A 113,357-nucleotide genomic window follows, 5' to 3' on the forward strand; every position below is an offset into this window, starting at 1 on the left:
ATCTGGTATGTCGGCGATCATCTGTGCGAACCATTTCTGACCCAGGCGCCTTGGATGCGGAATGTTCCGGCCGACAGCGTCGGCGTCGACCTGTCGATCGGCGAGGCGGCCGACCTCTCGAGAGGGCTGGGCAGCGCGGCCCTTGGGGCTTTTGTCCGCCGGCTGGTCGCGGAAGGTCATGACAGCATCATCATTGATCCGGATGCGGCCAATGCCAGAGCCGTGCGGGCCTACGAAAAAGCCGGATTCCGACCGTTTCTCGTATCACCCGACCCTGGCGGCAACGCTGCCCAGGCCACGCTCATCATGACATTTGCGGGCAATGACGCAGCCCCCAGCCACAGGACGCAGGCATGATAGACGAAGCAACGCTTGATCGCGCGGTCACCGCCGGCATTCTCAATCCGGCGCAGCGGCAGGCCCTGTTGGCGCTTGCGCGCAGCGGCGGTGAACCCCCGTCCCTTGCCGATGCAGCCGAAACCGGCTCGGTCGACGAGCAGATGCGGCTGGTCGGCGGCGGCAACGATCTGTTCGTCACCGTCGGCATCGTGCTCCTGTTTTCGGGAGCCCTGTTCGCCCTCACCGCGCTGATGCCGGGCAGCTGGACCAGCATCGCGGCGCTGCTGCTGGCGGGAACCGTCGTCGTCGCGGAAATCGTCACCCGCCAGCGGCGGATGCGCCTGTCGAGCACCGTGCTCGGCCTCGGCTACTCGGCCGCCGTGCTCACGCTGCTGGTCTATCTGGTGGCGCAGCGCTTCGACCTCATGGCGATCAACTCGCTGGTCAAGGCCGTCGCGCTGCGCGGCGATGCCGTCCAGATCGGCATGATCGTGGCAGGCGGCGGAATCGCGGCCGTGGCCGCCTATTTCTGGCGCTTCCGGGTTCCGGTTCTGGCCGCCGTGACGGCGCTGCTCTTGACCGGCCTGGCGTTTCTGTTCGCCGTGCTGTTCCTCTACGATTCCGTGGTCACCGGAGCCATCGCCGCTCCGACGGCCGAGCAGCTTCCGGCCATCCTGGAAAAGGCGCTGATCGTGCCGCTGCTGTGCGGCGGCCTGATTTTCGCCGGCGCCGTGGCGCTCGACCTGCATGACCGCAATCGTGAAACGATCTGGTCGGACTGCGCCTTCTGGCTGCACGTCGTCTCGGCGCCGCTGCTGGTGCACCCGCTGTTCATCCTGGCAACCGGCCAGGACGTGGCGTTCGGACGCATCGACCCGGACACCACCGCCGGCATCCTGCTCGGCGTGCTGATCGCGTCGTTCGTCTTCATCGCACTGGCCATCGATCGCCGCTCGCTGCTGGTTCCCACTCTGGCCTATTTCGGCTCGATCGGGATTTACTACCTTGTCAGCAACGCCGCCAACACCACCGGTATTCCACCCTTCGCTTTGATTTTGCTGGCGATCGGCTCGCTGGTCATCCTCTTCGGCGCGGGCTGGCAGCGGATCCGGCGCTTGATTGTTGGCTCCATCCTTCCCACATCGCTGATCAACAGACTTCCTCCCATCAGGGCTTGAACCGCATGTCGACTTTCTCCCCCCGCGAAACGGTCTCCGAACTGGACCGCTTCATCATCGGTCAAAAGGATGCCAAGCGCGCCGTGGCGATCGCGTTGCGCAACCGCTGGCGCCGGCAGCAATTGTCCGGTCCGCTGCGTGACGAGGTGATGCCGAAGAACATCCTGATGATCGGACCCACGGGGGTCGGAAAGACCGAGATCTCGCGCCGCCTGGCCAAGCTCGCCGGCGCGCCCTTCATCAAGGTGGAAGCGACGAAATTCACCGAGGTCGGCTATGTCGGCCGTGACGTGGAGCAGATCATCCGGGATCTGGTCGAAGTGGGTATCGGCATCGTGCGAGAGCGCAAGCGAGACGAGGTCAAGGCCAAGGCGCATCTGAACGCGGAAGAGCGGGTTCTCGACGCCCTCGTCGGTTCCACCGCATCACCCGCCACCCGGGAATCGTTCCGCAAGAAGCTGCGCGACGGCCTGCTCGACGACAAGGACATCGAGATCGAGGTCGCCGAATCGGGCACGCCGCAGTTCGAACTGCCGGGGATGCCGGGCGGCAGCATCGGGGTGCTCAACATCGGCGACCTGCTCGGCAAGGCGATGGGCGGCCGCTCCAAGAAGATCAAGACCAAGGTGAAGGATTCCCACGACCTGCTGGTCAACGACGAATCCGACAAGCTCTTGGACATGGAGCAGGTGCACCAGGAAGCGCTGCGATCGGCCGAGAACGACGGCATCGTCTTCATCGACGAGATCGACAAGATCGCCAGCCGCGACGGCGCCATGGGCGGCGCCGGGGTTTCGCGCGAAGGCGTGCAGCGGGACCTGCTGCCGCTGGTCGAAGGCACGACGGTGGCCACGAAGTACGGGCCGGTGAAGACCGATCACATTCTGTTTATCGCCTCCGGCGCCTTTCATGTCTCCAAGCCATCGGACCTGCTGCCGGAACTGCAGGGCCGGCTGCCGATCCGGGTCGAGCTGAGGGCGCTCGGCAAGGACGATTTCCGGCGCATCCTGACCGAGACGGAAGCCAGTCTGATCAAGCAATACATTGCCTTGATGGCGACGGAACAGGTCGGCCTGAGTTTCACCGAGGACGCGATCGATGCGCTGGCGGAAGTGGCGGTCCACCTCAATGACAGCGTCGAGAACATCGGTGCGCGGCGGCTGCAGACGGTGATGGAACGGGTTCTGGACGAAATTTCCTTCGATGCGCCGGACAAGCCAGGGTCGACAATCACGATCGATTCAGACTATGTCCGCAAGCATGTCGGCGATCTGGCGCAGAACACCGACCTGTCCCGTTTCATCCTGTAGGTCGCCTCCAAGGCGTGCAATCGGCAGGATTCCCTTTCGTCGAGCCGGCGCGCCGGGCTCGACACGTCTCGAAGGAGCCCTGCGTGATGGCCGCAAATCCGCGTCACTTCCTCGTCGTCGCCGGTCTTGCCTTGGCCACCCTTTTCTCCATGGGGCCTGCAGCCGGCGCAGTGGAGGTCGTTCCCCCCGGAAACCGCCACAGCGAGCAGCCCGACATTCCCGGCGCGTCGGTGCGCCGCACCAAAGCGACCAAATCCACCTTCGACGCCAAGTACGAGCGGATTCGCGATCTCATCGAGCGCGATTCGGGACTGCGCGGAAAGATCAAGAAGGCCGCCTCGAGTTACGGGATCGACCCCATCCACATCGTCGGCGCCCTGGTGGGCGAGCACACCTACAATGTGGATGCCTATGACCAGCTGCAGACCTACTACGTCAAGGCGATTTCCTATGCGGGCGAGAGCTTCCGTTTCGAGCACGCCGGCGAGGCAATCATGGATTTCGTCGCCCGCCCGCAATTTTCCGAGTGTGACAGGATCAAGAGCTCCTACGCGCTGTGGTCATGCCGCGAGAACGTCTGGAACACCGTATTCCGCGGCAAGAAAGTCGATGGGAAGTCCTTTCCCGACGACCGCTTCAGCGCGGTGTTCTTTCAGCCTTTCTACGCCGGACAGACCTTCGGGCTTGGCCAGCTGAGCCCGCTGACGGCGCTGATGAACAGCGACCGCGTGGCGGCCGTGTCGGGTGCGTCGCGACTGCAGGCGAGCAACGCCGCCAGCATCTACAAGGCGATCATGGATCCGGATTCGAGTCTTGCCTACATGGCGGCCGATATCCGTGAGGCGATCGACGCCTACAGGACCATCGCCGGTTTCGACATATCCCGCAATCCGGGCCTGACGGCGACGCTCTACAATGTGGGCAATTCGGTCCAGCGCGCCCGCGACATCGCGCGCAAGAACCGCAGTGGCGACAAGCGCCTGCCGGAGGAGAATTATTACGGCTGGCTGATCAACGACAGGGAAGCCGAGCTCCGGGCCGTGCTGGCTCACTGACGCTCAAGACCATGGCTACCGGTGCCTGTCCGGCGGGGGCCGGCGGTCCTGCGGGTTCGCCGAAAGCAGCAGCCGGTCGAGCTCGTCCAATGCCTGTTCATCGAGATGCCGCATCCCGGCCGAAAGCCGGTTGGCAATTTCGGTTGCCCTGGCCGACAGGCCGGCGGTGTCGATGACCACCCGCGGACGCGACAGCGACGCCAGCCGCTGAAGCTCTTCCGCATCGTCCCATATGACATTGAAAAAACCGATGATCCGCTGCACCGTTTCCCAATTGGGCTCCGAGCGGTGCCCGTGCTCGAGAGCTGACAGATAGGCGGCGGAGACCCCGAGGGCAGCGGCCATCTGCCGCTGGGTGACGCCGCGCTCGGTGCGGAGCTTTCTGATCGCGGCGCCGAAAGGGGTCATGCCGGATCGTCCCGCTGCCGCCGGAGCCGGATATACATGGCGCCGTCACCGCCATGCCCGCGTGCGGCCGGTTCATGGCCCGAGACCAGAAAGCGGAATTCCGGCTTGACCAGCCATTGCGGAACCGCGCGCTTGAGCACACCCTCGCTGCCCATTGATGAGCCCTTGCCGGTCACCACGAGCACATGACGCGAGCCGCGCTGATGGGCGCGCATCAGAAAATCGAAAAGAAGGTTGTGCGCCTCGCTCTGGTTGAGCCCATGCAGGTCGATCTTGCCGTCTATCGCCAGCCGTCCGCGCGCCAGCTTCTTCTGCACCGGCCTCTCGATCGGATGCAGCCGCGGCTGCGGCTTGACGGTGCGGGGCGGATGCGCCGGATCCGCGACGGGCCTTTTGACGTCAGCCGGCGCCGCGGCATCGGCGGCAGGCGACATCAAACCGTCCATGGTATCATTTTCGACGACGACCGGGTGGGCCTGGCCGGACAATCGCCGCACGGTGCGGGCGACGGTCTCCCAGACGATGCGGTCCTCGTGGGTGAGCTTGCGATCCCTGTCAGCCATGGCGGGCCAGTCTCGACGCATCGAAGATCTTCGGCAACAGGATTGTGAAGCTCGCATGGTTCCGGATCGCGCCGGCCAGGTCGCCTGCCGAATCGCCGGAACCGGTGAACAGGTCGCCCCGGGCCGGCCCGAGGATGGCCGACCCCGTGTCCTGGGCAATCATCAGCCGCGCAAACGGCCGCGCGGCTGCGAAATCCTTCAGATCGGGGGCAGAGACAAAGAACGGGGTGCCGAATGTGTGGATGGTGCGGTCGACCGCCATGGAACGGCCAGGCTCCAGGGGCACCTTCGCCGCGGCGACGGGACCCAGCGATTCATCGTCGACGGGCGCCTCGCGGAAAAAGATGTAGGACCGGTTCTCCCGCATCAGCCCGTCCGCCTGCAGCGGATGGGCGGCGAGCCACGACCGGATCGACTGCATCGAGATCTCGCCCAAGGGTATTTCGCCGCGGTCGACCAGCAAACGGCCGATGCCGGTGAACGGATGACCGCTCTTGGCGGCATAGGTGATGCGCGTGCGGGTGCCGTCGCCGAAATCCAGTCGCGCCGCACCCTGGACATGGGCGAAGAACACATCCGCCTTTTCCGCGGCATAGGCGATCTCCAGGCCCTGGCCCGCCAGGGCGCCGGTCTCGATGGCCCCCCGGTCCGGGCAGATCCGCCAGGTTTCGCCGTCCCTCATGCAGAAGGCGAAGCCTTCGGGGATGCCGGTCGGCGGATTGGCCGGGTCCAACACCTTGATGAGCGAGAGCGGCGGGCGGAGAAACGGATGGACATGGCGCGCATCGGGGGTGGCCCGGACCTCGACGACAGGCTCGTAAAAGCCGGTCACCAATCCGCTTCCGCCATCATCGAGCGTTATGGCGTAGGGCAGAAACCAGGTCTCGAAGAACCGGCGCGCCGCCCCGGCATCGAGGTGCTGATTGCCCGTCTCCGCGGCGGCGGCGAAGGCCGGCCGGAAGTCCTCATGACCCGCACCGATGCGGCCGGTGCGGTAGGGCCCGACAGAGATGGCCTGTCGGGCGGAGCGGCGAAAAGCCACAAAGGCGCGGTCGACGGAGTCTTCCGACCAGCCGCGCAGGTCGCCGTAGGCGGATCGCCGAAGCGAAAACCCCATTACTGGTCCGCTTCCGTCGCAATCAGCCTCCAGTTCGGATCGCGCGAACCCGTGTCACGGGCGAAGGTCCAGACGTCGTTGACCTCCGTCACCTCCTCGGTGTCGCCCTCGATCACCTTGCCGTCCCGGTCAAGAGTGGCCGAAATCAGCTGACTGACGATGCGGACCGTGAGATTGGCTTCAGATCCCTTCATCTCGGCCTGGATGATGCTGGCCTTTTCGATGCCCACGAAATTCGACCGGACTGTCTCGCCGCGCTGCTCGCGCTCGGTGATGGCAGTCACGAAGCCGTCGTAGACCTCGCGCGACAGCAGGTTCTTCAGCGTCTTCCGGTCCCCCTCGGCGAAGGCTGTGACGATCATCTCATAGGCGGCGCTCGCTCCCTTGACGAATTCCTCCGGCACGAACGACGGATCGCTGGCATGCAACTGCTTGAGCCCGGCGTTGAGATCGGTGCCAGGCACGGCATAGGCGTCGATGACGGATGTGGCTTCTGCCTCCTGGCCTTCGCGGGGCCGGCGCGGCAGGGTGACCACCTTCGGGTCATCGCGCGCGTCGGGAGCCGGCACGCGGTCGCGCGCGCTCACGTCCACCGGCGGACGTTCCTTGCCGGTCCGCTTGCCGAGGACCGAACGAAGCTGGATGAATATGATCACCGCGGCGACAAAGAAGAAGAACGTCACAAAATCAAAAGAACCCATCGGCGCCTTCTTTCAGTTTCAAAATTACAGGCTTGCATATAATCCCGGCACAGCCATCAATCAAACGCAAGCACCATTCAAAATGGCATTCGGGACACTTATATGCCAGCTGCCTGACCATCGGATCGAATAATCATGCGTTTCTCGTTCATACCCCTGCTGCTGCTGGCAGTGCCACTGGCGGAAATCGCCGTCTTCGTCTTTGTCGGCGGCCTCATCGGCGTCTTTGCCACCCTGGCGCTGGTGCTGGTGACCGCCGTCATCGGAACGGCGCTGCTGCGCTGGCAGGGATTCGGCATCATGGCCCGGATCAGCGCCGAGACCAAGGCGGGCAGGGTGCCGGGCCGCGATCTGGCCCATGGCGCCATGATCCTGGTGGCCGGCGTCCTGCTGCTCACGCCGGGTTTCGTCACCGACAGCCTCGGCTTCCTGTTGTTCGTCCCCGCCATCCGCGACATGGCCTGGCGGCTGATCAGGTCGCGGATCACGGTGGTTGCCGCGGGTGCGGCGGGCGGATCCTTCGCCTCGGGCTTTCCGCCGCGGCCCGACGGAGGTCCGCGCCCCACGGACGGCAGCCCTGTTGTGGATCTTGATTCCGAAGACTATCGGCGCGATCCCGATTCGCCCTGGTCGGGCGGGAATGGACGCTTGTCGGATGGGCAGCATCGCCGCCGCGACTCAGAAGACGGGTTGTAAGCGCCGGATCGAAATGCTAGCCAATCGGGCGAAAATCAACCGCCTTTCCGCAAGCGCAGGGCATTTGGACGAGGATCTGCCACATGGCAAAAGACGAAACGAGCAAGAGCGAAACCGGCAAGGTTGACGCTCCGAAGCCAAATGGCGAAGCACCGATGCTCAAAGTGCTGGCCCAGTATGTGAAGGATCTCTCCTTCGAAAATCCGGGCGCACCGAAATCGTTGGGCCAGCGCGAACGCGCGCCCGACATCAGCATCAACGTCAACGTCAACGCCAATCCGATTGCGCAGAACGATTTTGACGTGCTGCTGACGTTGAACGCGGAGGCCAAGGACGGCAGTGCCGTGCTGTTCAATGTCGAGCTTGTTTACGGCGGCGTGTTCCGGATCACCAATTTCCCGCAGGAGCACATGCTGCCGCTGCTGTTCATCGAATGCCCGCGGCTCATCTTCCCGTTCGCCCGCCAGATCGTCTCGGAAGCCACCCGCAACGGCGGCTTTCCGCCGCTGATGATCGACCCGATCGATTTCGCGCAGATGTTCTCGCAGCGCATGGCCGAAGAGAGCGCCCGAGCCAAGGTCTCCGCGCCGACCAACTGAGGCCGGCAAGGCAGGACTGAGAGTGTGGCCCGCGGATTCGCGGGCCTTTCAGTTTGCGGCAGGCCAGATCGCCTTCGACCCCAGACGGGCAACCAGACGGGCATGGGCCTCGAGCTCCAGCTCGGTCAGCCGCGGGGGCAGGATGTCGGGCCGGGCACCGATCTGGATGACTACCTCTTCGCGGGCGACGACGACCGTTGCGGCAGGCTCGGCCATCAGTCCGAGCGCCGCCTGGCGGCCGCCGAGCATTTCGATATAGACATCGGCCAGCAATTCGGCGTCGAGAAGCGCGCCATGGCGGTTGCGATGCGAATTGTCGATGCCGTAGCGCCGGCAGAGCGCATCGAGGCTGTTCGGCCCCATCGGATGGCGGCGGCGGGCAAGCGAGAGCGTGTCGATGACCATCTCCGCATCGATCGGCGGTATGCCGAGCCGCGCGAACTCCGCGTTCAGGAACCCCATGTCGAAATTGGCGTTGTGGGCGACATATTTCGCGCCGTCGAAGAATGCGAGGATTTCCTCGGCCACGGCAGCGAATGTCGGCTTGTCGAGCAGGAACTGATCGGTGATGCCGTGCACGGCGAGCGCATCCGGATGCACCTTGCGTCCATCCGGATTGATGTAGATGTGCAGCGTCCGGCCGGTGGGAAACTGGTTCTCGAGTTCGATGCCGCCGATCTCGATGATCCGGTCGGAGCGGTTGTCGAGCCCGGTGGTTTCGGTGTCGAAGATAATCTCACGCATCGGTTCCATCCTTCCCCTGCGCCTCGGCGCGCAGGCGGGCGACCAGCTCGGCGACCTGGCGTTGCGCCGCTTCCAGCCCCAGGCCGGTGTCGATGACATGGTCCGCCCTGGCCCGCTTCTCGCTGTCGGGCAACTGCCGGGCGAGAATAGCCTCGAACTTGTCCGCGGTCATCCCGGGCCGGGCCAATACACGCTCTTTCTGGATGTCCGGATCGCAGCTGACGACCACGACCCGGTCGACCCGGCCGGTGGCGCCGCTCTCGAACAGCAGCGGAACATCGACGAGGACAAGTTCTGCCCCTGCGCGGCGGTGCTGCTCGACAAACGCCTGCTCGGCCGCCCTGACCAGCGGATGCACGATCGCTTCGAGCCGCTTGAAGCCGCTCGGATCTGCAAGCAGCCGGGCTCCGAGCATCTGGCGATCAACCCGCCCATTGACGGTCGTGCCGGGAAAGGCGCTCTCGACAAGCGGTGCGGCCTCGCCCTCGTAAAGATCATGGACGACGTCGTCGGCACTGATGACGGGAATGCCCTCGGCGGCGAACATTGACGCGGTGGTGGTTTTCCCCATGCCGATCGAACCGGTCAGGCCGATGACGATCATTGCCCCATCTCCATGTCGTCGATGACCAGCTGCCGGAGCTCCGGCGTCACCCTGGGGCGAAGGCCGAACCAGATCTCGAATCCGGGCACCGCCTGGTGCAGCAGCATGCCAAGTCCATCCGCCGTCGGCCGACCCTGCGCGCGCGCCATGGCCAGGATCGGCGTCATCAGCGGGACGTAGACGATATCGGTCACCAGGCCGCCCTCTGCCATCGGGCTGAAGTCGATGGGCGGCACGTCCGAGCCGTCCATGCCCAGAGAGGTGGTGTTGACGAACAGATCGGCGCCAGCCATGAGATCGGGCAGATCGTCCAGCCCGAGGGCGCTGACCCGCGGTCCGAAACGATCGGACAACTCCACCGCTCTGGCCTTGCCGCGGTTGCTCACCCGGACGGAGCCGAATCCGCGCTGCAGAAGCGCGTGGATCACCGCCCGGCTTGCGCCGCCGGCACCCAGCACCACGGCGGTGGCTCCGCTGTCCCATCCGGGGTGACCTTCATCCAGGTTGGCGGCGAAGCCATAGGCGTCGGTGTTGGTGGCCCGAATCCGTCCTTCCTCGAGCCAGACCGTGTTCGCCGCCCCGATCAACCGGGCAGTCTCGTCGACATCGTCGGCAAAGCCGAAGACCGCTTCCTTGTGGGGGATGGTGACATTGCCGCCGACGAAGGGCGCACTGCCATCCTTCATCGAGCCGATGAACGCGCCGAAGGCCTCGGGCGCAATCTCGAGCTTTTCGTAGGATCCTGGGATGCCGGCCGTCTTCAGCCAGTGGCCATGGATGAGGGGGGAGCGCGAGTGCCTCACCGGATGGCCCGCGACAAAGGCCCGCGGCGGAACCGTCTTATCCATCGATCGCTCCCAGGCGCCGCAATTCTGCAAGCAGCGGCAGGAGCGGCAGGCCGAGAATGCTGAAATAGTCGCCCTCGATCCGGTCGAACAGCTGTACGCCTTCACCCTCGAGCTGATAGGCGCCGACGCTCGACAGCACCCGGTCGCCGGCCACCGCGAGATACCGACCGACAAACCCCGGATCGAGCGCCCGCATCGTCAGCCGGGCGACGGCGACATGGCGCCAGAGCGTCGTGTCGCCGCGCACAAGAACAACGGCGCTGTTGAGCTGATGGGTGCGGCCGGACAGCTTCAGCAGCTGACGACGGGCCGCGTCCATGTCGGCCGGCTTGTGAAAGAGCTGATCTCCCAGGGACAGGGTCTGGTCCGAGCCGATGACCAGCGCGCCGGGATGGCGCGCGGCGACGTCCTGCGCCTTGGCCTCGGCAAGGACAAGGGCCACGTCGTCGGGGCCGGCACCGGTGTCCTTCAGGGTTTCCTCGACGGCCCGCTCGTCGGTGGACGCCGATTCGGCTTCGAAACGAATTCCGGCATTGGCCAGCAGCATCTTCCGAAAGGGACTCGAGGACGCCAGAATGAGCGATGGGGTCATGGATCGGTATCCGGTATGGCCGTGTCAGGGATTCGGGGTTAACGCCACTTGGTTCGCAAAGCAAGAATGGCGGCAGCGGTTTCCTCGATCGAGCGGCGCGACACGTCGATGACGGGCCAGCCGTGCCGCGTGCAGAGCGAGCGGGCATATTTGAGCTCCTCGCCGATCAGGGCGCGATCGGTGTACTGTTCGCCCTGAAACCCGGTGGTCGTCCCCAGCAGCCGGTTTTGGCGGACCTGGGCGATGCGGTCGACGGAGGCGATCAGCCCGACCACCAGCGGCTTGCTGGCGGTCAGCAGCCGCTCCGGCAACGGCACGCCGTAGACGATCGGAATGTTGGCGGTCTTGATGCCGCGGTTGGCGAGATAGATGCTGGTGGGAGTCTTCGAGGTGCGGGAAATGCCGACGATGACGAGGTCGGCTTCGTCGAAATCCGGCGGCAACTGGCCGTCATCATGATCCATGGTGAAATTGAGCGCATCGATGCGGCGGAAATAGTCCTCGTTCATGGCATGCTGCGCACCCACCCGGCCCCGCGACGGCGCCCCGAGATAGGTCTGGAACACATTGATGACCGGCTGCAGCACCGACACGCAGGGCAGGCCCATGTCGCGGCATCTCAGCTCGATGAAGGATGCCAGCTCGGGGTCGACGATGGTGTAGAGGACGATGCCAGGCGCGCCGTCGATCGCGTCGAGAACCCCGAAGAGCTGCTTGCGGGTACGGATCAGCGGATACACATGCTCGAGCGCCTGGGCGGACTGGAACTGGGCGGCGGCGGCACGGCCCGCCGCCATCAGGGTTTCGCCGGTGGAGTCCGAAATCAGATGCAGATGGAAGTAGTTTTTGGTCTGCTCCACAAGATTCACGAGTCCCTGTTGAGAATGCTGGATAAGTCTGACGTAAGGACCGTCGGCCGGCTTTGGCAAGGGAGAAGGAGGCAGTTTATCCACACCGGCCATTTGCGGGAAAGATTCCGCGGCAATCCGCCGATCGCGGGGGATAAGTCGGCGGGGAATTTCGCTGGACCGGGGAGAGATTGAAAAATGATTGTTTTTCAGATGCTTGCGATTGCGGCGCGGCGAATGCCGCCGGGGTGTTGCGCTCCACGGCGCGCCGGCTCTATATGAACGGCCTGTGGACAAGCTGTGGATGGGGTTTAATCCCTGGAACCCACAGACTCATAGAATCAGAATCCTTTCATAAAAGGATTTCTTTATAGAAGGGATGCTGTGGATGAAGTCGGAACGCAAGGTCTTGAGGGTTCTCGACGGTGAGCGGTTGTCTCCCCCACCGATATGGCTGATGCGCCAGGCAGGCAGGCATCTGCCGGAGTACCGTGAGACAAGGGCCTCGGCCAACGGCTTTCTCGACCTGTGCTACACACCCGACCTGGCCGTCGAGGTGACACTGCAGCCGATCAGGCGGTATGGCTTTGATGCGGCGATCCTGTTCTCCGACATCCTCGTCATTCCCGATGCGCTCGACAGGGATGTGCGCTTTGAAGAGGGCAGAGGCCCTTTGCTGACACCGATCGGCGCCGACGAGATCGCCGCACTGGATCCGTCGGGCATGCACAGCCATCTGGCTCCCGTCTATGAGACGGTCTCGCGGTTGCGCCGGGAACTGCCCGATCCGACCACTCTGCTGGGATTCTGTGGCGCGCCGTGGACGGTGGCGACCTATATGATTGCCGGGCATGGCACGCCGGACCAGGCGCCGGCCCGCCTGTTCGCCATGCGGCACCCGGACGAATTCGCAAAGCTGCTGGCGCTGCTGGCCGATGCGTCGGCGGACTACCTGATCAGGCAGCTCGACGCCGGCGCGGACGCCGTGCAGATCTTCGATTCCTGGGCCAGCGTGCTGGGAGAGACCGAGTTCGATCTTTATTCCGTCCGCCCGGTGCAGAGGATGGTCGAGCGGGTCCGGGCAGCGCATCCGGAAGCGAGGATCATCGGCTTCGCCAAGGGTGCCGGTGTGCTGCTGGAAGATTACCGGCAGCGAACGAAGGTGGATTGCGTCGGTCTGGACTGGACGGTGCCGCGGTCGCTGGCCCGGAAGATCCAGCAGGACGGAGCCGTGCAGGGGAATCTCGACCCGATGCGGGTCGTGGCCGGTGGCACCGCGCTGGACGAGGGCGTCGATCGGGTGCTGGCCGATCTGGGCGATGGTCCGCTGATCTTCAACCTCGGTCACGGCATCACGCCGCAGGCGGATCCCGCGAGCGTCGTCCGCTTGGTCGAGCGGGTGCGGCGCTGGAGCGGCGCGTGAGCGAGCCCACGACCGGCGCCGCCGAAGGCCGGAAGGCGAGGAACAAGGCCTTCGCCTCGATCGCTTTGGTGCTGGTGCTGGCCGGCGCGGGAATTGTCTATCAGCCGGAGTGGATCTATCCCTGGCTGAAGGTGCTGCATGTGGCGGCGGTGATCTCCTGGATGGTGGGACTGTTCTACCTGCCTCGGATATTCGTCTACCACAGCGAGGCCGATCGGGACGGGGATGCCGCCTCGACTTTTGCCGTGATGGAAGCGCGCTTGCTCAAGGTGATCATGAGGCCGGCCATGCTGGTGGTGTGGGGCAGCGGTCTGTGGCTGGCCTGGAAGGGGTTCGGCTTTTACGGCCCCTGGCTGTGGGTGAAGATCGCCGCCGTGGTGGGGCTGACGGCGTTCCACGGATTCCTGTCACAGGCGACCAGGCGATTCGCCTCAGGTTCCAACCGATTCACCGCCCGCCAGTGGCGGATGGTCAACGAGATCCCCACACTGCTGATGCTGGTCGCGCTGATCATGGTGATCGTCAAGCCGTTCGCCTGATTTCAATCGATTTTCCCGGATTTGGCCGCATCCGCGGGGGCCGGCGGTGCAAACAGGGCTTGCGACGTTTCACGTGAATCGCTATCTAACCCTCATGCCTCCTTTGGCGGGCACCAGAAATGGTGTTGTCGGTTTAGTTCGCAAACCGCTTTCGTGCCCGCTTTCCCCTACTATTTTTGTGACATGGATTTCCGATGCAGGAAATGAAGCTTCAAGAGCTCAAGAACAAGTCCGCGACTGATCTGCTCGCTTTTGCCGAATCGGTCGAGGTCGAGAATGCCAGCGTGCTGCGCAAACAGGAGTTGATGTTTGCCATCCTCAAGAAACTGGCGGCGCAGGATGTCGAGATCATCGGCCAAGGCGTCGTCGAATTGCTTCAGGACGGCTTCGGGTTCATGCGCTCGGCCAATGCGAATTACCTGCCGGGTCCCGACGATATCTACATTTCGCCCTCGCAGATCCGGCGCTTCTCGCTCAAGACGGGCGATACCGTCGAAGGTCCGATCCGCGGACCCAAGGACGGCGAGCGCTATTTCGCGCTGTTGAAGGTCAACACGATCAATTTCGAGGACCCGGAGAAGATCCGCCACAAGGTCCATTTCGACAATCTGACGCCACTCTACCCAGATGAACGCTTCCGCATGGAAGTCGAGAATCCCACCACAAAGGATCTCTCGGCCCGGGTGATCGACCTCATCGCCCCGCTTGGCAAGGGCCAGCGCGGGCTGATCGTGGCGCCGCCGCGCACGGGCAAGACCGTGCTGCTGCAGAACATTGCCCACTCGATTACCGCCAATCATCCGGAATGCTATCTCATCGTGCTGCTCATCGACGAGCGGCCGGAGGAAGTCACCGACATGCAGCGCTCGGTTAAGGGCGAAGTCGTATCCTCGACCTTCGACGAACCGGCCGTGCGTCACGTCCAGGTGGCGGAAATGGTCATCGAGAAGGCCAAGCGCCTGGTCGAGCATGGACGCGACGTGGTCATCCTGCTTGATTCGATCACCCGGCTCGGCCGCGCCTACAACACCGTCGTGCCGTCATCCGGCAAGGTTCTCACGGGCGGTGTCGACGCCAACGCGCTGCAGCGCCCGAAGCGCTTCTTCGGCGCGGCCCGCAACATCGAGGAAGGCGGCTCGCTGACGATCATCGCCACCGCGCTCATCGATACGGGCTCGCGCATGGACGAAGTGATCTTCGAGGAATTCAAGGGCACGGGCAACTCGGAAATCGTGCTCGATCGCAAGGTCGCCGACAAGCGGATCTATCCGTCGATGGATATTCTCAAGTCCGGCACGCGGAAAGAAGACCTGCTGGTTCCGCGTGCGGATCTGCAAAAGATCTTCGTGCTCCGCCGCATCCTGGCGCCGATGGGCACCACCGATGCGATCGAGTTTTTGATCGACAAGCTGAAGCAGACGAAGACCAACAGCGATTTCTTCGATTCGATGAACACCTGAGGCTGCCGTACCCGCGCGTTTTCCATATGAATGGAAGCGCGTCGGGGGCGAGCCGTGCATGGCCGCCGCAGAGGCGGGCTGCTCTCTCGGGGCTGCACGGCCACGGCGGTCACTGATCTGGAGCTGGACCGGGTGCGAGACACGATCTATGCGCTATCATCGGGCCAGGTGCCTGCCGGCGTTGCGGTAATCCGCCTGTCCGGGCCTGCGGTTCGATTCGCACTCGAAACGCTCTGCGGGGCCGTTCCCGAGCCGCGGGCGGCCGTGCTGAAATCGATTCGGTTCCAGAACGGTGAGCTGATCGACCGCGGCCTGGTGCTGTTCTTTCCCGCCCCGGCCTCCTTCACCGGCGAAGACTGCGCCGAACTTCAATTGCATGGCGGCCGGGCGGTCGTCGACGCCTGCTGTCAGGCACTGGGCGCCTTGCCGGGTCTGCGCCAGGCGGAAGGCGGCGAATTCACCCGCCGCGCCTTCGACAACGGCAAGATGGACCTGACGGCGGTCGAAGGCCTGGCGGACCTTATTCAGGCCGAGACCGCGGCTCAGCGACGGATGGCACTCGATCAGGCGGGTGGAGCATTGGCAGCCGTCTATGCCGGCTGGGCTCAGCGCCTTACCCATGCCCGGGCCATGATCGAGGCAGAACTCGATTTCTCAGATGAGGAGGACGTGCCCAATTCCCTCTCCGAAGCGGTGCTGCGGGACATGCGCGATCTAAGTGAAGAGATCGGCCTGCACCTCTCGGGAATGCACTGGGGGGAAATCGTGCGCGAGGGTTACCGTGTGGCGCTGGTGGGCAGGCCCAATTCGGGGAAATCGACGCTGCTCAACCGGTTGGCCGACAGGGAAATCGCCATCGTTTCCGACGAGGCAGGCACGACGCGGGACATTGTCGAGGTTCGCCTCGATCTCGGCGGGTATCTGGTGATCCTGCAGGACACCGCGGGGCTGCGTGATACGACGAGCGCGGTCGAGAAGGAAGGCATTCGTCGGGCGCTGCAGGCTGTTGAAAGCGCTGATCTGGTTTTGTATCTCGTGGCTCCCGGCATGACGCACGAAGGCGCTGAAGTCCACCACCCGAATCTGCTGCGGGTGCGGACAATGTCCGATCGCACGGACGGTGCGTCGCCGGCCGAGGCGGACATCTCAGTGTCGGCGCTGAGCGGCGCAGGCGTGGATCAGTTGGTAACCATTATATCGAATAATATCAAAGAGATAGGGTCTTCTGCATCGCCTCTGTCGGCCAATCGGCAGCGCCACCGGGATCTGCTGAACGTCTGCCGCGAGGAACTTTCATTGGCGGCAACCGCAATCGGTGCCGCGATTGAGTTGCGGTCTGAGCATCTGCGCCTCGCCGGGGCTGCATTGGGCCGGATGACAGGCAGGGTGGACGTCGAGGACTTGCTGGGCGTAATCTTCTCCGAATTCTGCGTTGGAAAATGATTCACGTGGAACACCAAGCAAATGGAATCGCATGTGTTCCACGTGAAACATCTGTTCCGCAATCAAGCATCAACGGGCAATCGCAATGGCAATGAACTATGACGTGGTGGTGATCGGTGGCGGGCATGCGGGCTGTGAAGCGGCTGCTGCCGCGGCTCGGCTCGGCGCCAGGACCGTCCTGGTCACCTTGCGGCTCGACAACCTCGGCGTAATGTCCTGCAATCCCGCGATAGGCGGGCTTGGAAAGGGGCATCTCGTCCGAGAGGTCGATGCGATGGACGGCATCATGGGCCGGGCCGCGGATCATGCGGGAATTCAGTTCCGCATGCTCAATCGGCGCAAGGGACCCGCTGTCCGTGGGCCCCGCACCCAAGCGGATCGGCGCCTCTACCGCGAGAGCATCCAGGAGCAGCTAGCAGCTATTAACGGGCTCGACATCATGGCCGCGGAAGTTGACGACCTAGAGATTGCCGATGGCCGTGTCAGTGCGGTTCTGCTAATTGGCGGCCGCCGCATCGAGACTTCGACCGTTGTCCTGACAACGGGAACCTTCCTGCGCGGCCTCATCCACATCGGCAATGAGAAAACCCCAGCCGGGAGGGTTGGCGAGGCGCCGGCGCTGGGCCTCTCGGATACGCTGGAGAGACTTGGCTTCAGCTTGGCGCGGCTGAAGACCGGGACCCCCGCTCGACTCGACGGCAGCACAATCAACTGGGATCGGGTCGAGTGGCAGGAGGCCGATGAAGAACCGGTTCCGTTTTCCTTCATGACCGATTCGGTTCCGCAACGGCAGATCCGGTGCGGCGTGACGCGCACGACGCCCGCCACCCACAAGATCATTGCCGACAACATCAGCCTCTCCGCGATGTATTCAGGGCAGATAGCCGGCGTCGGACCGCGCTATTGTCCATCGATCGAGGACAAGATCGTCAAATTCGGCGAACGGGATGGTCATCAGATCTTTCTGGAGCCGGAGGGGCTTGACGACACCACAGTTTACCCGAACGGGATCTCGACCTCCTTGCCCCGCGACGTGCAGGACGCGTTTATCCGCACCATTCCCGGGCTGGAGAATGTCCGGATCATCCAGCATGGCTATGCCATCGAGTATGACCATGTCGATCCGCGCGAGCTGAAACCGACACTCGAAACCAAGCGGCTTGCCGGATTCTACCTGGCTGGACAGATCAACGGCACCACCGGATATGAGGAGGCCGCCGGGCAGGGGCTGGTAGCGGGATTGAACGCCGCCTTGGCCGCAACAGGCCGCGAGCCGTTGGTTTTCAGCCGCACCCAGTCCTATATCGGCGTGATGATCGACGATTTGACCACCCGCGGTGTTACCGAGCCGTACCGGATGTTTACCTCGCGGGCCGAGTACAGGCTGTCGCTGCGCGCCGACAACGCCGACATGCGGCTCACGCCACTCGCAATAGAGCTGGGCTGCATTTCAGCGGAGCGGCGGAACCGCTTCCTGCAGCACTCCGATTCGCTTGCGGAATGTATTTCGGTACTCAAATCACTCGATCTCTCCCCGAACGAGGCGAGTGCGCACGGATTGGAACTCAACCGCGACGGTATTCGACGCTCAGCGTTCACGCTGCTGTCCTATCCGGGCGTCGACATTCCCCGCATCTCGAGTATCTGGCCGGAGATCGGCCGGTTCTCCAAGGCTGTGCTTGAGGCGGCCGCCATTGATGCGACTTATGCGGTCTACATGGCGCGTCAGCTTGGTGACATCGTGGATCGGCAGCGAGAGGAGGCGCGGCTGATTCCGGCGGATTTTGTCTTTGAAGAAATGCAGGGTCTATCCAACGAGCTGAAACAGAAATTGCGGGCGCTGCGTCCAGTGTCCATCGCCCAGGCCGCTGCGATCGAGGGGATGACGCCCGCCGCAGTGGCGGTGCTGTTGACGCATCTCAGGCGCCGGACGGACACCGAGCTGAGGGCGGAAACATGACGCTGTCCAGCAGATCGGAAGATTCCGGCTTTGTTTCACGTGAAACAACCCACCGCCTCGAGATCTATGCCGATCTGGTCCGGAAGTGGCAGAAGTCGATCAATCTCGTGTCCGCGAGCACGCTCGGAGACCTGTGGGAACGCCATATCAACGATAGCCTGCAGATCACCAGGCTGGCTGGCGCACCGCAGCGCTGGATCGACATGGGTAGCGGCGCCGGCTTTCCGGGATTGGTCACCGGCATCTGTATGGCAGGAGGCAGCGAAGGCTGGGTGCATCTCGTCGAAAGCAACAACAAGAAGGCCGCCTTTCTGCGGCAGGTGATTCGGGACACCGGCGCGCGCGCCAGCGTGCACCCGGTACGGATTGAGGATGTGGGCGCGGATGTGGGCGAGATCGACGCAATCTCGGCAAGGGCGCTCGCCAGCCTGCCTGAGCTGCTGCGCATGGCCCAGCCCTTCGCGGAGCGCAATCCGATGCTGCAATGCTGGTTTCACAAAGGTCTGGAATACGGTGAAGAAGTGCGATCAGCAGGTGACCGATGGTCGTTCGATCTGGTAGAACATCCCAGTGTTGTCCAGGAAGGCTCCGTCATCCTCCAGCTCACCCACATCAAGCCGCGCTAACGGGATCACAGGTCCAGATGATGTCATTTTCCAGGAACCGGATCATTACGATCGCCAATCAAAAAGGCGGCGTCGGAAAAACCACAACGGCGATCAACCTGGCGACCGCCCTGGCAGCCATTGGCGAAAACGTGCTAATCGTCGATCTCGATCCGCAGGGCAACGCCAGCACCGGGCTCGGCGTCAATCGACGCGACCGTACCATGTCGACATACGATCTGCTGACGCGCAACGCCTCCGTATCGGACACGGTGATGGAGACGGCGGTTCCGCATCTGAGCATCATTCCGTCGACGATGGACCTGCTCGGCGTCGAAATGGAAATCGCCGGGACCCGGGACCGGGTGTTCCGGCTCAAGAAGGCGCTGCAGGCCGAAGACGCCCAGGCCTACACCTATGTGCTGATCGACTGCCCGCCGTCGCTCAACCTGCTGACCATGAACGCCATGGCTGCCGCCCATTCGATCCTGGTGCCGCTGCAGTGCGAGTTCTTCGCGCTGGAAGGCCTGAGCCAGCTGCTCGACACCGTCGAGCAGGTGCGGGATTCGCTCAATCCGGATCTCGATATCCAGGGCATTGTCCTGACCATGTTCGATGCGCGCAACAACCTCGCCCAGCAGGTGGTCGCCGATGTCCGGGCGCATCTCGGTGAAAAGGTCTACCGCACCCTGATCCCGCGCAATGTGCGCGTCTCGGAAGCGCCGTCCTACGGCAAGCCGGCCATCCTGTACGACCTCAAATGCGCCGGAAGCCAGGCCTATCTGCAGCTCGCTTCCGAAGTCATCCAACGTGAACGCAGCCGCAAGGCGGCTTGATTCTGATCCGGAACGAATTGGTACCGACATGTCTGACGATCCCTCGAAAAAACGCCTCGGTCGTGGTCTGGCCGCTCTCATCGGTGAAATCGACCAGCCCGGAGACACACACAGGCCAAGCGTCAGTGCCGACCGTCGGGTACCGATCGAGCATGTGGCCCGGAATCCGCGCAATCCGAGGCGTGAGTTCAATCTGTCCGATCTCGAGGATCTATCCCGATCGATCCGCCAGCACGGCATCGTCCAGCCGGTTGTGGTCCGCTCCGCGGGCCAGGACCGTTACGAAATCATCGCCGGCGAACGACGCTGGCGCGCCGCGCAGATGGCGGGACTTGTGGACATTCCGGTCATCGTCCGCAATGTCGACGACAAGACCGCGCTCGAGATCGCCATTGTCGAGAACGTCCAGCGCGCCGACCTCAACCCGCTCGAGGAAGCCCAGGGCTACGAACAGCTGATCGCCCAGTACAGCTACACCCAGAATGATCTGGGCGAGGTGATCGGCAAGAGCCGAAGCCACGTCGCCAACAGCCTGCGGCTCCTCAAGCTGCCGCAGCCGGTGCTCGACATGCTGTCCTCCGGAACGCTGACGGCCGGCCACGCCCGTGCCATCGTGTCGACAAGCGATCCGGTCGCATTGGCCAGGATGATCGTCGAGCGCGGGCTGTCGGTTCGCGACGCCGAGCGGCTTGCGCAGAAGGAAGCGCAGCAGGCGGAAAACCGCGAAAGCGGCCGCGGCGAGGAGGCGCCGGTCAAGGATGCCGACACACTCGCGCTGGAACGCAGCCTGTCGGATGTGCTCGGACTGAAGGTTCAACTGGCGCACAAGAGCCAGGGCGGGCAGATCCGGATCGACTACAAATCGCTCGACCAGCTGGACGGCCTGTGTCGCCTGCTTGGGGCTAAAAGCTAACAATATCAATCTATTAGATTATTTTGCGCGGCTCAGTAGACAGCACCGCAGCAGAGCCTGGCGGGCTATCGAGGCCTCGAGGGCCGGCCGGCGTCGGGTTTCGAGAACCGCGTCGCCGAGGCGGCGCATTTCGATCCGGATGGTCGGCAGTCGCCACTGCCGCAGGGCGCGTTCGACGATCGGCTTGCGCTTGAAATGGATGCCGCGTCCGCGTTCGGCCATTACGGCCGCCGGCTGCTTGCCGTGATTCTCCACCTGGTCGCGCATGGCATCGAGTTGCTCGAGTTGCTGGAGGCAGCTGCGCAGCACCAGGAAGACGGCGGTCTTGGATGCCAGGATGCGCTCGAGCGAGGTTTCCAGCCGGGCTAGATCCCCACTGAACACCGCTTCCACGGCATCATCGACCGAGAGGGCTGCCGCATCGCCGATCGCCTCGATCACATCCTGTTCCGAGACTGAGCCCCGACCATGGCAGTACAGCGCCAGCTTGCGCAATTCGCCGCGGCTGGCCAGCCGGTCGCCGCCCAGGAGCTGCGCCAGCCGCAGCCGGGCGTCTCCGTCGATCGTCAGCTTGGCGGCGCCCAGCTCCTCGTCGATAAGCGCCTGAACGCTGCGCGAATCATCGGAATAACAGGGGATGGCGAGAGCGGATTTCGAGGCCTCGACGATCTTGCGAAGCCCGCCGCCCTTCTTGAGGTCGCCGGCCTCGATGAGGATGTGCGATGAGCCCATATTCATGCCGGAAAGGGCGGAAACCGCATCCATCAGGCCGCGTTCGTTGCCGGCATTGCGCACCCAGATCAGCCGGTCGCCGCCAAACAGGCTGATGGACTGAACTTCGTCGATCAGCCTGCCGGGATCGGAGCCGATGTCGGAGGCTTCCATCCGCTGCACGGAGAAGTCATCCTTCAGGTCTATCTTGGTCTTGGCAGCCAGCAGCGCCGAGCGCTCGGAGACCAGGCCCCGGTCCGGACCGTAGACGAGAATGATCCGGTAGGGCGTACCCTCCCTGCGCGCGAAAGCTGTGAATTCGTGCGCCTTGATCTCCGCCACGTCCGGCGCCTCAGCGGCTCAGCTTGGCGGCGATATCGGCCTCAATCATCGCTGCCAGGCTGCGTGCGGCCCTGTCCTCGCCATCGCGGATGGCCCGCAGTCGGGCATAATTCTGGCTCGGCAGATCGAGGAGGGCGGTCGCGGCGCGCACACCGCTGGCAATGACCTTGCCGTCGGCGCGTGCGGTCAGCGTGTAGGTCCCGCTCACAGTGGTCCGCGCGGCAGTGAAATCGTTGTCGGTTCCCGCCGCCAGCACGTTGCCGGTGCTGCCCTGGACGCGCAGCGCCAGCGTGTAGTCAGGACTGGCCGGTTCGCCAGCGCCGCCGCCGAACTTGAAGATGAGCTCGTTGCGGACGACCTGCTCGACGCGGGTGGTGGCCGGCTTGATCTCGATCCCGGCCAGATCGGCTCCGCCTTCGCCGTACAGCGGTCGCACCTGGCAACCGGCAAGCAGGGACGAGGCCACCAGCAGGCCAAGCGCCAGCGGCGCCAGGCGGGTCTTGTTTCGGTCAGATGACGACATTGACGATCCTCTGCGGAACCACGATGATCTTGCGCGGCGGCTTGCCGCCGGTTGCCGCCTGCACGACATCGAGCGCAAGCGCGGCCTGCTCCACCATAGCCGGATCGGCGGTGCGGGCAATTGTCAATTCACCCCGTTTCTTGCCATTGATCTGCACGGGCATGGTGACCTCGTCGTCCGAGATCAGCGATTCATCGAATGCCGGCCAGGAAACGCTGGCAAGCAGGCGTCCGTTGCCGAGGCGAGACCAGCATTCCTCGGCGAAATGCGGCATCATCGGCGCCACCAGGTGCAGCAGGATGTCGACCGCTTCGCGGCAGGCGGCGACCATCCGCGGCTCGGCCTTCCCGGCCGCGACATCCGCAAGCGGTGCGGCGAGCCCGTTGACGAATTCGTAGATGCGGGCGACTGCCTTGTTGAAGGCGAGCTTCTCGATGTCCGAGCCCACGGCCTTCAGCGTCCGGTGGGCAATCCGCGAGACGTCGCCGGCGGGGCCGTCGGTGGCCGACGCGCCGGACACACGCGCCAGGACATCCGAACTCTCCCCCAGCAGCCGCCAGATGCGCTGCACGAAGCGATGCGCACCCTCGACGCCCGATTCGGTCCAGATGACATCGCGTTCGGGCGGGGAATCCGAGAGCATGAACCAGCGCGCGGTGTCGGCGCCATAGGAGGCAATGATGTCGTCGGGATCGACGACGTTCTTCTTCGACTTCGACATCTTCTCGATCGAGCCGATTTCCAGCGGCGCGCCGTCGCTCAGCCGCGTGGCGGTGCGCACGCCGTCGATGTCCTGGATGCGGATGTCGGCGGGCGCCACCCAGTCACGGCCGGAGCGATAGGTCTCGTGCACCACCATCCCCTGGGTGAAGAGGCCCTTGAACGGCTCGTCGAGCGCGACATGGCCGCAATCGCGCATGGCGCGGACAAAGAAGCGGGAATAGAGCAGATGCAGGATCGCGTGCTCGATGCCGCCGATATACTGATCCACCGGCAGCCAGGCATTGGCGCGCTGCGGGTCGGTCGCCTCGACGGCCTCGGGCGCGGTGAAGCGGGCGAAGTACCAGGAGCTGTCGACGAAAGTGTCCATGGTGTCGGTTTCGCGCAGCGCCGCGCCGCCGCACTGCGGACAGGTGGCGTTGCGCCAGGTCGGATGGCGATCGAGCGGGTTGCCTGGCTTGTCGAACTCGATGTCGTCGGGAAGCCTCACCGGCAGGTTCTCGCGCGCCTCGGGGACGACGCCGCAGGCCTGGCAATGCAGCACCGGGATCGGACAGCCCCAGTAGCGCTGGCGGGAAACGCCCCAGTCGCGCAGCCGGAAATTCGTCTCGCGACGGCCCCAGCCCTCGGCCTCGAACCGGGCAAGCGAGATGTCCATCGCCTCCTGGCAGGTCTGCACCGTCTCTTCCCCGGCCCAGCGCACATAGCGCACGGTCTGGGTCTTGGGCGGCGTGAAGGCGGTGTCCGTGACGCGCGCGCCGGTGTCGGCCGGAACGAACACGTCGATGACGTCGAGGCCGTATTTGCGGGCGAAATCGAGGTCGCGCTGGTCGTGCGCCGGGCAGCCGATGATGGCGCCCGTGCCGTAGTCCATCAGCACGAAATTGGCGATGAACAGCGGCAGATGCCAGTCGGGATCAGCCGGATGACTGATCTTGATGCCGGTGTCGAAGCCAAGCTTTTCGCCGGTGTCGATCTCGGCCTGGGTGGTGCCGTGACGGCGGCATTCCTCGATGAAGCTCGCCACATCGGGACGATCGGCGGCCAGCGCCCGGGCCAGCGGGTGATCGGCGGCGATGGCGGCAAAGCTCGGGCCGTACATCGTGTCGGGGCGCGTGGTGAAGACCGGCAGGGCGTCAAAGCCTTCGGGAGCGCCGACCAGGCCAAGATCGAAGCGCAGCCCTTCGGACTTGCCGATCCAGTTCTTCTGCATCACCCGGACCTTTTCAGGCCACTGGTCCAGGCCGTCGAGCGCCTGCAACAGGTCCTCGGCATAATCTGTTATGCGAAAGAACCACTGCGTCAGCTCGCGCTGCTCGACCGGAGCGCCGGAGCGCCAGCCCTTGCCGTCGATGACCTGCTCGTTGGCCAGCACCGTCTGGTCGACCGGATCCCAGTTGACCTTGGCGTTGCGGCGGTAGGCGATGCCCTTGTCGAGAAAGTCGAGAAACAGCATCTGTTGACGGTGGTAATAATCCACATCGCAGGTGGCGAACTCGCGCGCCCAGTCCAGCGACAGGCCCATGGACTTGAGCTGACCGCGCATGGTGGCGATGTTCTGATAGGTCCATTCGCGCGGATGCACCTTGTTCTGCATCGCGGCATTCTCGGCGGGCATGCCGAAGGCGTCCCATCCCATCGGATGCAGCACGTTGAAGCCGCGCGCCCGCTTGTAGCGGGCGACCACGTCGCCCATGGCGTAGTTGCGCACATGACCCATGTGAATGCGACCGGACGGATAGGGAAACATCTCCAGGACGTAGTATTTGGGAGCAGGGCTGTCACTGTCGGTCTCGAACAGACGCGCCGTGTTCCATGCTTCCTGCCAACGCACCTCTGCTTCGCGCGGATTGTAGCGTTCAATTGCCATGTCTTGATTCACCAAAGGGAGGTCATAGAGTGGCGACCTTCACCATGAAACCTCGCAAGCGTCAACCTTGCACGGGCCGAAAGCGGCCGGCGGCCCGGAAGCCGATGCGATTGGCAAGCCGCAACGGCTGCGCTAACACAAACCGAAGCAACCAAGGCAGGAGTGCGGCGTGACAGCAATCGACAATCTGGCGGCAGTGCTCGCCGAGATCAGGGCCGCCGAGCAGGAGGCCGCACGCAGGGCCGGCGCGGTGCGCCTGGTGGCCGTCTCCAAGACCCGCAGCGCCGACGAGATCCGGCCGGTGATCGCGGCCGGCCAGCGGCTCTTCGGCGAGAACAAGGTCCAGGAAGCCCAGGCCAAGTGGCCGGGCCTGAAGGCGGAGACACCCGGCATCGAACTGCATCTGCTGGGGCCACTGCAGTCGAACAAGACGGCCGACGCGGTGGCGCTGTTCGATGTGATCCAGAGCGTGGACCGCGAGAAGATCGCCCGCGAGATCTCCAGGGAAATCGCCAGGCAGGACCGCAGGCCGCTGCTCTATGTCCAGGTCAACACCGGATCGGAAGCCCAGAAGGCCGGGATCGAGCCGACGGAAGCCAAGGCCTTCATCGACATGTGCCGGTCCGAACTGGGCCTCGCCATCGAAGGGTTGATGTGCATTCCGCCGGTCGATGAAAATCCGGGGCCGCATTTCGCGCTCCTGGCCAGGATCGCCGCCGAAGCGGGCATAGAGCGCCTGTCGATGGGGATGTCGGGGGATTTCGAAACCGCGATCGCCTTCGGAGCCACCGAGGTGCGGGTGGGGACTGCGATTTTCGGCGAACGGGAGCGGACATAGCGCCAAACTGCCGCACTATCCGTTGGTATGGCTTTCGTTTCGCGCCTGCCGGGCCTAGTTTGCCGCGAGATTTGATCCGGCTGGGCCGGATATCGGGAGGCAGATCATGACGGGCAGCTACGAGCAGGTCTACAGCCAATGGCAGCAGGATCCGGAGCGTTTCTGGATGGAGGCTGCCGGCATGATTGACTGGATCCAGAGCCCGAGCCGGGCGCTGGATCCGGATACCGGCGCCTATGGCAGCTGGTTTGCCGACGGCGTCACCAACACCTGCCACAACTGTCTCGACCGCCATGTTGCCGCCGGCCGCGGCGAGCAGGCGGCGCTCATCTATGACAGCCCCATCACCGACCGGAAACGCTCGATCAGCTATGCCGAGCTGCTGGCCGAGGTGCAGGCCTTTGCCGCGGCGCTGTCGGACATGGGCATCGGCAAGGGCGACCGGGTCATCATCTACATGCCGATGATACCGGAAGCGGTCGTCGCCATGCTGGCCTGCGCCCGGCTTGGCGCCATCCACTCCGTGGTCTTCGGCGGATTTGCCGCCGCCGAACTGGCAACCCGCATCGACGATTCGGAACCGAAACTGATCGTCTCGGCCTCCTGCGGCATCGAACCCGGTCGCATCGTCGCCTACAAGCCGCTGCTCGACCAGGCCATCGAGATGGCGCAGCACAAGCCGGGAGCGACCATCGTCTTCCAGCGCCCGGAACTCGCCTGCAGCATGATGGCCGGCCGCGACCATGATTATGCCGAACTCATGGATAGCCATGCGGGACGCGTGATCGACTGCACGCCCGTGGCCGGGACCGACCCGCTCTACATCCTCTATACGTCCGGAACCACGGGCCAGCCGAAAGGCGTCGTGCGCGACAACGGCGGCCACATGGCCGCGCTGTACTGGACCATGCATGCCGTCTACGGCGTCAAGCCCGGGGAGGTGTTCTGGGCCGCCTCCGACATCGGATGGGTCGTGGGCCATTCCTACATCGTCTACGGACCGCTGCTGCACGGCAACACCACGATCCTGTTCGAGGGCAAGCCGGTGGGCACGCCGGACGCGGGAACGTTCTGGCGGGTGATCGCCGAACACCGGGTTGCGGTGCTGTTCACGGCGCCGACTGCCTTCCGGGCGATCCGCAAGGAGGATTCGAGCGGCAGCTTTGTCGCCGAGCACGACCTGTCCGGCTTCCGGGCGCTGTTCCTGGCCGGCGAGCGCGCCGATCCGGACACGATCCAGTGGGCGGAGAAGCTGCTCAACGTGCCGGTGATCGATCACTGGTGGCAGACCGAGACCGGCTCGACGATTGCCGGCAATCCGATGGGGCTGGGGCTGCTGCCGGTCAAGCACGGCTCCCCGGCGGTGCCGATGCCCGGCTACGACGTCCGGGTGCTCGACGATGCCGGCCATCCGGTGGCGCGCGGCACGCTGGGAAATGTCGTGGTCAAGCTGCCGCTGCCGCCCGGCTGTCTTCCGACGCTGTGGAACGCCGAGGAGCGGTTCCGGGAGGCGTATCTTGCCGAATTCCCGGGCTACTACAAGACCGCGGATGCCGGATACATCGACGAGGACGGCTATCTGTTCATCATGGCGCGCACCGACGACATCATCAATGTCGCCGGCCACCGTCTGTCGACCGGCGGCATGGAGGAAGCGGTCTCCGCGCACCCGGATGTGGCAGAATGCGCGGTCGTCGGCATCGCCGACACCATGAAGGGGCAGATTCCGGCCGGTTTCATCGTGCTCAATTCAAGCAATGGCCGGGATCCCGCCCTCATCGAGGCCGAAGTGGTCAGGCTGGTGCGCGACCGGATCGGCCCGGTTGCGGCCTTCAAGACGGTGATGACGGTGAAGCGGCTGCCGAAGACCCGGTCGGGCAAGATTCTCAGGGCGACGATGCAGAAGATCGCCGACGGCGAGGCCTGGAAGATGCCGGCGACGATCGATGATCCGGCGGTGCTCGAGGAGATCGCCGCAGTGCTCACGGCCCGGGGGATCGGCCAGCACAAAGATTGACCCGGGCCGCCGGTCGCGCCAATGTCCGCCCTTCACGAGAAAAGGACAATCTGATGCGACTTGAGGGAAAAACAGCGATCGTCACCGGCGGCGCCAAGGGAATCGGGCTTGCGATATGCCGGCGTCTGGCTGCCGATGGCGCCAGGGTGATGATCGTCGATATCGATGAAGCGGCCGGCTCCGCGGCCGCCGAAAGCCTGGCTGCGGATGGCTCGGTCCGCTTCATCGCCGCCGATGTCTCCGAACGGCTGGACGTGCACAACCTGGTGGCCCGGACCATCGACGCATTCGGTCCGATCTCGATCCTGGTCAACAACGCGGGCATCGTTCATGCGGCTGATTTCCTCGACATCGAGGAGGCCGATTTCGACCGCGTGCTCAAGGTCAACCTCAAAAGCGCCTTCCTCTGCGGCCAGGCGGTCGCGCGACACATGGTCGCGCAGGTCGGTGCCGGCAATAAGCCCGGCGTGATCATTAACATGTCGTCGATCAACGACACGTTCGCCATCGCCAACCAGGTGCCCTATTCGGTTTCCAAGGGCGGGGTCAGCCAGTTGACCAAGGTGATGGCGCTGTCGCTGGCCACCCACGGCATTCGCGTCAACGCGATCGGGCCCGGATCGATCATGACCGACATGCTCGCCTCCATCGCCCACAACAAGGAGGCGAAGACGCGGATCCTCTCGCGTACGCCGCTCGGCCGGATCGGCGATCCGAGCGAGATTGCGTCGATCGCCTCGTTCCTGGCCTCCGACGACGCCAGCTACATCACCGGACAGACCATCTATGCCGACGGCGGCCGGCTGCCGTTGAACTACACCGTGCCGGTCAAGGACGACTGATTCGTTTCGCGCCGACATGACCCGGGGCGCGAAGATGCTCGGCCCAGCGTCGGTGGCGACAGCTAAACAAAAACCCCGCCGCGGTGACAGTTCACCGGGCGGGGTTTTGCGTCGGGCCGGCGAGGAGGTCGGCCGCCGGTGAGGCCTAGAGGTCGTCGTCGTCGTCGACCTCGGTGCGCTTCATCGAGGACAGCTTGGCAAACACCGCATCGGCGTCGATTTCCTTCTCCACCGGTTCGCCGGAATCGTTGAGGTTTTCGGTCTCGCGGGTGGACACCAGCACGCTGCCGGCTTCCGCCTCGGGCGCTGCGCCCTTGTTGCGGGAGGCGCGCTCGACTTCCAGATCGAGATCGATCTGCGTGCACAGGCCGAGCGTGACCGGATCCATCGGCGCCAGATTGGCGGCATTCCAGTGCGAGCGGTTGCGGATCTGCTCGATCGTCGACTTGGTGGTGCCGACGAGCCGGGAAACCTGCGCATCCTTGAGCTCGGGATGGTTGCGCACCAGCCAGAGAATGGCGTTGGGGCGATCCTGGCGCTTGGACACCGGCGTGTAGCGCGGACCCTTGCGCTTGGATTCGGGAACCCGGACCTTCGGTTCGGACAGCTTGAGCTTGTGCTCGCCGTCGCTCTCGCCCCGGGCGATCTCTTCGCGGGACAACTGGCCCGTCGCGATCGGATCAAGCCCCTTGATGCCCTGCGCAGATTCGCCGTCCGCGATCGCCTTGACCTCGAGCGGATGGAGCTTGCACAACTGGGCAATCTGGTCAAAGCTCAGGGCTGTGTTGTCAACCAGCCAAACGGCCGTTGCCTTTGGCATGAGAAGCTGCTGTGCCATGAATACAATCCTCCTGTCCGTCCGCTCCGGTGGCGCGGGCCGTGGGTCATCCACAAATTCCGGGAAATCGTGGCCCTTATATCCACTTCGCGCGCCAAATGCAATTCGCCAGTGCGGGTGAAAAAACAGGCCCCGAAGTCCGCACCGGACCGGCCCAATGTCTAATTGCCGCCATTGCAACTGCTGCTATGAGTGGACGCGAAATCAGTATGCCGGTCGCCGGGAGACGGCCCGTGCCACGTTGAGGAGGATTCCATGACCCAAAAGACCCACAAGGTTCTCAAGCAGGCCAAGTCGCGCGCACTCATCGACAGCGATACCTATCACGACTGGTACAAGCAGAGCGTCAAGAACCCGGAGAAGTTCTGGGGCAAGCACGGCAAGCGGATCGACTGGTTCAAGCCCTACACCAAGGTGAAGAACACCTCGTTCACCGGCAAGGTCTCGATCAAATGGTTCGAGGACGGCCTGACCAATGTGTCCTACAACTGCATCGACCGGCACCTGAAGACGCGCGGCGACCAGACGGCCATCATCTGGGAGGGCGACAATCCCTATGACGACCGGAAGATCACCTACAACGAGCTCTACGACCAGGTCTGCCGCCTCGCCAATGTGCTGAAGTCCAACGGCGTCCGGAAGGGCGACCGGGTCACCATCTACATGCCGATGATTCCCGAGGCGGCCTATGCGATGCTCGCCTGCACGCGCATCGGCGCGATCCACTCGATCGTCTTCGGCGGATTTTCTCCCGACGCGCTCGCCGGCCGCATCGTCGACTGCGAATCCACCTTCGTCATCACCGCCGACGAAGGCCTCCGCGGCGGCAAGAAGATCCCGCTCAAGCACAATACCGACCAGGCGGTGGCCATCGCCGGCCGCTCCGACGTCGTGGTCAAGAAGGTCCTGGTGGTGCAGCGCACGGCCGGCAAGGTCGACTGGTTCGACAGCCGCGACATCTGGTATCACGAGGCGGTCGCCAGGGCGAAGCCGGACTGCCCGCCGGCAAAAATGAAGGCAGAGGACCCGCTGTTCATCCTCTACACGTCGGGATCGACCGGCAAGCCGAAGGGCGTGCTGCACACCACCGGCGGCTATCTGGTCTATGTCTCGATGACGCACCAGTATGTGTTCGATTATCATGATGGCGACATCTACTGGTGCACGGCCGATGTCGGCTGGGTGACGGGCCACTCCTACATCGTCTACGGTCCGCTCGCCAACGGTGCCACGACGCTGATGTTCGAGGGCGTGCCGAACTATCCGTCGCCGTCGCGGTTCTGGGACGTGATCGACAAGCACCAGGTCAACATCTTCTACACTGCGCCGACGGCGATCCGCGCGCTGATGGGCGCCGGTGATGCGCATGTGACCAAGACGTCGCGCAAGTCGCTGCGCACGCTGGGATCGGTCGGCGAACCGATCAATCCCGAAGCCTGGGAATGGTACTACAACGTCGTCGGCGAGAAGAAATGCCCGGTCGTCGACACCTGGTGGCAGACCGAGACCGGCGGCATCATGATCACGCCGCTGCCGGGCGCCACCGACCTCAAGCCGGGTTCGGCGACCACGCCGTTCTTCGGCATCCAGCCGCAGCTCGTCGACAATGACGGCGATGTGCTCGAGGGCACCGCGGAGGGCAATCTCTGCATCACCGATTCCTGGCCCGGGCAGATGCGCACGGTCTATGGCGACCACGAGCGCTTCATCCAGACCTACTTCTCAACCTACAAGGGCAAGTATTTCACCGGCGACGGCTGCCGTCGCGATGCCGACGGCTATTACTGGATCACCGGCAGGGTCGATGACGTCATCAACGTCTCCGGCCACCGGATGGGCACGGCCGAAGTGGAAAGCGCGCTGGTGTCCCATGATGCCGTCTCGGAGGCGGCGGTGGTCGGCTATCCGCACGACATGAAGGGGCAGGGCATCTATTGCTACGTCACCTTGATGGAGGGGGCGACCGGCGGTGATGAACTGCGCAAGGACTTGGTCAGGCATGTGCGCAACGAGATCGGCCCGATCGCCTCGCCCGACAAGATCCAGTTCTCGCCCGGTCTGCCCAAGACCCGGTCGGGCAAGATCATGCGGCGGATTCTCCGGAAGATCGCCGAGGATGATTTCGCCGCGCTGGGCGACACCTCGACGCTCGCCGATCCGACCGTGGTGACCGACCTGATCGACAACAGACAGAACAAGAAGTCCGGCTGAACCGGTCCGCCGGCAAACCGCTGCGCCCCTGCCGTCGCCGGCGGGGGCTTCGATCCTTGTTGCAGCATTGCAGCTTGCCATCGGCGAATTTCTGAGTCACCATTCCTCCGTGTCCAATTCAACGAGAGGAGGTGATCCGATGTCGAGTGATTCCAAGAATCCGGTTCAGTCTATGCGGTTCACCGGAGTTCAGGGCAGACCCTGAGTTTCAGGTCTTACCGCCGGTCAGGCTGCCGCCAAAGGCGGGTCTGACAGTGACCGACCGGCGCCGGAATTGCGAAGGCCACCCCAAAAGGGTGGCCTTTTTCATGGGCTGCGCCCGCTGATTCGCCGCCGCAATCACGGCTGCTCCGGCCAAAGGCCGCAGTCGCGCCGCTCGCGCCTGCCCCCGGAATAGGCGATGGCCAGGCCGCCGTCCAGCATCGCGGTGGCCAGATCGGCGGGACTGGCGGCCATGTCGGCCAGCACCCGGCCATAGTATTTTCCGCCCGAGATGTTGGTGAGCAGGACATGGTCCCCCCGCAGGGCCAGCGCCTCGAGCCGTTGCCGCGCCTTTCGCGCCGCCCGCCGTTCCGCCGGACATGACGAGCGCATCTCGGCGGCATCGATGCAGCGAAGCCGGACGGAAATGCGCAGGCTGTGCGCCGGCCAGGGAACGGCATCGACCAGAATGGTGTCGCCGTCGATGACCCGGACCACATGCGCCATCACCGGCCCCGGAATCCTGTCGTTGTCACGCGCCTCCGCCGCCGCTGCCGGGCAAGCGCAGACAAGCAGGGCGATGAGCGGACCACAGCGAATCATGCAGAGGAATATATTCTGTATTCATCTCGATGCAATAGGAAATAGATCCTAGAAATCGATCGCCCGGCCGCCGATCTCCCAGTCGCCGTAACGGGCGGGATCAGCGCCGCCGCGACCGCCGACCTCGGGCCGGGCGGCGGGATCGGCCTGGCGCGCGGCCCGCCTGCGCGCCTCCGCCTCGGCCAGAGCGCGCTCGGCGGCGGGCGTCAGGGTGCGGGGCTCAGCACCGCCGGGGCCGGCCGGGGCATCGGCATCGGGCTTGACTGCATCGTCGGGCTCGGTCATGGCGTGGCATCCGCATTGAAGAAGTGATCGAATATTCCCATCTTTATACGGATCAGTCGACCAGGGCCAATACCGGCCGCGTGAGCGACTGCCGCAGAAATGGAATTGCACCATGAATCTCGTCCGAACCGCCATGCTTCTTGCCTTCCTGACCGCCCTCTTCATGGCGGTCGGATTCCTTGTCGGCGGCACCGGCGGGATGATCATTGCCTTCTTCGTGGCGGCGGGCATGAACCTGTTCTCCTACTGGAATTCGGACAAGATGGTCCTGCGCATGCATCATGCCGTCGAGGTGGATGCCCGGACGGCGCCGGAGTTCTATCGCATCGTTGAAGACCTGGCCCACAACGCCGGGCTGCCCATGCCGCGAGTCTTCGTGATCCAGAACCGCCAGCCCAATGCATTCGCCACCGGCCGCAATCCCGAGAACGCGGCGGTCGCCGCCTCGACCGGCCTGCTCGAGACGCTGAGCGACGAGGAGGTGGCGGCCGTCATGGCGCATGAACTGGCGCATGTGCAGAACCGAGACACGCTGACCATGACGATCACCGCGACGCTCGCCGGCGCGATCTCGATGCTCGGCAATTTCGCCCTTTTCTTCGGCGGCAACCGCAACTCGAACAATCCGTTCGGCTTCGTCGGCGTGCTGGTCGCCATGATCGTGGCGCCGTTCGCGGCCATGATGGTGCAGATGGCGATCAGCCGGACGCGGGAATACTCCGCCGACCGGCGCGGCGCCGAAATCTGCGGCAATCCGCTGTGGCTGGCCTCGGCGCTGAGAAAGATCGCCCTGGGCGCGGGCCGCGTGGTCAACGAGGACGCCGAGCGGAATCCGGCCACCGCGCACATGTTCATCATCAATCCGCTCAACGGCCAGCGGATGGACGGCCTCTTCTCCACCCACCCCGCAACGGAGAACCGCATCGCCGCGCTTGAGGCGATGGCGGCGGCGGGCGCGGTTCCCGCCGCTCCGGCCCGAGGCCGCGCGCCCGGGGCGGAGGATTCGGTCGCCGGTCCGTGGGGCAAACCGGCCGCGCCCGGAGCGAAATCCGGACAGGGGCCCTGGGGCCGCAACGGATCGTCGCAGCGCGGTTCGCGCTCGTGAACGGCGCCGGCCGCCGGCCGCCGCGCGGGGGATCAGCCAGCAACCGGGACGGAGCAACGGACGCCAAGCCGGGCCTGGTGGCGCGGAAGACCGCCACCCGGCTGCTCACCGCCGTGATCGACAGCAAGGCGTCGCTCGACGGCCTGCTCGATCATGCCAACGGCAACCCGTTCTTTCTGGCACTGCCAGAACAGGACCGGATGCTGGTGCGGGCGATGCTTCTGGTCACGCTGCGGCACATGCAGGTGATCGACGCCTTCATCGACCGCATGACCGAAAAGCCGCTCCCGGCGGGAGCTCGATCGCTCCGTCACGTGCTGGCGATTGCCACATCTCAGATCCTCTATCTCGATGTCCCCAATCACGCCGCCGTCGATCTTGCCGTCACCCAGGCAAGCGAAGATCCGCGCAGCAGGCGCTTTGCGAGCCTGGTCAACGCGGTGCTGCGGCGCATGATCCGCGAAAAGGACCAGATCCTGCCGCAGCTGACGGCCGGCGTGCGGCCGTTCCCCGGCTGGTTTGCCGATCGCATCGCCGAGATCCACGGCGCGGGCGCCGCCCCCGCTCTGATGGCGGCGATGTCGGCGCCGCCGGCGCTGGACCTGACCGTCAAGTCCGATCCGGCGCTGTGGGCGGAGCGGCTCGGCGGTGTCGTGCTGCCCACGGGCACCGTGCGGATCGCCAAGCTCGGCGGACCGGTGAGTTCGCTGCAAGGCTATGACGATGGTGCCTGGTGGGTGCAGGACGCCGCGGCCAGCATTCCCGCACGCCTGTTCGGCGATCTTGCGGGCAGGCGGGTCGCCGACCTGTGTGCCGCGCCCGGCGGAAAGACGGCGCAACTTGTGATGGCCGGCGCGGATGTGGTCGCGTTCGACCAGTCCGCCAACCGGCTCGAGCGCCTGCAGGGCAATCTCGAAAGGCTCCGGCTCACGGCCGAGACCAGGCTGGGTCGGGCGCAGGACGTGGACGATCCGGCCGGCTTCGACGCCATCCTGCTCGATGCACCCTGCTCGTCCACCGGCACGGTCCGCCGCCATCCGGATATTCCCTGGACCAAGTCGCGGCAGGACATCGAGCGTCTGGCGGTGGTGCAGCGACAGCTGCTGGATGCCTCCATCCGCCTGCTGCGCCCGGACGGCGAGCTGGTGTTTTCCAACTGCTCGCTCGATCCCGAGGAGGGCGAGGACATGATTGCGCGGTTCCTCGCCGAGACGCCGGGCTGGCGCATCCGTCCGGTCACGGCGGATCTCTGGCCCGGGATGGAAGACGCCCTCACACCCGAGGGCGCGGTGCGGACCCATGCCGGAATGCTGCCAAACGCGGATCCGCAGCTGGCCGGACTTGACGGTTTCTACGCCGTGGTCCTGACCCGACTCCCGATATGACCGGTGGATGCCGACCCTGCCGGCAGCGTTGGGATTTGAACAATCATGTGAGTGTGTTACGTTTCACGATCCGGTGAACGGTCGGCCGAGTGGGTTCAGGATAGGTGAGTTGACATATTCCTTCATGGAATCACGGCGATCTTCATATCTGTACGCTGCTGAGGCCTGGCGGCGCTTCACCCGGCGCATGGCGCTCGGCCGGATCAATGCGATGCGGTTTGCCGGCATTGTTCCGGACCGTCTCATCGTCGCGCCGATCGATCTGCGGATGGCCGATCCTCACATCGCCGCCGAGATCTATTCCGGGCGCTTCGCGCTCGGCGGCACGCTGCTCGACACCGGCGGCGCCAGCCCATTCCTGATGGAGCCGCCCAGCCGGGCCTTCGCCTGCAGCCTGTACGGCTTCGGGTGGCTGCGCCACATGCGCGCGGCCGATCACGATCTGGCCTTTGCCAATGCCCGGGCCCTGGTCGATGACTGGATCACGGTGAACGGCCGCAATCTCACCGGACTCTCGCACGATCCCGACGTGCTCGCCTCGCGGCTGATATCCTGGTTCTCGCATTCGCCCGTGGTGCTGCGCGGCGCCGACCACGGCTTCTACCGGCGGTTTCTCAAGAGCATCGTGCTGCAGGTCCGCTATCTTCGCCACACGGCAGCGGTGGCGCCCGACGGACAGACGCGGCTGCGCGTGCGGATTGCGCTCGCCATGGCCAGTCTCTGCCTGCCCACGAGCTCCAGCGGCGTCCGGGCGGCCGCGCGGCTTCTCGATGCGGAACTCGACCGGCAGATTCTCCCCGACGGGGGCCACGTCTCCCGCAATCCGATGGCGTTGATCGAACTGCTCACGGAATTGCTGCCGCTGCGCCAGACCTATGTCAATCTCGGCCAGAAGCTGCCCAGCCGCATGGTTCCGAGCATGGACCGGATGTACAGCGCGCTGAGGTTCTTCCGGCATACAACGGGCGAGCTGGCCCTGTTCAACGGCGCATCCGCTGTGTCGGCGGACCGGCTGATGGCGGTGCTGCGCTACGACGAGACGTCGGGGAAACCCTATCGCGAGGCCACCCAGTCGCAGTTCCAGCGCCTGTCCAGCGACGATGTGGTGCTGCTCGCCGATACCGGCCCGCCGGGGCGCGGGTCGCTGTCGTGCAATGCCCATGCGGGCTGCCTGTCGTTCGAGTTTTCCGCAGGGGCCAACCGGTTCATCGTCAATTCCGGGGCTCCGGTCTTCAATCAGCCCGAGCATGCGGAATTCGCGCGCCTCACCGCCGCCCACAGCACGCTGGCTGTCAACGACACCTCGTCGTTGCGGATGTCGGGATCCGCCTATCTCGGGGCCATCGTGATCGACGGCGTGCGCAAGGTCGAGGTTGAAAACATCGACCAGGCCGGCCAGTTCTCGGGCTTTTCGGCCACCCATGACGGCTATGTCGGCCTGTTCGGACTTCTGCACCGGCGCGAAATCCGCCTGCTGTCGGACGGCAGCCAGATCATTGGCCGCGACCAGCTGCTGCGTCCCGGCGAGCGGCCAATCAGGCCCAACGACCCGTCGAGCGCCGTCATCCGCTTTCATGTCCACCCGAAGATCCATGTGCGCCACGGGGGAGACGGCCGCATCATCCTCTCGGCCATGGACGGCAGCCGCTGGGCATTCGCATCGCCCGACGTCGAGGCGGACATCGAGGAAGACATCCATTTTGCCGATCTCGCCGGCGCCCGCGCCAGCCGCCTGATCAGCCTGAACTTCCGGCCGGCCCAGATTCCGGTGGTCACCTGGAGCTTCGTGCGCGAGCCGGCCGCAGGCTGAACCGCGCCTGCCGGGATGCGCGAAGCGACCGGCCCCGGCAAAGATTTCGCGCCAGTGGTTTTCCCGGCCTGCCGCATGTGCTAACCCGCCGATCATCTCATCTGGGGAATACCATGGCCGTCGTTTCCAAAAACCATCCCGCGCCCGAACTGGTCCGCATCCGGCGGGCGCTGCTGTCGGTCTCCGACAAGACGGGGCTTGTCGAGTTCGCCCGCCGCCTTTCGGCGCTCGGCATCGAGCTGGTCTCGACCGGCGGCACCGCGAAAACGCTGGCGACGGAAGGCTTCGCTGTCCGCGACGTGTCCGAGCTGACGGGTTTTGCCGAGATCATGGATGGCCGTGTCAAGACGCTGCATCCCGGCGTGCACGGCGGCCTGCTCGCCATTCGCGACGATGCCGATCACCGCGCGGCGATGGAGGCGCATGGTATCGTCGAGATCGACCTGGCGATCATCAACCTCTATCCCTTCGAACAGGTGCTGACGTCGGGCGCCGATGCGGCGACCATCGTCGAGAACATCGACATCGGCGGTCCGGCCATGATCCGGGCCGCGGCCAAGAACCATGCCTATGTCACCGTCGTCACCGATGCCGCCGACTACGATCGGGTCGCCGATGCCATCGAGGCCAATGCCGGCTCGATTCCGCTGCGCCTGCGCCAGGAACTCGCAGCCCTCGCCTTTGCCCGTACCGCCACGTACGATTCAGCCATTTCCGGATGGTTCGCGTCCAACCTCGAGCTTGAGGCGCCTCGGCACCGCGCCTTCGGCGGTGTGCTGCACGATGTCATGCGCTACGGCGAGAATCCGCACCAGCAGGCGGCGTTCTACAAGACTGTGGAGGAGCGCCCGGGCGTCGCCAGCGCCACGCTGCTGCAGGGCAAGCAACTGTCCTACAACAACATCAACGACACCGACGCGGCCTTCGAGCTGGTCTCCGAGTTCGATCCGGGCGAAGCCCCGGCCTGCGCCATCATCAAGCATGCCAATCCCTGCGGCGTGGCGACCGCAGCGACGATGGTCGACGCCTATCGCCAGGCGCTGGCCTGCGATCCGACCTCGGCCTTCGGCGGCATCATCGCCTTCAACCGAGAGCTTGACGCGGAGACCGCCGAGGAGATCATCAAGCTGTTCACCGAGGTGATCATTGCGCCATCGGTCAGCGACGAAGCCGCCGCGATCATCGCCCGGAAGAAGAACCTGCGGCTGATGGCGACGGGCGGACTGCCCGACCCGCGCCAGGGCGGCATGATGGTCAAGACCGTCGCCGGCGGGCTGCTGGTGCAGAGCCGCGACACCGGCGTCACCACCGCGGCGGATCTGAAGCTGGTGACCAAACGAGCGCCCGACCCTCGCGAACTGGCCGATCTGGTGTTTGCGTTCCGCGTCGCCAAGCACGTCAAGTCGAACGCCATCGTCTATGCGCGCCACGGCGCGACCGTCGGCATCGGCGCCGGCCAGATGAGCCGCGTGGACTCGGCCAGGATTGCCGCCAGCAAGGCGCAGGAGGCCGCCAGCAGCCTCGGGCTCGCCCAGCCGATGACCCGCGGCAGCGTCGTCGCCTCCGATGCCTTCTTTCCCTTCGCCGACGGGCTGCTGTCGGCCATCGAGGCCGGCGCCACGGCCGTCATCCAGCCCGGAGGCTCGATGCGCGACGCCGACGTGATCGAGGCCGCGGACGCGGCCGGGGTCGCCATGGTGTTCACCGGCATGCGCCATTTCCGCCACTGAGCGCCATTCGCGTGGCGCCGAGGCCGGGGTCGAGGATTCCGGCCGGCTATGCCGCAGGCAGGTCCGGGTCGACGGTCTCGGCCGGATAGGGCGTCGACAGCAGGATCAGCAGGCCGGCCAGCAGGAACACCACGAGGGCCGCCATGCCGATTCTGGCCGATCCGGTCAGCAGCGTGATGGTGGCCACGGAAAACGGCGCCAGGAACGACGTCGCCCGTCCCGACAGGGCGTAGAGCCCGAAATAGCGCCCGGCCTCGTCCGGATGGACGCTGCGCGCCAGATAGGAGCGCGACGAGGCCTGGACCGGGCCGAAGGCGAGGCCGACGAGCAATCCGAACGCGATATAGGCCTTCTCGGCCGCGGTTCCGAAAAGCCCGCCGTGATCGGACGGATCGAGCGGCAGCAGACCGAACAATGTGTAGCCCGGTCCTGTCGAGACGATGCCGACGGTGGCGATGACCAGGGTTACCAGCGAGGCCACGACGATGGCCTTTGACCCCAGCCGCAGGTCGAGCCTCGAAGCCCAGATGCAGCCGCCAATGGCCACGACATTCAGGATGATGCCGTAGACGCCGATCTCCATGGTCTGCCAGCCGAACATGCCGGCGGCGAAGGTGCCGCCCAGGACCAGCAATCCGTTGACTCCGTCCTGGTAGATCATCCGGGCGATCAGAAAGCGGAAGATCCCCGCTTTCCTTCGCACCTCGCCGAGGGTCCCGCGCAATTCGGACAGGCCGATTCGGACCGCCTTGCCCAGTGGCGCCGCCCGGCCGGTGTCCGGGGTGAAGATCATCATCGGCAGGATGAAGATCAGATACCAGACGGCCGCCAGCGGACCCGCGGCGCGCGCGCCCTCGCCCTGTGCCGGGTCGAGGCCGAAGATCGGGTCGAGCCCGATCAGCGTCTTGCCGGTCTCCGGGCTGCCGGCCATCAGCGCCACCACGGCGATGAGCGCGATCATGCCGCCGAGATAGCCCAGTCCCCAGGCGATGTTGGAGACGCGGCCGACATCATCGTGGCTGACCAGACGCGGCATCATCGAATCGTTGAAGACGATGGAAAATTCGGCCGCAACAGAGGCGAGCACGATCATCAGGAACGGGAAGACCAGCGGCGAGCCCGGTGCCGCCCACCACAGCGAGACGAGGGCTCCGATCTTGACCACCGCGAAGACCGCGATCCACGGCTTGCGCGGCCCGGTGGCATCGGCGATCGAGCCGAGCACCGGCGACATGATGGCGATGATGAAACCCGATGCGGTGACGGCATAGCCCCACCAGGCCTGGCCCAGGTCGGGATCGGCCGACAGCTGTGAAACGAAATAGGGACCGAAGATGAAGGTGAGCACGACCGTGAAGAACGGCTGCGCCGCCCAGTCGAACATCATCCAGCCGAAGATCCCCCGGCGACGGACCACTGCAACCGGCGGCAACCCCACTGCATCGACCATGTCCAATGTCCCCTGTCCGGACGTGATCCTTTCACGCCCGGAGGGATCGGGCAAGATCGCTCATCATGCCGGCCGCCACGGTGAGCCTGGCGACCGTCAGTTCGCCGGATTCGGCCAGATTGAGGATCTGGCTGCGGACATGGGTGATGCGCGACTGGTTGGCTTCAAGCCAGTCGGCCACCGGATCCTGCATCTTGGGACCGGCCAGCAGGGCCGCCACGGAGATCGCGCGCCGGGCCTCGGAGATCTCATCGAGATTGCGCGCCAGCGCCAGGTCCTCGTAATGGTCCGATGTCTGCACCCGATCGGCCGCGGCGGTGATGCGGCCGATCCGGAACGTGTCCGTCACCGTGAAGAAGGCCTGGCTGGCGCGCGGCAGGCCGACGGCGGCAAGGCGCGCCACCTGCAGGATTTCCGGCGCCAGCATCAGCGCGCCGAGGCCGGCGATCTCGCCGGCGAGAATGGCGGGCACGCCCTGCTCGACCAGCTGCGCGCGTGTCGCATCGGTCTCGTCGCGCAGGAATTCGGACATGGCGGCGTTGAGATGCGGCATCAGCCGGGTGATCCCCTCACCGAGCGAGGCGACGGTCGATCCGAGATCGCCCATGACCGCGCCGGTCTTCAGCGCCCAGGAGGCGGCGGTCCTGACCGCATCGCCGATGCGGCGGTAGAGGTCGTTCTGAACGCTGCCGGGGACCAGATTGTCGAGGGCGTCGACCTGCGCATAGAGGGCATTGAGCGACAGGCCGTCGCGGGCCAGCACATAGGCCCGCACGATCTCGGCCGCCGTCGCGCCGGTCTTGTCGCCGAGCCGGACGACAAAGGCCGGCCCGCCGCGGTTGATCGAATCATTGGCGAGCACGGTGCTCACGATCTCGCGGTGCAGTCGGTGGGTCTCGATGTCGCGGGTGTGGCCCTTGAGCATCCTGGCCGGGAAATAGGCGAGCAATGTGCCGGCGAAATAGGGATCGTCTGGCAGATTGCTCTCAACGATCTCGTCGAAGAGCACCAGCTTGGAATAGGACAGCAGCACCCCGATTTCCGGACGGGTCAGCGCCCTGCCGGCCGAGCGCCGCTCGGCGAGCGCCGCGTCGTCGGGCAGGTATTCGACCTTGCGGTTGAGCAGTCCGCGCGCCTCGAGATTGGTCATCAGCCGCGACAGTTCGCTGACGCCGCCGAGACCCTCGGACTGGGCCAGCGAGATGGCAAGCGATTGCAGATAGTTGTTGCGCAGCACCAGGTCGGCGACCTGATCGGTCATGGAAGCCAGCAGCGTGTTGCGCCTGGCGCGGGTGAGCCGGTTCTCGCGCATCGCATTGGCGAGCGCGATCTTGATGTTGACCTCCACGTCGGAGGTGTTGACGCCGGCGGAATTGTCGATGGCGTCGGAGTTGCATCGGCCGCCATTTGCGGCATAGGCAATGCGTCCGCGCTGGGTGACGCCTAGATTGGCGCCTTCGCCGATCACCATGGCGCGAACCTCGCCGGCGCTGATCCGGATGGCGTCGTTGGCCCGGTCGCCGACGTCGGCGTCGCTCTCGGTGCCGGCCTTGATGTAGGTGCCGATGCCGCCGAACCAGAGCAGGTCCGCCGGCATGCGCAGGATTGCGGTCATGATCTCTTGTGGCGTCGCCCTGCCGGCCGGCATGCCGATCGCCCGGGCGGCCTCCGGTGTCAGCTCGACGAATTTCAGCGACCGCGGAATCACCATCCCGCCCGGCGACAGCAGCGATTTGTCGTAGTCCTGCCAGCTCGAGCGCGGCAGGTCGAACAGCCGGCGGCGTTCGGCGAAGCTCGCCGCGCAATCGGGGTCGGGATCGATGAAGATATCGCGGTGGTCGAAGGCCGCCACCAGGCGGATCTTCTCCGACAGCAGCATGCCGTTGCCGAAGACGTCGCCCGACATGTCGCCGACGCCCGCCACCGTAAACGGCGTAGTCTGGATGTCGACATCGACCTCGCGAAAGTGCCGCTTCACCGCTTCCCAGGCGCCGCGGGCGGTGATGCCCATCTTCTTGTGGTCGTAGCCTGCGGATCCGCCGGAGGCGAAGGCGTCGTCGAGCCAGAAGCTGCGTTCAAGGCTGATGGCGTTGGCGGTGTCGGAGAATGTCGCCGTGCCCTTGTCGGCGGCGACCACGAAATAGGGATCATCGCCGTCATGCCGGACCGTGTCGGCCGGCGGCACGACTGCGTCGCCGTCAAGATTGTCGGTCACCGACAAAAGGGTGCGGATGAACAGCTTGTAGGCATCGCGGCCCGCCTCGAAGATTGCGTCGCGGCCGCCCTCGGCGGGCAGCCGTTTCGGATAGAAGCCTCCCTTGGCGCCCACCGGGACGATGACGGCGTTCTTGACCTGCTGGGCCTTGACCAGGCCCAGCACCTCGGTGCGGTAGTCCTGGGCGCGGTCTGACCAGCGCAGCCCGCCGCGGGCCACCGGTCCGAAGCGCAGATGCACTCCCTCGACCTCGGCGCTGTAGACGAAGATCTCGCGGTAGGGACGCGGTTCCGGCAGGCCGTCGAGGGCCTTGGAGTCGAGCTTGATCGCCAGCACCGGCAGGGGCGCGCCATCGGCGCCGCGCTGGAAGTAGTTGGTGCGCAGGCTTGCGCAGATGGCATTGGTGAACCGGCGCATGATGCGGTCGTCGTCCAGGCTCGGCACGGAACTCAGCGCCACCTCGATGGCCTCCATGCCGGCGGCGGTGCGGCGCTTGCGGGTGCGCGCGTCCAGCGCCGGATCGAATCGGTCCCGGAACAACTCGTAGAGCCGCCGGGATATTTCCGGGTGGCTGTTGAGGCTCTTGGCCATGTATTCCTGCGAATAGGCGATTCCGGCCTGGCGCAGATAGCGGGCGTAGACGCGCAGCACCAGCGCCTCGCGGACCGCAAGTCCGGCATTGATCACCAGCTGGTTGAAGCCGTCATTGTCGGTCTCGCCCCGCCAGATCGACAGGAAGGCCTCCTCGAGCCGGGCGGCGTCGCCGGTCAGCGAGACTGTGCGGCCGTCGGCGCGGGCGATCTCCATGTCGTGCAGGATGATCGCGCGGCCGGTGCCGTCGGCGTCCTCGTAGGAGAGATCATGGGTTTGCTCGCTGATGACGCTGAAACCGAGATGTTCGAGCAGCGGCACGCGGCGCGAGAGTTCCACCGGCGTGTCGGCGTGAAAGATCTTGAGACCGAGATGGCTTTCGGGGTCCATGTCCGGTCGGTAGAGCGCGATGCGCAGCGCGCCGGTGTTGCGGCAGCCGGCGATGTCGGCAAGGTCGGCAAGCGCATCCTCGGGCCGGAAGCGCTCCTTGTAGGACTGGCTGACCCGGATGCGGACCGCCGCGTCGCCGCCGAGGGCGCGGAACTGGTCCTCCCAGCGCGTGACGATGGCGCGGACATCGCGCTCCAGCCGCTCCTGGGCGATGCGCGGCGTCTTGCCGATGGTGCGGCCGATGATGAAATGGACGCGCGCCACCGCCCCCTCGGGAAAGGCCGGATAGTAAGCCGACACCCGTCCGTCATAAGCGACCTTGAGGTAGGCGCCGATGCGCTCGCGGGCGATCGAATCGTACTGATCGCGCGGCACATAGACGATGACGGAAACGAACCGGTCGAAGCGGTCGATGCGCGGCAGCACGCGGACGCGGGGCCGATCCGACAGTTCGTTGATCTGCATGCAGAACCGGGTGAGGAGGGCCGCGTCGATCTGGAACAGGTCGTCGCGCGGATAGGACTCGAGCGTGTTGAGCAGCAGCTTGCCCGAATGGCTCTCGGGGTCGTGACCGAAGTTCGCGACGACGGTCTCGACCTTCGACCGCAGCAGCGGGATCTTGGTCACCGAGCGGGTGTAGGCGGTGGAAGTGAACAGGCCGACGATCCGCAGCTCGCCCGTCACACGCCCCTGTGCGTCGAAGCGCTTGATGCCGATGTAATCCATGTAGGCGCGGCGGTGGACGACCGAACGGACATTGGCCTTGGTGACGATCAGATAGTCGGGACCCTGCAGGAAGCTCAGGATTTCCGGCGTGGTGGTGACCTGGTCGGTCCCCTGGCGCAGGACCCTGACATCGGGATCGGAGAGGATTCCCAGGCCGCCGGCCTCGGAGCGGTTGAGATGGGCGCCGCCGTCGTCCTCGGTGTAGACATATTCCCGCATGCCGAGGAAGGTGAAGTTGTTGTCGCGCAGCCAGGTCAGGAAGGCGAGGGCCTCAAGCCGCGCGCCCTTGCGATCGGGCACGCCGAGTTCGCCAAGATCGGCCTGGGCCTTGTCGAGCATGGCCAGCATCGGCTTCCAGTCGGTGACGGCCGAGCGGACCTGGTCAAGCACGAATCGCACCCGGCTCGTCAGGGTCGCCGCGGCGGCTTCCGACTGGCGCGGCATGTGGATCTGGATGTGGCTGGCCCGGCGCGCCGGGTCGCTGCCGTCGCCCTGGGCGAAGAGGACCGCGGGCCGATTGCCGTTTACGATCAGGATGGGGTGCAGCGCCATGAAGATGTCGCGGACGAGCGAGGTGATCTCGCCCATTACCGAATCATAGAGAAACGGCTTGTTTCCGGTGGTGATGGCGAGGATCGAAACCGGATGGCCGTCGGCCTCGACCGCCTCGGGGTCGAGCAGGCTGACCCGGGCGTTGGCGCCGTCCCAGGCGCGGATTTCCCGTTCGGCCAGCACGGCAATGGCCGCCAGCGCCTCCGGCGCATACTGATTGATGTCGTCGTGACTGACACGGGAGAACAGCACGTCGGGAGCCACGAAGGGGGTCTTGCCCTTTGCGGCGATCGCGGCCGCATCGGCAATCAGCGAATCCGCCCGTCGGTTCCGTTGCACAGTCATGCGTCTTCCTCCCGGTCTTGCGTTTGGGGGAATGCTAGCAGAAGAATTGAGCGGTGCGATGGTTTTCATCGCGATTGTCCGATTATGAAGGAATTATCATGAAATCCCGCGCCAAGAAGCCGATCAGCCTTGCAATCAAGGAGGAAATGCCGCTGAGCGAGCCGATGCAGGCCTATTTCGCCAAATGCCAGGACAAGCTTGGCATGATCCCGAATGTGCTGCAGGCCTACGCCTTCAACTCCACCAAGCTCGAGGCGTTCGCCGCCCTGTACAACGACCTGATGCTTGGCCAGTCCAACCTGAGCAAGCTCGAGCGGGAGATGATCGCCGTGGCGGTCTCGGCCTGCAATCGTTGTTACTACTGCCTCACCGCCCATGGCGCCGCCGTGCGCCAGCTGTCCGGCAATCCGGAGCTCGGCGAGCAGATGGTGATGAATTACCGGGTCGCCGATCTCGATCCGCGGCAGCGCGCCATGCTGGATTTCGCCGTGCTGGTGACGGAGGCGCCGGAGCAGATCGGCGAAGACGACCGCCAGGGGCTGCGGGACGAAGGGTTTTCCGACCGCGATATCTGGGACATCGCCTCGGTGGCCGCCTTCTTCAACATGACCAACCGGCTGGCCTCGGCCACTGACATGCAGCCCAACCCGGAGTATCACGGCATGGCGCGCTAGCGGCGGGCCCAGCGTCGGGCCCAGCGTCGGGCCGGTCCGCAGCGCCTGCAGACCGGCTGTCGGACCCAATCCCGCGGCTTTTGCCGATTTGGTGCAGACATGATATCGGCAGGAGCCGAATTTCTCAGGAGCAGAGCCATGGAAGACGACCAGCGAGTCCGCGCGGCCAAGCGCGATCTTGAGCGGCTTGCCGGCGAAGGCCGGCTGTCGGCCAGCCCGGTGCTGAAATCCAGGGTCGACAGCGTCAAGGGGCACTTCGCCGCCACCGATGCCGACCAGGCCGACGCGGTGGAGGTGTGGGGCACGCGGATCGCCCGCGGCCTCGCCGTCGTCGCCTTCGTCGTTCTCGCCGGCTGGCTCTATCTGACCTATCTGCGATGAGCGCCCCGGTGCGGCCGAAGTCCGACATCAAGCCGTCGGTGATCGTCATCTCGAGCCATGTGGTCCGCGGCTCGGTGGGAAACCGGGCGGCAGTGTTCGCGCTTGAGGCGCTGGGGCATCCGGTCTGGGCCGTTCCCACCGTGCTGCTGCCCTGGCATCCCGGACATTCCCCGGGCACGCGGATCGTGCCGCCGCCGCAGGAGTTCGCCGCGCTGATGGACGATCTGTGCGGCTCCCCCTGGCTTGGCGAGGTGGGTGCCGTGCTCAGCGGCTATCTGGGCAATGCCGAGCAGGCGGGCGACGTCGCGCGTCTGGTGGCTGCGGTGCGGAGCCGCAATCCCGACGCGCTGTATCTGTGCGACCCGGTGATTGGCGACATCGGCGGGTTGTATGTGCCCGAGGCGGTGGCCGTGGCGATGCGGGACCAGCTGATCCCGATCGCCGACATCGCCACCCCCAATGTGCATGAGCTCGGCTGGCTCACGGGCGGCGCGATCAGCGACACGCGCACCGCGATCCTGGCTGCGCAGGCGCTCGGCCCGGCACGGGTGCTGGTCACCTCGGCCATCGCGATGATGGCCGGCAGCACCGGCAACCTGCTGGTCAGCGGCGGCGCGGCGCGAATGGCCGAGCACCGCCTGATCGACAATCCGCCCAACGGCCTCGGGGACCTGATGGCCGCCACTTTCCTGGCGCGGATGCTTGAGGGACTGAGCGAGGAAAAGGCGTTGCAGATGGCCACCGGCTCGGTCTTCGAGATCCTGGCGCGCACCGCCCGGCGCGGCGCCGACGAGCTGACCCTGGAGACCGATAGCCAGAGCCTGCGGACTCCGATGGCGCTGGTGCACATGCGGAAGATGGTGACGGCGGTGCATCCGAAACCCCTGTGAGGCGGCGCCGGATTGCGCACACGGTGCGACGCGTCGGCAAACGCATTGATCTTGATCTCAGGGCCGGTTATGTCGGATCCATGAGCACATTTCCTGACAACCTTCTGGCGGGCTACCGTTCCTTCATGGGCGGGCGCTACTCGACCGAGAGAGAACGCTACCGGAGCCTGGCCGAGACCGGCCAGGAGCCGCACACCATGGTGATCGCGTGCTGCGACTCGCGCGCGGCTCCGGAGACGATCTTCGACTGCGGCCCCGGCGAATTGTTCGTGGTGCGCAACGTCGCCAATCTGGTGCCGCCGCACGCGCCGGACGGCAATTATCATTCAACCTCGGCGGCACTCGAATTCGCCGTGCAGTCGCTGAAGATCCGGCAGATCGTGGTCATGGGCCACGGCCGCTGCGGCGGCATCAAGGCGGCGCTCGACCCCAATGCCGAACCGCTCTCGCCGGGCGACTTCATCGGCCAATGGATGGGGCTGCTCAAGCCCGCCGCGCAGCAGATCCAGGACAGCTCGCTCATGACCAGCGGCGAGCGGCAGGTCGCCCTGGAGCGGATCTCGATCCGCAACTCGATCGCCAATCTGCGCACCTTCCCCTGCGTCAAGATCCTCGAGGATCGCGGCAGCATGCAGCTGCACGGCGCGTGGTTCGACATTTCCTCGGGCGAATTGTGGGTGATGGATCCGCAGACCGGCGATTTCGGCCGTCCCGATCCGTTAACCGATTGACACCGGCCGCGCATCACCGTTTTCTTCCGGAGTGACTGCAGAGCCGCGCCATGCCGGCCGGCCCCGTTCACGCACCGGAACTGGACCCGCCATGTGTCGCGCGATCTCGATCCTGCCCCTGGTTCTGACCGTTGTCCTCGGCGCCACTCCGGGCGCCCGCGCCGATACCCAGAACTCGCTGCTCGATGTCTGGTACACTGCCCTCTTCGACGTCAATCGCGTGACGCTGGCCCAGCTGCTGGACGATGCCGCCGAAATCCGGATCGAGGACATCGGCGTGACCCAGAACAAGACCGAGTTTCTCGACTCGATGGACGAGTGGCAGGACATCGCCGCCTCAGCGAACTTCGCCTGGCAGCTCGACGCGACCGCCCCGGTGGATGCCAGCCGGGCGACCGCCCTGGTCTGCTACCAGTTTCCGGACAACGAGGTGCTGATCCGCGATGTGTTCACCTTCAACGAGGGCAAGATCCTCAAGGATGTCCAGACCAAGATCGCGGATGATTGCTCGGAATTCTGACGGCCCGCGCCTCCGGGAGTCCGGCTGCGCAACCGTGCAGCTGTGATTTGACCTGGCCACCGCCGGCCCCCTACATGGGGCAACCGAATCGGAATGGCTGACGATGAAACTGCTGCACACCGCCGACCTGCATCTGGGACGCCTGTTTCATGGCCGCGACCTGATCGACGACCATGAGGCCGTGCTCGGCCAGATCGCAGCGGCGATCGACGCGCACCGTCCCGATGTCCTCATCATCGCCGGCGACATCTATGATCGCGCCGCCCCGCCGGCGAGTGCGGTGAGCCAGTTCAACGGCTTCATCCGCCGCATCTTCAACGAGACGGACACCGCCATCGTGATGATTGCCGGCAACCATGATTCGGGCGACCGCATCGGTTCCATGGCCGCGCTTGCCGACAACCGCCGGGCGCTGGTCCGCGGGCCGCTGGCGCGCGAGGAGATGCCGCTCATCCTGCGGGACGAGCATGGCCCGGTCGCCTTCTCCGGCCTGCCCTTCGGCAACGAATTCGCCGCGCGCGAGTGTTTCGTCGATACCGCCATCGCCGCCCCGGCCGATGTGCTTGCCGCGCAGCTCGCCGCTGCCCGGCGGCATGTGCCCGAATCGGCGCGCTGGGTGGTGGTGGCGCACGCCTTCGTCACCGGCGCCGACCCCTGCGAAAGCGAGCGCAAGCTGGTGGTCGGCGGAGTCGAGACGGCGCCGTCGGATCTGTTCGACGGCGCCCATTACGTGGCGCTCGGCCATCTGCACCGGCCCCAGACAGTCGGGTCGGGCCGCGTGCGCTACAGCGGCTCGCCGCTCGCCTTCGGGTTTGACGAGGCCGACACGCCGAAATCCATGGTCCTGGTCGACCTCAAGGCCGACGGCGACGTCGAGACGACGCTGCTGCCCTTCGCGCCGCTACACCGGCTCAGGATCCTGCGCGGCGCGCTGGCGGATCTGCTCGCCGCCGCCGAGACCTCGCCGGATTTCGTCAAGGTCATCCTCACCGATCCGGCGCGCCAGATCGATCCGATGAGCCGCATCCGCGAGGCCTACGAGAATGCCGTGGTACTCAGCTATGCGCGCGACGAGACCAGGCTGGAGACCAAATCGGCCAATCTCGCGCTGGGGGCGAGCGCCGATCCGCTGCATGTGATCGCCGAGTTCCTGGCGCGCGTCCATCCCGATGCGCAGACCGCGGCGGAACAGCGGCTGGTCAAGGCCGGACTGGCCGCCCTGGCGCACCGCGAGAGCGCGGCATGAAGCCGCTGCGCCTGACCATGCAGGCCTTCGGCCCCTATGCCTCGCGCGTCGAGCTGGACTTCCGGCCGGCGCTGGAAAGCGGTCTCTTCGGCATCTACGGCCCGACCGGCGCCGGCAAGTCATCCATTTTCAGCGCGATGACCTTCGCCCTGTTCGGCGAATCGGCGCGGGAGGAGCAGATGGCGACATCGCTGCGCTCCGACCATGCCGATCCCGATTGCCTCACCGAGGTGGAGCTGGTCTTCGGGCTCGGCGCAAAGACCTATCTGTGCCGGCGCGTGCCCGAGCAGGTGCGGCCGGCCAAGCGCGGCGGCGGAGAGACCCGGGAAAACCATGCGGCCTGGCTGTTCGACGTCTCCGGCATTCCGGTCGACGACATCTCGGCAACCCGCTGCGGCGTGGTGCTGGCGGAGAAGAAGGTCACCCAGGTGGACGAGGTGCTCGGGCGGATTCTGGGTTATGGCGCCAGCCAGTTCCGCCAGATCGTGCTGTTGCCGCAGGGCAAGTTCGAGACGTTTCTCACCGCCAAGACCGACAAGCGCCTGGCCATCCTTCGCGATCTCTTCGACGTCTCGCTCTACAAGCGGCTGGCGCAGAAGATGAAGGACGATGCGAAGGTGGCGGAGGACCGGATCCGCGAACGCAGGGTGATCTGCGCCGACCGGCTGAAGGAGGCAGGGTTTGCGGACCTCGATGCCCTCTCGGACGGCCTCGCTGAGGCTGCGGAACGGCTGGTCCTGGCCGAGGGGATGACCGTGGCCGCCGGCGACGCGGCGAAGCTCTCCGAAGAGCAGCTGCAACAGGCAACGGCCCTGGAGGCGCGATTCGTCGAGGCCGGGTCCGCGCAGGCGGGACTGGAGGCGCTGCTGGCGCGGAGCCCGGAGATGGGCCTGGTGGAAGCCCGGCTGGCAAAGGCCTCGGCCGCCCGCGCGCTGGCCGACGTCGATCAATCCGCGTCGACCCAGGCGGCGGCGGCGCAGGCAGCGGAGGCTGCGCGCCAGGCGGCATCGACGGCGGCGGTTCTGGCCGGCGAAGCCCATGGCGAGGCGGATCGGCTGCTGCAGGCGGAACTGGCGCGTCTGCCCGAAAGCGATGCCCTGGGCCGGGCTCTCGCCGATCATCTGCGGCATCGCCAGACGCTGGAACGGACCGAAGCCATCCGGCTGGACCTCGGCGCCGCCGGAGCGACCGCCAGCCAGGCGCAGGCAGGCTTCCAGACCGCCGAGGCCGACCTGACCGGCACCCTCGCCAAGGCCGCAGAGCTGGACGGGCGGTTGCGCCAGGCGCGGCTGACGGAAGCGGAACGGGCCCGGCTCATGGCCCTCAGGGAGCGGACAATCCAGGCGCTGGCAGCGGCCCGCCGGCATGGCGCAGCTGAGGCGAGCCGGGACCAGGCGGCCGCCGCCGCCGGATCGGCGCGGCAGGCCCACGCGGCGTCCGTCGCCGCGCTCGACAGCGCCGAAAGCGTTTTCGAACGCGCCGAAGCGGGTGCCTCGGAGATGCAGGCCCTGCAGCTTGCAGCAAAGCTGGCGGATGGTGCGCCGTGCCCGGTCTGCGGCTCGCCGCATCATCCCGCGCCGGCGCGGGGCACGGCCGGGGATGGCGAACTCGACCAGACGCTGCGGCTGGCCAGAGCCGCCCTGGCGGACGCGCGCAGGCGCGAATCGGACGCCCGGGCCACCCGGCTCGCGGCCGAGGCGACACTGCAGGAACGCGGCGCGATCCTGCAGTCGCTTGAGCTGCCGCCGGAGGACATCGCCACGGCGACGGCGGCCGCGGAGGCTGTGGCGCGCGACCTCGGGTCGCTCGGGCCCGTGCAGGACATCGCCGGCCTGGAAACGGCACTCGCCGCGCTCGAATCGGGGCGCCCCGAGATCGAGACGCGGCTGGCGGCCGCCCGGACGCTGCTCGAGGCCGGCCGAACCGGGCTGGCGCTGGCCAGGCAGTCGCTCGAGACCGCGCTGGGCTCGGTTCCGGAAGAGCTGCGGTCGCAAAGCGCGCTCGAGACCGCGATCGCCGGGCTGGAAACCGAGACCGAGATGCGGCGGCAACGGCTGGAAACGGCCCGGCAGCGCGAGAGGTCCGCGTCCGAAGCCCTGCTCGGCGCGCGGAAGGACCTGCAGAATGCCGAGCAATCCGCCATCGCCGCCAGCCATGCCGCCGATGCGGCAAGGACAACGCTCACCGAGCGTCTTGCCGGACACGGCCTGAGCGAGGACGATTATCGCGCCTGCAAGTCCGACATCCCCGAGATGGGCAGGTTCGAAGCGATGCTGGACGAACATCGCACCCGGGTGGCGGCGGCCCGGGACCGCCACGGGCGCGCCGTTGCCGGTGTCGCGGAGTCGGAGCGGCCGGATCTGCCGGCGTATCAGCAACATCGGGACGCGGCCGTCGAGGCCCGGGATCAGGCCATCCGGCAGGCCGAATCGGTGCGGTCGGGGCTGGCGCGGCTCCATCAGCTGCAGGCGGGCCTCGCCGCCGAAAGCGCCGTGATCGAGGGCATGGAGGCGGAGTTCCAGCCGCTGGGGAGGCTTGCCGACGCCTTCAACGGGCGCAACATCCTGAAGACGAACCTCGAATCCTTTGCCATCGGCGCGATGTTCGAAGCGGTGCTGGATGCGGCAAACCTGCGGCTTGGCCCGATGACCGATGGTCGCTACAGCCTGATCCGGGAGCTGGAGCCGACAGGCGCCGGCAGCCGCGGGCTCGGCATCGAGATTCTCGACAGCTACACCGGCAGGGCGCGCGGCACCGCGACTCTGTCCGGCGGCGAGACTTTCCTGGCCGCGCTGTCGCTGGCGCTCGGCCTGTCCGATGTGGTGCAGTCATCGAGCAACGGCATCCGGCTCGACACCATCTTCATCGACGAGGGTTTCGGCAGCCTGGACGCGGCATCGCTCGACCGGGTGCTGCAGGCCCTCCAGGACCTGGTCGGCAACACCCGCGCCGTCGGGCTGATCTCCCATGTGGAGACGGTGCAGCAGGCAATCCCGAATGGTTTCCGCATCATCAGCTCGTCGACGGGGAGCCAGGTGGTTCCAAGACATCTGTGACATCCGCCGACGGGCGCAGCCCGCGGCATCCCGCCGGCGTCAGGCGCCGAGCCAGGCACGGAGCCGGGCGAACGGCGATGGCCGTGCCGGATCCCGGACCAGTCGGAATCCCAGATAGGCGGGTGGCGCGCCCAGCGAGCAGCCGCCACCCTTGGCGTCCTGGATGAAGAAGGTGACATAGGCGCGATGCCGGCCTTCGAGGACGCGGACGCCGCAATTCTCGGTGACGCTTTCCACCTCGCCCGCGGCGCTTGCACGGGTCCGGCTGTAGCAGGTGCTGGTCCACTCCCAGACATTGCCTGCCAGATCGTTGATGCCGTTTTCATTGGCGCCGAAGCCTCCCGCCGGACGGAGGACCGGATCGCGGTCGGCCGCGCCTGCGGCGACGCTGTCGTATTCGAGCAGCCAGCGCTGGGCGGGATTGGCGCTGTCGGTCTTGGCACCGAGGCCGTCATCGGCAAAACGGCTGCCGGCCGCATAGGCCCATTCCGCATCGGTCGGCAGCCGCCAGATCATGCCGGTTCCGTCCGACAGCCAGCGCGCATAATCCTGCGCGTCCGCGAAACTGACCCCGGTCGCCGGCAAGGCCTCCGCCTGTCCGGCTGCCCCGAAGCGCGGCCCGCAGGCTCCGGCAGCGACGCAGGCGTCATAGGCCTGCGCGCTGACCTGGTCGCGCATGATCTCGAACGGGTGGTCGATGCCGATGGCGACGCGCGGGGCGTCGTCGGGAAAGCCCGCCCTGAGATATTCCCCGGCGGGCCGGTGCCTGAATGCCCCCGCAGCAATCGACACCAGGGCCGGCACCGGCTCTGCCGCCTCGACGCACGGCACCGCCGGAGCGGCGCCCAGGGCCCAGACCATGAGAATTCTTGCAATGATGGCGACCGATCCTGCCGTGATGTCTGTCATCGACCTGCTCCCGAGGCGGGCCGATGCGCAAGCATCGGTCCGCAAGTGTCAGCCGCGGTTCCGCGCGGCCCGGCTCATCCCCGGGGGATGGGACCGGGAGCGGAAACCTGCTCCATCAGATCGTTGTTCCAGTCTCCCTCGACCTTGAAATGGGCAGTGGCGCCCAGGCTGACGGCCTCGATCAGGTTGTGATTGACATAGGCATAGACGCCGGGCTGCAGGAACGTGTACATCGCCGCCCCGGCGGAGCCGCCGCGGATGAACCATGTCTCGTTGTCCTTTTCCGGCGGATTGTTGAACTTGCCGGTTTCCCAGACATAGTCGCCATGACCGCCGATGAGGTGCGGACGGGTGTCGCGGTTGGCCTGGGAATGGACGATGAGCACCGTCTCGCCGACCTTGGATGTCATGGCATTGTCACCGGTGAGCGCACCGACAGCGCCGTTGAAGACCTCATGGGTGGGGATCAGCCCGTTCATGACCTCCAGCATGTCGGAATAGCCATCGCCGGGGCTGTCATATTCCTTGTAGTTGCCGTCCTCGTCGCGCGGGATGTAGTAGTCCTGCTCGCCGACATAGACCACCTTGTCGTAGCGGATCGGCTCGCCCTTCTCGTTCTTCAGGCCGTCGCGCGGCAGGATCATGATGGCGCCGTTCATGCCCGAGACGACATGCCAGGGGATCATCGGACCGCCGGGCGCGCAGTGATAGACAAAGGTTCCGGGACGGGTGGCGCGGAAGCGCAGCGTGGTCTGTTCGCCCGGATTGATCAGCGTGAGCGCGCCGCCGCCCAGCGCGCCGGTGGCGGCGTGGAAATCGATGTTGTGCGGCATGCTGTTGGATTCGGGGTTGATCAGGGTGAGTTCGACATAGTCGTCCTGGTGCACGACCATCAGGGGCCCGGGCACCGATCCGTCGAAGGTCATCGCCTGGATGGTGGTGCCTTCCTCGTCGATGACCATCTTCTGTTCCCTGATGGTCATGGTGAACTCGATGATCTGGGGGCCGGTGCCGGCGACCTGCTCGTGCTCGTGCACGAAGGGAGGCCGCACCAGTTCGACCTTGCGGCGGGTCAGGGTGCTCAGGTCGGCCGGAAGGCCGACGGGCGTCATGGATTCCGAAGCGGCGGCAATACCCCGTCCCAGCAGGACGGGAGCAGTGGCGGCGAAGGCGGCGCCCAGCAGGGCGGTGCGGCGGGTGAACATCCGGTTTCTCCTCGATGTCTCGTCGGTTGCGATGAGCACACCCTAGACGGGCCGGCGGCCGCGTCTTTGTTCCAGAGCAATGTCGGCGCATTTCCGAAAACCGCCGGCACGCCACGGCATCGGTCAGGTTGCCGCCGGATGCGGTGGCAGTGGCGGGCAAACGGCCGGATGCTTGCCCTGGCGCAAAGACGACGCCTGGCGCCGCCCTATGCTGATCGGCCAGACTGGAGGACGCATGCGCGATAAGCCGGAACTTCATGCAGGCATGACCATCGAGGATGTGATGAGGATCAGGCCGGAGACGATCCCGGTGCTGCTGCGCAACCGCATGCATTGCGTCGGCTGCCTGCTGGCGCCGTTTCACGACATCAGCGATGCGGCCCGCGAACATGGACTCGACGAGGCCGAGCTCATCGGCCAGCTCAGCAATTCCTGAGCCATGCCGGGCGCCCGGGCGAATGTCCTATTTCGCGCCGCCGGCCAGCAGCATCAGCTTGTGGCCCTCGACGACGACGATGCGCTGGCGGCCGCTCTTGACCCAGCCGGCCGCCTCCCACGCGCTCATCAGCCGCGAGACGGTGTGCAGCGTCGTGCCAGTCATTTCCGAGATATCCTGGCGCGAAATCGGAAGGTCGATCAGGATTCCCTCCTCGGTCCTGCGTCCGGTCTGCGCCGCCAGCTTCAGCACCGCATTGGCCACCCGCTGCTCCACCCGCTCGGTGGCCATCTCGACAATCCGGTCCTGGGCGTCCTGCAGACGCGATCCCACGGTTTTATAGGTGTTGGAGGCAAAGCCGGGATAACGGCTGACGACCTCGGTCCACATCGCCCCGGGCCATGCAAGAACCACGCAGTCAACCGCCGCAATCGCGCTGGCGGGATAGGTCGACCGACCCAGCGCCTGGGCTATTCCCATCAGCTCGCCGCTGGAGATGTAGCGGGCGATGACCTGTTCGCCGTCCGGCGTCACCCGGACGACGCGGACATGGCCGTCGAGCAGGAGAAAGAAGGAATGCGCCGCCTCGTCCTGGCCGAAGACCGCCGCGCCCTTCTCCACCCTGATCGACCGGGCCCGCTCCAGCAAGGCGGCGATGTCCTGGCGAGCCATGTGCTCGAACGGCGGCAGATCGCAGACCAGCGAGGCATCCAGCGAACCCAAGCCATCACTCCCGTGTTTGACGCAGCGCAAACTCGACCGCATCGGTTGCTGGTATTGCTGCGCCATATCATGCAGCCCGAAAGGAACCAAAATGCGCAACTTCCTCCCCATGGCAAGCCTGCTTGCCGCCAGCCTCTGCGTCGCGGCCCTGTTCAGCGGTCCGGTCCGCGCCGAAGACCACGAGATCCGGATGCTCAACAGCGGTGCGAAGGGCGCCATGGTCTTCGAACCCGACTTTCTCAGGATCGCCCCCGGCGACAGCGTGCGCTTCGTGCCGACCGACAAGGGCCACAATGTCGAGACCGTCAAGGGAATGATGCCGGAGGGCGCCGGAGCCATCAAGGGCAAGTTCAACAAGGAGGTGCTGGTGACGTTCGACCACGACGGCGTCTACGGCTTCAAATGCGCGCCGCACTACGCCATGGGCATGGTGGCGCTGGTCGAGGTGGGGACGCCGGTCAATCTCGAGGAGGCGCGTGCGGTCAAGCAGACGGGCAAGGCCAAGAGCCGCTTCGCCGAAGCCTTCGCGACGCTTGACGCCGCCAACTGAAGTCGGGTCCGGCAGACCGGGACGTGCCCCGTCTGCCGGACGCGCCAATCCGGCTACTGATCGATCTCTGCGCCGATGATGGCAATGGCCTTCTGGTAGACGCCGGCCGAGTTCCAGCCCTGGATGGCGCCGAAATTGGCCTGTCCGGGCTGATAGCCGCCGCCCCTGCTCCAGCCGTGGCCGCGAAGGAAGTTGGCCGTGGAGGCCAGCGCGTCGCCGGTTCCGGCAAGATTGATGCGGCCGTCGCCGTCGCCGTCGACACCGAACCTGAGGACATTGGCCGGCAGGAACTGGGTCTGGCCGATCTCGCCATGGGCGGCACCGCGGAAGTCGGGGCTGATCCAGCCCTTCTGGACGAGCTGCAGCAGCGCATAGAGCTGTTCAGTGAAATAGGCGGAGCGGCGGCAATCATAGGCGAGGGTGGCCACGGCGGAGACGGTGTGCTGGTTGCCGGTGAAGCCGCCAAAACCCGATTCCATGCCCCAGATGGCGATCAGCGGGCCTGCCGGCACGCCGTATTTCTTCTCGATCCGGGAAAACAGGGCGGCGTTTTGCTGCTTGAGGCGCCGGCCCTTGGAAATGATCGTCGGTGCGCCGCGCTTCTGCATGAACTGCTCCAGCGACAGCTTGAAGCTCTTCTGGTTGCGGTCGAGACTGATGGTCTTGGTGGCATAGCCGGCATTCGCAAAGGCGGCATTGAGCGTGCGGGCGGAGATTCCGCTGGCCGCGGCCTCCGCCTTGAACTGCCCCACCCAGGATCCGAATCCTGCGGCATTGTTGCCGCATTTTGCCGCATTGGCGGGAGAACCGAAGCTGGCTGCAAGAATTGCCACAGCTGCCAACGAGATCAGGCGACGACCCGAATGACCCATATGTTCCAGACCTTTCAATCATGAATTCGATGCGGCGCACCATGCCATCAAAGGGCCGGGAAGTCACGATCCCGAATGAAAAAGGACCCGTCCGGAGACGGGCCCTCTGGATGGTGATGCCGGCGGAGCCGTTCAGGCGGCAAGCTTGGCCTTGATCAGGCCGCGATTGACCAGAAGCTCGGCGATCTGGATGGCGTTGAGGGCCGCGCCCTTGCGCAGATTGTCCGAAACGATCCAGAGATTGAGCCCGTTCTCCACGGTGGCGTCCTCGCGGATGCGGGAAATGAAGGTGGCGTCCTCGCCGGCGCATTCATACGGCGTCATGTAGCCGCCGTCCTCATGCTTGTCGATCACCTGGCAGCCCGGCGCGTCGCGCAGGATGTCTCGTGCCTCTTCGGCGGAAATCTCGTTCTCGAACTCGATGTTGACCGATTCGGCGTGGCCGATGAACACTGGTACGCGGACGGCGGTGCAGGTCACCCGGATCTTTGGATCGAGGATCTTCTTGGTCTCGGCCAGCACCTTCCACTCTTCCTTGGTGTAGCCGTCCTCCATGAACACGTCGATGTGCGGGATGACATTGAAGGCGATGCGCTTGGGGAACTTCTTGTTCGACAGCGGGTCGGCGACGAACACAGCGCGGGTCTGGTTGAACAGCTCGTCCATGCCGTCCTTGCCGGCGCCGGAGACCGACTGGTAGGTGGAGACGACGATGCGCTTGATCTTGGCGTGGTCGTGCAACGGCTTCAGGGCGACGACCAGCTGCGCGGTGGAGCAGTTGGGATTGGCGATGATGTTGCGGCGGGTGAATGTCGAGATCGCGTCCGGATTGACCTCCGGAACGATCAGCGGCACGTCGGAGTCATAGCGCCAGGCCGAGGAGTTGTCGATGACGACGCAGCCCTGGGCGCCGATCTTCGGCGACCACTTCTGCGACACGGTGCCGCCGGCCGACATCAGGCAGATGTCGGTGTCGCTGAAATCGTAGTTTTCGAGGTTCTTGACCTTGAGGGTCTTGTCGCCGAAAGACACTTCCGTGCCCACCGAACGGCTGGAAGCCAGCGCCACGACTTCGCTCACCGGAAAGCCCCGCTCCGAAAGGATATTGAGCATTTCCCGGCCGACATTGCCGGTCGCGCCGGCCACTGCAATCTTGAAACCCATGGTTCCGTGCTCCTCTCTCCCCGTTGCTTTGGTCAAGCGCCACTCATCCCGCCCCCGGGAGAGTGTGGGGCGGAAGGGGTCAGATCGCGGTTTTGGTCTTGATCACGGTGCGCATGGTGGCTGTGTTCTGATGCAGTCGCGGCAAAATGTCAATTGTCCCGGCAAGCGGCCGGCGGCGAAACCTGCGTTGGCGCCGCCGGCATGACGCATGGGGTCAGGCGTCGGCATAGGCCTTCATGATCGCGTCGCCCATTTCGCCGGTGCTCACCTCGGTGCAGCCCTCGGACATGATGTCGCCGGTGCGCAGACCCTTGTCGAGCGTCGTGGCGATGGCGGCTTCGAGACGGTCGGCTTCGGCGACCATGTTGAATGAGTAGCGCATGCACATGGCAAACGAGGCGATCATGGCGATGGGATTGGCAATGCCCTTGCCGGCAATGTCGGGCGCCGAGCCGTGCACCGGCTCGTAGAGGGCCTTGCGCTTGCCGGTCTTGCCGTCGGGAGCGCCCAGCGAGGCCGAGGGCAGCATGCCGAGCGAGCCGGTGAGCATGGCGGCGACATCGGAGAGCATGTCCCCGAACAGATTGTCGGTGACGATGACGTCGAACTGCTTGGGCCAGCGTACCAGCTGCATGCCACCGGCGTCGGCCAGCATGTGGCTGAGCTTGACGTCGGGGAAGCGTGCCTTCTGCGTGGCGGTTACCACCTCGTTCCAGAGCACGCCGGATTTCATGACATTGCGCTTTTCCATCGAGCAGACTTCGTTGCGGCGGGTGCGCGCCAGTTCGAAGGCGACGGCGGAGATGCGTTCGATTTCGTAGGTGTCGTAGACCTGGGTGTCGACGGCGCGCTTCTGGCCGTTGCCGAGGTCGGTGATGGTCTTGGGCTCGCCGAAATAGACGCCGCCGGTCAGTTCGCGGACGATGAGAATGTCGAGACCCTCGACCACTTCCGGCTTCAGCGACGAAGAGGCGGCGAGCGCCGGATAGCAGATGGCCGGACGCAGATTGGCAAACAGTTCCATGTCCTTGCGCAGGCGGAGCAGGCCGGCCTCGGGCCGGACGTCATAGGGGACGGCATCCCATTTGGGTCCGCCGACGGCTCCGAACAGCACGGCGTCGCACGCCATCGCCTTTGCCATGTCCGCATCGGAAATCGCGGCTCCATGGGCGTCATAGGCGGCGCCGCCGACAAGGCCTTCGTCGGTTTGAAAACCGGCGCCGTGGTGCTCGTTCATGTAGGCGATCAGCTTGCGGACCTCAGCCATGGCTTCCGGTCCGATGCCGTCGCCTGGAAGCAGAAACAGATTGCGCGATGCCATGGAAAATCCTCAACCCTTGAAAAATGTTGGATGTGCATAAACCGGCTGGGCGGGCATTTCAACCGTGGCGCGGCGACGGCCTTGAGATTGGCGCCGTAGCGGAGGCGCACGGGCCGGATGCGGGGATGGCTCGAAATGCCGGCAAACAAAACCCGCATCGGCGGGCGCCGATGCGGGTTCCTGATGCGGGTGCCGATTCGCGGCAGGCCGAGAGGCTCCGGACCGGCTCAGAGCCAGGCGCGGTTCTCTGCTGCCCGGGTCTCGTAGGTGCTGATGGCGTCGGCCTTTTCCAGCGTCAGGGCGATATCATCCAGGCCGTTGAGCAGGCAGTGCTTGCGGAACGGGTCGATGTCGAACCGGACCACGCCGCCGTCGGGGCCGCGGATTTCCTGGGCCTCGAGATCGACCGACACGGTGGCATTGGCGCCGCGCCGGGCGTCATCCATCAGCTTGTCGAGTTCGTCCTGGGTCACGACGATCGGCAGAATGCCGTTCTTGAAGCAGTTGTTGTAGAAGATGTCGGCAAAACTGGTCGAGATGACGCAGCGGATGCCGAAATCCAGGAGCGCCCAGGGCGCGTGCTCGCGCGAGGACCCGCAGCCGAAATTGTCGCCGGCCACCAGAATCTGGGCGTTGCGATAGGCCGGCTTGTTGAGCACGAAGTCCGGGTTCTCGGAGCCGTCATCGAGATAGCGGGCTTCGGCAAACAGGCCCTTGCCGAGACCGGTGCGCTTGATGGTCTTGAGATAATCCTTGGGGATGATCATGTCGGTGTCGACATTGACGACCGCGAGCGGAGCGGCGACGCCGGTGAGACGGTTGAACTTTTCCATGGGGCCTGTCCTGTCTGTTGTCAGGCAGCGTTTATCAAACCCGGCCGGAAAAAAGAAGTGCCTTGTTGCCGTGCGGACTCCAAGCCGACGCGGCGGACACGATCACATGTCGATGATCGTGCCGCGGCCGTCGTTCCACACGCGGTAGGGCTGGGCGTGGCCGGCCTGCTCGGTGTCCCGCGGCGGCACGCGCCGCGCATAGACGGGCTTGGGGCGCATCAGGCGGACCATGCCGAAGGTCATCGCCCCGAGGAGGCCGATCACCAGAGCCAAGCCCAGACCCGCCAGCGTCACCGCCAGCAAACCCACGCCTGCAAGGATAGAAATAAGCCTGTTCATCGTCCAAACTCCCGATTGCTCATGCTGATATGGGATCATCCGATCATGGCTTCAAGAAGGCGTCGGGAGACGGCCGATCACGGCTGATCAAATAACATTGAGCTCCCGGAACGGACGGGCCTCTGCAATGCGCTCGTAGCCGAAACGGCTGCAATCGATGCTGACATAGCGGCCGTTTATCAGATGCTCGGCAATGGCCCGTCCTGCGGCCGGCGCCTGCTGCAGCCCATGGCCGGAAAAGCCGTTGATGAAGATGAAGTTGGAGATTTCCGGATGCGGGCCGATGACCGCATTCTGGTCCAGCGTGTTGTAGTCGTAATGGCCGGCCCAGGCCCGCTCGAAGCGAATCGCCTCGAAGGCGGGAATACGGTGGGCGAGACCGGGCCAGATGATCTCATCGAAAAGGTCGTAATCCGGCTCGAAGTCGCCGCCGCGCGCGGTGCCGTCATCGGCTTCGTTCGGGGAGCAGCCGGAAATGAAGAACCTGCCTTCCGGTCGGACATAGAGGCCGGTGGTGTCGACGGTCAGCGGCATCCGCGGAATTTCGCTGCGGGCGGAGAACACGAAGACAGTGCGCTTGCGCGGCTCCACCGGCAGCGCAAGTCCGGCCAGCGCGGCGAGTTGTCCGGCCTGCGGGCCGGCTGCATTGACTAGCACGCCGCAATCGAGCACGTCCCCGGATGCCAGGCCGACCGAACGGATCCGCGAATTTGATTTCGTGACCGACACGACCCGGTCGCGGATGAGACTCACCTGCCTGTCTGCGAGGCCGCGGCGGATGATCGCCAGCAGCCGGTGCGCGTCGAACCAGCCTTCGCCGCTGCGGCCATGGGCGCCGGCGGCCAGACCCTCGGGGTTCAGCCAGTCGAAGCGGGCTGTGAGATCCGCGCCTTCCAGCAGTTCGATGTCGGCTCCCATGGCGGTCTGGGTGCGGTGATTGGCCCTCAGCAGCTCCCGGCCCTGCTCGCTGGCGAGAATGAGATAGCCGTTCTCGATGAAACCGATGTCCGAGTCGGGACCGAAACGATCTGGCAGGGCGCGGATGAAGTCCAGCCCGAACTGGGACAGGCGGATGTTCTCGGGCTCGGAGAACTGCTGCCTGATCGATGCCGCCGACAGGGTGGTGGCCGCCTGATGGAAGGCGGGATCGGGCTCGACGAGGGCAATGGAGCCGCCAAAGCCGAGCTCGCGCAGGAAATGGGCGACGGATGCGCCCATGATGGCACCACCGGCGATGACAATGTCGAAGGAATGCTGCATGAAACACCATTGATGACGGACGGCGGAGAGTTGCGCAGGCTTGAGCATGACGCAAGCGGCAGGGCAAGGAAATTCCGCCGCCGCAGGACTGCTGGCGGGGCTCTTGCAAGCACGGACGCCAGCAGGCAAAACGGAGCCATGACCGCAATCGATTCCTCCCGTCCCGTCCGGCCCCGGCGTTCGGTGCTCTACGTGCCCGCCAGCAACGCCAAGGCCCTCGCCAAGGTGCGCAGCCTTGCCTGCGACGCCGTCATCCTCGACCTGGAGGACGCGGTGATGCCCGCGGACAAGGGGCCGGCGCGCGAGGCGTTGCGCCGGTTCTTCGCCGAGGGCGATTTCGGCGGCAAGGAGATGATCATCCGCGTCAACGGCCTGCAGACCGCCTGGTTCGGCGAGGATTTCCTGGCCGCCCGCGCCTGCCGTCCGCATGCCATCCTGATTCCGAAGGTCGACGAACCGGACGACATCGCCTCGGTGGCCGACGCGCTGCAGCAGACCGATGCCCCCTCCGACCTGCGGCTCTGGGCGATGATCGAGACCCCGCGCGGGGTGATGAATGCCGGGCAGATCGCCCGGCATGCCCGCACGCAGGGTTCGCTGCTCGATTGTTTCGTTACCGGTACCAATGACCTTATAAAGGAAACCGGCGCGCTGCAGATGCCGGGGCGGCCGTATCTTTCGACATGGCTGATGCAGATCCTGCTCGCCGGCAAGGCCTACGGGCTCGACGTCATCGACGGCGTCTACAATGATTTTCGCGACAGCGACGGCTTTCTGGCCGAATGCCGGGACGGGCGGGCGATGGGATTCGAGGGCAAGACCCTGATCCATCCCGGACAGATCGCGGAGGCCAACCGCATCTTCGGCATCGACCCGGCACGCCTTGCCGAGGCCGAGGCGATCGTCGCCGCCTTCGCGCTTCCCGAAAATGCCGGCCTCGGCGTCATCGGCATTGATGGTCGCATGGTCGAGCGGCTGCACGCCGACATGGCGCAGGACCTGATCGAAAAAGCGCGGCGGATCGCCGTTCTCGACGGCTCACCCACGGAGACACAGGCATGAAAGTCTATCGTTTTATCACCGGCCCGGATGATTCGGCCTTCTGCCACCGGGTCACGCTGGCGCTCAACCGGGGCTGGGCGCTGCATGGCAGCCCCGCCTACGGCTTCAATGCCGGCACGGGGGTGATGCAGTGCGGCCAGGCCGTCTGCAAGGAGGTCGAGGGCAAGGAGTACGACCCGGACATGAAACTTGGGGAGCAGTGACGTGGAGCCGGTCATGGATACCGAGGGGCTGACGCGACTGCGGCATGCGCTGCACCGGATGCCGGAGATTTCAGGGGCGGAAGCGGAAACGGCCGGCCGCATTGCGGTCGTGCTGGCGGGCTTCGGGCCTGACCGGATCATCGCCGGGCTCGGCGGTCACGGCGTGGCGGCTGTGTTTGACAGCGGCGTAGAGGGGCCCACGGTGCTGTTTCGGTCGGAACTCGATGGGCTGCCGATCGCCGAACTGCCCGGCGTCGCCTGGCGGTCGGAGATCGAGGGACGGGCGCATCTGTGCGGCCATGACGGGCATATGGCCATTCTCTGCGGCCTGGGCGCGCGCATGGCGGCGCGGCGGCCGGCCCGCGGCCGTGTGGTGCTGATGTTCCAGCCGGCCGAGGAGACCGGCGCCGGCGCCGCCGCGGTGATCGCCGATCCGGGGTTTGCGGCGATCGTGCCGGACTACGCCTTCGCCCTGCACAATCTTCCCGGCCTGCCGCTGGGCCATGTCGGCGTGCGCGCCGGCGCCTTCAACTTTGCCTCAGAAGGCCTGGCGATCCGGCTCACGGGCAAGACCGCCCATGCCTCGCAGCCGGAGGCCGGCATCAGCCCGGCCGCGGTGATGTGCCAGCTGGTCACGGCATTGCCGCTGTTGCCGGCCAGGCTCGGGATCGCGCCCGAAGACGCGCTGGTGACGCTGGTGCATGCGCGGCTGGGAGAGGCGGCCTTCGGCATCGCGCCGGGGGAGGCGGATGTCTGGGCGACGATCCGCAGCATCAGCGACCCGATCCAGGCGCGGCTGCTTTCGGAAGCCGAGGCGCTGGCCCGCTCGCTGGCGGAGGCGGCGGGACTGGCCGTCGAATGCCGGCTCAGCGACGGCTTCGCCGCCTGCCACAACGATGCCGAGGCCAGCGCGCTGGTGGAGGCGGCGGTCGAGGCCGAGGGCCTGCCGCGCGCCGAGGTCGGCCTGCCGTTTCGCTGGTCGGAGGATTTCGGACGCTTCGGGTCCGCGTCGAAGGCGGCGCTGTTCGTTCTGGGCGCCGGCGAGGGGTATCCGCGGCTGCACAATCCGGACTACGATTTTCCCGACGCGCTCATTCCGCTCGGGGTGCGGATGTTCGAGCGGGTGGCGCGCGCGCTCTGCGGCTGATCTATTGCGCCGCGGCTTCGTCGGCGGCGGCCTCGATGCTTTCCATGTCGTCATCGGAAAGGCCGAAATGATGGCCGATTTCATGGATCAGCACATGGGTGATGATGTCGCCCAGCGTCTCGTCGTTCTCGGCCCAGTAGTCGATGATCGGCCGCCGGTAGAGCATGATGCGGTTGGGAATCTGGCCGGTCTCGATGGTGAACCGTTCCGAAATGCCGATGCCCTCGAACAGGCCGAGAAGGTCGAAGGGGGTTTCCAGCCCCATGTCCTCGAAGATCTCGTCGCTGGGGAAATCCTCGATCTCGATGATGAGGTCGCCGGTGAGGCTGCGGAACTGGTCGGGCAGGCGGGCATAGGCAGCTATGGCCAGCGATTCGAACTCTCCGAGTCCCGGTGCATGCCGGTCTTCCCAATCCCCTGTCTGGTCGATGCGCGCCATTGGCTGGTATGGTCCTGTTGCTGTCCTGCCGGCATATAGGCTAAAATGGCCGGGTTTGCGAGGCCTGCGGCTCTCGGAGTTGCAATGATGGTTGATGCCGGTCGCCCTGACGGAGGCCGTCGCGTCGCCTGGTCGCGGCGGTTTGTCCCGGCGCGCGAGATGGCGGGCGCTGCGCGCCAGGCCCTCGGCTTCTTGTGAATATTATCCTGATGTCAGGATCTCGCGAAGCCGGTTTCCCCACAATCCGCTGCAGTGTCCGTGCAATCCATTGAATACAAATCAACAAATCCGACCCCTCGCAGGCGGGCCGGAAGTGAGAATAAATTCATATGTGATGGCGCTTGACTCTTCGGCGGTGCTCTGGAATCCATAGGAACATAAAGAGAACATACGGGAGTTTGACGCCTTGGCACACCACGCTGCGGCGCGAGGGAGCCTTGCTGTCTTGCGCGACACCATCAACCGGCTTGAAAGCACGCTGCCCAAGACCCGGCAACAGGCTATGGCGGCCGATTTCGCCGGCGAGACGCAGGACGCCGTGATGCTGGGGCTGCCGCCGCTGGACGGGGCGCTGGGCGGAGGCTTCCCGATGGCGGGCATGACCGAGATCCGGGCGGCGGAAAGCCGCGACTGGGGGGCAGCCTGCGGTTTTGCCTGGGTGCTCGCCGCCATGCTGCTCAAACACCAGCCCAGGCTGGGCGGAGCGCTGGTGTGGATCGCCGCCGCCGACGCGCGCGCCGAGGGCGGCGAGCCCTGGATGCCGGGACTGTCGGGCCTGGCGCCGGGCCCGCGGCAGATCCTGATCGTGCATCCGCGCCGGACGGCGGATGCGCTGTGGGCGGCGGAAGCGGCCGCCGGGACGGCAGGCATCGGCATGACGATTCTCGAACTGCGCGGCAATCCCGGCTGTTTCGGCCTGACCGAAAGCCGGCGGCTGCAGTTCCGCGCCCGCCAGGCCGGCCGCCCGCTGCTGCTGCTCAGGCAGACCGGCGAGGCCGAGGCGGGGGCTGCGCCGGCGCGGTTTCACATCGGGGCCGCACCCGCCGGCCTGCGCCGCCTGCCCGACGGCGGCAGGCTTGCCGGCAGCATCGGCCGCCCCGCCTTTGCCGTGACGCTGGAAAAAAGTCGTCTCCCTGCCCCGTTGTCGCTGATCCTGGAGTGGAACCGCCATGAATGCCGTCTTGACATCCGACCCTGCGCTGCAGGCCATGCCGCCGGTTCCGGGCAGCCGGCGGATTCTCGCCCTCGCCTTTCCGCATCTGCCGACGGACCGCATCGCGCGGATGCGATGGGGCGTGTCCTGGCGCTCCCGCGGGCGTCCTGAGGCGCCGCCCATTGCCTGCAGCGAGCGGGTCGGCTCCGCCCTCCGGCTGCTGGCCGTAGACGAGCATGCCCGCAGCCAGGGGGTGCGGCCCGGCCACGGCGTGGCCGAGGCGCGGGCGATCTGTCCGTTGCTGGACGTGGTTCCGTCCGACCTCGCGGCCGACCAGCGGTTCCTCGACGCCGTCGCCGACTGGGCCGACCGCTACACGCCGCTGGTGGGCATGGATCGTCCCGACGGACTGTTTCTCGACATTTCCGGCTGCGCCCATCTCTTCGGCGGCGAAAGGGCGCTGCTCGATGACTGTCTCACCCGGCTGTTCCATCTGGGGGTCGATGCCAGGGCGGCGATTGCCGGCACGCCGGGCCTGGCCTGGGCGCTGGCCCGGCATGACAGCGGCCATGTGGTCTCCGACATGGGCGCCGATGACTGCGGCGACATCATTCCGTCGCTGCCGGTGGCGGCCCTGCGGCTGCCGCCCGCCGACGTGGCTGCCCTGACCCGCGTCGGCCTGAGCCGCATCGGCGACCTGATCGGCGCTCCGCGCAAGCCGCTGGCCCGGCGCTTCGGGCCGCTGCTGCTGGTGCGGCTCGACCAGATGACGGGAATCGAGGAGGAGCCGGTGTCGCCACGACGCCCGGTGGCGGCCCTGACGGCGGAGCGGCGGTTGACCGAACCGGTGGTGAGCCGCGAGGCGATCGAGGCGCTGACCGGACAACTGGCCGACAGTCTCCGTCCCTCGCTCGAACGGCGTGGCGCCGGCGCCCGCGAGCTGGAACTGCAGCTGTTTCGCGTCGATGGCGCGGTTGTCCGCATCCGGGTCGGCGCCGCCCGGCCGCTGCGCGATCCGGCGCGGCTGCGCGGTCTGTTCGCCGAGCGGCTGGCGGCCGTGCACGACGAGATCGAAGCCGGATTCGGATTTGAAACCGTGCGGCTGTGCGTGCTGGTGTTCGAACCTCTCGATGCCGCCCAGGCGGATTTTTCCGGCAGCGCGGAGGCCGACGAGACGCTGGCGGCGCTGGCCGACCGGTTGACGGCGCGGCTGGGCGCCGACCGGGTGCTGATGCCGCAGCACCATGCCAGCCATGTGCCCGAGCGCGCCAGTTCGCTGGCGCCCTTCGTGGAGGGTGGGACTTCCGGCCCCGGCCCGGCCATAACCCATGCGGCGGCGCGGCCGGTGCGGCTGTTCCGGCACCCCGAACCCGTCACCGCCGTGGCCGAGGTGCCGGAAGGGCCGCCGGTCACCTTCCGCTGGCGTCGCAGCCATCACCGGGTGACGCGGGCCGAGGGGCCGGAACGGATTGCCGCCGAATGGTGGATCGACGGGGAAGATGCGCCGGCCAGGGACTATTACCGCGTCGAGGATGATTCGGGGCGTCGGTTCTGGCTGTTTCGCGAGGGCCTCTACGAGCGCGATGTGGCGACGCCGCGCTGGTTCATGCACGGGCTGTTCGGATGAACACCGGCTTTGCCGAATTCGGCGCGCGCAGCAATTTCTCCTTTCTCGAGGGCGCGTCGCATCCCGAGGAAATGGCGGTGGCGGCATCCCGGCTGGGCCTTGCAGGCCTGGGGCTGGCCGACCGCAACACGGTGGCGGGCGTGGTGCGGGCCCATATGGCGGCCAAGGAGGCCGGTCTCGCCTTCCATCCCGGGGCGCGGCTGGTGTTTTCCGACGGCACGCCCGACATTCTCGCCTATCCGCAGACACGCAAGGGATGGGGTCATCTCTGCCGGCTGCTGACGCTGGGCAACCGGCGCAGCGAAAAGGGCGCCTGCAGGCTCGACCTGCCCGACCTGCTCGAGGGCGGCGGCGACATGGGGCTGGTGGTGATGCCGGATCTCGGCCAGGGGCCAGGCGATGAACCGGCGGGCCATCAAGCAACGGATGGCGGCCGTCGCCCGCTTGGCGCGGTCCTGGACGAGATCAGGGCCGGCTTCGGCAAGGCGGTGCGGCTGGGGCTGGTTCCCGGCCATGACGGCTTCGACCGCATCCGCATGGCGCGCCTGGCGCAGGTCGCCGCCGGCGCCGGCGTGGCGCTGATGGCCAGCAACGACGCCCTGTGCCACGACGTCTCGCGGCGGGCGCTGGCCGATGTGCTGACCTCGATCCGCCACCATGTGCCGGTGGCCCGGGCGGGCTCCCTGCTGGCGGCGCATGCGGAGCGGCATCTCAAGGGCGCAGCCGACATGGCGCGGCTGCTGCGCGACCATCCTCAGGCGCTCAAGCAGTCGCTCTGCCTTGCCGCCGAGCTCGGCTTCAGTCTCGACGAGCTGCGCTACCAGTATCCCGAGGATACTTTCGGCAACGGCTCGCCGCAGCAGATGCTGACACGGCTGGCCTGGGAGGGAGCGGCGACGCGGTATCCGCAGGGCGTTCCGGAACGGGTCAGGACCCAGATCGTGCACGAGCTGGCGCTGATCGAGGAGCTGGGCTACGCCCCCTATTTCCTCACGGTCTGGGACATCGTCCGGTTTGCCCGCTCGCAAGCCATCCTCTGCCAGGGCCGCGGCTCGGCGGCCAACTCCACCGTCTGCTTCTGCATCGGCATCACCGAGGTGGACCCGGCGCTCACCGATCTGCTGTTCGAGCGCTTCATCTCGCCCGAAAGGCGCGAGCCCCCCGACATCGACGTCGACTTCGAGCATGAGCGGCGCGAGGAGGTGATCCAGTACATCTATGCCAAATACGGCCGCGAGCATGCGGGCCTCGCTGCCACCGTGATCACCTACCGGGCGCGTTCGGCGGCCCGGGAGGCTGGCAAGGCCTTCGGCCTGTCGGAGGACGCGGTGTCGGCGTTGTCGGGCTCGGTCTGGGGCTGGTCGGAGACGCCCGCCGCGCGCGAGGCCGAGGAGGCCGGTCTTGACATGCGCGATCCCACCACCCGCCAGGTGATCGACCATGCCGGCCGGCTGGCGGGCTTCCCCCGGCATCTGTCGCAGCATGTCGGCGGCTTCGTCATCACCCGCGACAGGCTCGACGAGGTGGTGCCGGTGATGAACACCGCCATGGAGGCGCGCACAATGGTGGAGTGGGACAAGGACGATCTGGATTCGCTCGGCATTCTCAAGATCGACATCCTGGCGCTGGGCATGCTCACCTGCCTGGCCAAGGGCTTCAAGCTGCTGGAACGGCACTATGACCGGCGGCTCAGCCTCGCCTCGATTCCGAAGGAGGCGACCGAGGTCTACGCCATGATCCAGCGCGCCGACACGGTGGGCGTGTTCCAGATCGAAAGCCGGGCGCAGATGACCATGCTGCCGCGGCTCAAGCCCGCCTGCTTCTACGATCTCGTCATCGAGGTGGCGATCGTCCGCCCCGGGCCGATCCAGGGCGACATGGTCCATCCCTATCTCCGCCGCCGCCAGGGCAGGGAGGAGGTGAGCTATCCCAGCGCCGAACTGGAAGCGGTGCTCGGCAAGACGCTCGGCGTGCCGCTGTTCCAGGAACAGGCGATGAAGATCGCCATCGTCGCCGCCGGCTTCACGCCCGGCGAGGCCGACAAGCTGCGGCGCGCCATGGCCACCTTCCGGCGCGTCGGCACGATCCACACCTTCCAGCGCAAGATGGTCGAGGGCATGGCCGCCAGGGGCTATGAGCGGGAGTTCGCTGAGCGCTGTTTCAAGCAGATCGAGGGGTTTGGAGAGTACGGCTTTCCCGAAAGCCACGCCTCGTCCTTCGCGCTGCTGGTCTATGCCTCGGCCTGGTTCAAGGCGGTCTATCCGGACGTGTTCTGCGCCGCCATCCTCAACGCCCAGCCGATGGGCTTTTACGCCGCCGCGCAACTGGTGCGCGATGCGCGCGAGCATGGCGTCGAGCTCAGGCCGGTGGACGTCAACCAGTCGCACTGGGACTGCACGCTCGAGGCCGGCCGGTTTGATACAGGCGCCATGGCTCCGCGGCACCGGGAGATGCGCGCGCTGATCCGCAGCCGCCATGCGGTGCGGCTGGGGTTACGGCAGATCAAGGGCGCCCGCCTGGAGGACATGCAGCGGCTGGAGGCGGCGCGCGGCGCCGGATATGATTCGGTGCGCGACCTGTGGCTGCGCAGCGGACTCAGCAGGGCCGCGGTCGAGCGGCTGGCCGACGCCGACGCCTTCGGCTCGCTCGGTCTCGACCGGCGGGCGGCGCTCTGGGCTGCCAAGGCGCTCGACCAGGCGGGCGCCGTCGAGCGGCTGCCTCTCTTCGACCGCTCCGACGGCCGCGACATCGAGGCCGAGGCGGAGATGGCCCTGCCGCCCATGCTGCCCGGCGAGCAGGTGGTCCACGACTACCGCCACCTGTCCCTGTCGCTCAAGGCGCATCCGGTCGAGTTCCTGCGGGACCGGCTCCGGCGGACGGGCGTGCTGGCCAATGCGGAGCTCAACGACATGCGGACCGGCAGGCGGGTCTGCGTCGCCGGCCTGGTGCTGGTGCGCCAGCGCCCGGGCTCGGCCAAGGGGGTGATCTTCATGACGCTGGAGGACGAGACCGGCGTCGCCAACATCATCGTCTGGCCGAAGACCTTCGAGCTCCACCGCCGCGCAGTGCTCGGTTCGCGGCTGATTCGCGTCGAGGGACGGCTGCAGAACGAATCCGGCGTCATCCACGTGGTGGCCGACCGGATCGACGACATCACAGCCGACCTCGCGCTGCTGCAGGCTGATTCGAGCGGCCTCGAGAGCCTGGCCCGCGCCGACGAGGTCAAGCGGCCGGTGATGGACATGCGCACGCTGAAGCGGCCCGGTGAGCGCGCCGCTAGGGCGCTCCAGGCCGAGGCGGATGCCCCGCGGCCGCAGCGCGCCCCGCATCCGGAGAGCGCCAGCGTGATGCCGAAGGGACGGAATTTCCATTGAGCCTGTGCCGGGACGGGAATTTCCCGCGCCGCAGACAAACCCAAACCGGAGCCTCTCCGATTCCGGGAAAGGCCCGCGCTTCACGCGGTGGCTGCGCGTCGGCGAGGCCCGCGCGACGGGGCGACGCAGCCAAGGCCTCGCCTTGCCTGTGCGCCTTCGTCAGAACGGCCGCTCCGGGTGCGGAGCGGCCGTGTTCGGTTCGTGTGTGCGGCCGCCGTCAGCGGCTGGCGGTTTCCACCAGCCTGCAAAGGGCGACCAGGCTGTTTTCGTAGCCGCCGGGACTGGCCAGCACCGGACCGCAGCGACGCTTGTTCTGCTCAAGCTCGGAGTCCGACATGGCTGACACCACCCCGGACAGGCCGGGATCGGCAGGGGTGCCCGGGGCTGCCGGGGAACCCGGCGTGGCGCCGCCTATGCCCACGCCGACACCCGCATCGACATCGTCGCCCGCATTGACACCGATGCCTGCATTGACACCCGAGCCGCCCCCGACGGACGCGCCGGCGCCCGCGTTCACGCCGGAGCCGCCGCCGATGGATGCGCCCGCGCCGGCATCGATACCCGAACCGCCGCCGATGGACGCGCCGGCGCCCGCGTCGATGCCCGAACCGCCGCCGGCCGAAGCGCCGGCGCCGGCGCTGACTCCGCCGGACCCGCCGACCGAAGCACCGACGCCGAGGCCGGCCGCGCCGGCCGGAATGCCGAGGCTGAGAACGAGCGCGCCCGCAGCCAGGATTCCGGACATGGATCGAATGATGGTTGTCATGACAGTCTCCTTGGTTGATCTTTCGAGGATCGGCCATTTGCGACCGGCAAGAAGAAAACGGGAAACAGTCTCCGCGGTTCCGGCAAGATCTTGATTTCCCGAGCGTTATTAACGAACCATGATCAATCTGCAGAAAATTTTAACGAGTCCCGCCACGATGCGGCCGGTTCCGGATGGCTCGCACGGACACGGCGCCACACCGAGTTGCCCGATGCCGACTGCGCTAGAGGCGCGACAAGGCAGGACCGGTTGCATGATGGGGAGATGGCCGCAGGAGCCAAGACAGCAAAAAGGCCCGGTTTCCCGAGCCTGTCAGCATGTCAGATCCGGAGGGATCTGGAGCGGGCGAGGCGATTCGAACGCCCGACCCCAACCTTGGCAAGGTTGTGCTCTACCCCTGAGCTACGCCCGCTCATCACCAGGCCCGTGGGTGTCCGGACCGGCCATCCGTGCCCCAAAGGGCCCGGACCGGCGCTATATGGCGCAAGCTGGATTGAATTGCAACAGGCAATTCCGTCCCGGCGGGTGAAAATCCATCATCAAGGCAACGGCCGACCGCCGCGCCTGCGGGATACAGGTCCGGCCAGCCCCGGACGGCCTCCCGGACCCGCTCCCCGGGACCGCCGGATAGCCGTCCGGGCGGCGAAAGCCGTGACCTGCGGCCCCGCCGCCATTGCGCATCCGCCCCGAGATCCCTATCAAGGTGGCCAAATCCCTGCCGTCTCGAACCACCGTTCGTGCCACAAGCCGGCGTCCGCGGCAGGGCCGCGCACCAATCGGGGGAATTCATGCCAGCGAGAACCCAGGACGACCTGTTCGCATGCTTCGACGCACTGGGCATCGCCCACAGCACGAAGCGACACCCGCCGGTCTTCACGGTGGCCGAATCGCAGTCCCTTCGCGACCAGATCCCGGGCGGGCATACCAAAAACCTGTTTCTCAAGGACAAGAAGGGCGCCTATTTCCTCGTCACGCTGGAAGAGGACGCAGTGGTCGACCTCAAGTCGATCCACACCCTGATCGGGGCCAGCGGTCGTGTCTCGTTCGGAAGGCCGGAGGCGCTGATGGAGATGCTCGGCGTCATTCCCGGGGCGGTCACGGTGTTTGCGGCCATCAACGACAGCGATCACCGGGTGACCATCGTGCTCGACGCCCCGCTGATGGCGCATGACGTCATCAACGGCCATCCGCTGATGAACGACGCCACCACTTCGGTCGGGCGCGAGGACCTGCTAGTGTTTCTCGCCCACACCGGCCATACGCCGCTGGTGCTGAAGGTGTCGTCTTGAAACCGGATGCCTGAAACCCAATCTGCATACAACGCCCGGAGCGGCAGCAATGGAACGCAATCATGAGCAATGACAATCCCTACGCCCCGGCCGACCATGGCCAGATGAGCGGCACGGTGAGTTTCGGCGGCGCCGCGCCGTCCCGCGCCGCTCAGCCCTCCGGCCTCGTCGGCGAGGCTGATGCGACCGCCGACCTGATCAAGGACACCACCACCGCCGACTTCGTGCGCGACGTGATCGAAGCCTCGCGCCGGCAGCCGGTCCTGGTGGATTTCTGGGCCCCCTGGTGCGGCCCCTGCAAGCAGCTGACTCCGATGATCGAAAAGGCGGTCCGCGATGCCCGCGGCCGGGTCAGGCTGGTCAAGCTCAACATCGACGATCACCCGGCGATTCCGGGACAGATGGGCGTGCAGTCGATCCCCGCGGTCGTCGCCTTCGTCAACGGAAAGCCGGTCGACGGTTTCATGGGCGCCGTGCCCGAGAGCCAGCTGCGCCAGTTCATCGACCGGCTCGCCGGACCCGCCGACGCCGGCGAGACGGCTGACGCGGAGCGCATCGCCCTGGTGCTCGAACAATCGAGAGCCGCCCAGGCCGAAGGCGATCTCGAGCGGGCGGCCCAGGGCTTTGCCGCCATCCTCGACGCCGATCCGTCGCACGCGGCCGCCGCTGGCGGGCTGGCCTCCTGCATGATCTCGGCGGGTGCGCTGGATGCAGCGGCCGAACTGCTCGAGGGTCTCGACGACGCGGCGCGCAAGGCGACCGAGACGAGTGCCGCCATCAAGCAGCTCGAACTGGCGCGTGACGTCGCCGCGCTGGGCGACCCGGCCGAATTCGAGGCGCGGATCAGCGCGGATCCGAACGATCACGAGGCCCGGATCAGCCTGTCCAAGATCTGCAATGCCAGGGGCGACCGCGACGGAGCGGCCGAGCAGCTCTTCGCCATCATGCGCAAGCAGCGCGGCTGGAGCGACGACAAGGCGCGCCGCACCCTGCTCGAATTCTTCGAGGCCTGGGGAGCGATGGATCCGGCAACGCTGGCGGCGCGGCGGCAATTGTCGTCGATGCTGTTTTCCTGACCGCCAAACCGGAGACGGCCCTTGAGATTCGCTGCCCGCGCGCCACATCTTCCCCATCACCCAAGGGGAGCATGATCCATGCAAGTCGGCAACAGGGCCTATCGCGTCGAAGCGGACATTCCGGAAGTGGTGCCGGTGTTTCCGCTCGAGGGCGCCTTGCTGCTGCCGGGCACGCAGCTGCCGCTGAACATCTTCGAGCCGCGCTATCTGGCGATGATCGATGACTGCCTGGCGGGCGACCGCGTCATCGGCATCATCCAGCCGGCGCTGGAGCATGGCTCCGCCCATCAGGGCAAGGTCGCCGACCTCTGCCCCGTCGGCTGCCTCGGCCGAATCACCTCGCTGGGGGAGGCAGGGGACGGCCGCTACGTCATCACGCTGAGCGGGATCGCCCGCTTCCGCGTGATCGAGGAAGTCCCCTCGGGCCGCAAACCCTACCGTTGCTGCCGGATCTCGCCCTTCCTGGGCGATCTCCACGACAGCCTCGAGGCCGCCGATGTCGATCGCGCCGCCCTGCTGGCGAGCTTCCGCGCCTATCTCGACGCCAACAATCTGGAGGCGGATTGGAAGAGCGTCGAGCGCGCCAGCACCGCGACCCTGGTCAATTCGCTGGCGATGATGTCGCCCTACGGGCCGGCGGAAAAGCAGGCGCTGCTGGAAGCCGGCGATCTGAAGACCCGCGCCGAAACCCTGATTGCCATCACCGAATTCGCGCTGGTGCGCGATTCCGATGATTTCGACCAGATCCTGCAATAGGAGCAAGCCATGACGGACCGGCAGAGCGGCGCCATCGACCCCAAGCTTCTCGAACTGCTTGTCTGTCCGCTGACCCATGGCAATCTCACCTATGACCGCGAAGCCGGCGAACTGGTCTCCGAACGCGCCCGGCTCGCCTTCCCGGTCCGCGACGGCATTCCGATCATGCTGGTCTCCGAGGCCCGGCCGCTTCAGGACTGAACTTGCCGCTGGATCGACCGCCCGCCTGACAGTAAGTTGACCCACCAATTAATCGGCAACGGCAGGGACGGATGGGCAAGAAGGGCGACGCCAAGCGCGAGATCATCGAGGCCGCCGCCGCCAGCCTGTTCTGGCATCGAGGCTATGCCGCCACCAGCATCGCCGACGTCGCCGCCGCCGCGGACGTTCCTGCCGGAAACATGTTCTATTATTTCAAGACCAAGGCGGATCTGGCGCTGGCGGTTGCCAATGTCTTCGTGCGCGAAACCGAATCGCTGATCGGGGAAGCCGAATCGGCGGCGGCCGATCCGCGACAGCGCATCCGGTTTCTGCTGCAGCGGCTGGGACAATCCAACCGCAGCCGGGTCGACAGGGGCTGTCCGATATCGGCGGCGGTGAAGGATTTCCGCGCGCCGGCCCCCGCCGCGTCGGCGCGGGCGGCGGAAAGCTTCGAGCGCCTGATCGCCTTCATGGCCCGGGAAATGCAGAAGACCGGCCTGCGTCCGTCCCTGGCGCTGGCGCGGGCCCGCGCCATCGTGGTCGAATGGCAGGGCGGCATCGCGCTGGCCCATGCCTTCTCGGACATGACGATCCTGTCGGAGAGCCTGCGGCGGGCCGAGCAGGCGCTGCAGCCCGTGCTGTCGCGCTGATCTGACCGGCCTCCAGGCCAGGCCGCTTCGCTACGGATCATCTCCGCATCGCCTCCGGCGCGGCCAGGTCAGATCGGCTGGCCGCGGAGCAGCCGAGGCCCCGATTCGCCGGTCGTTCCCGCAGCCTGAGCGATGAAGAAGGATTTCAGCCGCGGCAGGCGGTCGACAAGGCCCAGCCCGAGGTCGCGGGCCAGCCGGATCGGCGCGATGTCGTTGGAAAACAGCCGTGTCAGGATGTCGGTGGTCACCCCCATCTGCACCGTGTCGAAGCGGCGCCAGACCTGGTAGCGCTCAAGCGTTGCCAGCGAGCCGATGTCGAGTCCGAGCCGGTGCGCCTCGACGACCGTCTCGGCGAGGGCCGCGACGTCCTTGAAGCCGAGATTGAGGCCCTGGCCGGCAATCGGATGGACCCCATGGGCCGCGTCACCGGCAAGCGCCAGCCGCGGCCGGACGAATTCGCGGGCCAGCGTCAGGCCGAGGGGGAAGGCGCGGCGGCCGCCGTCAAGCCGCAGCTCGCCCAGATGGTGGCCGAAGCGCCGCTCCAGCTCCGCCTCGAAGACCAGATCGTCGCCCGCCACCAGCCGATCGGCGTCGGCGCTGCGTTCGGTCCAGACAAGCGATGAGCGGTTTCCGGTCAGCGGCAGGATCGCGAAAGGGCCCGACGGCAGGAAATGCTCCTCGGCGCGGCCGCCATGGGGCCGCTCATGCGCCACCGTGGTGACAATGCCCGACTGGCCGTAATCCCAGTGCATGGTGCGGATTCCGGCCATGTCGCGAAGCGCGGAGCGAACGCCATCGGCGGCCACGACCAGGCGCGCCGACATCACCGTACCGCCCACAAGCGTCACTTCCGCCATAGCCGGGCCGACCGACAGTCCGGCGGCGACGCTGGCCTGGTGGATGGCAATGCCGAGTTCGTCGGCCTTCTGCCTGAGTGCGGTCACCAGGGCAAGATTGGGCACCATGTGGGCAAAGGGCTCGCCGTCCGGGGTGGCGCCGTCAAAGGTCAGGAACACCGGCCGGACCGGATCGCCGGTGCGCGAATCGGTGACGATCATCTCGGTGATCGGCTGCGCCTCCGGCATGATGGAGTCCCACAGACCCAGCGCATGCAGCAACCGGCGGGCGGCGGCCGCGATCGCCGAAGCCCGCTGGTCCTTGCGCCAGCTGTCGACGGGGGCAGCATCGACGACCGCCACCGACAGCGACGGCGCGGAGCTCTTGACGGCCACCGCGACCGCCAGGCCGACATAGCCTCCGCCGCAGACCAGCATGTCCACTGTCTTGCCAGACATGGCGAATTTCCTTTCCTGTTTCCGGCCCTCACTGAACCACCAGTATGGGGCAGGAATTTGCAATCGGCGCATTTGCGTATATCCCATTAGCGCTGTAGCTCCCAGTCTTCTCAAAGGTTCAATATGTCGCGCCCATCTTCCTCCGCCATGGCCCAGCTGTTGTCGCATCTCGATCTCGAGACACTTGAGCAGGACCTGTTTCGCGGCGTCAGCCCGCAGGTCGGCTGGCAGCGGGTGTTCGGCGGCCACGTCATCGGCCAGGCGCTGGTGGCGGCGCAGCGCACCGTCAACGACGACCGCATGGTGCATTCGCTGCACGCCTATTTCATGCGTCCGGGCGATCCGGCAGCTCCCATCATCTACACCGTCGACCGGATTCGCGACGGACTGAGCTTTGCCACCCGGCGGGTGGTGGCAATCCAGCACGGCCAGGCGATCTTCTCGCTGTCGGCGTCGTTCCAGCGCGAGGAAGCCGGGATCGAGCACCAGATGGAGATGCCGGAGGTGACGCAGCCGGAAGACCTTCCCGGCCCCGGGGAGATGCGCGAGGCGTTTCTCAAGGGCGCGCCGGAGCACATCCGCAGCTACTGGGAGCGGGAGCGGCCGATCGAGATCCGGCCGTTGTCGCTGGTCCATTACGTGTCGAGCGAAAAGTTGCCGCCGCAGCAGAAGGTCTGGGTGCGCACCAACGGTCCCGTGCCCGACGACCGCATCATCCAGGCGGCGCTGCTGGCCTATCTGTCCGACATGACCCTGCTCGACACCGCGCTGTTTCCGCATGGCCGCTCGGTGTTCGACCGCAGCCTGCAGGTGGCCAGCCTCGATCACGCGATGTGGTTCCACCGCCCCTGCGCGCTTGATGACTGGCTGCTCTACAGCATGGACACGCCGAATTCGAACGGCGCGCGCGGGTTCACGCGCGGCAGTCTCTACAGCCGCGACGGCAGGCTGATCGCGTCGGTGGCCCAGGAAGGGCTGATCCGCGACCGCGGTGCCGAGAAGGCCTGAGCGCAAGGCGCTCTTCGCACAGCCGGATTCGCATCCCGGTTCCGGCGCTCGGCCGGGGTGACGTTTCCGCACGGTAAGGCGCAGCAATCGCGCGGCTCTGCGCGCACCGCCGCGCGCCGCAGCGCCCGGCGCCGGTTTTGCATCGCCGCCGCTTTCGGCTAATCCTGTGCCGGACGGCGACGGATCGGCCGGGCGAGACGGAGTGCGAAACCGCGATGAACGATGACAAGGCGCAACAGCTGGTGGCGACCCCTGTTGACCTGCCGGAGGGCACGCTGCCCTGTTTCCGGATCGCAGCCACCCATCCGAGCCAGGGCGAAGTGTTCGTCACTATTCACGGGCTGCCGGGATCCCGGCCCGCCAGCAACCGCAACACGATTTCGCTGTGGCTGGGAAGCTCGCCGACGCCCGATGACAAGCCGCTGGACACCACGGCGGTGCAGGCCGAGTCACTGCCGACGACCTTTCCGTACAACTACGATTTCGGGTTGCTCGACTATTCGATCACCTATCAGGTCAGCGACGGACCCGAGACCATGTGTGCGATCGCCTATCTGTCCTTCTTCCCGAAGATTGCGGGCTTTCCGGAGGGCGTGTCGATCACCATCCGGGACATCACCACCGCGATGATCGAGATCCAGTATGCCGTGCTTCCGGGCTACAGTCCGCTCACGGGTGGAAACTGGATCGGACTGTGGAGCGGAATACAGACGAATCCCGGCGCGGTGGATCCGATCGGCAGCGTGGTCATTCCCGACAACCAGACCGAAGGCATCGTGCAACTGCAGAATCTGAAGATCTATTCAGGCCTGCAGTACACGCTCCTATACTTCATGGCGGCGCCGAAAGACGATCCGAAGCGCACCACATCAGGGGCAGCTGCGTATTTCCTGGCTGAGAACGCCTAGTAAACCGCAACTCATTGCCTGAATTGGCAAAATTGATGTCAAGCATTCGGCGGGAAATATTATATATATTTCAGGTTGACATGGCTTTGGTCGGAAATCTAAACTCGTCATAGTATCTCATAAGTAATTCATCCAATGTGTGGGTCGCCGGCAAGTTATTCGCCCGCAGCCTTGCGGGCGAACGATGCCGAATACCGTCATCGCTTCGTCTTTTCGTGAATCGCCAACTCTTGGGAGACCGTGCATGTCCGACATTCTGATGCTGAAAGAAGCAGCCGCGTCCCAGGCCATCAGTCTGGTCCTGTTTTCCAAGGACCAGGCCGGAATCGATGTTCAATACACCACCTTCACCAACAACCGTCCGAAGGACTATTCCAACACGATCTATGTGTGGGAAGGCGGGCCGGACGTGCCGTGGCAGCGCATTGATTCCTTCGTCGGCGAATCGGTCATCGAAGGCAACACCTACACGGGGATCCAGCGGGTCAATTTCCCCTACGATGTCGGCAAGGACTACGTCGTCGGATATGCCGTGGCATCCACGCCCGGCGCGACCTGCTCCGCCCTGTACCTGCCCAAGGACAATCAGGAGACGACAAGCGAGAACCTGACCGTGGGTTTCTCGGCGATCGGACCCGGCGCCGTCAAGGTCAACTACCGCTGCCTGCCGCAATACAATCCTGTGGCGTTCAAGAACTGGGTCGGCATCTACAACGGGCCGCGGGCCGACTATGACGGCAAGCCGCTGGACGCCGCCAATGTCCCGTTCCCCAACACGAACGGGTCCGCCACGATTCCGATCCAGCTGCAGATCGGCGCCACCTATACGGTCGGCTATTACATGGTGCCGCTGGACAAGGGAAAGATATCGCTGGCCGCGCAGGTCACGTTCAACACCTGACCCTGGCCTGCCGAGGGCGCGCCCCTGCCGGCGGTGGCGGCAGGCGTCCGACACGGTCATGAAATGCCGGGTGGCACCGGCCGGAAGGCAGGTGCCACTCCCCTTCGAAACCCTGACAGCATCTGTCCGCCGATCCTCTCGGCGGCGCCGATCTGCCGTTTTCCGGGGTCATCAAGGTGGTGCAATTCACGCGCCTGAACGACACGACCGTCTATCTGTCCGGCAGCGACGCCGACGCAGGCTGGGCGTTCATCGTCTGCGCGAATGTCGACAGTCCCGACCCGGCTCAGCTGCCTCCCACTCCGCTGCCTTTGTCGCAGGCACTGGCCTACACGTCGAAGGACTGGGCGGGCAGTCTGGTCTATCTCGCCGCCCAGGCCGGGGCGGTGCGGGCCAGCCCCGCCGCAGCCACCGCCGCGATCGCCGCCCTGCTGAACACGACGTTCGGCGAACAGGGGGCACTGATCTTTCTTCCAAGCGGGGCGTTGATCGCGGAAGCCCCAGCGAAGCTGGTCACGCGGATCGGATCCACGCTTCAACTGGTGGCGCTCTCCAAGCGCAATGGCAAGGTGACGCCGAAGAGCTTCTTCGACGTGGTTCTCACCGGCATCCCCGGCGTATCTGCGGTGTTCAACCCCGGCTGCGTGCTGTCGGTCCCCGACGAGGCCACGGAAGGCCATATCCTGCTCACCGCCAATGCGAGCTCCACCCCCGTCGTCACGCTGGCCGGGCCATCGCAGCCGAGCCAGACACCGCCGCGGACCCCGAACGCCACCCTTCACTTCGAAGGATCCGCGCTCGGCGCGTTCCGGTTCGATGTCGAGATCGCGCAGCGGTCGCTGATCGATGATCTGAACATGGGGTTCCAGCTGGTCATCCCCAATCCGGTGCAGACCGGCGCTGGCAGCGGCGCGGATGCGGTTCCCTTTCTGGCCGCCTATCTGCCGCTGGCCGAACGGGGATCCGCCTCGCTCTTCGTGGTGTTCACCGGACAGGTGAACGTGATGAATCCGAACAACCTGCTGGCGCAGGCGGCCCAGACGGCCTTCTACTTCACCGGCCAGTCGATCACCGGCGCCGATTCGGTCGAGACCGTGCTGCGATCCTTCTACCGGTCCAACTACGGCAAGCCGGTCTCGCTGGTGCCCGCCGCCGCCGGGGCGATGCTTCCGGCGCTGGTGGTCAATCCCGGCAGGCAAAAGACGATCCTGCAGAACGGCTTCCGCTTCTCGCCGCAGGGCGATTTCCAGGTCCGGGTCGAGGGGACCGAGGCGGGTGAGCCGGCGGCGATCCTGTGCGGCCAGTCGGGAACGGAAACGGTGAGCTTCCTGGCCGGCACCGCCGACGCGCCGGCCGGCCAGCTGATCCGGTTCAGGAGCGGCATGCCCGCCAATGCGCCGGACTTCCCGCTGGCGCCGGTCTCACCGGTCGGGCCCCCGATCGATCCCAAGGCGGAACTGATGGACGATCAGTACCTGACCTCCTGGGTCAGCTTCCTGGCGCCATCGGGCATGGCCGGCGCTGGCGGACACTACGCCGCCGCGCCGAAGGGCGCCGAGCTCTTCGGCGCCGATGCGGGCACCGGAGCAACCGGCGCCCTGGGTCCGAAGGATCCCGGGGTGAGCCTGCCGCCGGACGCCAGCGTGGCGTTTCCGATGCCGCCGCTGGCCGGTTTCGTGGCCGGCGACAGCGTCCAGGACATGAGCAGCGCGGAGCTCGACCTGCTGCTGCAGCAGATCGTGGCGCCGACGCGCAAGAGCCGCATCACGGCGGCGCAGTCATCGGGTGCGGTGCGCCGGTCGGCCTCCCCGCGGCACACACTGATGCCGTCCGCGGCCCGCGACGCGGCCGAACTGACCAGCACCACCACTCCCACCGGTTTCATGACGCGTTACGATTCCGGTGGCGCATGGAAACAGCTTCTGCTGGGCCAGGTGATGGCCGATGGCACGGTGACCCGGCAGATGGGCTTCACCGGGCTCGACGAAGCGCTGCAGGCGGCGTTCCAGACCAACGACCAGTTCCTGGTCATCGCCAACAACGCCCATCTCGGCCCCTTCACCGACCCCGGCGCGCAGGATCCACCGGATCCGCCGCCGCATGCATTCATGCCGCCGGCGACGGTGGACATCGCCGACACACCCTATTTCTTCAACCGGATCGACATCGGCCAGTGGAGCTTCACGGCCCGGCCCGGGGTCGGCAATGCCTATGGCAGCTACCGCGACGTGATGATCGTCAAGGGGCTCAGGGGCAGGATCCTCGACGTCGAGGATGACGCGGTTCAGGACGCCAGTCTGCTCAAGAGCCCCGACAAGTGGACCATGAAGGAGGTCTTCGCCACCCCCGTCCCGGGCGATGCATCGCAACTCATCCCCCTGTCGGACTGGCTCGTCACCTATTGCCTGGAAGCCTACCGGAAGCGGGACAATCCGTATTTCGCCAAGTTCGCCAGGATCATCACCGACCCCGACTGGACTGGTGTGCTCATTCTCAAGGCCGGGATCGCGAAGGTGCCGGAAGACATCCAGGGCATCCTGGCGGGCGTCGAGGACCTGTCGGATTTCTATGCCCATCACATCGGAATCGACATCGGCCAGATCAACGCCGCCGATCCCGGCCAGCTGCAGCAGAAGGAGACGACGTCGATGTTCGGCCTCGTCTACTATGTCGACCCGCGCTATGACGACAGCCTGCCGCCGCACACGATCCCGCCGCTCGACCTCGCCGCGCCGCAGGACTTCACGCTGCTGACGCTGAAGGCGCTGTTCGAGAATTCGGCCATCCGCAAATTCGAAAGCCTGGCGCAGATGGTGCTCAACAGGCTCTTCGGCGCCGGCGTGCGGGAGATGGTCGACGTGCTGCCCGAAGGACCGCAGATCAACCGCAACAACGCGGTGCTGCTGGAAGGCGGGGTGCAGAGAAACGGCGATGCCACGCTCTATTCGCTGGCGTCGACATGGCCCAACCAGTTCTCCCTCGCCAACAACATCCTGACCTCGGTCGAGATCGACACCGCGGAAATGTCGACCCGCGACAGCGGCGCGACCTCGGGGGCGAGCGTGAGCTGGATCGGCATGACCGGGTTCATGAACTTCGCCATCGTGCCGGAAAACAAGGATGAAGGCCTGCCCGCCTTCGATGTCTTCTCCTACGGTCCGGAGGCGGATGCCCGGGACGCGCTGCGGCAGGGGCTGAACTTCGCCAATCTGGGACTGCAGATCACCACGCCGTCGGGTCCGGCGGACCCGGGCGATGCCCCCGCGCCGGTGCTGGTGATGGTCGAGGCGGAGATGTCGTTCAACAGCTCGACCAGCCATGCCCGGCAGAAGAGCCTCTACAGAAGCTTCCAGATGGAGCTGCTGGGGCTCGTCTCGGCCATGGCCAGCGGCGAGGCGAAAGCCGATCCGGCCAGTCTCGGCTACCTGCCGGCGGTCACGCAGTACAATCTGCGCGGGGTCGGGAGCGGCGGCTGGCACGGGCTCAACTTCAAGCTCAACCTCGGCACGCCGGGCGCCCTGGCGGGCAAGGTCAACCTTGACTCGAACCTGATGGCGGCCTGGGCCGATGACAGCGGCGCGACCCCGGGAGACGCGACACTGAAGGCGTCGGTCGGCATCCAGCTGCCCGGCGCCGGCGGCGGCGGCGAGCTGTTCAGCCTGCAGACGGTCATGAAGCTGTCGGTCGGGATGGTGCAGCTGTTCTACTCGCCGGCGTCGAAGGACCATCCCGACGAGCAACCGGGCGGGTTCCTGCTCCTGATCAACCAGATCGCGCTGAAGTTCTTCGGCCTGCTCAAGGTGCCGTCGAGCGGCAACACCGCCTTCTTCCTGTTCGGCGACCCCAGGGCCGGCGAGAGCACCGGGCTCGGATGGTTCGCGGTCTACAACAAGGCCAAGGAAGAGGCGAAGAAGGCTGCCGCCAAAGCGGAACTGCTCGAACATCAGGGGGACGGCGATGTTTGAGTTCCTGACAAACCTGTTTCCGTCCCTGCAGGCGACCACGGCGCAGTATTCGTCCGAGGCGATCAGGACGCAGATCCAGGCCTTCCAGCAGCTGATCAACAGGAATGAGGCGAAGTACAAGACCATCCGTCTCTGGGTCGATGCCGGCGCCAGCTATGGCCACCAGTCCTCGTCCGTCAACCTGATGTACCGGCTGGCGCGGCCGGCGACGGACGCCAATCTGACCTTCGGCTACACCGGCAGGATCGAGCTCTACTACCAGGAAGACGAGGAACTCGACAAGCTCAGGGATCTGATCCCGGAGCTCGCCGGGAACGCGCCATACAAGGTCGCCAACGCCACCATCGTGCCCATCAAGTTCAACAGCAACAGCCTGCCGGCCGAAACGATGGCCTTTGGCATGACGGGCGGCGCGTCGCAGTCGATCATCTATACCACGCAGCTCAATGTCGAGGTCTTCCTCAGGCTGCAGCCGTTCAACTGGCAAGGCTTTGAACAGATCAGTTTCGCCGACAGGAGCCGGGCGACGGTCGATCTTCTCCAGGTGGCCGAAGTCGGCGGCGAAGCGTTCAAGCGGCGCCTCTACACCGTGGACACCGGCTCCTACGATTCGGTGCCGTGGGACCTGTACCAGAACCCGTCCTACCCCCAGGACAAGCGCGACAAGATGAGAATCGTGCAGTACCTGACCAGCCCGGCCGTGCAGAAGGACTATGCCGTTCAGACGGTGTACAGCATCAAATCGATGAGTCCGCGCTTCAGCCAGGACACGGCTTTCGGCGCCTCGATGATCGTTGGCGGCGCGCTGGAATGGCAGACCGAGCGCACGTCGCAGACCACGGTGCCGACCAAGCTCTACAAGAAGGCCAAGCCGGTCATCATCGTCAATTTCGACGAGTTCGGTACATCCGAAACCTCGGCCGAGCCCGACCTGATGAAGGTCCTGACCGGCGGATTCGGTCCCAACGAGGCGGGCTTCAAGCTGAAGGTCACAAGCGGCACGGACCCGGACGCCACATCGAACTTCAAGCGCCGCAGCGCCTTCTTTGCGACCCTGCAGGCCGACCAGCGGCTGGAATATCTCAATTATCCGACGTCGCTGCAAACGGTGCAGACCGCCGTCGAGGCGCTGCAGCGCGCCACCGAGCCGCGCAGGATGGTGCTGTTCGTCCAGCTCGGCCGATCCTTCCCCGCCGGCTTCAGCCACGCGGTCTTCACCTCCGGCCTGGCGCCAATCTTCGAAGGCCAGAACACTGCCAATCTGTGCGTCAACATCGGCAGGCCCTATCTGCAACTGCCCGGCACCAACGATACCGACGAGGTCCGCAAGAAGATCTATCCCTCCGTCACCCTGTCGGACTACACCTCGCAATCCGTCCCGGAGGGGCTGCTGGCGATCTCGTCGCAGGTCTCCAGATCGCCCGAGATCTGGCCCGCCTCCAATCAGGAGGCGCCGCCGACGATCATCGGCCGCTTCATGCAGCAGTACACCGACGAGACCGGCGACACCGGCACAATCCGTCGATACTTCCTGGCGCTCAGGACCTTTTTTGCCAATGCGACGCAGGACAAGCTGGCGCTGGCGGTGGCCTACATGACGTCGCAGCTCGCGGCGCCGGTGAACGGTCTGCGGGTGGAGGAAGACGTCAACCCGCTGGACGACCTGTACGCGAAGATCAAAGCAGCGGTCGATGCCGGAGGCGCCATCGACCTGGTGCCGGGCGTGCTGAAATTCGGCACCATTCCCGATTTCATCAGGAGTCTGCTCAAGGACTACGGCGCCGCGCTGACGCTGACCCGGGCCACCAGCTTCGAACCCGCGGCCAAGCCGGCAACCCTGACAACGATCACGCTTGCCGGCCCGACAGCGGCGTTCCAGCCTCTCGGCATCCCCTGTGACGTCGACATCGAGTTCACCGCGCCCGGCAACGTGCTCGCCGCGGCGATCGTCTTCAAGGTTCCCGGAGACTGGACCATGCCCGGGGCGCCCTGGATGGTCTTCCGCGACCCCTATATCGGGTTGACGCTGTCGGACGGCAAAAATCTCATCGCCGCCAGAATGGGAGGAACCTATCCGGCGCTGGAAAGCAAGACGCCGGCCATTGTCGCCGATCTGGCGATCCTCGTCGGCGGAGCCGAGAACGCCTGGCCGGCCAGCCTGAAATTCCGCGACACCTATCCCAGCATCGCCGCCGCCTACCAGCTGCTGACGGGCTACAACGTCATTGCAAGTCTGCCGGCGCCTTTCAACGTGCTGGCCGACCTCGGTGTCAGCGATATCGAGGTCGACTACGATTTCAAGGCGGAAACCGTCGGCACGCTGACCGTCATCGCAGAGAACAACACCGAGGATCTGCCGCTGTTCGGCGGGCTGAGCCTGCACTCGAGCAAGATCACCGCCATCGTCACCCAGCCGACCGGCGCGCGCAAGCTCAGCGTCGGGGCCTCGGCGAAGTTCAATGTCGGCGCCGTCGATCCGGCGGTGATCAGCGTCACGGTGGCCTATCCCGACGTGGTGCTGCAGGGCTCGCTGGACTCCGGGGTGCTGACGATCTCCAAGGTCGTGGAGACCTTCGTGCCCGGCGTCGACATGATGCTGCCGCACGAACCGGTCATCGACATGTTCTCGTTCATGTATGACCGTCCGAACGACAATCTGGCCGTCGGCATGAACATGACGATGGACGGTTGGGACTTCGTCTTCCCGTTCACCTCGACGCCGCTGTTCTCGCTTGATCGCGTCGGCTTCGCGATCAGCCGCAACAAGGGGATCAACACCGGCAACATCACCGCCGAGACCACCTTGCTGCCCTCCAGCACCGCCCCGATAGGAGTCGAGATCGGCGCCTTCTACCGCGCCGACAAGAGCTGGCTGTTCAAGGCCGCGACCACCACACTGGTCGATCTCGATGCGCTGGTGGCCGAATATCTGGGCGAGGCATGGGTGCCTTCGTCCATCAGCTTTCCTGAGCTCAAGGATGTCAGCGTCGAGCTGGTCTGGGGTGAAGGCGCCGGCGGCGCTGGCGCCAGAACGTTCGAATTCAAGGCCAAGACCGCCACGCCCTGGGAGCCGATCCCGGTGCTGGGCAGCCAGCTGTCGGCGACCTTCGACCTGACGCTGGGCTACGGACCCTCCAAGCCTTCGACGGCGCTCTGGGCCCCGGACAGGCGGGTCCGCCAGCGCGTTCCGGGCGGCACCGCCGTGCTGATGCTCCCGGCGCCGCCTGCACTGATGGCGACGACAGACGGGCTCTACGGCAAGCTGCTGGCCGACGTGACGCTGTGGAACATCCATCTGAGCATCGAGTACGATTTCGCTCCGGAAGTGCAGAAGGTCATCGTCATCTGGACCGATGTCGGCCTGAAGGCGGTGGTCGAGACCGCGGCCAAGGACGATCCGGCCAACAGGATCACCAAGGGCGACACCATCGCCACCTTCTCGCTCGACGGAGAGAGCGTGGGGTCGCTGGTCGAGAAATTCGTCGGCTGGGCCACCGGCACCGAATTCGGGCTGGTGTCGCCCTGGAACATCCTCGACGACATCAAGCTTTCCGCCCTGAGCGTCATCTACAACTTCACCACGCGCCGGGTGTCCTTTGCCATCGGAATCGGCCCGATCGATCTCGGGCTGTTCACGCTCAAGGGCATATCGCTCGCCTACAACTCCGACGGGAACGGCGCGGACGAGGCCGACGGAAACCCGAAGAACAAGGTCGCCATCACCATCGACGGCTCCTTTGTCTGGGACAGTGGCGACGCCATCAGCTGGGCCCCGGACGATCCCAACTCCACGCCGGCGCCTCCCGGTGGGGGAAACAAGTATGTCGACCTGCGGCTGCTGGCGCTGGGCCAGCATGTCGAGGTGCAGGGTCTGACCCAGGCCAAATCCGTCGTCGACGTCATCGACATGCTCGAGAAGCTGAACCTGCCCGAACCGCCGGAGATTCCGCTGGGCGGCGACGGCCAGCCGCTGTTCGCGCCGCAGAGCTCGTGGTTCGTCGGGATGGATTTCGGGGTGCTCAAGGTCGAGAAGAAGGCGCCCGGCAGCCGCGCCGACGGCGGAACCGCCCTTGTCCCGCGCGGAGCCACCGACGCGGTGGGCGCCGAAGGTGACGAGGCCGAATACTTCATCTCGCTGTCGGTCGTCTTCAACGACCCCAAGCTCTATGCGCTCAGGATCGCGCTGGCCGGGCCGATGGCCAAGATCTTCGCCGGGCTGGATTTTCAGATCATGTACCAGCAGGTGTCGCAGAATGTGGGCAGATACTCCGCCTCCATCGTGCTGCCGGACATCATGCGCAAACTCCAGATCGGCGTCGCGTCGATCACGCTGCCGACATTCGCCATCGAGATCTACACCAACGGGGACTTCCAGGTCGACATCGGCTTTCCGTGGGACGAGGATTTCTCCCGCTCGTTCTCGATCGAGCTCCAGGCCGGGCCGTTTCCGGTCATGGGCTCGGCCGGATTCTACTTCGGCAAGCTGTCGTCGGCGACGACCAACAAGGTTCCCGGCGGCCCGAACGTGCCGGGCTGGTTCAACCCGGTCATCGTCTTCGGATTCGGCGCGCAGGTCGGACTGGGCAAATCCATCGAGATGGGCATCCTCAAGGCCGGGTTCAGCCTGACCGTGTTCGGCATCATCGAAGGCGTCATCGCCCGCTGGCTGCCCTATCAGGGGCCGACCCACGAAGGAGTCCCGGCGGAGCTCCAGGACGGCTACTATTTCTCCCTGACCGGAACGCTCGGAATCCAGGGCCGGCTTTATGGCTCGGTCAACTTCGCCATCATCTCGGCCGATCTCGACATCCGGATCTCGATCTTCGTCCGCGTGACCTTTGCCAGCTATGAACCCATCCCGCTGATGGTGCAGGCGCTGGTTGACGTCAGCCTGGCGCTGAAGATCAATCTGGGGCTGTTCAAGATCACGATCCACCTCTCCTTCAAGGCCACGGTGAAAGCCGAGTTCCGCATCGCCAACCCGATGAAGGGTCCGGCGCCCTGGGCTCCGACCATGCTGTCGGCGCAGTCCATGCGGATGATGTTGTCCGGCCCGGATGCGCTGGCGGCGCGGGCCACAAGCAAGCTGGAGGCGCTCGGTTCGGTCGGCAAACCGGCCGACGGTCCCTGGGCGCCGGGCTACACCCCGAACTGGACGAACCTGCAGCCGGGCTCGCCGCTCAGCATGACCGGCTACATGGTGCCGGCGCTCACCGTGGTGGGCGACGCCGCCGCCACGCCGCAGGAGCAGCCGGCCGCCTATGTGCTGGGCTTCTACCTGCACGACGTGCCGCCGGTGCACACCGGGTCCGAAGCCATGCTGACGGCCGCTCTCGACCCCTCGGCCGAGCTGGTGGCGCCGCACCGGGTGGCGTCGGCGGCCCATGCACGGGCCCGCGGCGATCGCAGGACGACGGCGGACAGCAATTCGTTCGAGGATCTGGCAGTGCGCATCCTGCAATGGGCGCTGGCCGCCGGGCTTGACGGGCCGGTCACGCCCGAGGGCGTCGACGCGGTGACCATCTCCGACGTCAAGCTGCAGGAGATGCTGGACTATTTCAGCAACGAGGCCAATCCTCAGCCGATCGGCGTGGCGCAGATCAACGCCTTCCTCACCGCGCAGAGCAGCTTCGACTTCCGTCTCAAGCAGGATGCCGATCCCGACGGCGCGGTCCCCGTCGTCTTCTTCCCCGTGGTGCCGGCGCTGACCATGGACATGCCCGCCTTCAACGGCGGCACCGGCTACAGCTACGCCTTCGGCGCGGCAAACAGCTCGAGCCCCGGATTCCTCATCGCGCTCAATGCCTATTTCAATCAGCTCAAGGTCCAGATCGAGGCGGAGAACCCGCCGCCGGCCATGCTGGCGAGTGCGGAGGCCGACGGCCCCTCGATCGCCGAATATGTCTTCACCGACTATTTCGTGATGATCGTGCGCCAGGGGCTGCAGGCGATGCGCGACGGCCTGGCGAATTTCCTGCTGCCGCTGGCGGACTGGCCGGATGCGACCCCGCTTGCGCTCGTCGACGAGATCAGCCGCCATGATCCCTACAGCCTGGCGGAGCTCTTCGCCGCCAATCCGACCCACCCGCTGAGCCCCGCCGCAGGCTCCATGACCATCGCCGGCATGCACTGGCAAAGCGCCGGCGGCCAGAGCTTCGCCGACATTGCCGGCCTCGACGTCTTCGGCGGCGTCTTCAGCGGCGCGGCGCTGGCGCTGGCCAATGCCGATGATGCACGGGTCATCGCGGCCGGCCAGCTCATCGTGGCCAATGGCCGCTCCCATCTGACGCAGACCGGGGACAGCCTGAGCAGCATCGCGGCCGCGCTGGACCTCGCCGATGCCGCCGCCCTGATCGCCGCCGATCCGGCCATCGTCAGTTCGGCAACCTTGCTCGAGGCGCAGTCGATCCTCGCCATTCCGGACTTCGGGCACAAGATTGCGGACGGCGACACGCTGGAAGCGGTCGGGCAGCGCTATTCGCTGGACCTTACCGCGCTGGCAACGCCTGCAAATGGCGGGATCGCCGGCCTGTTCGCGGTTGCGGCGGACGCCATGACGCTCAACGTCCCGCACCTGATGCAGTACGCCATCGGGGATCTCATCGATGAGATGCGCCGATCGCTGGCGCTGCAGCATATAGGCGCGATGATGTCGCGCTATTACCTGCACGGTCTGCGCCTGCCGACACGCTTTGACAACGGCGGCGAAAAGCTCACGCCCGCGCCAGACGTTCCCTTTGCGGCCGCCGGGGCCTATCCCGCGGATCTGGGCCTGTTCGCGCTCACCGGCCAGACCGTGCCGCTGCCCCCGATCCCCGATCCGGCCGGGCAGCCAGAGGGTCCCTATTTCAGCTTCACGATCGCCATTCCAGACGGCGCGGCGGATCTCGGCTGGCTGAGGCTGGGCGGCGCCACGCAGATGGTCTACACGCTGGACGCGGCCTTCGGCAATTCCCGCTACCAGCAGCTGGCGGCAGTGGCGGCGGCCGCCCATGCCGGCTACCTGTCGATGGACTCCTCGCCGATCACCCCGCTCACGGCCGCAGCGGTGGCGCCGTCGCAGTTCCCGCTCTCACGGGAAATCCCGTGGCAGGCCGCCACCGGCATCGACCTGCCGATGCAGTCCGCCCCGCCCGAGACGCCGCGGCCGCGGATGTGGTCGCTGCCCAGTCCGCTGATCAACAAGCCCAACGACAAGGGAGTGCTGCCGACGATGCAGCTGGTGCTGGCGCGCACGGACGAGGCGCGCGGCACGACCGTCGAGACGCCGGTGGGGAATTACGGCTTCGGGTCGCTGATATCGTTCACGATCAAGAAACTCACGGATACGGAGGCCACGGGGCCGGTGGCCCGCAGCTATGAGATCGTCGGAGCGCCCGAGAGCGAGATCGTGCTGATGGAGCGGATGCTCGACCAGTTGACCGACAAGCCGGCAGGCTTCGACCAGGTCGGGCTGTTCTACCGGCCGATCCCCACCGGCTCGGAGGCGGCGGGCTGGCAGTCGGACGATCCGTCCGGCACGCTGATGGCGATCACCCAGACCAATCTGTCGACCGAGACGCGCCCGCCGAGCAGCGCCGCCGCGGTCCGGGGCCTGCGCGACACACCGTCCTTCCCCAACCTGATCGGCACGCCCAACGACTTCGCGCGGCTCTTGTGGGAGGCGAGCATCACCCGCCAGGGCGGATTCTTCCTGACCTATTCGACCGGCGGCGACGCCGATCCGAAAGGCCTGCCCGATCACATCTTCAATGACCGCTGGGAGGCCGAGGTCGCCTTCTTCGCCCTGTTCAACATCGCCGGCGAGGCCGGGCTCACTCTCGCCAACTTCATGAATGTCGCAGTCACCAACCAGGGCTTCGACCTCTCCGCGGCGGCGCTGATCGCCAAGGCCGTAGCCGTGCCGGTCGCGCAGGCGCGCGCCTTCGTGCCGGGCACCGATACGCTGGCGAGCTATGCCGCCGGCTACTATATGGGCGTCGGCGTGCTGGTGGCCGAGAACCGCGACGCGGCGCTGGCCGCCGGAACCGCACTGGTGGTGGAGGGCGGGCTCTATCAGGCGCCGCCGGTCCCGCCCGCAAACCCCGACCCGGCCAATCCGGGAGGTGTCCTGACGCTGATCGCCGAGCATTTCGGCACGACGGTCGATGCCATCCAGAGGGTGAATGCGGGGGGAACAACTCTGCCTTCGACGCTGGCGCCGCTGACCGCGATCCGCCTGCCGCGACTCGATCTGGTCGCAGGCACCTCGCCGGGCACAGCCAGCTTCGGCGCCATTGCGGATTACTACGGCGCGCCGCTTGCGACTCTGGCCGCCACCAATGCGGATGCCAGCGCCTTTGCGGCGGGCCCGCTTGCCGCAACGATCGGACCCGTCACGCTGGTGCCGACCCTTGCCGAAGGGGTCGCCGGCGTCACGCTGCAGCGCCCCGAGCCGCAGGTGCCCGACAGCGTCGACGGCGCATGGGGCACCGCCTATCTCAGGCAGAGCTTCAGCCTGCTCGGCTACCGCATCGCTGCCAACACCGGCAACTCCTATTTCGAAACCTCCAACTGGGGGCTGCCCGCCGGCCCGATCGACCCGGACGCGCAAAGCAGCGGCGACAAGCTCCAGGCGCCGAGCTCGCGGGCGGCCGATGCCACGTGGAAATTCAGTGTCACCGTGCCCTATGCGCAGGTGCTCGCCAACGGCGATCCGGCGGCAAGCCCCTATCTCGGGATCGGCAGCGTGCTGAGCCTCGACATGGCCTGGCTGGATATCTACGGCAACCGCATCCAGTCGGAGTTTCTCAACCCGGCGCCGCCCGCGGGGGCCGCGCGCAACCAGCCCCCGCAGATCACCGGCTACACCGAGCGGCTCAACGGCGTGGGCCAGTGGCCGGCGGTCGCCAACAGCTATCGCATGACCGGCCAGCCCGGCGCGCCCCGGCTGGAGGTCACGCTGGGCTTCGACGCCACCACTTTCGTCAAGGCTTCGCAAGAGGCGCAGAGTTCCGATCCGGACGTGTCGGAAGCCGGCAAACGGACATTGGCGCAGGCGATCAACGCCTATTCCCGGATCGTCGCGCAACTGGCCGATCCGGCGGGCATCGACGTGGCTGTGACCTGTTCGATGGTCCCGGCGGAATGCTGGACGATCCCCAGCGGCGACAGTGCGAGCCCGGCCGGCCTGCTCAAATGGGCCGGCGACATCCTGGCGTTCCTGAAGGCCCTGCCGACCGAGCCGCCCGAGGACCCCTGTCGTGCGCCGGCGGCGCCGGATCCCGTGCCCGCCTTCACCAGCTCGCACGACCTGGCCGGCGCGGCGATCTGCGGCGACCAGATCTTCAAGCTGACGGCGGCCCTGACGCTGCAGCGCCGGCCGGATCTGGTCAACGGCGACCTGCGGACGGCGCCGGGCGTCACTCGCGCGGCCACGCTGCTGGCGCCCTTCACCGGAACGCTCGACTCCGCGCAGGCCGCGCAGCAGCGAGGGCTGGAGCTGTTCGCGGCCGAGTTTGCCGCGGCCTTCGCATCGGAGGACGGGCACGGTTTCCGCATCGCCACCGGGTCCGACCGCAACGTGTTCGCGGGCGCCGGCAACAAGCCGCTCTGGGTTGTCCAGATCGGCACTGTCGCCGGCACCGACGCAATCAGCTTCGAAGTCACCGACCCCGGCAATCCGCTGGTCTATGCGCCGCGGCCGATCTCCAACACGCTCAGATCCAAGGCAGAGACCCAAATCCTGCCCTACAGCACCGGCACCCCGATCGATCCGGCCGGCAAGCCGGAGCTCAGATCCTTCTCCTCCATCGACCTCGATCGCTGGATGCGGACGGCACTGGCCTACATCGATGCGCTGCTGGTGCCGAAATACGTCACGCCCGCCGACATCCTGTCGCGCAACATCGAAGCGGTGGAACCGGGCGCGCCGGATGCGCTGGAGGCGGTCCTGGAGGCCAAGAAGGCACTGGCCGAGGCGCTGAAATTCCTGATGATACCGGTCTACGATGGCGAAAGCCCGGATGCCGTGCAGTTGGCCGGCATCCAGGAAGCCTTCAACCAGGCGATGCTGGGCTCGCTGGGGCAGTTCTATGCGGTCAAGGCGGGGGTGCAGTTCAAGGCGGACGTCGCGGCCGCGATCAAGGCGCAACCCGGTGCGCAGGAGCCGCCGCGGATCTATGGCGACATCATCCAGCGCCCGCCGCCCGTATCATCCCTGGTCGACGCCTCGGAGCCGACGTCCGAGCGCAACATCACCGTGTCGTCGCCGAAGCTGGAGCTGCGCTTCGCGGGCGCAACGGCGGGTCCGTCCTATCTCAGTTCGCTCGTCAGCTCGACCTCGGTCGAGGCCAAGCGCATCTCCCTGACGCTCGATTACGAGGGTCAGAATATCGAGCATGAGATCGGCAGCCTGCCCGGCATCAAGGGCTACAAGCCCTCGACCTGGCTCAGCTTCGTCGACATCGATGCGGGCGTGACCGGGGCTCCGTTCGAGGCGGCGCTGGGGACATTCGATGTGCCCATCGTGGTGCGGGCCTTCCCTGAGATGCCGGCGCTGGTCAGCCAGGACAGCGGCGGCGCGCCGGTGTCGCCCTGCTATCAACCGCGCGGCAGCGCAACCGACGTCGGCAGCTACAACCCGCTGGCTGCGGTGACGCAATGGTCCTACAGCTTCGTCTATTCCATGCAGATCCACCAGCAGCAGGACGAGGTGCACGGAACGGTCAGCTTCAACCGGCCGGATCCGGCCATGATGATGAAGGCCGAGCCCCTGCCGCGCGATCTGTTCGACAACCTCGCCCAGTTCGTCCAGGTCTATCCCAGGGTGCTCGGCGACCTGGACGCCTTCCTGGCGCCGATCGACGTCGGCACCACCGATCCGACGCAATTGCGGAACGCGCAGGCCGCGCTGCAGTCGGCAGCCACGATGATCGGGATGCTGGCCGATACCGCCGGCAAGCCGCTCAACGCGGACGGCTTCACGCTCGGCCGCCGGAACATCGGTCTTGATCTCACAGCCGGAGGCAATGGCGAGCCCGGTCTGCCGGTGTCCTTCGTGATCTCCGAAGGCAGCAAGGAGGTGGTCGAGGGCGAGGACCGGATCGAGGCACTGGAGGTCACGCTGACGCTGCCGAAACCGTTGCCGCCGCGGGTCGGAACCCCCTTCGTGCAGATCGAGGGCTTCAGCTGCGAACGCCAGGCCGGTGGCACGGCCACGCAAGCGAGCTTCCTCTACCGCAAGGGAGATGACTATCTGACGGCCGCCGCGGGCCGGACGATTCCGGCCCGGACCTTCGTCCTGCCGGATCTCGGCATCATCGAACGGCAGGACGCGCAGACCGCCGTCCACCTGACACGCAACGCCGATATCGTCCCCGGCAAGACCATCGCCGAGCCGTTCGTCTACCGGACTCCCGACATCTCTTTCGAGGCGCCGCTGCATCCGACGATTGTCAGCGACACGCCGATCAACATGGCGACGATCCTGTCCGACGGCCCGTCCCAGCCGCTGCGGCGCAGCCTGCCCGATCAGCTGGCCGCGCTCTACAGCGCGCTGTTTGCCGATTCGGGCACCGCCAGCGCGACACTGCAGCTCAGCCTGTATTACAGCTATTCGATCAATCCCGCCGTGGCGCCGGTGCGGCTGCCGGTCTTCCTGATGCCGCCGAGACGGATCGCGCTGCCCGATGACGGCGTGTTCACCGCCACCACCGAGCCGATCCCGGCGCAGGCTGCCGCCTGGGAGGCCTGGTTCGGGACCCACCTGCCCTCGACCACCGAAGGCCGGCTGCTGTTCGACCTGACGGTGATGTCGGACCTGACGGCACAGCCGATGCCGACGCTGAAACTGACGGGGATCTATCTGGATTACCAGGACATCGCGTGACCAGGGGGCGTCGGTGTGCGGATTGAAAGCCGGTCCGCTTGCTGCGGATCCATTCGGATATGCAGCCCTGCTCGCCGTTGACGACAAACATCATGTCGTCGGCCGGTTTCGGCCTCCCGAGACTGACGCGCTGGAGAGCGGGCGTCGCGGTGCGGCCTGCAAGATCGAACAGCATGATACCGTTCTTGTGACCGTCCACCCTCAACGGTGATAGAGTTTGAACCGGCATCCCAAATGTCACAAGCAGATCTGATGTTTTTTGAACGAGTTTGATCATATTGTTGACAGCCCACGGCGGAATTCCGATACTTGCCGTGCTGGAGGGGTTCCATTGACAAACACTCAGATCATCGCATCCGATCGGGATCGCTCGCGAATGCCACGGGTCGACCGCATCCCGCCGCAGCGCCACGCAGCCATCCTTGAACATCTGCGCGCCAATGGCGCCGCCTCGATCCAGGAGCTCACAGGGGCATTGGCCGCATCGCCGTCGACGGTAAGGCGCGATCTCGACTATCTGGCGGAGCGCGGCTATGTCGAGCGGACCCATGGCGGGGCGACGCTGAGTGCAAGCAGCACCGAGGTCGAAAGCTCCATCACCAGTCACATCGCACAGAAGGAAAAGGCCGCCATCGGTCGCCTTGCCGTCAGCTGGGTCAAGGCGAACATGACCATCATCTTCGACAGCGGAACGACGGTGCTCGAGGCGGCCAGGGCCATAGCCGACAGCAATCTGCCGATCACCGCCGTAACCAACGACCTCGGCATTGCGCAGATCCTGGGCAGCAACGGCAGGAATCAGGTGATCGTTCCGGGCGGTACGCTCCGTCCAGGTTCGCAGACATTGCTCGGCAATCCCGGAGCAGCCTTCCTGCGCGGCATCCATGTGGATCTGGCTTTTCTCGGTACCCATGCGATCACCGACAACCTGCTGACCGATTCTTCCCTCGATCTCGCCGAGGTGAAGCGGGCGATGATTGAGGCGGCGCGCCATGTGGTGGTGCTTGCCGACAGCAACAAGTTCGGCCCGACCTGCAGTTTCGACATCTGCACGCTCGCCGAAATCGACGAGGTGATTTCGGACAGCAGGCTCTCGGACATGGACAGGACCGCCACCGAAGCCCACGGGGTGAAGGTGTCGATCGCCCGGGTCGGCGAATGACGGCGGATGGCGATCAGGCGCAGATCCGGCTGCTGGCCGATGATCTGACCGGGGCACTGGATTCGGGAGCAAGGTTCTCAAGCCGCTTCGGGCCGCTGCCGGTGGGCTTCCGGCCGGGCGGACGCTTGCCCCGGGGCAGTTACGGCCTCGATTGCGGCACGCGGGATGCCACCGCGGACACAGCGCGGGCGTGCAACGTTGCGCTGGGCGACTTCTTCTCCGGCGCCGCCATCGCGCTGCGCAAGGTCGACACGCTGATGCGCGGACACACCTTCGAGGAGGTGGCACTCAACTATCGGCTCGGCGGATTCCGGTCGGCCGTCTTCGCGCCGGCATTCCCGGAGCAGGGCCGCATCACCCGGGACGGGCGGCAATGGATTCGTCAGGGCGACGAGCTGGCCGATGTCGCCGGGCCGATTGCCGACCGCGTTCGCGCGGCGGGCATCACGCCGGTCATTGCCGGCACGCCCGACCGGGTGACCGGCGAGGGGTTCTTCATCTGCGACGCCGCCACCACCGCGGAGCTTGCTGCCATCGCCGCTGCCGGACGGACGCTCGTGGGGCCGGTGCTGTGGTGCGGTGCTGCCGGGCTGGCCGGAGCCCTGGGCGGCGGCGCGCGACTTCAGGCGCTGCCGCAGCGTCCCTGCCTCGTCGTCGTCGGCTCCCATCACGAGCGCTCCCTGGCCCAGCTGGCCGCCTTGCGCGATACGTGTCCGCGGTCGACGCTGATCGCCACCCGTCGCGACGGCACCGGCGGCATAATCGCCGCCGATGGCCTCTCCGTCCTCGGGTTTGATCTTCAGGGCATTCCCCCGGCGGAGATGGCCGACGCCGTGCGGGAGGCCCTCGGTGCGCATCTCGGCACCCTGCCGGCTCCGCCGGCCTATCTGGTCGCCACCGGCGGAGAGACACTGCGCTCCATTGCCGAAATGACGGGCGCAACAACGCTTCGCGTCACCGGCGAAATCGAAGGCGGCATTCCGCTGTCGCGGCTCGAGGGCGGGAGATGGGATGGCGTGGCCGTGGTCTCGAAATCCGGCGCCTTCGGCGATCCGCAAACCCTGGTGCGGCTGGCCGCCGCATAGCCTCTTTCCCCATCACAGCTTCAGGAGAATGAACGTGAACATCAACCCCAGCCCCCGCCTTGCCGTCACAATGGGCGACCCGGCGGGCATCGGCCCGGAGATCATCGTCAAGGCGATCGCGAAGCTTGCGCCGCGGATCAGTGGCGGCGAATTGCGCCTGTCGATCGTCGGATCACGATCCTGCCTCCAACAGGCTGCAGAGGCCGTGAACATCGGGGCGGACTGGCTGGAACGTGAGGTTCCCGGCATCACCATGGTCGATCTCGGCGCCACGCACGACCGGATCGAGTTCGGCAAGACCTCCGCGGAGGCGGGCAAGCTCGCCTATCTGGCCATCGAGGAGGCGGTGAAACTCTGCCTGAACGACGGGGCCGACGCCATCGTCACCGCACCGATCAGCAAGGAATCGGTCAATCTCGCCGGCTATGCCTTTTCCGGCCACACCGAATTGCTGGCTCACCTGACCGGCGCCAGGGACTCGGTGATGCTGCTCGTGCACGGCGACATGCGGGTTTCCCACATATCGACCCATGTGGCCCTGTCCGAGGCCGTCCGGCGGCTGACGCCCGAGCGGCTGTCGCGGGTCGTCGAGCTGACCGATGCCGCGCTTCAGGATCTCGGCATCGAACGGCGGCGCATCGCCGTCGCTGCCCTCAATCCGCATGCGGGCGAAGGCGGAATGTTCGGCACCGAAGACCTCACCGTCACCACCCCGACCGTCGAATCGCTCCGCCGGCAGGGCTACAATGTCGAGGGACCCGTGCCCGGCGACACCGTGTTCGTCAAGCTCCGGGCCCGTCAGTATGACGCCGTCATCGCCGCCTACCACGACCAGGGCCATATCCCTGTCAAGCTGCTCGGCTTCTCGGTCGATCCGGAAACCGGGCTCTGGGAGGCCCTGAGCGGCGTGAATGTCACGCTCGGCCTGCCCATCGTTCGCACCTCGGTCGACCACGGAACCGCCTTCGACATCGCCGGAAAGGGCATCGCCGGCGAGGGCAGCCTGCTCGAGGCCATCGATCTCGGCATCGCGCTTGCCGCGGCGAGAGCCGGCAGACGCTGAAGAAGGCGGCGGAGGCAGGCCTGGCCGGCTTGCCGCGATCCCGCGCCGGCCGGGACCGGAAACACCCCGCGTCGGCGGCGCTGCCCCGGGAGGGACGCCAGCGCGGCCGGCCCCGAAACCGGACCAATGATGCCGCTCAGTTGGCGCGCAGTTCGGCCATGAAATCGGCGGCGATGCGCGAGGGCTTCTGCCCCGGCACCGTCACCAGCGCCGTGGAGATGCCGAGCCGCGGGACGACCAGGCGCTTTTCCAGCAGCGGAAAGGCGCCGCAGTCGGCGGCCAGCCGGTCGACCAGTGCCACGCCGGTTCCGGCCTGGACAAAGGCGCAGGCCACGAAGGTGGAGCTGACCTCCACCGCCATCGGCGACACCACGCCTGCGGCCGCGAAAGCGGTCTCGATCCGCTGTCCGATCGGCATGGAGCCGCTGAACGAGATCAGCGGCACCGATTGCAGGTCGAGCGGCGTCAGCTCGTCCAGTGCGCAGAGCGGATGATCTGGCGGCAGCACCGCGATGAGCTCGGTCTCGCCGAGCAGCTCGATCGTCAGCTCGCGATTGGGCAGCGGCAGGAAGCACAGGCCGAGGTCGGCGCGCCCGTCCAGCACCATGTCGGCGACCTCGTGATTGAGCAGCGAGGAGATGATGATCGTCACGGTCGGGTGCGCGCGCATGAACCGCTCCGAGGCGCGCGCGGCATGGGTCATGGCGAGCGACGGAATGGCGGCCAGGTGGAGCCGGCCGGCGCGCAGCCGGTGCAGGTCGGCCGCCACTTTCTGCACATAGTCGACGCCGTTGAAGATCCGATCGACCTCCCGGTAGAGCGCGCGCGCCTCGACGGTGGCGCGCAGCCGGCCGCTCTGACGGTGAAACAGCGGCGTGCCGAGCAGATCCTCGGCATGGCGCAGCAGCCGGCTCGCGGCCGGCTGGGTGATGCCGAGCGACTGGGCGGCGGCGGTGAGCGTGCCCTGGCGCATGACGGCGCGGAAGAGTTCCAATTGTCGGAGGCTGAGCTGGGTCATAGCCTGATGTTATGTATCCTATGGTTTTTAGCATTGGACATTATTGAGGGCCAGCGTCAATTGTTTTCCATTGCTGCGTTGGAGCGGCGACATTGTCAGGGAGGACACCACATGAATTTCCGTGCGACATGCGCGATCGCCGCACTTCTGGCCTTTGCAGGACACAGCACCCAGGCGGCCGAATTCCGGCTGGCCCACCAGTTCGCGCCCGACAGCCTGCCGGGCCAGAGCGCCCAGCACTTCGCCGACCTCGTGGCCGAGAAGACCGGCGGCGCAAGTTCGGTCACCGTGCTGCCCGGCGGAGCGCTGGGCGACGAACGCGCCAACCTGCAACAGGTGGGAAGCGAATCCATCGATTTCGCGCTGACCGGCGACCTGGTGATCAGCTTCATGGCGCAGCCCTACATGCTGGTCTCGATGCCGTTCATCTTCAAGAGCCCCGAGCACAGCATGGCCGTGTTCAACGGCGAGATCGGCGGCGAGATCAACGCGTATCTGGAAGAGACCCACGGCATCGAGTCGCTGGGCTGGCAGTATGTTGGAACCCGGATGCTCACGGCCAACAAGCCGGTGCGCAACCTGGCCGATCTGCAGGGCCTCAAGACCCGCCTGCCCGGCGCGCAGATGTGGATCACCACCTGGAAGAAGACCGGCGTCGATGCCGCCTCCATTGCCTTCACCGAACTCTATCTGGCGTTGCAGACCGGCACGGTGAGCGCCGAGGAGAACCCGCCGAACTTCGTGCGCACGCAGAAGTACTACGAGGTCCAGGACTACATCATGACCACCGATCACGTGCCGCAGATGCAGTCCTTCTTCGCCAACCACGCCCGGATGGCGGCGCTTGACGAGGCCACCCGCAAGGCGGTGACCGAAGCGGCGGCGGAGACCGTCGCGTGGACCTCGAAAACGGCGCTGGCCGGCCACAAGGCCGATCTCGACTGGCTGACCGGCGAAGGCGGCATGGAGCTCGTCGAGTTCGACCCCACCGGCATCCCCGAGCTGATCGCCGGCGTTCCCGAAGAGGTGCTGGGCCAGGACGGCATCGCGCTCTACAAGCGCATCACCGAAACCCCTTTCTGAGTTCCACGCCACCAGGCGGTCACCCGGCGTGACCGCCTGCCACCGGAGACCCCGACCATGTGGACTTCCTTCCGAAGGCACGCCGTCGCCGCGACGACGGGTGCGCTGTTCGTGTCGCTGTTCGGCGTCGTGCTCGCCCAGATCGTGCTGCGCAGCGCCGGCCACACGCTGATCTGGGCCGAGGAATATGCCTCGGTGGCCTTCATCTGGCTGGTCTTTTCGGGGGCGGCGCTCGCCTGCCAGCGTCGCGAGCATCTCGATGTCGACCTCGTCTACACGGCGGTCGCCGGCTCCAGCCGGCGCATACCCGCCTGGGACACCGGCATCGCCCTGTTCCAGATCTTCTTCCTCGCCGTCTTCGCCATCGGCCTGGTGCAGATGGCGGCGCAGACCTGGGGCAATTCCATGGGCGCTCTCAGGGGCTTTCGCTACGGCTGGATATATCTCGGCGCCCTCGTTGCCGATCTCACCTATATGGGCTTCCTCGTCGCGCAGATCCTGTCGGACAGGCGCAAGTCCGGCCAGGCGGCGCGGTCATGAGCACGCTGCTTCTGGCGCTCGGCCTCATCTTCGTGCTGATGGCGCTCAGGGTGCCGGTGGCCGTGTCCATCGGCCTGGCGGCCATGACGGCGACGGCAGCCGAGCTCGGCTGGCGCGTCTTCCCGGTCTCGGCGCAGGTCATGGTCGACGGCATCAGCAGCTTCGTGCTGATCGCCGCGCCTTTCTTCATGCTGGCGGGCGAAATCATGAACCGCGGCGGGCTGACGCAGCGGATCTTTCGCCTCGCCAACGCGCTGGTCGGGTCGCTGCCGGGCGGGCTCGGCCAGGTCAATGTCATGGCCAGCATGCTGTTTGCCGGCATGACCGGATCGGCGATCTCCGACGCGGTGGGGCTCGGCACGATGGAAATCCGCGCCATGAAGGAACGCGGCTACGACGCCCGGTTGTCGGCGTCGATCACGGCGGCCTCCTCGATCATCGGCCCGATGATCCCGCCGAGCGTGCCGATCGTCATCTACGGCGCGCTGGCAGGCGTCTCCATCGGCTCGCTGTTCCTGGCCGGCCTGGTTCCCGGGATACTGATGGGCGTGGCGCTGATGCTCGCCATCCTGGTCTATGACCGTCTCGGCCTGTGCCCGCGCGAACCCCGGGCCCCGGGCTCGGAACTGCGCGCGGCAGCCCTCGCAGCCGTGCCCTCGCTGGCGCTGCCGGTGCTGGTGGTGGGCGGCATCTACAGCGGCCTCTTCACGCCCACCGAGGCGGCCGTCGTCTCCTCCGCCTATGCCGCCGTGCTGGCGCTCATCTACGGCGAACTGCGCATCGCCGACTTCAAGCAGATCATCACCGGCGTGGCCTCGGCCACCGGCGCGCTGTTTCTCATCGTCGCCACCACGGCGCTGCTCGGGTGGATCGTCACCCGTTCGGGCGTGATGATCGAGGTGGCGCTCTGGCTCGGCGGCGCCGTCGACAGCCAGACGCAGCTGCTGCTCATCGTCGCCGGCCTGTGCCTCGTCGTCGGGCTGTTCATGGAGCCGATCGCGGCGCTGGTGCTGCTGGTGCCGATCCTGCTGCCCGCGGTGAAGATCCTGCAGATCGATCTCGTCCATTTCGGCATCGTGCTCATCCTCGCGCTGATGATCGGGCTGCTGACGCCGCCGGTGGGGCTGATCCTGTTCGTCGTCGCGCGGATCGCCGAGATCTCCATCACCCAGATGATCCGCGGCATCGCGCCGCTCCTGCTGGTGCTCGTCACCGTGCTGCTTCTGATCATCGTCTTCCCGACGATCGTCATGTTCCTGCCCCGCCTGGCCTACGGCCTGCCGCCCTTCGGCTGAGGAGTCTGTCTTGAAAATCGAATCCATCACCTCCCGTGCCTATCGCCTGCCGCTCCGCGAGGCCTGGATCTCGGCGAAATACCGCATCACCCATCACGAGCTTGTGCGCACAGACATCGTCACCGAAAGCGGGCTCACAGGCACCGGCTGGTGCACCACGATCGGCGTGGGCGGGCTCTCGATCGCCTCGCTGCTCACCGCCTATGTGAACCCGTTGCTGGTCGGCGAGGATTGCCGCAACACCGAGCGGCTGTGGGAGGCGATGTGGCAGGACCTGCACTTCGCCGGGCCCGGCGGCCTCACCACGCTGGCCATCGCCACCGTCGACATCGCGCTGTGGGACCTGAAGGCGAAGGCGGCCGGCATGCCGCTGTGGCGGCTGCTCGGCGGCGCCCGCGACCGCGTCGACGTCTATGCCAGCGCCGTCAACCTGCACCTCACCCACGCCGAGTTGATGGACCAGGTGGACCGGCATCTCGCCGAGGGCTACGGCGTCTTCAAGATCAAGATCGGCCGCAAGGACTTCGAGGAGGACCTCGAGCGGGTGCGCGGCGTGCGCGCCAGGATCGGCGCGGCGCGGACGCTGCTGCTCGATTCCAACCAGCGCTGGGCGGCGGGCGACGCGGTGCGCTTCTGCCGGGCGCTCGAGGACGTCCGTCCCGGCTGGATCGAGGAGCCGATCCTCTCCGACGACATCGCAGGGCACGCGCAGCTGCGCGGCCGCAGCGGCATCCCGGTCGCCGTCGGCGAGCAGCTGTGCAACCGGTTCGAGTTCTGGAACTATGTCCGCGCCGGCGCCGCCGACGTGCTGCAGCCCAATGTCGGCAAGGTCGGCGGCATCACCGAATGGATGAAGATCGCCCACATGGCCCAGCATGCCAATCTCGTCGTGGCGCCGCACAATGCGTTGGAACTCTCGGCGCATCTGGTGGCCGCGGTGCCGAACGGCTTCATGGTGGAAAACATCGAAGGCGGAAATCTCGCCGATTTCGGCATCGTCTCGCAGGCGCCGGGGATCGAGAACGCGCAGGTGGTGCTCGGCGAAGCACCCGGCCACGGTGTGGTCTTCGACGAGGCCGCGCTGGCGCGCTTCGCCATGGATCCGCTGGCCGTCGTCAACCGTCAGAGCAGCATGCACGCCGGCATCTGAGGCACGGGGACCCGGTCATGGCGGGCCGATCGGTCGCCGCCCTCAAAGACCGACTCCCCTGCCATATCCCGTCCTGGCCGCCCGGCTTCTCGGGAGGCATCCGGGCCGGATTCCCGGGTTGGCGCTGCGGCCATGAAGGGGCGAGAGACGGAACATCGCCGCTCGACCCCGGGCCTCGGTAGCCTTAGGAACCGGGGTAAATGGAACTCTCGGCCGGCCTGCCGCAATCCGCTCCCGGCCGATCCCGGAAACAGTCCGGCTTTGCAGCCACGCAGCGGGATTGGCGGCCGCCGCTGCGGCCGGAGCTCGGCTATGGCGGCTGAACTCACGCTTCAGAAACGTCGCTGATCCGAATTGGGCGGTATGGGTCCGGTCGAACCGGATAGGGCTTTAAAACAATCAGTCTTGCCGTGCCAGGGCGACATCACTGTTGTGACAGAGCGCGATCGGAAATGCTGCGCAATGGCTTGAGCAGGAAGCTCATCACCGTTTTCTGCCCCAGCTTGATGTCGGCCAGGACCGACATGCCGGGGTGGATCGGTCGATTCTGCGTCGAGCGTTCTATGCTATCGCGATCCAGTTCCAGCCTGACGCTGAAATAGGGCGCGCTTCGTTCATCGCGCTTGAGGCTCGAAGCCGAGATGCTGATCACCTTGGCCGGTATACTGCCAAACCGCGTATAGTCGAATGTCAGCACCTTGACGTTGGCATCCATGCCCGGCGAGATGAAACCGATCTGGTCGGCGGGGATCTCGACGTCGGCAAGAGCGGTCTGGCCCTCGGGAATGAGTTGCGCAATCTGCTCCCCGGGCGTGACGACCTGTCCCGGATTGTGGACGGCGAGGCCGAGAATGCGCCCCGTGTCCGGGGCAACAATGACGGTGCGGGCAACGCGATCGCGCAACTGGGCAACAAGTTCCCGGCTGTTGGCGGCCTCGATTTCGAGATCGGCGATGGCCGTTTCGGCGGTTTGCAGAAAGCCTGCCCACAGTTCCCGCACATGCGCCTCGGACTGGGCGAGTCCCGCCTCGCCGGCGGCGCGTTGTCCGTCCAAGGTCAATATCGCACCTTCCAGCTGGATCTTGTCGCGGGCAACCCTGTCCCGCTCGTTGCGACTGACTGCTCCGGCCTTGAGCGCCGCTTCATAGCTTGCGAGCTGACGTTCGAGAATGAGCAGTTCCTCGCGGGACTTTGTCTGGCGCCCGGACAGCGCGGAGAGGTCGGCCTTCCGGGTTTCCACCTCCGCCTGCGCCACGGCGATCTGGGCCTTTTGCAATGCATCGTCGGCGCGCGCGGCAGCCTGCTGGCTGCCGACAATTCCCCGCAATGGCAGGGCATCGCTGAATACCGAATTGCCGTCCGTCCGGTTGGCCGCACGCCGTTCGATTTCCAGCCGGATACCTTTCTCCCGTGCCGTCGCCTTGGCAAGTTCGGCCCGTGACGCCAGATCATCGAGCCGTATGATCGGCTGACCCCGCTCCACGCGGTCCCCTTCGCGCACCAGCACCTCAGCGACGATGCCGCCTTCCAGATGCTGGATGTTCTGCGCCTGTCCAATCGGTACGATCGCACCGCTGCCGGTTGCGATTTCGGCGACGGGAGCGACATTGGCCCACAGTATGAACCCTGCAAGACCAATGCTGACAAGACGGATCGCCGCCCGCGAAATGCTTGCGTCGTGCAATTCCTCGATCGTCACGCTCGAGGAGATCGTCGGATCATCCGAAGGATTTCTGGCCGGGCTTTTGCGCAACCAGCGCAATGCCATTGACGTTGGGGCACTCATGCTGCCACCTGCCCGGTGCCTGTTGGTGGATCAAACGACGTCACCTGGCCCCGGTCAAGACAGAGCACGCGATCTGCCAGCCGGATATGGCTTGGGCGGTGACTGACCATGACGATGGTCGTTGTGCCTCGCCGCCGCTGGAGGCAGGCCAGCAAGGCGTCCTCCAGATCATAATCCAATGTCTTGGTCGGTTCGTCGAGCAGAAGAATACTGGACTCGCGCAACAGCGCCTGGGCAATCGCGAGGGCCTGGCGAAAACCGCCGGGAAGGGTTTCCTGTCGAGCATGGTCGAGGAGTGTGTCCATCCCCCGCGGCAGGCTGTCTATCGCCGGCAGCAAACCGACCTCACCGCATATGCACCGCAACTTGTCGTCGGATGCCGCAGGTGCCGACAAACGCAGGTTCTGCGCGATCGTGCCATGAAAGATCATCGGATTTTGCGGCACATAGCCGATGGCGGCGCGCAGATTTTCGGACGGGATCTGCCGCACATTGACACCGTCGATCTGCACGCTGCCGACCTGCGGCTGATAGAGGTCGAGAATCAGGCGCAGAAGACTCGACTTTCCGGAGCCGGAATGGCCCTTGACCGCGACGAACATCCCAGGTCGGATGGTGAAGGAAAGGCCCTGCAAGGTGCCCTGCGGCGCGCCCTGGTAGCGGAAGCTCGCGCGATCGAAGCTGATCTGACCGCTGAAGCTGCGCTTGACCAGCCCCTTATCGACCTGTGTGCTGGACGGCAACCGCATCATGCCATCGATTTGCGCCATCATCTGAGCCATTTCGGCATAGCGGGACAGCATGAGAAACAACTGCTGAATCGGAGCGAGAACGCGCCAGATGATAATCATTGCGCCGATCAGCATACCGACGGTCATCTCGGCAGCCATGACTTCATAGGCGCCGATGACGACGGTTGCCGTGCCCGCAACGGGCACACCGGCCCCTGAGAGCGTGGTAAGCAGTCGTTGTGTCATGCCCGCTCGCCGCTTCGCCTTGGCGCTTTCGGCAGCTTTCGCCGACAATTGCTTCAACCAGGATTCCTCGCAGCCGAGACTGCGGATCAGCCGCAGATTGGACACGGTTTCCAGCGCGGTTTGATAATGAGCGCGGCGTTTCTGCGCCGCAATCTGGTTCTGTCGGCGCAGCGGCCCGACCAAGAAAGCACCGACGATGCCGTAGCAGATCATCAGGACCAGAGGTACAAAGCCGAGCGGCCCGGCTATGATAAACAGGCCGATGGTGAAGAGGATGACGAAAGGCACCTCGAGGCCAACGGCCACGAACGGGCCAGCGAAAAGGTCACGCACGGTTTCGAATTGCCGCAGCCGGCCGATCTGGTCGCCGACCGGCGTATTGGTGATCATCTGGATGGGCAGCGAAATCAGCTTGCTGAAAATTGCGGTGCTGAGCAAATATTCGAGCCGCCCGGTGACGCGGCCGATCAACCTTGCCTTCAGCATCCTGAATGACAGCTCAAAGCCACTTGCCAGAGCGACGCCGAACATGATTGCCGCCAAGGTATCATAGGCGGCGGCGGGGATAACCTTGTCATAGATGCTCATCACCGAGTAGGAAACGATCAGCACCATCGTGTTGATGACAGCGGTGAGGCCCAGCAAGACAAGGATTTCCGGCGTGAATCTTCGCAGGGTCGTTGCAAGCCAGGGCTGGCGGCTCGCCGAGACCTTGTCATCCACCGCCTGCGCGGAAAACGATACGATCTGACAGCGCGAATTCCTCTTGAAGGCCCGTTCCGCGCCGGTCTTCGGGTCGATTGCGACAATGAGGCCCGTCGAAGCCAGTCGCAGCACTGAAAGGCTCTCGCCCACCTGCACAAGAGCCGGCAGAATCTGGACGGAGACCTCGTCAAGGGAGAGCAGGCGCGTCTGGCTGACAAAGCCCAGTTGTGCCAGGCAGCCTCGGATTTCGATCAGTTCGAATTGGACCGGGAAATGCGGCATGCAGCGCGCGAACCGGTCTATCGAGTACGGCCAGTTCAGTTCCTCCAGGATGGCCAGCATCGCCGAGGGAGCGTCACCCGTCAGCGCCACGCCGCCAAACTTGCCGGCCTCCATGTCTGCTCTCAAGCGGTCAAGAAACGCACGCCTATTGTCTGGCGCCTCCTGCCCCGGCTCGAACGCGGAAAAGAGACGGGCTTGCAAGGCCTGTGCGGTGTGGGCAGGCGCGTCGGCTGCGTGCTGCGGGGAATGGGTTGCGGGGGTCATAGGCTGGTGGCCATGGAGGTCTGTGGCTGCCGTGCCCTTGCAACCTGCGAGAGCTGTCCATCAGCAAGGAGAAAGTGCCGGTCCGCCAGCGCGACATAGGACGGCCTTTGCGTGACGAGGATCACCGCTGCCTGTCCCTTCAGAGCGGCGATGTATTCCTTGAGGCAGGCATCCCCCTCCATGTCGAGATTGGCATTGGCTTCGTCAAACAAGACCAGATCAGGCCGGCCCACCAACGCGCCCACCAGCGGAACACGCTCGGCGACCGAGGTGGGGAGGCCGGCATTGAGCCCGTGTCCGACAACCGCGCTGAAGCCTTCCTGGTGGCTGGCGAAATAGCCGCCAAGCCCGAGTGCGGTTGCAACGCGGAGAGCATCGTCCAGATGACGCTCCGGCTGGAAGCGCGACATGTTGTCGAGAACAGTGCCCTCCAGCAGCATTGGACGCGGCGGCAGATAGGCAATACGTCCACGCAGGTCGGCCTGATCATAGACGTCCATGGGCGCACCGTTGATCCTGACACCCCCGGACTGCGGCCGGCAATAGCCCATGATCATCCACAACAGCATCGAGCGGCCGGAGCCATTGGCTCCGTCAATGGAGATGATTTCGCCGCGATTGAGCTTGAGATCGAGATTCGAGAACAGAGCGGTGTCTGTATCCTGCCGCATCAGGTTGATCCCGGAGAGCTCGATGCTGTCGATCCGTTCGCATCGTGTGCCTCCTTTGGCCGGCAGGGGAAATGCCATCAGTTTGGCCAGCTCGCTTTCTGCGCGGCGGGTGTCCTCCTCCCCCACGCGCAAGGCCTCCAGCTTCAGCACCGGCTGGACAATGCGTGAGCCCAGGAGCATCACGGCCGCCAATCCGCCGATGGTGATGGCCTGGTTGATCACCATGACGGCGCCGACGCTGGCAATCAGCACCGGCGTAATCTGGCCGATGGATCCGGTGACCGTCTGCGAGAAATTGCTGCGCCGAGTTGATTGCGCCCCCACCTGTGATGTGGACGAAGAGAGGCGCTCGTACCGTCGCTCCATGAAGGCTTCGAGATTGAGGCTCTTGATCGATTCAATCCCGTCAAGCACTTCGATCAGAAAAGAAAACCGGCGCCGATCAATGCCGCGACGCTGCTGCGACAGCGTTGCCGCCTGCGACTGCAAGGCACGCACAGCGAATACAGAAACCAGGGTCAGGAGCACGATGACAGCCGCCAGGATCGGCGATATGACCATGACCACCAGGAGGAATAGGGCTGCAAACGGCAAGTCGAGCGCCGCCACCGCTGTATCTCCATGACGGAATTCGCGTATCCGGTCGATGCTTGATATCTGATCCATGTAGACACCTGGCGAATGTTTCTCGACTGTACTCAGTTCGGTCTTCAACAGCCGCTCAAACAGTCTTGCCTGGGTGTTGCGCTCGAAAGCGTCACCGGCCAGCGCCATCAGATGGGCACGTGCGGCCCTGAGTACCATTTCGAGCACGATCGCAACCATCACCCCAACGGTGAGGACGGTCAGTGTTTCGTATCCCTTGTGCGGGATCACCCGATCGTAGATCTGCAACATCATGAGCGGCAAGGCAAAGCCGAGCACATTCGCGGAGACAGAGGCGGCAAGGATATGGGGATCTGTCGTGAACCGGAATGTGTCGCCACTCATGATATGTTCTCACAGCAATCCGACTCCCGTCAGAATGGCCATCTTTCCCGAGCACCGTAAGATTTTAGGGTAAATTTTAGCTTAATTGCGATTGCGATCACTTACATCAAGCACTTGCACCGCCGGCTTGCCGGCCTGCCGTAAGGTGCATCAAGATCCGCGGAGCGGCCTGGAGCCGTGAAATTGCCGCAGTCCAAGGATAGCCGGCGATTTCGCGTCGGCAGGACCTTTCCCGTCCCGCCTTCTTGTTGCCCCTCACATTCCTGGAAGGCCTACCAGTCGAGTTTCTCGATCCCCGTGAAGGTCATGACGGCACCGTCGGTAAAGGTGATGGTGCCATGAGCGTCGGCGCTGAAATGTAGACTCTCGCCAGCTTGCGAATCGATGGTCGAGGCCGAGTCGAGTTCCAACGTCCATCCCTGTCCGGTCACCGTCTGACCGTTGATGGCGATGGCGCCGTTCATGCCCTGGAGCTCGATCGTATCGGTCCAGCCGAGCCCGCCATGCACGGTATCGCTGCCGTCACCGGCGTTGTAGAGGAACGTGTCGTTGCCGGCCTCGCCCTCAAGCAGGTCGTTGCCGGTTCCGCCCACCAGAATGTCGTCGCCGCCACCGGCCCAGATGTCGTCCACGCCCGCTCCGCCATCGATGTGGTCATTGCCGTCATCGTCGTCCGCGTGGCCGAACTGGGTATCGAATCGGTCATTGCCGTCCCCCATGTAGACGATGTCGTTGCCGGCGCCGGCACTGACGTTGTCGTTGCCGGTGCCGGAGAAGATCATGTCCTCCCCGGCGCCGGCCGTGATCGTGTCGCTGCCTCCGGCGCTGACATAGAATCCGGTGCCGCTGCCGGTGAGGGCCGAATTGGCCCCGTCGCCTGAGTATATGTTGACCACTTCCTGGTAGGTGTTGCCGGAATTGTCCGTGGCCATCACGGTCACCGTGGAGGTGCTGTTGACAGGGCCTTGGTCGAAGCCGATGGCGATCGCGCCGGTGCCGGCATTGATCGTGAAGGCGCCGTAGGGGTTGTTGACCAGGGAATAGGTGAAGCGGTCGCCCGGGTCGGGATCCGTCACCGAGGCGACGCTGAACAGGACCGTGCCGGCGGTGATGGTCGAGCTGGCATTTCCAAGCCCGGCATTGGGGGTGAAACGCATGTCGGTGGGCGCGCCGCCTAATATGGTGGCAGTGGTGTAGGTGCCGTCGGCGAACTCGAAGTTTTCGACCGTCCGGACCGTGTCCGTGCCCTCGGGCGAAGTGCTGCGCAGGTCGACCACCGTATAGACGCCGGCAGCGAGCCGGACGGAATAGTCGCTGCGGTTGCCGGAATAGACCACGGTATCTGTGCCGGCGCCGCCCTGTATGTCGTCATTGCCGGCGCCGCCCGTGAGCCGGTCGTTGCCGTTCTCGCCCATCAGCACGTCGTTGCCGGCGCCGCCGGAAATCGTGTCGTTGCCGTCAAAGCCGTAGAGCGTGTCGGCCGAGCCGCTGCCGATGAGGGTATCGTTGCCGATGCCGCCCCACACCGTCTCGATGCCGGTCACCGTCGTGCCGTCGAGGCCTGAGCCTGAGACCTGACCTGTGGCGAGATTGACGGTAACTCCGCCATCCACCCAGATGTCGAGAATGTCGGTGCCGCTGCCGCCATTGATCGTGTCGATGCCCGACTGCAGCCGGATCTTGTCGTTGCCGGCGCCGGCGTTGATCGCATCGTTGCCGACCCCGCCGCGGATGTCGTCATTGCCGGTGCCGCCGGTGAGGGTGTTCTCTTCCGATGTGCCGGTGATGGTCTCGCCGCCATTGCCGGCGGTGTAGCTGCCCTCGTAGTCCGTCACGTTGATGGTGATCACCCTGGAATAGGTGGCACCATGGGCATCGGTAGTCTGCACGGTGACGCTGTGGCTCGGGGCGGTCTCGTAGTCGAGCGTCTGCCCGGTCTTGACCTGCAACTGGTTGCCGACGATGGCGAAGTGGCCCGACGGGTCGCTGGTGATGGTGTAGGTGTGGGTGTCGCCGACGTCCTCATCGGTGGTCGAGAGAGTTGCGACCGTAACCCCCGACGCATTGTAGGCACTGCCGATGCTGCCGCCCGAGATCACGGTCTCCTTCACGGTGCCGCCAGTGTAGGTGATGTTGGTCGGTGCATGGTTGGGAAGCGCGGCATAGGGCGTCAGCGTCTGGTCGGCGAACTGCAGGCTTTCGATGCCGTGCAGCGTGTCGGTTCCATCGGGCGAGCCCGGGCGGTTGTCCGTCACCTGGTAGATGCCGTTGCCGAGATCGGACACCGAATAGTCGGCGAGATTGCCAGAATAGACCACAGTATCGGTGCCCGCGTCGGTGTCGATGTAGACCGGGGTGCCGGTCTTGGGCTGATAGGCAGAGGCAATCTCGGTGGCCGCGCCGCTGGCGTCGATGTGGCCATAGAAGGAGAAGGCCGAGCGGTATTCGAGGTTTACGATGGTCGTGGCGTCGACACCGACGCGCTCGAGCGCGGCGACGACTGTGGGGTTGGTCGAGACGTTGCCCCTCGGCTCATCAAAGGTGGCGATCGCCACATAGGAGCCGTCGGCAATGCCATTGAGGAAATTGACCATCGCCGCCGCGTTGGCCGGATCGACATAGGTGTCAAACTGCCCCTCCGCAGTCACATTGCCGGCGGCGTCCATGACGATCACCTTGTAGCCTCGAGTGATCGAATGACTGACGCCATCCGGGGTGACGATGTAGCTGGAGGGGCTCGCCATATCGAGGCCTGCAGACTTCATGCTGACATCGGGAGCTTCGCCCGCGCCATGAATTGCATCGTCGCCGGCGCCGCCCCGCAACGTATCGTTGCCTGCATTCCCGAGCAGGATGTCGTCGCCGGCGCCGCCGCCGAGCACGTCATTGCCGGCGCCACCGGCGAGAACGTCCTCCTCCGACGTGCCCGTGGCGGTCTCGCCGCCGTTGCCGGCAGTGAAGCTGCCGTTGTAGTCCTCGACGGTCAGGCGGATGGTTTCGCTGTGGGAGAAGCCGCCGGCATCGGTGACCTCCACCGTCACGTCGAAGCCGGTTTGGCTCTCGAAATCGATGCTCTGGCCGGACTCGACCCTGATCTCGTTGTCGACGATTTCGAAGTGACCTGACGGGTCGCTGGTGATGACATAGACAAAACCGTCATCCGGACCGTCGGCATCGGTTGTCGACAGCACGGCGACCGTGCTGCCGGAAGGATCGTAGGCGCCGTCGATGCTGCCGCCCGAAACAACCGTCTCCCGCAGAGTGCCGCCGGTGAATGTGATGTCAGTGGGCGCCATGTCGCTGATGTTCTGGACGGCCAGCGTGAAGGTCTGCGTCGATGTCGAGCCGTCCTGAGACGTTGCCGTGACGACGATGTCGATCGAGGCTTCCGTCTCGTAATCGAAGG

The 113,357-nt window shown here is 65.8% G+C and carries 89 protein-coding genes, 1 tRNA gene and 2 pseudogenes (1 of these 92 running past the window's edge); 55 read left to right on the forward strand and 37 right to left on the reverse strand.

The window, feature by feature from the left end; translation table 11 throughout:
* The 4 genes from DFR52_RS14960 to DFR52_RS14975 all read left to right on the forward strand — a co-directional run.
* Window positions 1-357 carry the 3' portion of a GNAT family N-acetyltransferase gene (locus tag DFR52_RS14960; RefSeq protein ID WP_170132274.1) on the forward strand. It extends 207 nt beyond the left edge of the window, so the window shows 357 of its 564 coding nt (coding positions 208-564); its start codon lies beyond the left edge, outside the window; it ends in the stop codon at window positions 355-357.
* Window positions 354-1,517, forward strand: a complete 1,164-nt coding sequence (locus DFR52_RS14965) for a hypothetical protein (RefSeq protein WP_110032742.1) — start codon at window positions 354-356, stop codon at window positions 1,515-1,517. Before DFR52_RS14960 ends, DFR52_RS14965 begins: the two co-directional genes overlap by 4 nt.
* A gap of 5 nt (window positions 1,518-1,522) precedes the next feature.
* Entirely contained in the window at window positions 1,523-2,827 is a 1,305-nt protein-coding gene (gene hslU / locus DFR52_RS14970) for an ATP-dependent protease ATPase subunit HslU (protein ID WP_110032743.1), read from the forward strand.
* 86 nt (window positions 2,828-2,913) lie between these two features.
* A complete protein-coding gene (locus DFR52_RS14975) occupies window positions 2,914-3,882 on the forward strand; it encodes a DUF1402 family protein (RefSeq protein WP_110032744.1) in 969 nt (322 codons plus the stop codon).
* 15 nt (window positions 3,883-3,897) lie between these two features.
* On the opposite strand, the gene DFR52_RS14980 is transcribed toward DFR52_RS14975, so the two are convergent.
* The 4 genes from DFR52_RS14980 to DFR52_RS14995 are packed head-to-tail and all read right to left on the reverse strand — an operon-like array spanning window position 3,898 to window position 6,671.
* Window positions 3,898-4,290, reverse strand: a complete 393-nt coding sequence (locus tag DFR52_RS14980; protein ID WP_110032745.1) for a helix-turn-helix domain-containing protein — start codon at window positions 4,288-4,290, stop codon at window positions 3,898-3,900.
* Window positions 4,287-4,853: a Smr/MutS family protein gene (locus DFR52_RS14985; RefSeq protein ID WP_110032746.1), complete on the reverse strand. Its 567-nt coding sequence runs from the start codon at window positions 4,851-4,853 to the stop codon at window positions 4,287-4,289. The genes DFR52_RS14980 and DFR52_RS14985 overlap by 4 nt, the downstream gene beginning before the upstream one ends.
* Window positions 4,846-5,970: a murein transglycosylase A gene (gene mltA / locus DFR52_RS14990; RefSeq protein WP_110032747.1), complete on the reverse strand. Its 1,125-nt coding sequence runs from the start codon at window positions 5,968-5,970 to the stop codon at window positions 4,846-4,848. Before mltA ends, DFR52_RS14985 begins: the two co-directional genes overlap by 8 nt.
* On the reverse strand, window positions 5,970-6,671 hold the full coding sequence (locus DFR52_RS14995; protein ID WP_110032748.1) for a Tim44/TimA family putative adaptor protein: 702 nt from the start codon (window positions 6,669-6,671) through the stop codon (window positions 5,970-5,972). Before DFR52_RS14995 ends, mltA begins: the two co-directional genes overlap by 1 nt.
* A 135-nt stretch (window positions 6,672-6,806) precedes the next feature.
* Here DFR52_RS14995 and DFR52_RS15000 point away from each other — a divergent pair, with 135 nt between their 5' ends.
* Window positions 6,807-7,367, forward strand: a complete 561-nt coding sequence (locus DFR52_RS15000; protein WP_110032749.1) for an FxsA family protein — start codon at window positions 6,807-6,809, stop codon at window positions 7,365-7,367.
* 83 nt (window positions 7,368-7,450) lie between these two features.
* Entirely contained in the window at window positions 7,451-7,966 is a 516-nt protein-coding gene (secB, locus tag DFR52_RS15005) for a protein-export chaperone SecB (protein WP_110032750.1), read from the forward strand.
* Between the two features lie 48 nt (window positions 7,967-8,014).
* Here the strand turns inward: secB and dnaQ are convergent, their stop codons facing one another.
* The 5 genes from dnaQ to DFR52_RS15030 are packed head-to-tail and all read right to left on the reverse strand — an operon-like array spanning window position 8,015 to window position 11,716.
* Window positions 8,015-8,710, reverse strand: coding sequence for a DNA polymerase III subunit epsilon (dnaQ, locus tag DFR52_RS15010; protein WP_110032751.1), 696 nt, complete (start codon window positions 8,708-8,710; stop codon window positions 8,015-8,017).
* Entirely contained in the window at window positions 8,703-9,314 is a 612-nt protein-coding gene (gene coaE, locus DFR52_RS15015; RefSeq protein ID WP_110032752.1) for a dephospho-CoA kinase, read from the reverse strand. Before coaE ends, dnaQ begins: the two co-directional genes overlap by 8 nt.
* A complete protein-coding gene (locus DFR52_RS15020; protein WP_110032753.1) occupies window positions 9,311-10,162 on the reverse strand; it encodes a shikimate dehydrogenase in 852 nt (283 codons plus the stop codon). Before DFR52_RS15020 ends, coaE begins: the two co-directional genes overlap by 4 nt.
* Window positions 10,155-10,754: a Maf-like protein gene (locus DFR52_RS15025; protein ID WP_110032754.1), complete on the reverse strand. Its 600-nt coding sequence runs from the start codon at window positions 10,752-10,754 to the stop codon at window positions 10,155-10,157. Before DFR52_RS15025 ends, DFR52_RS15020 begins: the two co-directional genes overlap by 8 nt.
* 38 nt (window positions 10,755-10,792) lie before the next feature.
* Window positions 10,793-11,716, reverse strand: a complete 924-nt coding sequence (locus DFR52_RS15030) for a pyruvate, water dikinase regulatory protein (RefSeq protein WP_425351194.1) — start codon at window positions 11,714-11,716, stop codon at window positions 10,793-10,795.
* A gap of 274 nt (window positions 11,717-11,990) precedes the next feature.
* On the opposite strand from DFR52_RS15030, the gene hemE reads away from it, so the two are divergent.
* The 8 genes from hemE (at window position 11,991) to DFR52_RS15070 (ending at window position 20,781) form a co-directional block, all read left to right on the forward strand.
* The gene (gene hemE / locus DFR52_RS15035; protein ID WP_110032895.1) at window positions 11,991-13,025 is read left to right on the forward strand and encodes a uroporphyrinogen decarboxylase; all 1,035 of its coding nucleotides are present in this window, start codon (window positions 11,991-11,993) and stop codon (window positions 13,023-13,025) included.
* A complete protein-coding gene (hemJ, locus tag DFR52_RS15040) occupies window positions 13,022-13,564 on the forward strand; it encodes a protoporphyrinogen oxidase HemJ (protein WP_245415346.1) in 543 nt (180 codons plus the stop codon). Before hemE ends, hemJ begins: the two co-directional genes overlap by 4 nt.
* Window positions 13,565-13,758: 194 nt before the next feature.
* The gene (gene rho / locus DFR52_RS15045) at window positions 13,759-15,024 is read left to right on the forward strand and encodes a transcription termination factor Rho (protein ID WP_110032755.1); all 1,266 of its coding nucleotides are present in this window, start codon (window positions 13,759-13,761) and stop codon (window positions 15,022-15,024) included.
* A gap of 132 nt (window positions 15,025-15,156) precedes the next feature.
* Window positions 15,157-16,467 carry a tRNA uridine-5-carboxymethylaminomethyl(34) synthesis GTPase MnmE gene (mnmE, locus tag DFR52_RS15050; protein WP_245415347.1) on the forward strand — a complete coding sequence of 437 codons (1,311 nt, stop codon included), beginning with the start codon at window positions 15,157-15,159 and terminating at the stop codon, window positions 16,465-16,467.
* A gap of 91 nt (window positions 16,468-16,558) precedes the next feature.
* Complete coding sequence (gene mnmG / locus DFR52_RS15055; RefSeq protein WP_425351201.1) at window positions 16,559-18,427, forward strand: tRNA uridine-5-carboxymethylaminomethyl(34) synthesis enzyme MnmG; 1,869 nt, start codon at window positions 16,559-16,561, stop codon at window positions 18,425-18,427.
* Window positions 18,424-19,053 carry a 16S rRNA (guanine(527)-N(7))-methyltransferase RsmG gene (rsmG, locus tag DFR52_RS15060; protein ID WP_110032758.1) on the forward strand — a complete coding sequence of 210 codons (630 nt, stop codon included), beginning with the start codon at window positions 18,424-18,426 and terminating at the stop codon, window positions 19,051-19,053. The genes mnmG and rsmG overlap by 4 nt, the downstream gene beginning before the upstream one ends.
* 20 nt (window positions 19,054-19,073) lie before the next feature.
* Window positions 19,074-19,868, forward strand: coding sequence for a ParA family protein (locus DFR52_RS15065; protein ID WP_110032897.1), 795 nt, complete (start codon window positions 19,074-19,076; stop codon window positions 19,866-19,868).
* Between the two features lie 28 nt (window positions 19,869-19,896).
* A complete protein-coding gene (locus tag DFR52_RS15070; RefSeq protein ID WP_110032759.1) occupies window positions 19,897-20,781 on the forward strand; it encodes a ParB/RepB/Spo0J family partition protein in 885 nt (294 codons plus the stop codon).
* Window positions 20,782-20,799: 18 nt separating this feature from the next.
* Here DFR52_RS15070 and holA read toward each other — a convergent pair whose 3' ends face one another.
* Genes holA through leuS form a run of 3 tightly spaced genes read right to left on the reverse strand, consistent with a single transcriptional unit; the run spans window position 20,800 to window position 24,947 of the window.
* Window positions 20,800-21,834 carry a DNA polymerase III subunit delta gene (holA, locus tag DFR52_RS15075; protein ID WP_110032760.1) on the reverse strand — a complete coding sequence of 345 codons (1,035 nt, stop codon included), beginning with the start codon at window positions 21,832-21,834 and terminating at the stop codon, window positions 20,800-20,802.
* A gap of 10 nt (window positions 21,835-21,844) precedes the next feature.
* Entirely contained in the window at window positions 21,845-22,357 is a 513-nt protein-coding gene (gene lptE / locus DFR52_RS15080; RefSeq protein ID WP_110032761.1) for an LPS assembly lipoprotein LptE, read from the reverse strand.
* On the reverse strand, window positions 22,344-24,947 hold the full coding sequence (gene leuS, locus DFR52_RS15085; protein ID WP_110032762.1) for a leucine--tRNA ligase: 2,604 nt from the start codon (window positions 24,945-24,947) through the stop codon (window positions 22,344-22,346). The genes lptE and leuS overlap by 14 nt, the downstream gene beginning before the upstream one ends.
* Before the next feature lie 178 nt (window positions 24,948-25,125).
* Here leuS and DFR52_RS15090 point away from each other — a divergent pair, with 178 nt between their 5' ends.
* From DFR52_RS15090 to DFR52_RS15100, 3 genes are all read left to right on the forward strand, one after another.
* The gene (locus DFR52_RS15090) at window positions 25,126-25,785 is read left to right on the forward strand and encodes a YggS family pyridoxal phosphate-dependent enzyme (protein WP_425351202.1); all 660 of its coding nucleotides are present in this window, start codon (window positions 25,126-25,128) and stop codon (window positions 25,783-25,785) included.
* 106 nt (window positions 25,786-25,891) lie between these two features.
* Entirely contained in the window at window positions 25,892-27,802 is a 1,911-nt protein-coding gene (locus DFR52_RS15095; RefSeq protein ID WP_110032764.1) for a propionyl-CoA synthetase, read from the forward strand.
* Between the two features lie 53 nt (window positions 27,803-27,855).
* Window positions 27,856-28,644 (forward strand): SDR family NAD(P)-dependent oxidoreductase, encoded by a 789-nt coding sequence (locus DFR52_RS15100; RefSeq protein WP_110032765.1) that lies wholly within the window; start codon window positions 27,856-27,858, stop codon window positions 28,642-28,644.
* 145 nt (window positions 28,645-28,789) lie between these two features.
* Here DFR52_RS15100 and DFR52_RS15105 read toward each other — a convergent pair whose 3' ends face one another.
* The gene (locus tag DFR52_RS15105) at window positions 28,790-29,482 is read right to left on the reverse strand and encodes a DUF1013 domain-containing protein (RefSeq protein WP_110032766.1); all 693 of its coding nucleotides are present in this window, start codon (window positions 29,480-29,482) and stop codon (window positions 28,790-28,792) included.
* A 255-nt stretch (window positions 29,483-29,737) separates the two neighbouring features.
* Here DFR52_RS15105 and acs point away from each other — a divergent pair, with 255 nt between their 5' ends.
* On the forward strand, window positions 29,738-31,693 hold the full coding sequence (gene acs / locus DFR52_RS15110) for an acetate--CoA ligase (protein WP_110032767.1): 1,956 nt from the start codon (window positions 29,738-29,740) through the stop codon (window positions 31,691-31,693).
* Window positions 31,694-32,032: 339 nt separating this feature from the next.
* Here the strand turns inward: acs and DFR52_RS15115 are convergent, their stop codons facing one another.
* Both DFR52_RS15115 and DFR52_RS15120 read right to left on the reverse strand, forming a co-directional pair.
* Complete coding sequence (locus tag DFR52_RS15115) at window positions 32,033-32,497, reverse strand: thermonuclease family protein (protein WP_110032768.1); 465 nt, start codon at window positions 32,495-32,497, stop codon at window positions 32,033-32,035.
* Between the two features lie 48 nt (window positions 32,498-32,545).
* A complete protein-coding gene (locus DFR52_RS15120) occupies window positions 32,546-32,782 on the reverse strand; it encodes a DUF1674 domain-containing protein (RefSeq protein ID WP_110032769.1) in 237 nt (78 codons plus the stop codon).
* Window positions 32,783-32,894: 112 nt separating this feature from the next.
* Here DFR52_RS15120 and htpX point away from each other — a divergent pair, with 112 nt between their 5' ends.
* The 4 genes from htpX (at window position 32,895) to purH (ending at window position 38,812) form a co-directional block, all read left to right on the forward strand.
* Entirely contained in the window at window positions 32,895-33,887 is a 993-nt protein-coding gene (gene htpX, locus DFR52_RS15125) for a zinc metalloprotease HtpX (RefSeq protein ID WP_110032770.1), read from the forward strand.
* Window positions 33,884-35,272, forward strand: coding sequence for an RsmB/NOP family class I SAM-dependent RNA methyltransferase (locus DFR52_RS15130; protein ID WP_110032771.1), 1,389 nt, complete (start codon window positions 33,884-33,886; stop codon window positions 35,270-35,272). Before htpX ends, DFR52_RS15130 begins: the two co-directional genes overlap by 4 nt.
* 124 nt (window positions 35,273-35,396) lie before the next feature.
* Window positions 35,397-37,082, forward strand: a complete 1,686-nt coding sequence (locus DFR52_RS15135) for a heparinase II/III family protein (RefSeq protein ID WP_110032898.1) — start codon at window positions 35,397-35,399, stop codon at window positions 37,080-37,082.
* Between the two features lie 113 nt (window positions 37,083-37,195).
* On the forward strand, window positions 37,196-38,812 hold the full coding sequence (gene purH / locus DFR52_RS15140; protein ID WP_110032772.1) for a bifunctional phosphoribosylaminoimidazolecarboxamide formyltransferase/IMP cyclohydrolase: 1,617 nt from the start codon (window positions 37,196-37,198) through the stop codon (window positions 38,810-38,812).
* Window positions 38,813-38,858: 46 nt separating this feature from the next.
* Here purH and DFR52_RS15145 read toward each other — a convergent pair whose 3' ends face one another.
* Window positions 38,859-40,262 carry an MFS transporter gene (locus DFR52_RS15145; protein WP_110032773.1) on the reverse strand — a complete coding sequence of 468 codons (1,404 nt, stop codon included), beginning with the start codon at window positions 40,260-40,262 and terminating at the stop codon, window positions 38,859-38,861.
* Between the two features lie 31 nt (window positions 40,263-40,293).
* Window positions 40,294-45,081 carry an NAD-glutamate dehydrogenase gene (locus DFR52_RS15150; RefSeq protein WP_110032774.1) on the reverse strand — a complete coding sequence of 1,596 codons (4,788 nt, stop codon included), beginning with the start codon at window positions 45,079-45,081 and terminating at the stop codon, window positions 40,294-40,296.
* Between the two features lie 98 nt (window positions 45,082-45,179).
* On the opposite strand from DFR52_RS15150, the gene DFR52_RS15155 reads away from it, so the two are divergent.
* The 7 genes from DFR52_RS15155 (at window position 45,180) to DFR52_RS15185 (ending at window position 52,579) form a co-directional block, all read left to right on the forward strand.
* Window positions 45,180-45,755 (forward strand): peroxidase-related enzyme, encoded by a 576-nt coding sequence (locus DFR52_RS15155; RefSeq protein WP_170132276.1) that lies wholly within the window; start codon window positions 45,180-45,182, stop codon window positions 45,753-45,755.
* A 138-nt stretch (window positions 45,756-45,893) separates the two neighbouring features.
* Window positions 45,894-46,136: a hypothetical protein gene (locus DFR52_RS15160; RefSeq protein ID WP_110032775.1), complete on the forward strand. Its 243-nt coding sequence runs from the start codon at window positions 45,894-45,896 to the stop codon at window positions 46,134-46,136.
* An 8-nt stretch (window positions 46,137-46,144) separates the two neighbouring features.
* The gene (gene pdxY / locus DFR52_RS15165) at window positions 46,145-47,026 is read left to right on the forward strand and encodes a pyridoxal kinase PdxY (RefSeq protein WP_245415349.1); all 882 of its coding nucleotides are present in this window, start codon (window positions 46,145-46,147) and stop codon (window positions 47,024-47,026) included.
* Between the two features lie 80 nt (window positions 47,027-47,106).
* Window positions 47,107-47,757, forward strand: coding sequence for a carbonic anhydrase (locus DFR52_RS15170; protein ID WP_110032900.1), 651 nt, complete (start codon window positions 47,107-47,109; stop codon window positions 47,755-47,757).
* A 91-nt stretch (window positions 47,758-47,848) separates the two neighbouring features.
* Window positions 47,849-48,277, forward strand: coding sequence for a hypothetical protein (locus DFR52_RS15175; protein WP_110032777.1), 429 nt, complete (start codon window positions 47,849-47,851; stop codon window positions 48,275-48,277).
* Window positions 48,278-48,380: 103 nt separating this feature from the next.
* A complete protein-coding gene (locus DFR52_RS15180; RefSeq protein WP_110032778.1) occupies window positions 48,381-49,523 on the forward strand; it encodes an exonuclease SbcCD subunit D in 1,143 nt (380 codons plus the stop codon).
* Window positions 49,520-52,579 (forward strand): AAA family ATPase, encoded by a 3,060-nt coding sequence (locus tag DFR52_RS15185; protein ID WP_110032779.1) that lies wholly within the window; start codon window positions 49,520-49,522, stop codon window positions 52,577-52,579. The genes DFR52_RS15180 and DFR52_RS15185 overlap by 4 nt, the downstream gene beginning before the upstream one ends.
* Window positions 52,580-52,618: 39 nt before the next feature.
* Here the strand turns inward: DFR52_RS15185 and DFR52_RS15190 are convergent, their stop codons facing one another.
* Together DFR52_RS15190 and nirK are read right to left on the reverse strand one after the other, a co-directional pair.
* Window positions 52,619-53,488, reverse strand: a complete 870-nt coding sequence (locus tag DFR52_RS15190) for a formylglycine-generating enzyme family protein (RefSeq protein ID WP_110032780.1) — start codon at window positions 53,486-53,488, stop codon at window positions 52,619-52,621.
* Between the two features lie 74 nt (window positions 53,489-53,562).
* Window positions 53,563-54,693 (reverse strand): copper-containing nitrite reductase, encoded by a 1,131-nt coding sequence (gene nirK, locus DFR52_RS15195; RefSeq protein ID WP_110032781.1) that lies wholly within the window; start codon window positions 54,691-54,693, stop codon window positions 53,563-53,565.
* Between the two features lie 235 nt (window positions 54,694-54,928).
* Between nirK and DFR52_RS15200 the strand changes: the two genes are divergently transcribed.
* On the forward strand, window positions 54,929-55,129 hold the full coding sequence (locus DFR52_RS15200; RefSeq protein WP_245415350.1) for a DUF1858 domain-containing protein: 201 nt from the start codon (window positions 54,929-54,931) through the stop codon (window positions 55,127-55,129).
* A 27-nt stretch (window positions 55,130-55,156) separates the two neighbouring features.
* On the opposite strand, the gene DFR52_RS15205 is transcribed toward DFR52_RS15200, so the two are convergent.
* Entirely contained in the window at window positions 55,157-55,852 is a 696-nt protein-coding gene (locus tag DFR52_RS15205; protein ID WP_110032782.1) for a Crp/Fnr family transcriptional regulator, read from the reverse strand.
* Window positions 55,853-55,943: 91 nt separating this feature from the next.
* Here DFR52_RS15205 and DFR52_RS15210 point away from each other — a divergent pair, with 91 nt between their 5' ends.
* Window positions 55,944-56,402 carry a pseudoazurin gene (locus DFR52_RS15210; RefSeq protein WP_110032783.1) on the forward strand — a complete coding sequence of 153 codons (459 nt, stop codon included), beginning with the start codon at window positions 55,944-55,946 and terminating at the stop codon, window positions 56,400-56,402.
* Window positions 56,403-56,455: 53 nt separating this feature from the next.
* Here the strand turns inward: DFR52_RS15210 and DFR52_RS15215 are convergent, their stop codons facing one another.
* From DFR52_RS15215 to DFR52_RS15240, 6 genes are all read right to left on the reverse strand, one after another.
* On the reverse strand, window positions 56,456-57,274 hold the full coding sequence (locus tag DFR52_RS15215; RefSeq protein ID WP_110032784.1) for a lytic murein transglycosylase: 819 nt from the start codon (window positions 57,272-57,274) through the stop codon (window positions 56,456-56,458).
* Window positions 57,275-57,406: 132 nt separating this feature from the next.
* On the reverse strand, window positions 57,407-58,438 hold the full coding sequence (locus DFR52_RS15220) for an aspartate-semialdehyde dehydrogenase (protein WP_110032785.1): 1,032 nt from the start codon (window positions 58,436-58,438) through the stop codon (window positions 57,407-57,409).
* Between the two features lie 214 nt (window positions 58,439-58,652).
* Window positions 58,653-59,759, reverse strand: coding sequence for a 3-isopropylmalate dehydrogenase (gene leuB, locus DFR52_RS15225; RefSeq protein WP_110032786.1), 1,107 nt, complete (start codon window positions 59,757-59,759; stop codon window positions 58,653-58,655).
* Between the two features lie 227 nt (window positions 59,760-59,986).
* A complete protein-coding gene (gene leuD, locus DFR52_RS15230; RefSeq protein ID WP_110032787.1) occupies window positions 59,987-60,592 on the reverse strand; it encodes a 3-isopropylmalate dehydratase small subunit in 606 nt (201 codons plus the stop codon).
* A 102-nt stretch (window positions 60,593-60,694) separates the two neighbouring features.
* Window positions 60,695-60,931 (reverse strand): hypothetical protein, encoded by a 237-nt coding sequence (locus DFR52_RS15235; RefSeq protein WP_110032788.1) that lies wholly within the window; start codon window positions 60,929-60,931, stop codon window positions 60,695-60,697.
* A gap of 87 nt (window positions 60,932-61,018) precedes the next feature.
* Window positions 61,019-62,191 (reverse strand): NAD(P)/FAD-dependent oxidoreductase, encoded by a 1,173-nt coding sequence (locus DFR52_RS15240; protein ID WP_110032789.1) that lies wholly within the window; start codon window positions 62,189-62,191, stop codon window positions 61,019-61,021.
* A 138-nt stretch (window positions 62,192-62,329) separates the two neighbouring features.
* Between DFR52_RS15240 and DFR52_RS15245 the strand changes: the two genes are divergently transcribed.
* From DFR52_RS15245 to DFR52_RS15255, 3 genes are read left to right on the forward strand one after another with little or no spacing between them, the layout of a single operon-like run.
* Complete coding sequence (locus DFR52_RS15245) at window positions 62,330-63,253, forward strand: HpcH/HpaI aldolase/citrate lyase family protein (protein WP_110032790.1); 924 nt, start codon at window positions 62,330-62,332, stop codon at window positions 63,251-63,253.
* Window positions 63,250-63,456, forward strand: coding sequence for a DUF1737 domain-containing protein (locus DFR52_RS15250; RefSeq protein ID WP_110032791.1), 207 nt, complete (start codon window positions 63,250-63,252; stop codon window positions 63,454-63,456). The genes DFR52_RS15245 and DFR52_RS15250 overlap by 4 nt, the downstream gene beginning before the upstream one ends.
* A gap of 13 nt (window positions 63,457-63,469) precedes the next feature.
* Complete coding sequence (locus tag DFR52_RS15255) at window positions 63,470-64,603, forward strand: amidohydrolase (protein WP_110032902.1); 1,134 nt, start codon at window positions 63,470-63,472, stop codon at window positions 64,601-64,603.
* Between the two features lies 1 nt (window position 64,604).
* On the opposite strand, the gene DFR52_RS15260 is transcribed toward DFR52_RS15255, so the two are convergent.
* Window positions 64,605-65,042 (reverse strand): metallopeptidase family protein, encoded by a 438-nt coding sequence (locus DFR52_RS15260; RefSeq protein ID WP_110032792.1) that lies wholly within the window; start codon window positions 65,040-65,042, stop codon window positions 64,605-64,607.
* 445 nt (window positions 65,043-65,487) lie between these two features.
* Between DFR52_RS15260 and DFR52_RS24605 the strand changes: the two genes are divergently transcribed.
* Genes DFR52_RS24605 through DFR52_RS15270 form a run of 3 tightly spaced genes read left to right on the forward strand, consistent with a single transcriptional unit; the run spans window position 65,488 to window position 71,196 of the window.
* The gene (locus DFR52_RS24605; RefSeq protein ID WP_245415351.1) at window positions 65,488-66,366 is read left to right on the forward strand and encodes a hypothetical protein; all 879 of its coding nucleotides are present in this window, start codon (window positions 65,488-65,490) and stop codon (window positions 66,364-66,366) included.
* Complete coding sequence (locus DFR52_RS15265) at window positions 66,251-67,822, forward strand: Y-family DNA polymerase (protein WP_170132292.1); 1,572 nt, start codon at window positions 66,251-66,253, stop codon at window positions 67,820-67,822. The genes DFR52_RS24605 and DFR52_RS15265 overlap by 116 nt, the downstream gene beginning before the upstream one ends.
* On the forward strand, window positions 67,819-71,196 hold the full coding sequence (locus tag DFR52_RS15270; protein WP_110032794.1) for an error-prone DNA polymerase: 3,378 nt from the start codon (window positions 67,819-67,821) through the stop codon (window positions 71,194-71,196). The genes DFR52_RS15265 and DFR52_RS15270 overlap by 4 nt, the downstream gene beginning before the upstream one ends.
* 217 nt (window positions 71,197-71,413) lie before the next feature.
* On the opposite strand, the gene DFR52_RS15275 is transcribed toward DFR52_RS15270, so the two are convergent.
* Window positions 71,414-71,962, reverse strand: a complete 549-nt coding sequence (locus tag DFR52_RS15275; protein ID WP_110032795.1) for a hypothetical protein — start codon at window positions 71,960-71,962, stop codon at window positions 71,414-71,416.
* 337 nt (window positions 71,963-72,299) lie between these two features.
* Window positions 72,300-72,374 (reverse strand) — tRNA-Gly (locus tag DFR52_RS15280).
* Between the two features lie 376 nt (window positions 72,375-72,750).
* On the opposite strand from DFR52_RS15280, the gene DFR52_RS15285 reads away from it, so the two are divergent.
* From DFR52_RS15285 to DFR52_RS15305, 5 genes are all read left to right on the forward strand, one after another.
* Window positions 72,751-73,251, forward strand: coding sequence for a prolyl-tRNA synthetase associated domain-containing protein (locus DFR52_RS15285; RefSeq protein WP_110032796.1), 501 nt, complete (start codon window positions 72,751-72,753; stop codon window positions 73,249-73,251).
* A gap of 59 nt (window positions 73,252-73,310) precedes the next feature.
* The gene (gene trxA, locus DFR52_RS15290; protein WP_110032797.1) at window positions 73,311-74,327 is read left to right on the forward strand and encodes a thioredoxin; all 1,017 of its coding nucleotides are present in this window, start codon (window positions 73,311-73,313) and stop codon (window positions 74,325-74,327) included.
* Between the two features lie 78 nt (window positions 74,328-74,405).
* On the forward strand, window positions 74,406-75,083 hold the full coding sequence (locus DFR52_RS15295) for an LON peptidase substrate-binding domain-containing protein (RefSeq protein WP_110032798.1): 678 nt from the start codon (window positions 74,406-74,408) through the stop codon (window positions 75,081-75,083).
* Window positions 75,084-75,092: 9 nt separating this feature from the next.
* Window positions 75,093-75,284, forward strand: a complete 192-nt coding sequence (locus DFR52_RS15300) for a Trm112 family protein (RefSeq protein ID WP_110032799.1) — start codon at window positions 75,093-75,095, stop codon at window positions 75,282-75,284.
* 71 nt (window positions 75,285-75,355) lie between these two features.
* Window positions 75,356-75,934, forward strand: a complete 579-nt coding sequence (locus tag DFR52_RS15305; RefSeq protein WP_110032800.1) for a TetR/AcrR family transcriptional regulator — start codon at window positions 75,356-75,358, stop codon at window positions 75,932-75,934.
* A 68-nt stretch (window positions 75,935-76,002) separates the two neighbouring features.
* On the opposite strand, the gene DFR52_RS15310 is transcribed toward DFR52_RS15305, so the two are convergent.
* Window positions 76,003-77,229 carry a ubiquinone biosynthesis hydroxylase gene (locus tag DFR52_RS15310; RefSeq protein ID WP_110032801.1) on the reverse strand — a complete coding sequence of 409 codons (1,227 nt, stop codon included), beginning with the start codon at window positions 77,227-77,229 and terminating at the stop codon, window positions 76,003-76,005.
* A 123-nt stretch (window positions 77,230-77,352) separates the two neighbouring features.
* On the opposite strand from DFR52_RS15310, the gene tesB reads away from it, so the two are divergent.
* The 8 genes from tesB (at window position 77,353) to pdxA (ending at window position 99,190) form a co-directional block, all read left to right on the forward strand.
* Complete coding sequence (gene tesB, locus DFR52_RS15315) at window positions 77,353-78,237, forward strand: acyl-CoA thioesterase II (RefSeq protein ID WP_110032802.1); 885 nt, start codon at window positions 77,353-77,355, stop codon at window positions 78,235-78,237.
* 215 nt (window positions 78,238-78,452) lie between these two features.
* Window positions 78,453-79,145, forward strand: a complete 693-nt coding sequence (locus DFR52_RS15320; protein ID WP_110032803.1) for a hypothetical protein — start codon at window positions 78,453-78,455, stop codon at window positions 79,143-79,145.
* A gap of 244 nt (window positions 79,146-79,389) precedes the next feature.
* Window positions 79,390-80,046, forward strand: coding sequence for a hypothetical protein (locus DFR52_RS15325; protein WP_110032804.1), 657 nt, complete (start codon window positions 79,390-79,392; stop codon window positions 80,044-80,046).
* Between the two features lie 179 nt (window positions 80,047-80,225).
* Window positions 80,226-84,011 (forward strand): hypothetical protein, encoded by a 3,786-nt coding sequence (locus DFR52_RS15330; protein WP_110032805.1) that lies wholly within the window; start codon window positions 80,226-80,228, stop codon window positions 84,009-84,011.
* Window positions 84,004-95,880 (forward strand): hypothetical protein, encoded by an 11,877-nt coding sequence (locus tag DFR52_RS15335; protein ID WP_110032806.1) that lies wholly within the window; start codon window positions 84,004-84,006, stop codon window positions 95,878-95,880. The genes DFR52_RS15330 and DFR52_RS15335 overlap by 8 nt, the downstream gene beginning before the upstream one ends.
* A gap of 376 nt (window positions 95,881-96,256) precedes the next feature.
* The gene (locus DFR52_RS15340) at window positions 96,257-97,042 is read left to right on the forward strand and encodes a DeoR/GlpR family DNA-binding transcription regulator (RefSeq protein ID WP_110032807.1); all 786 of its coding nucleotides are present in this window, start codon (window positions 96,257-96,259) and stop codon (window positions 97,040-97,042) included.
* On the forward strand, window positions 97,039-98,127 hold the full coding sequence (locus DFR52_RS15345; protein WP_110032808.1) for a nucleotide-binding domain containing protein: 1,089 nt from the start codon (window positions 97,039-97,041) through the stop codon (window positions 98,125-98,127). Before DFR52_RS15340 ends, DFR52_RS15345 begins: the two co-directional genes overlap by 4 nt.
* 34 nt (window positions 98,128-98,161) lie before the next feature.
* Window positions 98,162-99,190 (forward strand): 4-hydroxythreonine-4-phosphate dehydrogenase PdxA, encoded by a 1,029-nt coding sequence (pdxA, locus tag DFR52_RS15350; RefSeq protein WP_280954196.1) that lies wholly within the window; start codon window positions 98,162-98,164, stop codon window positions 99,188-99,190.
* Between the two features lie 136 nt (window positions 99,191-99,326).
* Here the strand turns inward: pdxA and DFR52_RS15355 are convergent, their stop codons facing one another.
* Entirely contained in the window at window positions 99,327-100,208 is an 882-nt protein-coding gene (locus DFR52_RS15355; protein WP_110032809.1) for a LysR family transcriptional regulator, read from the reverse strand.
* A 111-nt stretch (window positions 100,209-100,319) separates the two neighbouring features.
* Here DFR52_RS15355 and DFR52_RS15360 point away from each other — a divergent pair, with 111 nt between their 5' ends.
* The 4 genes from DFR52_RS15360 to DFR52_RS15375 are packed head-to-tail and all read left to right on the forward strand — an operon-like array spanning window position 100,320 to window position 104,276.
* On the forward strand, window positions 100,320-101,291 hold the full coding sequence (locus DFR52_RS15360) for a TRAP transporter substrate-binding protein (RefSeq protein ID WP_158284972.1): 972 nt from the start codon (window positions 100,320-100,322) through the stop codon (window positions 101,289-101,291).
* A gap of 57 nt (window positions 101,292-101,348) precedes the next feature.
* Window positions 101,349-101,831, forward strand: coding sequence for a TRAP transporter small permease (locus DFR52_RS15365; protein ID WP_110032811.1), 483 nt, complete (start codon window positions 101,349-101,351; stop codon window positions 101,829-101,831).
* The gene (locus tag DFR52_RS15370; RefSeq protein ID WP_110032812.1) at window positions 101,828-103,126 is read left to right on the forward strand and encodes a TRAP transporter large permease; all 1,299 of its coding nucleotides are present in this window, start codon (window positions 101,828-101,830) and stop codon (window positions 103,124-103,126) included. Before DFR52_RS15365 ends, DFR52_RS15370 begins: the two co-directional genes overlap by 4 nt.
* 10 nt (window positions 103,127-103,136) lie before the next feature.
* On the forward strand, window positions 103,137-104,276 hold the full coding sequence (locus tag DFR52_RS15375; RefSeq protein ID WP_110032813.1) for a mandelate racemase/muconate lactonizing enzyme family protein: 1,140 nt from the start codon (window positions 103,137-103,139) through the stop codon (window positions 104,274-104,276).
* A 424-nt stretch (window positions 104,277-104,700) separates the two neighbouring features.
* On the opposite strand, the gene DFR52_RS15380 is transcribed toward DFR52_RS15375, so the two are convergent.
* From DFR52_RS15380 to DFR52_RS25115, 5 genes and pseudogenes are all read right to left on the reverse strand, one after another.
* A complete protein-coding gene (locus DFR52_RS15380; protein WP_110032814.1) occupies window positions 104,701-106,062 on the reverse strand; it encodes an HlyD family type I secretion periplasmic adaptor subunit in 1,362 nt (453 codons plus the stop codon).
* Window positions 106,059-108,140 carry a peptidase domain-containing ABC transporter gene (locus tag DFR52_RS15385; protein ID WP_158284973.1) on the reverse strand — a complete coding sequence of 694 codons (2,082 nt, stop codon included), beginning with the start codon at window positions 108,138-108,140 and terminating at the stop codon, window positions 106,059-106,061. The genes DFR52_RS15380 and DFR52_RS15385 overlap by 4 nt, the downstream gene beginning before the upstream one ends.
* Before the next feature lie 146 nt (window positions 108,141-108,286).
* Window positions 108,287-109,951, reverse strand: coding sequence for an ABC transporter transmembrane domain-containing protein (locus DFR52_RS15390; RefSeq protein ID WP_110032816.1), 1,665 nt, complete (start codon window positions 109,949-109,951; stop codon window positions 108,287-108,289).
* Window positions 109,952-110,223: 272 nt separating this feature from the next.
* Window positions 110,224-110,523, reverse strand: coding sequence for a hypothetical protein (locus tag DFR52_RS25110; protein ID WP_425351203.1), 300 nt, complete (start codon window positions 110,521-110,523; stop codon window positions 110,224-110,226).
* Window positions 110,518-110,727, reverse strand: a pseudogene (locus DFR52_RS25115) (calcium-binding protein); the annotation flags it as partial. The pseudogene DFR52_RS25115 and the gene DFR52_RS25110, both read right to left, overlap by 6 nt.
* On the opposite strand from DFR52_RS25115, the gene DFR52_RS25120 reads away from it, so the two are divergent.
* A complete protein-coding gene (locus DFR52_RS25120; protein WP_425351204.1) occupies window positions 110,629-110,832 on the forward strand; it encodes a hypothetical protein in 204 nt (67 codons plus the stop codon). The pseudogene DFR52_RS25115 and the gene DFR52_RS25120 sit on opposite strands and share 99 nt — an antisense overlap.
* Here DFR52_RS25120 and DFR52_RS15395 read toward each other — a convergent pair.
* Window positions 110,737-113,247 (reverse strand): annotated as a pseudogene (locus DFR52_RS15395) (cadherin domain-containing protein); the annotation flags it as partial. The gene DFR52_RS25120 and the pseudogene DFR52_RS15395 sit on opposite strands and share 96 nt — an antisense overlap.
* Window positions 113,248-113,357 lie beyond the last annotated feature (110 nt).

The organism is Hoeflea marina (assembly GCF_003182275.1).
Lineage (GTDB): Bacteria > Pseudomonadota > Alphaproteobacteria > Rhizobiales > Rhizobiaceae > Hoeflea > Hoeflea marina.

Excerpts from the sequence above, each read along its gene's own strand:
- DFR52_RS14965 (WP_110032742.1), top strand. The coding sequence starts at position 354 with ATGATAGACGAAGCAACGCTTGATCGCGCGGTCACCGCCGGCATTCTC.
- hslU (WP_110032743.1), top strand. The coding sequence starts at position 1,523 with ATGTCGACTTTCTCCCCCCGCGAAACGGTCTCCGAACTGGACCGCTTC.
- DFR52_RS14975 (WP_110032744.1), top strand. The coding sequence starts at position 2,914 with ATGGCCGCAAATCCGCGTCACTTCCTCGTCGTCGCCGGTCTTGCCTTG.
- DFR52_RS14980 (WP_110032745.1), bottom strand. The coding sequence starts at position 4,290 with ATGACCCCTTTCGGCGCCGCGATCAGAAAGCTCCGCACCGAGCGCGGC.
- DFR52_RS14985 (WP_110032746.1), bottom strand. The coding sequence starts at position 4,853 with ATGGCTGACAGGGATCGCAAGCTCACCCACGAGGACCGCATCGTCTGG.
- mltA (WP_110032747.1), bottom strand. The coding sequence starts at position 5,970 with ATGGGGTTTTCGCTTCGGCGATCCGCCTACGGCGACCTGCGCGGCTGG.
- DFR52_RS14995 (WP_110032748.1), bottom strand. The coding sequence starts at position 6,671 with ATGGGTTCTTTTGATTTTGTGACGTTCTTCTTCTTTGTCGCCGCGGTG.
- DFR52_RS15000 (WP_110032749.1), top strand. The coding sequence starts at position 6,807 with ATGCGTTTCTCGTTCATACCCCTGCTGCTGCTGGCAGTGCCACTGGCG.
- secB (WP_110032750.1), top strand. The coding sequence starts at position 7,451 with ATGGCAAAAGACGAAACGAGCAAGAGCGAAACCGGCAAGGTTGACGCT.
- dnaQ (WP_110032751.1), bottom strand. The coding sequence starts at position 8,710 with ATGCGTGAGATTATCTTCGACACCGAAACCACCGGGCTCGACAACCGC.
- coaE (WP_110032752.1), bottom strand. The coding sequence starts at position 9,314 with ATGATCGTCATCGGCCTGACCGGTTCGATCGGCATGGGGAAAACCACC.
- DFR52_RS15020 (WP_110032753.1), bottom strand. The coding sequence starts at position 10,162 with ATGGATAAGACGGTTCCGCCGCGGGCCTTTGTCGCGGGCCATCCGGTG.
- DFR52_RS15025 (WP_110032754.1), bottom strand. The coding sequence starts at position 10,754 with ATGACCCCATCGCTCATTCTGGCGTCCTCGAGTCCCTTTCGGAAGATG.
- DFR52_RS15030 (WP_425351194.1), bottom strand. The coding sequence starts at position 11,716 with ATGGCCGGTGTGGATAAACTGCCTCCTTCTCCCTTGCCAAAGCCGGCC.
- hemE (WP_110032895.1), top strand. The coding sequence starts at position 11,991 with ATGAAGTCGGAACGCAAGGTCTTGAGGGTTCTCGACGGTGAGCGGTTG.
- rho (WP_110032755.1), top strand. The coding sequence starts at position 13,759 with ATGCAGGAAATGAAGCTTCAAGAGCTCAAGAACAAGTCCGCGACTGAT.
- mnmG (WP_425351201.1), top strand. The coding sequence starts at position 16,559 with ATGAACTATGACGTGGTGGTGATCGGTGGCGGGCATGCGGGCTGTGAA.
- rsmG (WP_110032758.1), top strand. The coding sequence starts at position 18,424 with ATGACGCTGTCCAGCAGATCGGAAGATTCCGGCTTTGTTTCACGTGAA.
- DFR52_RS15065 (WP_110032897.1), top strand. The coding sequence starts at position 19,074 with ATGTCATTTTCCAGGAACCGGATCATTACGATCGCCAATCAAAAAGGC.
- DFR52_RS15070 (WP_110032759.1), top strand. The coding sequence starts at position 19,897 with ATGTCTGACGATCCCTCGAAAAAACGCCTCGGTCGTGGTCTGGCCGCT.
- lptE (WP_110032761.1), bottom strand. The coding sequence starts at position 22,357 with ATGTCGTCATCTGACCGAAACAAGACCCGCCTGGCGCCGCTGGCGCTT.
- leuS (WP_110032762.1), bottom strand. The coding sequence starts at position 24,947 with ATGGCAATTGAACGCTACAATCCGCGCGAAGCAGAGGTGCGTTGGCAG.
- DFR52_RS15095 (WP_110032764.1), top strand. The coding sequence starts at position 25,892 with ATGACGGGCAGCTACGAGCAGGTCTACAGCCAATGGCAGCAGGATCCG.
- DFR52_RS15100 (WP_110032765.1), top strand. The coding sequence starts at position 27,856 with ATGCGACTTGAGGGAAAAACAGCGATCGTCACCGGCGGCGCCAAGGGA.
- DFR52_RS15105 (WP_110032766.1), bottom strand. The coding sequence starts at position 29,482 with ATGGCACAGCAGCTTCTCATGCCAAAGGCAACGGCCGTTTGGCTGGTT.
- acs (WP_110032767.1), top strand. The coding sequence starts at position 29,738 with ATGACCCAAAAGACCCACAAGGTTCTCAAGCAGGCCAAGTCGCGCGCA.
- DFR52_RS15115 (WP_110032768.1), bottom strand. The coding sequence starts at position 32,497 with ATGATTCGCTGTGGTCCGCTCATCGCCCTGCTTGTCTGCGCTTGCCCG.
- DFR52_RS15120 (WP_110032769.1), bottom strand. The coding sequence starts at position 32,782 with ATGACCGAGCCCGACGATGCAGTCAAGCCCGATGCCGATGCCCCGGCC.
- htpX (WP_110032770.1), top strand. The coding sequence starts at position 32,895 with ATGAATCTCGTCCGAACCGCCATGCTTCTTGCCTTCCTGACCGCCCTC.
- DFR52_RS15135 (WP_110032898.1), top strand. The coding sequence starts at position 35,397 with ATGGAATCACGGCGATCTTCATATCTGTACGCTGCTGAGGCCTGGCGG.
- purH (WP_110032772.1), top strand. The coding sequence starts at position 37,196 with ATGGCCGTCGTTTCCAAAAACCATCCCGCGCCCGAACTGGTCCGCATC.
- DFR52_RS15145 (WP_110032773.1), bottom strand. The coding sequence starts at position 40,262 with ATGGTCGATGCAGTGGGGTTGCCGCCGGTTGCAGTGGTCCGTCGCCGG.
- DFR52_RS15150 (WP_110032774.1), bottom strand. The coding sequence starts at position 45,081 with ATGACTGTGCAACGGAACCGACGGGCGGATTCGCTGATTGCCGATGCG.
- DFR52_RS15155 (WP_170132276.1), top strand. The coding sequence starts at position 45,180 with ATGAAATCCCGCGCCAAGAAGCCGATCAGCCTTGCAATCAAGGAGGAA.
- DFR52_RS15160 (WP_110032775.1), top strand. The coding sequence starts at position 45,894 with ATGGAAGACGACCAGCGAGTCCGCGCGGCCAAGCGCGATCTTGAGCGG.
- DFR52_RS15170 (WP_110032900.1), top strand. The coding sequence starts at position 47,107 with ATGAGCACATTTCCTGACAACCTTCTGGCGGGCTACCGTTCCTTCATG.
- DFR52_RS15175 (WP_110032777.1), top strand. The coding sequence starts at position 47,849 with ATGTGTCGCGCGATCTCGATCCTGCCCCTGGTTCTGACCGTTGTCCTC.
- DFR52_RS15180 (WP_110032778.1), top strand. The coding sequence starts at position 48,381 with ATGAAACTGCTGCACACCGCCGACCTGCATCTGGGACGCCTGTTTCAT.
- DFR52_RS15185 (WP_110032779.1), top strand. The coding sequence starts at position 49,520 with ATGAAGCCGCTGCGCCTGACCATGCAGGCCTTCGGCCCCTATGCCTCG.
- DFR52_RS15190 (WP_110032780.1), bottom strand. The coding sequence starts at position 53,488 with ATGACAGACATCACGGCAGGATCGGTCGCCATCATTGCAAGAATTCTC.
- nirK (WP_110032781.1), bottom strand. The coding sequence starts at position 54,693 with ATGTTCACCCGCCGCACCGCCCTGCTGGGCGCCGCCTTCGCCGCCACT.
- DFR52_RS15200 (WP_245415350.1), top strand. The coding sequence starts at position 54,929 with ATGCGCGATAAGCCGGAACTTCATGCAGGCATGACCATCGAGGATGTG.
- DFR52_RS15210 (WP_110032783.1), top strand. The coding sequence starts at position 55,944 with ATGCGCAACTTCCTCCCCATGGCAAGCCTGCTTGCCGCCAGCCTCTGC.
- DFR52_RS15215 (WP_110032784.1), bottom strand. The coding sequence starts at position 57,274 with ATGGGTCATTCGGGTCGTCGCCTGATCTCGTTGGCAGCTGTGGCAATT.
- DFR52_RS15220 (WP_110032785.1), bottom strand. The coding sequence starts at position 58,438 with ATGGGTTTCAAGATTGCAGTGGCCGGCGCGACCGGCAATGTCGGCCGG.
- leuB (WP_110032786.1), bottom strand. The coding sequence starts at position 59,759 with ATGGCATCGCGCAATCTGTTTCTGCTTCCAGGCGACGGCATCGGACCG.
- leuD (WP_110032787.1), bottom strand. The coding sequence starts at position 60,592 with ATGGAAAAGTTCAACCGTCTCACCGGCGTCGCCGCTCCGCTCGCGGTC.
- DFR52_RS15235 (WP_110032788.1), bottom strand. The coding sequence starts at position 60,931 with ATGAACAGGCTTATTTCTATCCTTGCAGGCGTGGGTTTGCTGGCGGTG.
- DFR52_RS15240 (WP_110032789.1), bottom strand. The coding sequence starts at position 62,191 with ATGCAGCATTCCTTCGACATTGTCATCGCCGGTGGTGCCATCATGGGC.
- DFR52_RS15245 (WP_110032790.1), top strand. The coding sequence starts at position 62,330 with ATGACCGCAATCGATTCCTCCCGTCCCGTCCGGCCCCGGCGTTCGGTG.
- DFR52_RS15250 (WP_110032791.1), top strand. The coding sequence starts at position 63,250 with ATGAAAGTCTATCGTTTTATCACCGGCCCGGATGATTCGGCCTTCTGC.
- DFR52_RS15255 (WP_110032902.1), top strand. The coding sequence starts at position 63,470 with ATGGATACCGAGGGGCTGACGCGACTGCGGCATGCGCTGCACCGGATG.
- DFR52_RS15260 (WP_110032792.1), bottom strand. The coding sequence starts at position 65,042 with ATGGCGCGCATCGACCAGACAGGGGATTGGGAAGACCGGCATGCACCG.
- DFR52_RS15265 (WP_170132292.1), top strand. The coding sequence starts at position 66,251 with ATGCCGCCGGTTCCGGGCAGCCGGCGGATTCTCGCCCTCGCCTTTCCG.
- DFR52_RS15270 (WP_110032794.1), top strand. The coding sequence starts at position 67,819 with ATGAACACCGGCTTTGCCGAATTCGGCGCGCGCAGCAATTTCTCCTTT.
- DFR52_RS15275 (WP_110032795.1), bottom strand. The coding sequence starts at position 71,962 with ATGACAACCATCATTCGATCCATGTCCGGAATCCTGGCTGCGGGCGCG.
- DFR52_RS15285 (WP_110032796.1), top strand. The coding sequence starts at position 72,751 with ATGCCAGCGAGAACCCAGGACGACCTGTTCGCATGCTTCGACGCACTG.
- DFR52_RS15295 (WP_110032798.1), top strand. The coding sequence starts at position 74,406 with ATGCAAGTCGGCAACAGGGCCTATCGCGTCGAAGCGGACATTCCGGAA.
- DFR52_RS15300 (WP_110032799.1), top strand. The coding sequence starts at position 75,093 with ATGACGGACCGGCAGAGCGGCGCCATCGACCCCAAGCTTCTCGAACTG.
- DFR52_RS15305 (WP_110032800.1), top strand. The coding sequence starts at position 75,356 with ATGGGCAAGAAGGGCGACGCCAAGCGCGAGATCATCGAGGCCGCCGCC.
- DFR52_RS15310 (WP_110032801.1), bottom strand. The coding sequence starts at position 77,229 with ATGTCTGGCAAGACAGTGGACATGCTGGTCTGCGGCGGAGGCTATGTC.
- tesB (WP_110032802.1), top strand. The coding sequence starts at position 77,353 with ATGTCGCGCCCATCTTCCTCCGCCATGGCCCAGCTGTTGTCGCATCTC.
- DFR52_RS15320 (WP_110032803.1), top strand. The coding sequence starts at position 78,453 with ATGAACGATGACAAGGCGCAACAGCTGGTGGCGACCCCTGTTGACCTG.
- DFR52_RS15325 (WP_110032804.1), top strand. The coding sequence starts at position 79,390 with ATGTCCGACATTCTGATGCTGAAAGAAGCAGCCGCGTCCCAGGCCATC.
- DFR52_RS15335 (WP_110032806.1), top strand. The coding sequence starts at position 84,004 with ATGTTTGAGTTCCTGACAAACCTGTTTCCGTCCCTGCAGGCGACCACG.
- DFR52_RS15340 (WP_110032807.1), top strand. The coding sequence starts at position 96,257 with ATGCCACGGGTCGACCGCATCCCGCCGCAGCGCCACGCAGCCATCCTT.
- DFR52_RS15345 (WP_110032808.1), top strand. The coding sequence starts at position 97,039 with ATGACGGCGGATGGCGATCAGGCGCAGATCCGGCTGCTGGCCGATGAT.
- DFR52_RS15355 (WP_110032809.1), bottom strand. The coding sequence starts at position 100,208 with ATGACCCAGCTCAGCCTCCGACAATTGGAACTCTTCCGCGCCGTCATG.
- DFR52_RS15360 (WP_158284972.1), top strand. The coding sequence starts at position 100,320 with ATGAATTTCCGTGCGACATGCGCGATCGCCGCACTTCTGGCCTTTGCA.
- DFR52_RS15365 (WP_110032811.1), top strand. The coding sequence starts at position 101,349 with ATGTGGACTTCCTTCCGAAGGCACGCCGTCGCCGCGACGACGGGTGCG.
- DFR52_RS15370 (WP_110032812.1), top strand. The coding sequence starts at position 101,828 with ATGAGCACGCTGCTTCTGGCGCTCGGCCTCATCTTCGTGCTGATGGCG.
- DFR52_RS15380 (WP_110032814.1), bottom strand. The coding sequence starts at position 106,062 with ATGAGTGCCCCAACGTCAATGGCATTGCGCTGGTTGCGCAAAAGCCCG.
- DFR52_RS15385 (WP_158284973.1), bottom strand. The coding sequence starts at position 108,140 with ATGGAGGCCGGCAAGTTTGGCGGCGTGGCGCTGACGGGTGACGCTCCC.
- DFR52_RS15390 (WP_110032816.1), bottom strand. The coding sequence starts at position 109,951 with ATGAGTGGCGACACATTCCGGTTCACGACAGATCCCCATATCCTTGCC.